The 110644-nt window shown below is 70.3% G+C and carries 115 protein-coding genes and 3 pseudogenes (1 of these 118 cut by a window edge); 71 read left to right on the top strand and 47 right to left on the bottom strand.

Going from position 1 to position 110644, the window contains the following annotated elements; all coding sequences use genetic code 11:
- The 3 genes from ACI2L3_RS07910 to mshA all read right to left on the bottom strand — a co-directional run.
- On the bottom strand, window positions 1-714 hold the beginning of the coding sequence (locus ACI2L3_RS07910; RefSeq protein WP_404751448.1) for a glycosyl hydrolase family 28-related protein. 1023 nt of this gene lie to the left of the window's left edge; the window shows 714 of its 1737 coding nt (coding positions 1-714); it begins with the start codon at window positions 712-714; its stop codon lies beyond the left edge, outside the window.
- 359 nt (window positions 715-1073) lie between these two features.
- A complete protein-coding gene (locus ACI2L3_RS07905) occupies window positions 1074-1574 on the bottom strand; it encodes a YbjN domain-containing protein (RefSeq protein WP_404751908.1) in 501 nt (166 codons plus the stop codon).
- 19 nt (window positions 1575-1593) lie between these two features.
- Window positions 1594-2949, bottom strand: a complete 1356-nt coding sequence (mshA, locus tag ACI2L3_RS07900) for a D-inositol-3-phosphate glycosyltransferase (RefSeq protein ID WP_404751447.1) — start codon at window positions 2947-2949, stop codon at window positions 1594-1596.
- A gap of 246 nt (window positions 2950-3195) precedes the next feature.
- Here mshA and ACI2L3_RS07895 point away from each other — a divergent pair, with 246 nt between their 5' ends.
- From ACI2L3_RS07895 to ACI2L3_RS07885, 3 genes are all read left to right on the top strand, one after another.
- Complete coding sequence (locus ACI2L3_RS07895) at window positions 3196-4044, top strand: class I SAM-dependent methyltransferase (protein WP_404751446.1); 849 nt, start codon at window positions 3196-3198, stop codon at window positions 4042-4044.
- Window positions 4045-4267: 223 nt separating this feature from the next.
- Window positions 4268-5353, top strand: a complete 1086-nt coding sequence (locus tag ACI2L3_RS07890) for a C40 family peptidase (protein WP_404751445.1) — start codon at window positions 4268-4270, stop codon at window positions 5351-5353.
- Window positions 5354-5628: 275 nt separating this feature from the next.
- Window positions 5629-7011 carry a PP2C family protein-serine/threonine phosphatase gene (locus ACI2L3_RS07885; RefSeq protein ID WP_404751444.1) on the top strand — a complete coding sequence of 461 codons (1383 nt, stop codon included), beginning with the start codon at window positions 5629-5631 and terminating at the stop codon, window positions 7009-7011.
- Window positions 7012-7039: 28 nt separating this feature from the next.
- Here the strand turns inward: ACI2L3_RS07885 and ACI2L3_RS07880 are convergent, their stop codons facing one another.
- The 3 genes from ACI2L3_RS07880 to ACI2L3_RS07870 form a co-directional block, all read right to left on the bottom strand.
- Window positions 7040-7378, bottom strand: coding sequence for a DUF2516 family protein (locus tag ACI2L3_RS07880; protein ID WP_404751443.1), 339 nt, complete (start codon window positions 7376-7378; stop codon window positions 7040-7042).
- Between the two features lie 139 nt (window positions 7379-7517).
- The gene (locus ACI2L3_RS07875) at window positions 7518-8129 is read right to left on the bottom strand and encodes a hypothetical protein (protein WP_404751442.1); all 612 of its coding nucleotides are present in this window, start codon (window positions 8127-8129) and stop codon (window positions 7518-7520) included.
- Window positions 8130-8186: 57 nt separating this feature from the next.
- Window positions 8187-8600 carry a helix-turn-helix domain-containing protein gene (locus ACI2L3_RS07870; protein WP_404751441.1) on the bottom strand — a complete coding sequence of 138 codons (414 nt, stop codon included), beginning with the start codon at window positions 8598-8600 and terminating at the stop codon, window positions 8187-8189.
- Window positions 8601-9373: 773 nt separating this feature from the next.
- Here ACI2L3_RS07870 and ACI2L3_RS07865 point away from each other — a divergent pair.
- A pseudogene (locus tag ACI2L3_RS07865) lies at window positions 9374-10129 on the top strand (IS701 family transposase); the annotation flags it as partial.
- A gap of 37 nt (window positions 10130-10166) precedes the next feature.
- Here the strand turns inward: ACI2L3_RS07865 and ACI2L3_RS07860 are convergent.
- Both ACI2L3_RS07860 and ACI2L3_RS07855 read right to left on the bottom strand, forming a co-directional pair.
- On the bottom strand, window positions 10167-11228 hold the full coding sequence (locus ACI2L3_RS07860; protein WP_404751440.1) for a hypothetical protein: 1062 nt from the start codon (window positions 11226-11228) through the stop codon (window positions 10167-10169).
- The gene (locus ACI2L3_RS07855) at window positions 11228-11725 is read right to left on the bottom strand and encodes a hypothetical protein (protein ID WP_404751439.1); all 498 of its coding nucleotides are present in this window, start codon (window positions 11723-11725) and stop codon (window positions 11228-11230) included. The genes ACI2L3_RS07860 and ACI2L3_RS07855 overlap by 1 nt, the downstream gene beginning before the upstream one ends.
- An 863-nt stretch (window positions 11726-12588) precedes the next feature.
- On the opposite strand from ACI2L3_RS07855, the pseudogene ACI2L3_RS07850 reads away from it, so the two are divergent.
- Window positions 12589-12838, top strand: a pseudogene (locus ACI2L3_RS07850) (HD domain-containing protein); the annotation flags it as partial.
- Window positions 12839-12955: 117 nt separating this feature from the next.
- On the opposite strand, the gene ACI2L3_RS07845 reads toward ACI2L3_RS07850, so the two are convergent.
- Both ACI2L3_RS07845 and ACI2L3_RS07840 read right to left on the bottom strand, forming a co-directional pair.
- Entirely contained in the window at window positions 12956-13327 is a 372-nt protein-coding gene (locus tag ACI2L3_RS07845) for a VOC family protein (protein ID WP_404751438.1), read from the bottom strand.
- 68 nt (window positions 13328-13395) lie between these two features.
- A complete protein-coding gene (locus tag ACI2L3_RS07840; protein ID WP_404751437.1) occupies window positions 13396-14166 on the bottom strand; it encodes a methyltransferase domain-containing protein in 771 nt (256 codons plus the stop codon).
- Between the two features lie 7 nt (window positions 14167-14173).
- Here ACI2L3_RS07840 and ACI2L3_RS07835 point away from each other — a divergent pair, with 7 nt between their 5' ends.
- Together ACI2L3_RS07835 and ACI2L3_RS07830 are read left to right on the top strand one after the other, a co-directional pair.
- Entirely contained in the window at window positions 14174-14629 is a 456-nt protein-coding gene (locus ACI2L3_RS07835) for a MerR family transcriptional regulator (protein WP_404751907.1), read from the top strand.
- Window positions 14630-14703: 74 nt separating this feature from the next.
- Entirely contained in the window at window positions 14704-14928 is a 225-nt protein-coding gene (locus tag ACI2L3_RS07830) for a hypothetical protein (RefSeq protein WP_404751436.1), read from the top strand.
- On the opposite strand, the gene rox is transcribed toward ACI2L3_RS07830, so the two are convergent.
- The gene (rox, locus tag ACI2L3_RS07825; protein WP_404751906.1) at window positions 14914-16344 is read right to left on the bottom strand and encodes a rifampin monooxygenase; all 1431 of its coding nucleotides are present in this window, start codon (window positions 16342-16344) and stop codon (window positions 14914-14916) included. The two genes, ACI2L3_RS07830 and rox, sit on opposite strands and share 15 nt — an antisense overlap.
- Before the next feature lie 244 nt (window positions 16345-16588).
- On the opposite strand from rox, the gene ACI2L3_RS07820 reads away from it, so the two are divergent.
- From ACI2L3_RS07820 to ACI2L3_RS07805, 4 genes are all read left to right on the top strand, one after another.
- On the top strand, window positions 16589-19117 hold the full coding sequence (locus tag ACI2L3_RS07820; RefSeq protein ID WP_404751435.1) for an ATP-binding cassette domain-containing protein: 2529 nt from the start codon (window positions 16589-16591) through the stop codon (window positions 19115-19117).
- Between the two features lie 131 nt (window positions 19118-19248).
- Window positions 19249-19623 (top strand): helix-turn-helix transcriptional regulator, encoded by a 375-nt coding sequence (locus tag ACI2L3_RS07815; RefSeq protein ID WP_404751905.1) that lies wholly within the window; start codon window positions 19249-19251, stop codon window positions 19621-19623.
- Window positions 19624-19633: 10 nt separating this feature from the next.
- Window positions 19634-20056, top strand: coding sequence for a VOC family protein (locus ACI2L3_RS07810; RefSeq protein WP_404751434.1), 423 nt, complete (start codon window positions 19634-19636; stop codon window positions 20054-20056).
- A gap of 84 nt (window positions 20057-20140) precedes the next feature.
- Window positions 20141-21322: a MerR family transcriptional regulator gene (locus tag ACI2L3_RS07805; RefSeq protein WP_404751433.1), complete on the top strand. Its 1182-nt coding sequence runs from the start codon at window positions 20141-20143 to the stop codon at window positions 21320-21322.
- A gap of 140 nt (window positions 21323-21462) precedes the next feature.
- Here ACI2L3_RS07805 and ACI2L3_RS07800 read toward each other — a convergent pair whose 3' ends face one another.
- Window positions 21463-21837, bottom strand: coding sequence for a winged helix-turn-helix transcriptional regulator (locus tag ACI2L3_RS07800; protein WP_404751432.1), 375 nt, complete (start codon window positions 21835-21837; stop codon window positions 21463-21465).
- 58 nt (window positions 21838-21895) lie between these two features.
- Between ACI2L3_RS07800 and ACI2L3_RS07795 the strand changes: the two genes are divergently transcribed.
- Complete coding sequence (locus ACI2L3_RS07795; RefSeq protein ID WP_404751431.1) at window positions 21896-22786, top strand: NAD(P)-dependent oxidoreductase; 891 nt, start codon at window positions 21896-21898, stop codon at window positions 22784-22786.
- A 1-nt stretch (window position 22787) separates the two neighbouring features.
- Here ACI2L3_RS07795 and ACI2L3_RS07790 read toward each other — a convergent pair whose 3' ends face one another.
- Both ACI2L3_RS07790 and ACI2L3_RS07785 read right to left on the bottom strand, forming a co-directional pair.
- Window positions 22788-23939, bottom strand: coding sequence for an alkene reductase (locus ACI2L3_RS07790; protein ID WP_404751430.1), 1152 nt, complete (start codon window positions 23937-23939; stop codon window positions 22788-22790).
- Window positions 23940-24105: 166 nt separating this feature from the next.
- Window positions 24106-24690, bottom strand: coding sequence for a TetR/AcrR family transcriptional regulator (locus tag ACI2L3_RS07785; RefSeq protein ID WP_404751429.1), 585 nt, complete (start codon window positions 24688-24690; stop codon window positions 24106-24108).
- Between the two features lie 147 nt (window positions 24691-24837).
- On the opposite strand from ACI2L3_RS07785, the gene ACI2L3_RS07780 reads away from it, so the two are divergent.
- A complete protein-coding gene (locus ACI2L3_RS07780; protein ID WP_404751428.1) occupies window positions 24838-25503 on the top strand; it encodes a peroxiredoxin-like family protein in 666 nt (221 codons plus the stop codon).
- A gap of 119 nt (window positions 25504-25622) precedes the next feature.
- Window positions 25623-26675 (top strand): PHB depolymerase family esterase, encoded by a 1053-nt coding sequence (locus tag ACI2L3_RS07775; RefSeq protein WP_404751427.1) that lies wholly within the window; start codon window positions 25623-25625, stop codon window positions 26673-26675.
- Between the two features lie 24 nt (window positions 26676-26699).
- On the opposite strand, the gene ACI2L3_RS07770 is transcribed toward ACI2L3_RS07775, so the two are convergent.
- Window positions 26700-27695, bottom strand: a complete 996-nt coding sequence (locus ACI2L3_RS07770; RefSeq protein ID WP_404751426.1) for a helix-turn-helix domain-containing protein — start codon at window positions 27693-27695, stop codon at window positions 26700-26702.
- Window positions 27696-27805: 110 nt separating this feature from the next.
- On the opposite strand from ACI2L3_RS07770, the gene ACI2L3_RS07765 reads away from it, so the two are divergent.
- Together ACI2L3_RS07765 and ACI2L3_RS07760 are read left to right on the top strand one after the other, a co-directional pair.
- Window positions 27806-28717: an NAD(P)-dependent oxidoreductase gene (locus ACI2L3_RS07765; RefSeq protein ID WP_404751425.1), complete on the top strand. Its 912-nt coding sequence runs from the start codon at window positions 27806-27808 to the stop codon at window positions 28715-28717.
- 166 nt (window positions 28718-28883) lie between these two features.
- Window positions 28884-30359, top strand: a complete 1476-nt coding sequence (locus ACI2L3_RS07760; RefSeq protein ID WP_404751424.1) for a peptidoglycan D,D-transpeptidase FtsI family protein — start codon at window positions 28884-28886, stop codon at window positions 30357-30359.
- A 15-nt stretch (window positions 30360-30374) separates the two neighbouring features.
- Here the strand turns inward: ACI2L3_RS07760 and ACI2L3_RS07755 are convergent, their stop codons facing one another.
- The gene (locus ACI2L3_RS07755; RefSeq protein WP_404751423.1) at window positions 30375-32438 is read right to left on the bottom strand and encodes a HelD family protein; all 2064 of its coding nucleotides are present in this window, start codon (window positions 32436-32438) and stop codon (window positions 30375-30377) included.
- Window positions 32439-32510: 72 nt separating this feature from the next.
- On the opposite strand from ACI2L3_RS07755, the gene ACI2L3_RS07750 reads away from it, so the two are divergent.
- Window positions 32511-33164, top strand: a complete 654-nt coding sequence (locus ACI2L3_RS07750) for a TetR/AcrR family transcriptional regulator (RefSeq protein ID WP_404751422.1) — start codon at window positions 32511-32513, stop codon at window positions 33162-33164.
- On the opposite strand, the gene ACI2L3_RS07745 is transcribed toward ACI2L3_RS07750, so the two are convergent.
- The 4 genes from ACI2L3_RS07745 to ACI2L3_RS07730 form a co-directional block, all read right to left on the bottom strand.
- Complete coding sequence (locus ACI2L3_RS07745; RefSeq protein WP_404751421.1) at window positions 33155-34030, bottom strand: hypothetical protein; 876 nt, start codon at window positions 34028-34030, stop codon at window positions 33155-33157. The two genes, ACI2L3_RS07750 and ACI2L3_RS07745, sit on opposite strands and share 10 nt — an antisense overlap.
- A 34-nt stretch (window positions 34031-34064) precedes the next feature.
- Window positions 34065-35237, bottom strand: a complete 1173-nt coding sequence (locus ACI2L3_RS07740; RefSeq protein WP_404751420.1) for an aminoglycoside phosphotransferase family protein — start codon at window positions 35235-35237, stop codon at window positions 34065-34067.
- Window positions 35238-35328: 91 nt separating this feature from the next.
- Window positions 35329-36096, bottom strand: a complete 768-nt coding sequence (locus ACI2L3_RS07735; RefSeq protein ID WP_404751419.1) for an HAD family hydrolase — start codon at window positions 36094-36096, stop codon at window positions 35329-35331.
- A complete protein-coding gene (locus ACI2L3_RS07730) occupies window positions 36097-37017 on the bottom strand; it encodes a winged helix-turn-helix domain-containing protein (RefSeq protein ID WP_404751904.1) in 921 nt (306 codons plus the stop codon). It lies immediately after the preceding gene.
- A gap of 125 nt (window positions 37018-37142) precedes the next feature.
- Here ACI2L3_RS07730 and ACI2L3_RS07725 point away from each other — a divergent pair, with 125 nt between their 5' ends.
- On the top strand, window positions 37143-37331 hold the full coding sequence (locus tag ACI2L3_RS07725) for a hypothetical protein (protein ID WP_404751418.1): 189 nt from the start codon (window positions 37143-37145) through the stop codon (window positions 37329-37331).
- 30 nt (window positions 37332-37361) lie between these two features.
- Here the strand turns inward: ACI2L3_RS07725 and ACI2L3_RS07720 are convergent, their stop codons facing one another.
- A complete protein-coding gene (locus ACI2L3_RS07720) occupies window positions 37362-38273 on the bottom strand; it encodes a FadR/GntR family transcriptional regulator (protein ID WP_404751417.1) in 912 nt (303 codons plus the stop codon).
- A gap of 177 nt (window positions 38274-38450) precedes the next feature.
- Here ACI2L3_RS07720 and ACI2L3_RS07715 point away from each other — a divergent pair, with 177 nt between their 5' ends.
- On the top strand, window positions 38451-38636 hold the full coding sequence (locus ACI2L3_RS07715) for a hypothetical protein (protein WP_404751416.1): 186 nt from the start codon (window positions 38451-38453) through the stop codon (window positions 38634-38636).
- A gap of 172 nt (window positions 38637-38808) precedes the next feature.
- Here ACI2L3_RS07715 and ACI2L3_RS07710 read toward each other — a convergent pair whose 3' ends face one another.
- Window positions 38809-39417: an ABC transporter substrate-binding protein gene (locus tag ACI2L3_RS07710; RefSeq protein ID WP_404751415.1), complete on the bottom strand. Its 609-nt coding sequence runs from the start codon at window positions 39415-39417 to the stop codon at window positions 38809-38811.
- A 172-nt stretch (window positions 39418-39589) separates the two neighbouring features.
- On the opposite strand from ACI2L3_RS07710, the gene dtd reads away from it, so the two are divergent.
- On the top strand, window positions 39590-40027 hold the full coding sequence (gene dtd, locus ACI2L3_RS07705) for a D-aminoacyl-tRNA deacylase (RefSeq protein WP_404751414.1): 438 nt from the start codon (window positions 39590-39592) through the stop codon (window positions 40025-40027).
- Window positions 40028-40049: 22 nt separating this feature from the next.
- Here dtd and ACI2L3_RS07700 read toward each other — a convergent pair whose 3' ends face one another.
- The 3 genes from ACI2L3_RS07700 to ACI2L3_RS07690 are packed head-to-tail and all read right to left on the bottom strand — an operon-like array spanning window position 40050 to window position 42097.
- On the bottom strand, window positions 40050-41015 hold the full coding sequence (locus ACI2L3_RS07700; RefSeq protein WP_404751413.1) for a YgfZ/GcvT domain-containing protein: 966 nt from the start codon (window positions 41013-41015) through the stop codon (window positions 40050-40052).
- 34 nt (window positions 41016-41049) lie between these two features.
- Window positions 41050-41508, bottom strand: coding sequence for a Fur family transcriptional regulator (locus tag ACI2L3_RS07695; protein WP_404751412.1), 459 nt, complete (start codon window positions 41506-41508; stop codon window positions 41050-41052).
- A 16-nt stretch (window positions 41509-41524) separates the two neighbouring features.
- The gene (locus tag ACI2L3_RS07690) at window positions 41525-42097 is read right to left on the bottom strand and encodes an FABP family protein (protein ID WP_404751411.1); all 573 of its coding nucleotides are present in this window, start codon (window positions 42095-42097) and stop codon (window positions 41525-41527) included.
- A gap of 255 nt (window positions 42098-42352) precedes the next feature.
- Here ACI2L3_RS07690 and ACI2L3_RS07685 point away from each other — a divergent pair, with 255 nt between their 5' ends.
- Entirely contained in the window at window positions 42353-42616 is a 264-nt protein-coding gene (locus ACI2L3_RS07685; protein ID WP_404751410.1) for a DUF3099 domain-containing protein, read from the top strand.
- A gap of 91 nt (window positions 42617-42707) precedes the next feature.
- Here ACI2L3_RS07685 and ACI2L3_RS07680 read toward each other — a convergent pair whose 3' ends face one another.
- The 7 genes from ACI2L3_RS07680 to ACI2L3_RS07650 form a co-directional block, all read right to left on the bottom strand.
- The gene (locus ACI2L3_RS07680) at window positions 42708-42995 is read right to left on the bottom strand and encodes a DUF1416 domain-containing protein (protein ID WP_030784848.1); all 288 of its coding nucleotides are present in this window, start codon (window positions 42993-42995) and stop codon (window positions 42708-42710) included.
- Between the two features lie 34 nt (window positions 42996-43029).
- A complete protein-coding gene (locus tag ACI2L3_RS07675; RefSeq protein WP_404751409.1) occupies window positions 43030-43875 on the bottom strand; it encodes a sulfurtransferase in 846 nt (281 codons plus the stop codon).
- A 148-nt stretch (window positions 43876-44023) separates the two neighbouring features.
- Window positions 44024-44104 carry a putative leader peptide gene (locus ACI2L3_RS07670; protein ID WP_353963671.1) on the bottom strand — a complete coding sequence of 27 codons (81 nt, stop codon included), beginning with the start codon at window positions 44102-44104 and terminating at the stop codon, window positions 44024-44026.
- A gap of 172 nt (window positions 44105-44276) precedes the next feature.
- A complete protein-coding gene (locus ACI2L3_RS07665) occupies window positions 44277-45029 on the bottom strand; it encodes a DUF2993 domain-containing protein (RefSeq protein ID WP_404751408.1) in 753 nt (250 codons plus the stop codon).
- A gap of 122 nt (window positions 45030-45151) precedes the next feature.
- The gene (locus ACI2L3_RS07660) at window positions 45152-46366 is read right to left on the bottom strand and encodes a hypothetical protein (protein ID WP_404751407.1); all 1215 of its coding nucleotides are present in this window, start codon (window positions 46364-46366) and stop codon (window positions 45152-45154) included.
- A gap of 5 nt (window positions 46367-46371) precedes the next feature.
- Window positions 46372-46626 carry a MoaD/ThiS family protein gene (locus ACI2L3_RS07655; protein WP_362993897.1) on the bottom strand — a complete coding sequence of 85 codons (255 nt, stop codon included), beginning with the start codon at window positions 46624-46626 and terminating at the stop codon, window positions 46372-46374.
- A 16-nt stretch (window positions 46627-46642) separates the two neighbouring features.
- Window positions 46643-47509, bottom strand: coding sequence for an alpha/beta hydrolase (locus ACI2L3_RS07650; RefSeq protein WP_404751406.1), 867 nt, complete (start codon window positions 47507-47509; stop codon window positions 46643-46645).
- Window positions 47510-47746: 237 nt separating this feature from the next.
- Here ACI2L3_RS07650 and ACI2L3_RS07645 point away from each other — a divergent pair, with 237 nt between their 5' ends.
- From ACI2L3_RS07645 to abc-f, 6 genes are all read left to right on the top strand, one after another.
- Complete coding sequence (locus ACI2L3_RS07645) at window positions 47747-48514, top strand: response regulator transcription factor (protein ID WP_404751405.1); 768 nt, start codon at window positions 47747-47749, stop codon at window positions 48512-48514.
- 23 nt (window positions 48515-48537) lie between these two features.
- Window positions 48538-49560, top strand: coding sequence for a LacI family DNA-binding transcriptional regulator (locus ACI2L3_RS07640; protein ID WP_362993903.1), 1023 nt, complete (start codon window positions 48538-48540; stop codon window positions 49558-49560).
- A 108-nt stretch (window positions 49561-49668) separates the two neighbouring features.
- A complete protein-coding gene (locus ACI2L3_RS07635; protein WP_404751404.1) occupies window positions 49669-50685 on the top strand; it encodes a S1C family serine protease in 1017 nt (338 codons plus the stop codon).
- 103 nt (window positions 50686-50788) lie between these two features.
- Window positions 50789-51526: a response regulator transcription factor gene (locus tag ACI2L3_RS07630; protein ID WP_404751403.1), complete on the top strand. Its 738-nt coding sequence runs from the start codon at window positions 50789-50791 to the stop codon at window positions 51524-51526.
- On the top strand, window positions 51523-52950 hold the full coding sequence (locus ACI2L3_RS07625) for a sensor histidine kinase (RefSeq protein ID WP_404751402.1): 1428 nt from the start codon (window positions 51523-51525) through the stop codon (window positions 52948-52950). The genes ACI2L3_RS07630 and ACI2L3_RS07625 overlap by 4 nt, the downstream gene beginning before the upstream one ends.
- Before the next feature lie 117 nt (window positions 52951-53067).
- Window positions 53068-54714 (top strand): ribosomal protection-like ABC-F family protein, encoded by a 1647-nt coding sequence (abc-f, locus tag ACI2L3_RS07620; protein ID WP_404751401.1) that lies wholly within the window; start codon window positions 53068-53070, stop codon window positions 54712-54714.
- Window positions 54715-54717: 3 nt separating this feature from the next.
- Here abc-f and ACI2L3_RS07615 read toward each other — a convergent pair whose 3' ends face one another.
- Window positions 54718-55950 carry a DUF2993 domain-containing protein gene (locus ACI2L3_RS07615; RefSeq protein ID WP_404751400.1) on the bottom strand — a complete coding sequence of 411 codons (1233 nt, stop codon included), beginning with the start codon at window positions 55948-55950 and terminating at the stop codon, window positions 54718-54720.
- Window positions 55951-56053: 103 nt separating this feature from the next.
- Window positions 56054-57883, bottom strand: coding sequence for a bifunctional metallophosphatase/5'-nucleotidase (locus ACI2L3_RS07610; protein ID WP_404751903.1), 1830 nt, complete (start codon window positions 57881-57883; stop codon window positions 56054-56056).
- Between the two features lie 432 nt (window positions 57884-58315).
- On the opposite strand from ACI2L3_RS07610, the gene mshD reads away from it, so the two are divergent.
- From mshD to ACI2L3_RS07575, 7 genes are all read left to right on the top strand, one after another.
- Entirely contained in the window at window positions 58316-59299 is a 984-nt protein-coding gene (mshD, locus tag ACI2L3_RS07605) for a mycothiol synthase (protein ID WP_404751399.1), read from the top strand.
- Between the two features lie 98 nt (window positions 59300-59397).
- Complete coding sequence (locus ACI2L3_RS07600; RefSeq protein ID WP_404751398.1) at window positions 59398-59838, top strand: GntR family transcriptional regulator; 441 nt, start codon at window positions 59398-59400, stop codon at window positions 59836-59838.
- Entirely contained in the window at window positions 59835-60734 is a 900-nt protein-coding gene (locus ACI2L3_RS07595; protein WP_404751397.1) for an ABC transporter ATP-binding protein, read from the top strand. The genes ACI2L3_RS07600 and ACI2L3_RS07595 overlap by 4 nt, the downstream gene beginning before the upstream one ends.
- Window positions 60731-61750: a hypothetical protein gene (locus tag ACI2L3_RS07590; RefSeq protein WP_404751396.1), complete on the top strand. Its 1020-nt coding sequence runs from the start codon at window positions 60731-60733 to the stop codon at window positions 61748-61750. Before ACI2L3_RS07595 ends, ACI2L3_RS07590 begins: the two co-directional genes overlap by 4 nt.
- 261 nt (window positions 61751-62011) lie before the next feature.
- Entirely contained in the window at window positions 62012-64258 is a 2247-nt protein-coding gene (locus ACI2L3_RS07585) for an RNA degradosome polyphosphate kinase (protein ID WP_404751395.1), read from the top strand.
- Between the two features lies 1 nt (window position 64259).
- Window positions 64260-65423 carry a CHAD domain-containing protein gene (locus ACI2L3_RS07580; protein WP_404751394.1) on the top strand — a complete coding sequence of 388 codons (1164 nt, stop codon included), beginning with the start codon at window positions 64260-64262 and terminating at the stop codon, window positions 65421-65423.
- The gene (locus ACI2L3_RS07575) at window positions 65420-65839 is read left to right on the top strand and encodes an NUDIX hydrolase (RefSeq protein WP_404751393.1); all 420 of its coding nucleotides are present in this window, start codon (window positions 65420-65422) and stop codon (window positions 65837-65839) included. The genes ACI2L3_RS07580 and ACI2L3_RS07575 overlap by 4 nt, the downstream gene beginning before the upstream one ends.
- Window positions 65840-65983: 144 nt before the next feature.
- On the opposite strand, the gene ACI2L3_RS07570 is transcribed toward ACI2L3_RS07575, so the two are convergent.
- Window positions 65984-66373 (bottom strand): serine/threonine protein kinase, encoded by a 390-nt coding sequence (locus tag ACI2L3_RS07570; protein ID WP_404751392.1) that lies wholly within the window; start codon window positions 66371-66373, stop codon window positions 65984-65986.
- Window positions 66374-66709: 336 nt separating this feature from the next.
- On the opposite strand from ACI2L3_RS07570, the gene pstS reads away from it, so the two are divergent.
- The 4 genes from pstS to pstB all read left to right on the top strand — a co-directional run bounded on the left by pstS (window position 66710) and on the right by pstB (window position 70853).
- Window positions 66710-67831 carry a phosphate ABC transporter substrate-binding protein PstS gene (pstS, locus tag ACI2L3_RS07565; RefSeq protein ID WP_404751391.1) on the top strand — a complete coding sequence of 374 codons (1122 nt, stop codon included), beginning with the start codon at window positions 66710-66712 and terminating at the stop codon, window positions 67829-67831.
- 107 nt (window positions 67832-67938) lie between these two features.
- Window positions 67939-68961, top strand: a complete 1023-nt coding sequence (pstC, locus tag ACI2L3_RS07560; RefSeq protein ID WP_404751390.1) for a phosphate ABC transporter permease subunit PstC — start codon at window positions 67939-67941, stop codon at window positions 68959-68961.
- Window positions 68958-70022, top strand: a complete 1065-nt coding sequence (gene pstA, locus ACI2L3_RS07555) for a phosphate ABC transporter permease PstA (RefSeq protein WP_404751389.1) — start codon at window positions 68958-68960, stop codon at window positions 70020-70022. The genes pstC and pstA overlap by 4 nt, the downstream gene beginning before the upstream one ends.
- A 54-nt stretch (window positions 70023-70076) precedes the next feature.
- Window positions 70077-70853 carry a phosphate ABC transporter ATP-binding protein PstB gene (gene pstB / locus ACI2L3_RS07550; RefSeq protein ID WP_404751388.1) on the top strand — a complete coding sequence of 259 codons (777 nt, stop codon included), beginning with the start codon at window positions 70077-70079 and terminating at the stop codon, window positions 70851-70853.
- Window positions 70854-70960: 107 nt separating this feature from the next.
- Here pstB and ACI2L3_RS07545 read toward each other — a convergent pair whose 3' ends face one another.
- Together ACI2L3_RS07545 and ACI2L3_RS07540 are read right to left on the bottom strand one after the other, a co-directional pair.
- Window positions 70961-71959: an anion permease gene (locus tag ACI2L3_RS07545; protein ID WP_404751387.1), complete on the bottom strand. Its 999-nt coding sequence runs from the start codon at window positions 71957-71959 to the stop codon at window positions 70961-70963.
- Between the two features lie 9 nt (window positions 71960-71968).
- Window positions 71969-72589 carry a DUF47 domain-containing protein gene (locus tag ACI2L3_RS07540; protein ID WP_125513699.1) on the bottom strand — a complete coding sequence of 207 codons (621 nt, stop codon included), beginning with the start codon at window positions 72587-72589 and terminating at the stop codon, window positions 71969-71971.
- A 194-nt stretch (window positions 72590-72783) separates the two neighbouring features.
- On the opposite strand from ACI2L3_RS07540, the gene ACI2L3_RS07535 reads away from it, so the two are divergent.
- Window positions 72784-73143, top strand: a complete 360-nt coding sequence (locus tag ACI2L3_RS07535) for a metal-sensitive transcriptional regulator (protein ID WP_404751386.1) — start codon at window positions 72784-72786, stop codon at window positions 73141-73143.
- A 57-nt stretch (window positions 73144-73200) separates the two neighbouring features.
- Here ACI2L3_RS07535 and ACI2L3_RS07530 read toward each other — a convergent pair whose 3' ends face one another.
- Window positions 73201-73392 carry a hypothetical protein gene (locus ACI2L3_RS07530; protein WP_404751385.1) on the bottom strand — a complete coding sequence of 64 codons (192 nt, stop codon included), beginning with the start codon at window positions 73390-73392 and terminating at the stop codon, window positions 73201-73203.
- Window positions 73393-73482: 90 nt separating this feature from the next.
- Window positions 73483-74301, bottom strand: a complete 819-nt coding sequence (locus tag ACI2L3_RS07525; protein WP_404751384.1) for a hypothetical protein — start codon at window positions 74299-74301, stop codon at window positions 73483-73485.
- A 113-nt stretch (window positions 74302-74414) separates the two neighbouring features.
- Between ACI2L3_RS07525 and ACI2L3_RS07520 the strand changes: the two genes are divergently transcribed.
- From ACI2L3_RS07520 to ACI2L3_RS07510, 3 genes are all read left to right on the top strand, one after another.
- Complete coding sequence (locus tag ACI2L3_RS07520) at window positions 74415-74570, top strand: hypothetical protein (protein WP_404751944.1); 156 nt, start codon at window positions 74415-74417, stop codon at window positions 74568-74570.
- Between the two features lie 74 nt (window positions 74571-74644).
- Complete coding sequence (locus tag ACI2L3_RS07515; protein ID WP_404751383.1) at window positions 74645-76246, top strand: FAD-binding oxidoreductase; 1602 nt, start codon at window positions 74645-74647, stop codon at window positions 76244-76246.
- Window positions 76247-76338: 92 nt separating this feature from the next.
- A complete protein-coding gene (locus ACI2L3_RS07510) occupies window positions 76339-76602 on the top strand; it encodes a hypothetical protein (protein ID WP_404751382.1) in 264 nt (87 codons plus the stop codon).
- 56 nt (window positions 76603-76658) lie between these two features.
- Here the strand turns inward: ACI2L3_RS07510 and ACI2L3_RS07505 are convergent, their stop codons facing one another.
- Window positions 76659-77375 (bottom strand): phosphatase PAP2 family protein, encoded by a 717-nt coding sequence (locus tag ACI2L3_RS07505; protein ID WP_404751381.1) that lies wholly within the window; start codon window positions 77373-77375, stop codon window positions 76659-76661.
- A gap of 247 nt (window positions 77376-77622) precedes the next feature.
- Window positions 77623-78633, bottom strand: coding sequence for an NlpC/P60 family protein (locus ACI2L3_RS07500; protein WP_404751380.1), 1011 nt, complete (start codon window positions 78631-78633; stop codon window positions 77623-77625).
- A 226-nt stretch (window positions 78634-78859) separates the two neighbouring features.
- Between ACI2L3_RS07500 and ACI2L3_RS07495 the strand changes: the two genes are divergently transcribed.
- The 7 genes from ACI2L3_RS07495 (at window position 78860) to ACI2L3_RS07465 (ending at window position 84773) form a co-directional block, all read left to right on the top strand.
- Window positions 78860-79522 (top strand): hypothetical protein, encoded by a 663-nt coding sequence (locus tag ACI2L3_RS07495; protein ID WP_404751379.1) that lies wholly within the window; start codon window positions 78860-78862, stop codon window positions 79520-79522.
- A 50-nt stretch (window positions 79523-79572) separates the two neighbouring features.
- The gene (locus ACI2L3_RS07490) at window positions 79573-80562 is read left to right on the top strand and encodes a hypothetical protein (RefSeq protein ID WP_404751378.1); all 990 of its coding nucleotides are present in this window, start codon (window positions 79573-79575) and stop codon (window positions 80560-80562) included.
- Window positions 80563-80607: 45 nt separating this feature from the next.
- Window positions 80608-80931, top strand: a complete 324-nt coding sequence (locus tag ACI2L3_RS07485; protein ID WP_404751377.1) for a hypothetical protein — start codon at window positions 80608-80610, stop codon at window positions 80929-80931.
- A 1-nt stretch (window position 80932) separates the two neighbouring features.
- Window positions 80933-82120 (top strand): enoyl-CoA hydratase/isomerase family protein, encoded by a 1188-nt coding sequence (locus tag ACI2L3_RS07480; RefSeq protein ID WP_404751376.1) that lies wholly within the window; start codon window positions 80933-80935, stop codon window positions 82118-82120.
- Between the two features lie 113 nt (window positions 82121-82233).
- Window positions 82234-82818 carry a hypothetical protein gene (locus tag ACI2L3_RS07475; RefSeq protein WP_404751375.1) on the top strand — a complete coding sequence of 195 codons (585 nt, stop codon included), beginning with the start codon at window positions 82234-82236 and terminating at the stop codon, window positions 82816-82818.
- Window positions 82819-82870: 52 nt separating this feature from the next.
- Window positions 82871-83797: a hypothetical protein gene (locus ACI2L3_RS07470; RefSeq protein WP_404751374.1), complete on the top strand. Its 927-nt coding sequence runs from the start codon at window positions 82871-82873 to the stop codon at window positions 83795-83797.
- 52 nt (window positions 83798-83849) lie between these two features.
- Window positions 83850-84773: a hypothetical protein gene (locus ACI2L3_RS07465; protein ID WP_404751373.1), complete on the top strand. Its 924-nt coding sequence runs from the start codon at window positions 83850-83852 to the stop codon at window positions 84771-84773.
- Window positions 84774-84784: 11 nt separating this feature from the next.
- Here the strand turns inward: ACI2L3_RS07465 and ACI2L3_RS07460 are convergent, their stop codons facing one another.
- Window positions 84785-85231, bottom strand: a complete 447-nt coding sequence (locus ACI2L3_RS07460) for an ATP-binding protein (RefSeq protein ID WP_404751372.1) — start codon at window positions 85229-85231, stop codon at window positions 84785-84787.
- A 201-nt stretch (window positions 85232-85432) separates the two neighbouring features.
- Here ACI2L3_RS07460 and ACI2L3_RS07455 point away from each other — a divergent pair, with 201 nt between their 5' ends.
- The 3 genes and pseudogenes from ACI2L3_RS07455 to ACI2L3_RS07445 all read left to right on the top strand — a co-directional run bounded on the left by ACI2L3_RS07455 (window position 85433) and on the right by ACI2L3_RS07445 (window position 86750).
- Window positions 85433-86278 (top strand): helix-turn-helix domain-containing protein, encoded by an 846-nt coding sequence (locus ACI2L3_RS07455; protein WP_404751371.1) that lies wholly within the window; start codon window positions 85433-85435, stop codon window positions 86276-86278.
- Window positions 86279-86288: 10 nt separating this feature from the next.
- A pseudogene (locus tag ACI2L3_RS07450) lies at window positions 86289-86390 on the top strand (DUF397 domain-containing protein); the annotation flags it as partial.
- An 84-nt stretch (window positions 86391-86474) separates the two neighbouring features.
- Window positions 86475-86750, top strand: coding sequence for a DUF397 domain-containing protein (locus tag ACI2L3_RS07445; RefSeq protein WP_404751902.1), 276 nt, complete (start codon window positions 86475-86477; stop codon window positions 86748-86750).
- 13 nt (window positions 86751-86763) lie between these two features.
- Here the strand turns inward: ACI2L3_RS07445 and ACI2L3_RS07440 are convergent, their stop codons facing one another.
- On the bottom strand, window positions 86764-87234 hold the full coding sequence (locus ACI2L3_RS07440; RefSeq protein WP_404751370.1) for a GNAT family N-acetyltransferase: 471 nt from the start codon (window positions 87232-87234) through the stop codon (window positions 86764-86766).
- A gap of 83 nt (window positions 87235-87317) precedes the next feature.
- On the opposite strand from ACI2L3_RS07440, the gene ACI2L3_RS07435 reads away from it, so the two are divergent.
- Window positions 87318-87992, top strand: a complete 675-nt coding sequence (locus ACI2L3_RS07435; protein ID WP_404751369.1) for a hypothetical protein — start codon at window positions 87318-87320, stop codon at window positions 87990-87992.
- Window positions 87993-88022: 30 nt separating this feature from the next.
- Here ACI2L3_RS07435 and ACI2L3_RS07430 read toward each other — a convergent pair whose 3' ends face one another.
- Window positions 88023-88739, bottom strand: a complete 717-nt coding sequence (locus tag ACI2L3_RS07430) for a hypothetical protein (protein ID WP_404751368.1) — start codon at window positions 88737-88739, stop codon at window positions 88023-88025.
- A 217-nt stretch (window positions 88740-88956) separates the two neighbouring features.
- Between ACI2L3_RS07430 and ACI2L3_RS07425 the strand changes: the two genes are divergently transcribed.
- Window positions 88957-89658: a DUF4232 domain-containing protein gene (locus ACI2L3_RS07425; protein WP_404751367.1), complete on the top strand. Its 702-nt coding sequence runs from the start codon at window positions 88957-88959 to the stop codon at window positions 89656-89658.
- Between the two features lie 31 nt (window positions 89659-89689).
- Here the strand turns inward: ACI2L3_RS07425 and ACI2L3_RS07420 are convergent, their stop codons facing one another.
- Window positions 89690-90328 (bottom strand): NADPH-dependent F420 reductase, encoded by a 639-nt coding sequence (locus ACI2L3_RS07420; protein WP_404751366.1) that lies wholly within the window; start codon window positions 90326-90328, stop codon window positions 89690-89692.
- A gap of 404 nt (window positions 90329-90732) precedes the next feature.
- Here ACI2L3_RS07420 and ACI2L3_RS07415 point away from each other — a divergent pair, with 404 nt between their 5' ends.
- From ACI2L3_RS07415 to ACI2L3_RS07365, 11 genes are all read left to right on the top strand, one after another.
- Window positions 90733-91059: a hypothetical protein gene (locus tag ACI2L3_RS07415; RefSeq protein WP_404751365.1), complete on the top strand. Its 327-nt coding sequence runs from the start codon at window positions 90733-90735 to the stop codon at window positions 91057-91059.
- The gene (locus tag ACI2L3_RS07410; protein ID WP_404751364.1) at window positions 91056-92291 is read left to right on the top strand and encodes a putative T7SS-secreted protein; all 1236 of its coding nucleotides are present in this window, start codon (window positions 91056-91058) and stop codon (window positions 92289-92291) included. Before ACI2L3_RS07415 ends, ACI2L3_RS07410 begins: the two co-directional genes overlap by 4 nt.
- Window positions 92292-92318: 27 nt before the next feature.
- Entirely contained in the window at window positions 92319-93029 is a 711-nt protein-coding gene (locus ACI2L3_RS07405; protein WP_404751363.1) for a hypothetical protein, read from the top strand.
- Window positions 93026-93748 (top strand): hypothetical protein, encoded by a 723-nt coding sequence (locus ACI2L3_RS07400; protein WP_404751362.1) that lies wholly within the window; start codon window positions 93026-93028, stop codon window positions 93746-93748. Before ACI2L3_RS07405 ends, ACI2L3_RS07400 begins: the two co-directional genes overlap by 4 nt.
- Before the next feature lie 335 nt (window positions 93749-94083).
- The gene (locus tag ACI2L3_RS07395; RefSeq protein WP_404751361.1) at window positions 94084-95499 is read left to right on the top strand and encodes a hypothetical protein; all 1416 of its coding nucleotides are present in this window, start codon (window positions 94084-94086) and stop codon (window positions 95497-95499) included.
- Window positions 95500-95728: 229 nt separating this feature from the next.
- The gene (locus ACI2L3_RS07390; protein ID WP_055570172.1) at window positions 95729-96037 is read left to right on the top strand and encodes a hypothetical protein; all 309 of its coding nucleotides are present in this window, start codon (window positions 95729-95731) and stop codon (window positions 96035-96037) included.
- A gap of 265 nt (window positions 96038-96302) precedes the next feature.
- Entirely contained in the window at window positions 96303-97145 is an 843-nt protein-coding gene (locus ACI2L3_RS07385; protein WP_404751360.1) for a hypothetical protein, read from the top strand.
- Window positions 97135-98493, top strand: a complete 1359-nt coding sequence (locus tag ACI2L3_RS07380; RefSeq protein ID WP_404751359.1) for a hypothetical protein — start codon at window positions 97135-97137, stop codon at window positions 98491-98493. The genes ACI2L3_RS07385 and ACI2L3_RS07380 overlap by 11 nt, the downstream gene beginning before the upstream one ends.
- Window positions 98490-100049, top strand: a complete 1560-nt coding sequence (locus tag ACI2L3_RS07375) for an SCO6880 family protein (protein WP_404751358.1) — start codon at window positions 98490-98492, stop codon at window positions 100047-100049. Before ACI2L3_RS07380 ends, ACI2L3_RS07375 begins: the two co-directional genes overlap by 4 nt.
- A gap of 30 nt (window positions 100050-100079) precedes the next feature.
- The gene (locus tag ACI2L3_RS07370) at window positions 100080-101483 is read left to right on the top strand and encodes an ATP-binding protein (protein WP_404751357.1); all 1404 of its coding nucleotides are present in this window, start codon (window positions 100080-100082) and stop codon (window positions 101481-101483) included.
- Window positions 101473-103140 carry a type IV secretory system conjugative DNA transfer family protein gene (locus tag ACI2L3_RS07365; protein ID WP_404751356.1) on the top strand — a complete coding sequence of 556 codons (1668 nt, stop codon included), beginning with the start codon at window positions 101473-101475 and terminating at the stop codon, window positions 103138-103140. The genes ACI2L3_RS07370 and ACI2L3_RS07365 overlap by 11 nt, the downstream gene beginning before the upstream one ends.
- A gap of 18 nt (window positions 103141-103158) precedes the next feature.
- On the opposite strand, the gene ACI2L3_RS07360 is transcribed toward ACI2L3_RS07365, so the two are convergent.
- Window positions 103159-103845, bottom strand: coding sequence for a TetR/AcrR family transcriptional regulator (locus tag ACI2L3_RS07360; protein ID WP_404751355.1), 687 nt, complete (start codon window positions 103843-103845; stop codon window positions 103159-103161).
- Between the two features lie 65 nt (window positions 103846-103910).
- Here ACI2L3_RS07360 and ACI2L3_RS07355 point away from each other — a divergent pair, with 65 nt between their 5' ends.
- Together ACI2L3_RS07355 and ACI2L3_RS07350 are read left to right on the top strand one after the other, a co-directional pair.
- Window positions 103911-105461, top strand: coding sequence for an MFS transporter (locus ACI2L3_RS07355; RefSeq protein ID WP_404751354.1), 1551 nt, complete (start codon window positions 103911-103913; stop codon window positions 105459-105461).
- A gap of 72 nt (window positions 105462-105533) precedes the next feature.
- Window positions 105534-106145: an NADPH-dependent FMN reductase gene (locus ACI2L3_RS07350; protein WP_404751353.1), complete on the top strand. Its 612-nt coding sequence runs from the start codon at window positions 105534-105536 to the stop codon at window positions 106143-106145.
- A gap of 12 nt (window positions 106146-106157) precedes the next feature.
- On the opposite strand, the gene ACI2L3_RS07345 is transcribed toward ACI2L3_RS07350, so the two are convergent.
- Window positions 106158-106718, bottom strand: coding sequence for a GNAT family N-acetyltransferase (locus ACI2L3_RS07345; protein ID WP_404751352.1), 561 nt, complete (start codon window positions 106716-106718; stop codon window positions 106158-106160).
- Between the two features lie 138 nt (window positions 106719-106856).
- Here ACI2L3_RS07345 and ACI2L3_RS07340 point away from each other — a divergent pair, with 138 nt between their 5' ends.
- The 4 genes from ACI2L3_RS07340 to ACI2L3_RS07325 are packed head-to-tail and all read left to right on the top strand — an operon-like array spanning window position 106857 to window position 110517.
- Entirely contained in the window at window positions 106857-107816 is a 960-nt protein-coding gene (locus tag ACI2L3_RS07340) for an ATP-binding cassette domain-containing protein (protein WP_404751351.1), read from the top strand.
- Window positions 107813-108571 carry an ABC transporter permease gene (locus ACI2L3_RS07335; RefSeq protein ID WP_404751350.1) on the top strand — a complete coding sequence of 253 codons (759 nt, stop codon included), beginning with the start codon at window positions 107813-107815 and terminating at the stop codon, window positions 108569-108571. Before ACI2L3_RS07340 ends, ACI2L3_RS07335 begins: the two co-directional genes overlap by 4 nt.
- Before the next feature lie 36 nt (window positions 108572-108607).
- Complete coding sequence (locus ACI2L3_RS07330) at window positions 108608-109846, top strand: sensor histidine kinase (protein ID WP_404751349.1); 1239 nt, start codon at window positions 108608-108610, stop codon at window positions 109844-109846.
- Entirely contained in the window at window positions 109843-110517 is a 675-nt protein-coding gene (locus tag ACI2L3_RS07325; RefSeq protein WP_404751348.1) for a response regulator, read from the top strand. The genes ACI2L3_RS07330 and ACI2L3_RS07325 overlap by 4 nt, the downstream gene beginning before the upstream one ends.
- Window positions 110518-110644 lie beyond the last annotated feature (127 nt).

Here is a 110644-nt window from a genome sequence, read left to right as displayed (position 1 = left end):
GTGGGCCGGGCGGACCGTGGTGAGGGTCTCCCATTGGTCGCGCTTGTTGCCGGTCCAGCCCTCGAAGGGCCAGCTCTTCGCCTTGATGGCGGTGGTGAGGGACTGCCAACGGGCTTCGGGGCAGAGCCAGATGAGGCCGCCGGCCCAGGACCAGCTGGACTTGTCGCCGCCGTAGCGGGAGCCGTAGGGGCCGATCAGTTCGGTGAGGCTCCTGGTGGCGAGGAGGGTGGTGCGGGTGCTGCCCGCGCCGCGGAGGGTGACGTTGTCGTGGGCGATGTGGATGAGGCCGTCGAGGCGGTACGTGCCGGGTTGCAGCACTACGGTGCCGCCGCCCTTCTCGCCCGCGTCGGCGAGGGCGCGGTTGATCGCCGGGGCGGCGTCGGACTTGCTGTCCGGGTGGGCGCCGTAGCGGCGGGCGTCGATGTGGCCACGTGGTCCGGGGGTCGGGGTCAGGGTCGGGGAGGGGTGCCTTCCCGAACGGCAGCCCGCCCGGCCGATGTAGGGGACCTGGGGGTGGGTGTAGGGGGTCTTGGTGAACTCTCGCCAGAGGGTGGGGGTTTGGGGTGCTCCGGGAGGTGCGGCGGGCGAGGGCGCGGTGGCGTGGGCTGTGCCCGTGCCCGTGGCAGTACTGGTAACGGCACCGGTGACGGTGGTTGCCGCGACCGCTATCGCGCCGCTGAGCAGGGATCGCCTCGTGGGGTCCTCGTGCGCCATGCTCTGCCCGCCACCTTCCGCCATGCATGTATGTGAACGGAGTTCATGCTTGCGTCGGGCGGGAGCATGCCATGGTACTGCGCTGGGCGGAAGGGGGTGGACTACGCCGCCGCTTCGCGGCGGATGCCTCCCACCCACCCACCCCGTTTGCCCCGCACCTAGCTGTGCGGGTAGGAGCGGGCGGCGACGGCGTGGCCGTTCACCGTGCAGCGCCGGGAAACGGGAGGCGGACGCTGCGCGGCGACGGGAAGGCGGGTTGGACCGGTCGCGCACAGTGGGGCGGCCGGGGAAGCGGAGGCGTTGGCACCGCCGCCTCCGTCAACCACGCGCGCCCCAGCAGCCCGGCCCGCGCCCCCGCCTCAGCGGTTCTGCTTGGCGCCCGGCTGGGTCAGGTGTGTGAACGCATCGAGGTTGCGCGTCGACTCGCCCCGCGCGACCCGCCACTCGTACTCCTTGCGGATCGCCGACGCGAAGCCCAGTTCGAGGAGGGTGTTGAAGGAGTCGTCGGAGGCGGAGAGGACCGAGCCGAGGAGGCGGTCGAGTTCGGCGGGGGTGACCGCGGAGAGCGGGAGCTTGCCGGCGAGGTAGATGTCGCCGAGCGAGTCGATCGCGTAACTGACGCCGTAGAGGCGGAGGTTCCGCTCCAGGAGCCAGCGGTGGACCGCCTCGTGGTTCTCGTCCGGGTGGCGGATCACGAAGGCGTTCAGGGAGAGGGAGTGGTTGCCGACCCGCAGGGAGAGCGTCGTGGAGAGCTTTCGCGTGCCGGGGAGCTTCACCACGTACGAGCCGGGCTCGACGGTCTCCCATTCGAGCTCGGCGTCGTCCAGGGTCCGCTCGATGATCGACGCAGTGTCCACCATGTCCGCCGTGTCCGCCTGATCAGCCATGGTGCGAGCGTACGTGACGGCGGGAAGCGCGGAAATCGTGCACCGCGGCGGTGTAGACGTCCGCCGTGGCGGACGCCGCCGTGTCCCAGCCGAAGGACTCCGCGTGCCGGGCCGCGGCCTCGCCCATGCGCTCCACAAGGTGGGGATGGTCGGCGAAATCGCGGAGCACGCGCGCGTAGTGGGCCGGTTCGTGGCCGGGGATCAGGAATCCGGTCACTCCGTCGCGTACGGCGACGGGCAGGCCGCCGACCGCCGCCGCGAGGACCGGCGTGCCCGCGGCCTGCGCCTCGATGGCGACGAGTCCGAAGGACTCGCTGTACGAGGGCATCACCAGGACGGACGCGGCCCTGAACCAGTCGGCGAGCTGTTCCTGGCCGACCGGCGGCTGGAAGCGGACGACGTCCGCGATCCCCAGCTTCGCGGCCAGTTTCTGCAGCCCCTCGGGCTTGGCGAGACCGCTGCCGCTCGGGCCGCCGACGATGGGGACGACGATGTTCGAGCGCAGCGCCGGGCGCTCGTCCAGGAGGACCGCGACCGCGCGGAGCAGCAGGTCGGGGGCCTTCAGGGGCTGGATGCGGCCTGCGAAGACCGGTACGAGGGCGTCTTGCGGCAGGCCCAGGCGGTGCCGGGCGGCGGCGCGGCCGTCGGCGGGGCGGAACCGTTCGAGGTTGACGCCGGGGTGGACGACGGCGACCTTGCCGGGCTCGGCTTCGTAGTGGCGTACGAGCTCGTCGGCCTCTTCGGAGGTGTTGGCGATGAGGCGGTCGGCGGCGCGGACGATCTGGGTCTCGCCGATGACACGGGCGGCGGGTTCGGGGGTGTCGCCCTCGGCGAGCGCCGCGTTCTTGACCTTGGCCATGGTGTGCATGGCGTGGACGAGGGGCACGCCCCAGCGTTCGGCGGCGAGCCAGCCGACGTGGCCGGAGAGCCAGTAGTGGGAGTGGACCAGGTCGTAGTAGCCGGGCCGGTGGCCCGCCCAGGCCTGCATCACGCCGTGAGTGAAGGCGCAGAGCTGCGCCGGCAGCTCTTCCTTGGCGAGTCCTTCGTAGGGGCCCGCGTCCACGTGGCGCACGAGGACGCCGGGCGCGAGTTCCACGGCGGACGGGAGTCCTCCGGTGGTGGCGCGCGTGAAGATCTCGACCTCGATGTTGATCGCGGCGAGGCGCTTGGCGAGCTCGACGATGTAGACGTTCATGCCGCCCGCGTCGCCCGTACCGGGCTGGTGCAGCGGCGAGGTGTGCACGCTCAGCATCGCCACGCGGCGCGGACGCCGCGGGGACCCGGGGATACGGAGCCGTGGGGGTGCCGCCGGGGAGCGACGCCCGAGCCTGGACACGTACTGGCTCACGTGGCGGTCCTCCTTGCGTACGGGCATGACTACGGGCATGACTGCGAGGAGGGCGTACGTACCTCCAGAGGGAGAACACCGGAGGCGGCTGCTCCATTTCCGCCTGGCCGCGGGCCGGCCTGTTTTTGCCAAAGCGTTACGCTGCGTCGTCGGGTCGTGGCCCATCCCCATCGGTTCCGGGCACCGTCCCCGGGCACCGTCCCGGCGCGTTCCCGACCGCCGCCCGTCCCCGCATACCCTTCTTCCATGGCCCCACGCACCCCTTCCCGCCCCGTGGGAACGGTGACGCGCGGGACCACGAACCCGAACCGGCTGCGCCGGATGGACCGCTGGATCGCCGCGGTCCACGGCCCCGCGCTGCGCCGCGCCGAGGACCCCGTCGCCGTCGACCTCGGCTACGGCGCCTCCCCCTGGACCGCCGTCGAGCTGCTGCTCAGGCTGCGTACCGTCGCTCCACGCGCGCGGGTGGTCGGTATCGAGATCGACCCGGCACGGGTGGCGGCCGCCGCGCCGTACGAGCGCGAGGGGCTCTCCTTCCGGCACGGCGGCTTCGAGGTTCCGCTGCCGGAGCCGACGGGGTCGGGGGCGGGCGCTTCCGGCTCAGGCCCGGGCTCGGGCTCGGGACCGGTCCTGATCCGGGCCGCGAACGTGCTGCGGCAGTACGACGAGGAGCAGGTCGCCGCCGTCTGGGAGCGGCTCCGCGCCCGCCTCGCCCCCGGCGGGCTGCTCGTCGAGGGCACCTGCGACGAGATCGGGCGGCGGCACGTGTGGGTCGCTCTCGGGCCCGAGGGGCCGCGCACGGTGACGTTCGCGGCGCGGCTCGGCTCCCTTGACCGGCCCTCCGACCTCGCCGAGCGGCTGCCGAAGGCGCTGATCCACCGGAACGTGCCGGGCGAGCCCGTGCACGCGTTCCTGCGCGACTTCGACCGGGCGTGGGCGGCCGCGGCGCCGTACGCCTCGTACGGGGCGCGGCAGCGGTGGATCAGGGCGGTGCGGGCGCTGGCCGCCGACTGGCCGGTGACCGACGGGACTTCGCGGTGGCGGCAGGGTGAAGTGACGGTGCGGTGGGGGGCGTTGGCGCCTCACTCGGAGTAAGTCGGGGTGAACCCCGAGGTCACCCCGAGGCCACCCGGACGTCACCCGGAGATGCTCTGGTGCGGGGACAGGCGGGGAACGATCTTCGCGTGCCGTACGTCACATGGGGCGTACGGGGGATCGGAGTTGCCGCCGGGCCCTGTCGGATCGCGCGCCGGCATGGCACCATCCCGGTGGCGACCTTAAGTTACTGACGGTAAATCAGCTTTGGGGGTGGCGGGGCGTGACCGGCAAGCGATATTCGACAGCGACGGCCGTGGCGCTGATCTGCGCGGCGACGGTGCTCGCCGCACCGGGGGCGGCCTTCGCGAGTCCGGCGAAGCCCTCCAGCCCGGCGCGGCCCACTGACCCGACCGATCCGGCGCCCCGGACGGACCAGTCCCTGGAGCAGGTCCGCAAGGACATCGACAAGCTCTACCACGACGCGGGCGTGGCCACGGACGCGTACAACGCGGCCGAGGAGAAGGCCGAAAAACAGTCCGAGCAGATCGTGAAGCTGGCCAAGGACATCGCCAAGGGCCAGGCGAAGCTGAAGAAGCTCAAGGCCCGCGCGGGCGCGGCGGCCCGCGCGCAGTACCGCGGCGGAGGCATCCCGGACGAGGCCCAGCTCATGCTGAGCGACAACCCGGGCCGGTTCCTGGACGGCGCCGGGCGCCTGCGGCAGGGCCAGAAGGCCACCAAGGGCATGCTCACCGAGCTGGAGCGCACGCAGGAGGACCTGCGGATCTACGCCGAGGACGCCACCGCCCGCTGGAAGAAGCTGGAAGCCAACCGCAAGGCGAAGGCCGCCTCGAAGAAGAAGATAAAGAAGAAGATCGCGGCCGCCGAGAAGATCGAATCGACGCTGGAGAAGAAGGAGCGGGAGCGGCTGCGGAAGCTGGAGGAGGCGGCCGCTCTCAAGAAGCAGTCGGCGTGGGTGAGTTCGGGCGCCCTGAAGGACGTCGACGGCAAGGCGTCGCCCCAGGGCAAGAAGGCCATCGAGTTCGCCACCGCCCAGATCGGCAAGCCGTACGTGTGGGGCGCCGAGGGCCCCGGGTCGTACGACTGCTCCGGGCTCACCTCGAAGGCCTGGTCGGCCGCCGGCCGCGGCATACCGCGGACCTCGCAGGAGCAGTGGAAGCAGCTGCCGCGCGTCGACGTGAAGAACATGCGCCCCGGTGACCTGATCATCTACCACTCGGACGCGAGCCACGTCGGGATGTATCTGGGCGACGGGGCGATCGTGCACGCGCCGCGCCCCGGTCGGGACGTGACGGTCGCGGGGGCGGGATCGATGAAGATCCTCGGGGTCGTACGCCCGGACAAGTAGGCGTCCGCGGCGGCGGGTGCGGTGGGCTCCGCCACTGTGCGCCGGGCCATGTGACCCAGCGCACCCCGCGCCCGGCCGCTCAACCCTCCCGGCGTGATGTTCGTCATCCCTGGCGGGACCCCACCGTGCCCAAGTGCGTTCCTGGATGCGGCATATGACGGTGGCCGTTTGCCGCGCGGCATTCCAATGGAGGCACGGCTACCGCTATGGTCCCCGTCGGTGCCGCGTCGACCTGCGCGGTGCCATGCCCTCGGGGGGAGGGAAGGAAGCAAGCGATGCCCGCACCCATACCGCGGCAGAGAGCGATCCCGGCCGCGGAAGGCGGTCAGGCTCATGCGGCGCCCCCGTACGACACGACGGCGCCCGCCCACGCCCCGACAGCGAACAACAGCAACACCACCGGTAACACCAGCACCACCAGTGGCACCGGCAGCACCAGTGGCACTGGCAGCAGCAGTGGTAACGGCCACAGCAGCGGCTCCGGGCTCAGCCTGCTGGTGATCGAGGACGACCCGGTGGGCTCCCTGAGCGTCCCCGAGCTCCTCGACTCCGCGGGCAAACCCATCCGTATCCGCACCGCCCGCAACCTCACCGAGGCCGAGCGGCTGCTCACGGACGACGTGCACTGCATCCTGCTCGACCTCGCCCTGCCGGCCCCCGGCGCCGCCGAGGACGACGACGAGCTCGTCGCCCTCAAGCACGTGCTGCGCCTCGCGCCCCGGCACGCCGTCCTCGCCCTCACCGCGAACGACGACTCCGAGCGCGGCGCCGAAGCCGTCCGGGTCGGCGCCCAGGACTACCTCTTCCGGGAGGAGCTGGACGGGCGGCTGCTGAGCCGCGCCATCCGGTACGCGGTGGAGCGCAAGCGCGCCGACGTCGCCCAGCGGCAGCTGACCGAGTCGCGCCTGCGCGCCCAGGAGAACGCCCGCCTGGAGCGCGGCCTGCTGCCGACGCCGCTCCTGGAGGGCTCACCGCTGCGGTTCGCCGCCCGTTACCGGCCCGGCCGTTCCCGCGCGCTCCTCGGCGGCGACTTCTACGACACCGTGCGCACCCCCGACGGCTCCGTGCACGTCATGATCGGCGACGTCTGCGGCCACGGGCCCGACGAGGCGGCGCTCGGCGTGGAGCTGCGGATCGCCTGGCGCGCGCTGACCTTCGCGGGGCTCTGCGGCGACGAGCTGCTCTCCACGCTGCAGAAAGTCCTGGAGCACGAGCGGGCGGACGACGAGATCTTCGCGACGCTCTGCACGGTCGACATCGCCCCGGACGGCCGCCGGGCCGGCCTCTGCCTCGCCGGGCACCCGTCGCCGCTGATCGCGCGCGAGGGGCGGCTCGCGGAACTTCTGCCGTACGAGGACGGCGGTCCCGCCCTCGGCCTGCTGCCGCGCGCCCGCTGGCCGCGCCGCCAGGTGGAGCTCGGCGGCGCGTGGAGCCTGATGCTCTACACGGACGGTCTGATCGAGGGCCGGATCGGCGAGGGCAACCAGCGCCTGGGGCAGGACGGGATGGTGGAGATGGTCCGCCGCCAGATCGCCGCGGGGCTGCGGGGCGACGAGCTCCTGGAGGCGGCCGTGAACGAGGTGCGCGACCTCAATGGCGGCGACCTCACGGACGACGTGGCCGTGCTGCTCCTGGACCGGTCGCCCGGGGCGCGGTGAGCGCGGTCCGTACCGGCGGGGGCAGAAGCTACCGGCCGCCGTTGTACGGGCCGTACGGGCCGTCGCTGCTGGAGCCGCCGCGGCGGCCGCCGCGTCCGCCGCCGGTGATCTGCTGGATCGCCGGGCGCACGTCGACCATGTACACGATGGTGGCGATGAGCCCGATGATCGGCAGGAACGACAGGATGTTGAAGATCAGGTTCACCACGAAGGCGAGGCCGAGGATGATCAGCCAGAACGGCTTGGTCTTCTTGTCCGCCGCGCGATAGGCGTCCTCGCGCCGGACGGCGGCGTCGATGAGGGCGAAACCGCTGAAGAGGATCAGGGCCAGCGACAGCAGCCACATGAAGTTCGCGAACCCTTGCATCAGCACAACGTCCACCACCAGTCTCGGCCAGTCACGGCTCATCGATTACGCGGCCACGGTACCCGCTACCCCGACAACGGGGCGGGCACGCGGAGAGTGCCCGCCCCGTGCCCGCCCCTTACACACGTGCTGTCGCGCGCTACTCGGCGGGCGGCGTGGTCTTCTTGGCCGTCGTCTTGCGGGCCGGCGCCTTCTTCGCGACGGGCTTCTTCGCCGGGGCGGCGGCCGCGCTCCTGGGCGCGACGACCCCGGACGCCTTGGGCGCCGCGGCGTCCGCCGCCTCGGGCTTCGGCTCGTCGTCGGGCTCGACCGTCTCGGCCAGGTCGAGGATCTCCTCGGCGGCCTCGCCGCGCCAGGACTTCACGGCGTGCTCGCCGTGCTCGGCGACCTCGTCGTACTTCTCCCGCGCCTTGACGGCGAGTTCGGCGGCCACGCCGACACCGCGCAGCGCGAGGTCCTGAGCGGTCTCCTGGAGCTTCTTCAGGTCGGTGTCGAGCGTGCCGAGCACCTCGGTGACCTTGGCCTGGAGGGTCTCCTGCGCCTCCTTGGCGCGGGCGGCGGCCTTGTCCTGGACGGCCTTGGGGTCGGTGTTGCGCACCGCGTCGATGCGGGACGGAGCCTCGGCGATCAGCTGCTCGACGAGGCCGGGAACCTTCTTCGCCTGCTGGAAGGCGAGGTCCGCGGACCCGGCGACGAAGTACGCGGGGGTGGGGTTGCTGAGGGTCTTGCGCAGGTCATCGGTGATGGCCATGACGATGGTCCTCCCGGATTCGCGTCGGCTTGTCAGCTACTGCTGGTCTGGTCAGCTTTAAGAGGCCTGCTTCGGGCCCACATCACTGCCGTCGACGTCACTGCCGTCGTCGTACGACGCCGTATCGAAGCCGTTCTCCTTGCGGAACGACTCGTAGATCTGCAACAGCACCTGCTTCTGGCGCTCGTTGAGGGACGGGTCGGCGAGGATGACGGCGCGCGTCTCCAGCTCGTCCCGCTCCTTCTCGTCGAGGATCCCGGCCCGCACGTACAGCGTCTCGGCGGAGATGCGCAGGGCCTTGGCGACCTGCTGCAGAACCTCCGCGCTCGGCTTGCGCAGGCCGCGCTCGATCTGGCTCAGATACGGATTGGACACCCCGGCGGCGTCGGCGAGCTGCCGCAACGACAGCTGCGCGGTGCGCCGCTGCTCGCGCAGGTACTCGCCGAGATTGCCGACGTTGAGTGATGCCATGCCCCGATGGTGCAGCACCCTTGCTAACTTTTGCAAGCACCCGCTTGCAAAAGTGCGCTACGCCACGCGCCGCGACACCCGCCATGCGCTGTCCTGCCTCCGCGACGTGTAGGCAGTCCCGCTCTTCTGTAGGCATGCGGGGCTGCGTCCCGGTCATGTGTGGGCAAGTTCTGAAGAGTCCGGTCTTGTGTAGGTACGGGGATCGCCCCGCTTCTACGGTCGAAGTGGCTGGTCGACGTCGTACCGGAGGCCCGGGTGGATGTGCGCGAGGGGTCGTCGGAGAACGTTGAGCTGGAGTACGTCATGCGACGGGGGTCCGCGAGCGGGGATCTTTGCGACGTTTATGGTCGGTCCGGTTCGAGTCGGTACGCCCCGAGCGCCGGTTCCCGGCATTTCGTGGTCAGGGCAACCGGTGCGGTTGGTACTGGTCCCCTGCGTGACCGAGAGGTGTTGCGCCCGCCGCATCAGGGGGCTCCAAATCCTCGCTGTGCTGTCTCATGAGGTTGGTTCCACGAGGTCCTCGAACGCGAGTTGCTGCAGGGCCATGTCGAGCGGTTCCGGCGGCTGATTGCACACGCCGCGATAGTCGCTCCCGACGGTCCGGCTGATAGGCGGCTTCCCGCCGAGGGCGGTATGTGGGCGCTCTGTAGTAGTTGAGGAAGTCCGCGAGCGCGGCGCGGCGTTCGTGCTCTGGGCTGTAGTCGCGGACGTAGGCCTACTCACGGACCAGGGCGCCGTTGAAGCGTTCGACCTCTCCATTCGTCCGCAGGGCGCTCGGCGAGGACACCGTCTTCGCGACCAAGCCGGAATCGGCCAGGGTGATGATCGAACGGTTCCCGGCCGCCGGACACCAAGTGGGCTGGGCCATCGGTGACGAGGTCTACGGCGGCAACCCGCAACTGCGGACCGCCTTGGAAGGACGCGGCATCGGCTACGTCCTCGCGGTGGCCTGCTCAGCCGAAGTTCCCACCGCTGCAGGTATGTTCCGCGCTGATGCCCTGGCGAAGAAGGTGCCGAAGCGGGCCTGGCAGAAGCTCTCGGCCAGGCCCGGCGCGAAGGGGCAGCGGTTCTACGACTGGGTCGTCATCGACCTCGCCGAAGAGCCGCCAGGACACCACCAGCTGCTGATCCGTCGCAACCGCACCACCGGCGAACTCGCCTACTACCGCTGTCACTCCATCAGGCCAGCACCCCTGGTCACCCTGGTCAAGGTCGCAGGTTCCAGATGGCGAGTGGAAGAGACCTTCCAAAGCGAGAAGGGACTGGCCGGACTGGATGAACACCAGGCCCGTCGCTCCCCCCTCCTGGGCCCGCTGAGTCACCCTCGCCATGCTCGCCCACGCCTTCCTCACCGTCGTCCGCGCCGACGAACACGCACACCGACCCACGCCGGACGACGCCTGTTCATCGCGCTCGCCGTCCGACCCGTCCGCGACGCGACCCACCGGCTTGCTTGGTCCGACTGGCGCCGCCACCAGGCACGACCACGCACCAGTCACTACCGGCGGCAAGCCGCATCCCCGACATGAAGATCACGATCTGCAGCTGGAGTACTAAATGCCAAGCTCAGCACTCCTTGGCGGGCCTCCCCTTGACGTCGGCGAACTCCACCCGCAGGCTGTCGTCCTTCTCGATCACCCAGAGAGTGCCGCGGCCGGGCGTCCAATCCGACCCCACCAGGAACACCCGGTCCCCCGACACGTGGAAGAGCCGCAGCCCTGCGTGACGGAAGCCGTAGGCGCTGTTCTTGTCCTCGATACGGTTGAAGCAGGTGCCATCACCGCGGATCAGCAGGTCCTTCTCACTGAAGACGACCACTGAGGGAAACGCCGTGTCGACCGATCGCGCGGCCGCCTCCGCCCGGCTGCGGCCCACCATTCCCGCGTACGTGGAGATCGCCCAGAACAGCGCCAGCACGCTGATCAGGACGGTAAGCGCCCACAGGCGCAACTTTCTGCGGCGGTCTGCCGCCGAGGCCGGCTCGCCTGCGCGCGACAGAGTACGCGCGTAGGTGGTCAGCAGAAAGCCTGGAATCAGCGCCAGCGGGAGGAGCAACTCCAACAGGCGGAAGCGCGGCAGCAGCACCATCAGGGCCACGGGTGGCAGCCAGGCGAACCGTAGGGTCCGGGTCACCGCTTCGGCGCGGCCCGGGTCCTGCGTCACCCAGTGGTGCAGCCCTGTACCGGCCAGCGCGGCGGCCGCCACCAGCGCGGCCGGCAGGAACAGCGCGTCCACACTGCGCAGCAGGTAGTCGATGGTCGACAGCCGTAACACGGTGTCACGCAGCCCGAGAGCCCGGGTCTCGGCATCTGTGCTCGCCCACCCGAAGTAGAACAGGACCGCTGTGAGCAGCGACAGCAGCGAACCCGCCGCACCGAGGAGTTCCAGCCAGCCGGGCGGCAGGTTGCTCTCGGGTCCTGCACCGGACTGGGGCTCGGGCTCGGGGGACGATGTGTCTGGCGCACGGTTCGGGGCGGCTGCTGGGCTGACTGCGGGGGAGTCGTCCGGCGTGTGGGCGGCCGGGGAGGGTTCAGGAGGGCCCCCGTCGCCCTGCAGCGGGCGACGGGGGCGGACCATCTGCTGGGCGAGGGTGCGCAGCCGGGTCCTCCTCCGGGAGGCGACGGCCATCAGGAGGGGGCCTTCACCGTGAACCCGCGGGGCGCGGTGAGTTCGAACCCGGCCCCGGCGAGCGTGACCTTCTTCACCTCGGTGCCGGGCTGCAGGTTCTGTGGCACCTCGAACAGGGTGATGCCCTTGTGGCAGCACGCCTTGTCCTCATTGCCCTCGGACAAGGGGCGGACATCCTGTTTCTTTCCGTCGAGGAAAACATGACGGACCTCGCTCGGCCAGGTTCCTTGGACCTCGACGATGTCCCCGGGGGCCGCCTCGTCGGCGTTCCCGATGGGGAAGTACAGGTCGGTGACCCGGTACGGACACGCAGCCGAGCCCGGTCCTGTGGGCGCCTCGCCGAACTCGACCTTCCCGTCGGGATGTTCCAGGAGGAAGGACCCGACCTGCTTCAGCAGGTTGTACCCGGCCTGGTACTTGCAGTCCCCGTTAGTAATACCCCTGACCTCACGGTAGGACTCGATGGCAGTTTTCCACCCGCCCTCATTTCCCTGCACGGCAAAACAGATGCCGATGAGCCCTTTGAGGAGATTCCACGTGGCAGGGGCTTCCGCCCGGCGTTCGGAACCCTTCACGTCATACCGCCGCTGGGCACGGTCGCAATTGTGTCGCTGGATCAGGTCGTAGACGTGGTCGGGCTGGAGCGCATCGAACTCGGGGGATTTCGGGCCGATGCGAAGCCAGGAGAACTTCTCGCTCGGTACTTCCCCGTCCCCGCCCCCGTTTCCTCCGCCGCCGCCATCGTGGTTCCCGGATCCTGTGGACGCTCCCGGTGACCCGGGTGCAGGAGTCCTGGGAGATGCAGCCGACTCCGAAGCTCCGGGTGTCCACCCCCCTCCGTCCGACCCCGGATCTCCCGTCCAACCGCCGCCGGGCGCCGAGGAGTCGGGGCTCCCGGCACCTCCCTGCGTCCCACCGCCTCGATCAGGCCTGTCCGAATCGCCGGCCCCCGGAGAACCCTTCGATCCGCCCGATCCGGGGGACCCATCGCCCGGCCCGGCACTGCGCGGTAATGCGTTCTTGGCGCCCGGACTTCCAGCCCCCTGGTCCGCACCGCCTCCTGCGCACCCGGCGAAGGCGAGAGCGCCAACCACAATGAGCACGATCAAGGAAATGACTGCACTCCACCAGAGGGAATGAGTTCGCCCCGTGTTCTGCTGCGTCAATTTCCGGCCCCCTGTACCGCGACCGCAGTCGCGCCCCAACGCGTGCGCAGACCAGGGTATCCCGCATTACCTGGCGGACTCGGGAATTTTCGAGAAATGCCCCACATCGCATTTCCGTAGACCATTTCTTGAGCGATTTGGTTCGCTTGACGAGGGACTTGGGGTCGATGAGCCTCCGTGGGGGCACTGAGGCCATGACCACAACCCCGCTGCCCCTCCCCGAAGTGGAAGCCGTCGCCCGCGAGGCGCACGCACACCAGACCGACAAGGCCGGACGGCCCTACGCCGAGCACCTCCGGCCGTCGCCGAAGGGGTCTGTGCCCGCGGCGACGACGAGCCGATCGCCGCCGCCTGGCTGCACGACGCGGTCGAGGACGACGCCCTGACCGAGGAGTGGCTGCGTGAGGCCGCGCTGACCGGCGGACGAAGGACATCGTCCCAGCGGGCGGGAGGGTCCCGGCCAGCACGTCCCAAACAAAACGAAGTACCCCAGTTCAGGGCCTCGTACTACCCACACTTAACACTTAACTGGGACAGGACAGCCACCACGTCACTCGCCAGTCAGCGCGCGATGATGCAGAAGGGATGCCCGGCCGGGTCGGTGAGGACCCGCGCCTTGTCCCCGTGCGGCTGGTGTTCCGGCTTCCCCGCACCCAGCTCCAGCAGCCGGGCCTCGGCCTCGTCCAGGCTCTCCGTGACCTTGAAGCAGATGTGCAGCTGCTGGGGAACGGTCTGGTCGGGCCAGTTCGGAGCGCGGTGGTCCGCGACCCGCTGGAAGCCGATGAAGAGGCCGTCCTCCCGGTTGAGACCGGCGAACTCGGCGCCGGACTCCGGGTGCGGTTCGAAGCCGGTGGCCTGCTGGTAGAACGCCGCCAGGGCCGGCGGGTCGGGGCAGTCGAGCGTTATCGCGACGAGTTCCATCTGCAGGGGCATGAGGCCTCCATATTTCCGCTCAACCGTAAGCACAGCAGGTCAGGGCCCCACCATGCCAGGGATGGCACTCAGGCGGAGGCGGCGGCCACGAAGAACGGGATGGCGACGAGGAAGCGGCCGGTCTCGGCGCGTCGGCGCTGTTCGGCGAGCCACTCGTCCACCTGGTCACGACTGACGGCGCCGCTGGCGCAGACCGGCTCGGCGAGTCTCGCGAGCAGCGACAGCATTGCGGGGTCGGTGAACACGTGGGTGTGCACCTCGACCGTGACATCGTCGAAGCCGCCGGTCAGGAGCAGGCTGCGGTACTGGCGGCCGGCGCGGGGCGTGCTCAAGAGGTCGGCACGCGCGTGCACGATCGTGCGGGTGAGCGTCGCGTCAGCCGAGTCGATCATGATGGCGTCCCAGTCCTGACCGACCAGAACGATCCTGCCGCCCGGGCAGAGAACCCGTCGTGCCTCCGCCACCGCGCGCCCCGGCTCCCGAAGTACGTGGAAGACCTTGTCGGCACGGTAGCCGCGCACGCTTCCGTCGGCGAACGGCAGGGCCTCCGCCCCTGCCTCCTGCAACTCGGCATCCGGCCAACGCTTCCTGGCCGCGGCCAGCATCCACGGGTCGGGGTCCACGCCCACCGCGTGGATGCCGCGTTCGGCCAGCTCGGCGACGGCTCGTCCGGCGCCGCAGCCGACGTCCACGACGGTCGAGCCCGGGACGAGAGAAAGCAGTTCGTAGGAGCGGGCCCGCAGCCGAGCGGCGCTCGGCATCTGGTCCGCGGCGTCGAGGACGGCCAGCAGGGCTTCGGTGTCGCGGTGCTCTTCCACCGCTTCCTGATGCTTGGACATGGACGTCATGCTGCGACTTAATGTCGGCATGAAGTCAAGGGAAGGCGGCGGCGCCGGCACGTTGAGCATCGGCGCCCTCGCGGCACGGTTCGGCCTTGCCACGCACGTGCTGCGGCATTGGGAGGCGATGGGCCTGCTGCACCCCGGACGGGACGCCGGCGGGCGCCGCCGCTACGGTGCGGACGACCTCACCCGCGTGGCGACGATCCTCGTCCTGAAGGAGGCCGGCCTTGGCTTGAACACCATCAGGGTCCTCTCCACAACCGTCGACCGCGCCGCCCGGCACGAGATCCTTCGTCCCACGGCCGAGGAGCTCCGGTCGAGAATCGCAGCGGCCCAGGCCTCATTGGAGCTCATCGAGGGCGGACTGAACTGCGCACACGAGGACGTCACCCAGTGTCCGAACTACCGGCGGCTCATCGCCGAGCGGATCGCCGAGCAGGCCGAGCCCCGAAGACCCTGAGCAGGTCGTTCCTTCCAGCGACTGATGACAACGGTGACGGGCGGCGGGCGGCGGGCAGTCTGGGCGGGCGGGTGGTGCGGTTGCTCGCGGACCGGGCCGACGTGGACGTCGTGGCGATGACTGACGCGTACTGCGCCGAGAGGGCGGCGGCCGGTCTGGGTCCCTGGTGGCTCTACGCGTTCTCGTCCATGTTCGCCTCGGTGCGCGAGCAGCGCTGGGACCGGGTCCGGAACGACTACGCCCAGCTGACCGGCCGCTCCCCCCTCGCTCTCCGCGACGTCCTGTCAGCTCACGGCTGACGCCCCGAACCACCTCGGCAGCCCCCGCAGCAGCTCCTCCTGGTCGTCGCCCACCCACGCCACGTGGCCGTCGGGGCGCAGCAGTACCGCGGGGGCGTCCAGTTCCTCGCTGACGTCGACCACGTGGTCGATCCGGTCGGACCAGCCCTCTACGGAGAGGCGGCCGGTCTGGTCGAGGAGGAGGCCGCGGCCGTCGTGCGTCAGGTCGTAGAGGCTGCCCTGCTTCAGCTCGATGTCCCGCAGCCGCTTGCCGAGCAGCTCGTGGCCCTCGCCGAAGTCGTACCGGACGCCGATCGCGGTGATCTTCTCGATGAGGTGGCGGTTCACCTCCTCGAAGTCCATCAGCTCCGCGAGGAGCCGGCGCACCGCCTGCGGGCCCGGCTCCGGGGACATCAGCTGCATCTGCGCGCGGGTGTTGTCCAGTACGGCGGCGGCCACCGGGTGCCGCTCGTCGTAGTAGCTGTCCAACAGGCCTTCCGGAGCCCAGCCGTTGACCTCGGCGGCCAGCTTCCAGCCGAGGTTGAACGCGTCCTGGATGCCGAGGTTGAGGCCCTGCCCGCCGGTCGGCGGGTGGATGTGCGCGGCGTCGCCGGCCAGCAGCACCCGGCCGGCCCGGTACCGCTCGGCCTGCCGGGTGGCGTCGCCGAAGCGGGAGAGCCAGCGCGGCGAGTGCACGCCGAAGTCCGTGCCGGCGAAGGCCCGCAGCTGCCGCTGGAAGTCCGCGAGCGTCGGCGGAGTCGTCCGGTCCTCGGACAGGCCGTCGGCGGGCACGATGACGCGGTACACGCCGTCGCCGAGAGGCATGGCGCCGAACCGCAGCTGCGTCTTGCGCACTTCGGCCATCTTCTCCGCGAGCTCCTCGGGCGATGCGGTCAGCTCCATCTCGCCCAGCAGCGTCTCGGTCCTGCTCGGCTCCCCGGGGAAGCCGATGCCGAGCAGCTTGCGCACGGCGCTGCGGCCGCCGTCGCAGCCGACGGCGTAGCGCGAGCGCAGCTCCGTGCCGTCGGCCAGTTCGACGGTCACACCGTCGTCGTCCTGGTCGATGCCGACCACTTCGCAGCCGCGCCGGACCTCGACGCCGAGTTCGGCGGCGCGCTCGGCCAGCAGCCGCTCGGTCACCTCCTGCGGAATGGCGAGTACGTACGAGTGCGCCGTGTCCATCCGGTCCGGCCAGGCCTTGCCGAGACCGGCGAAGAAACCGCCGACCGTGAACTGCCTGCCGAGCGGCAGGAAGCGCTCCAGCAGACCGCGCTGGGCCATCACCTCGATGCTGCGCACGTGCAGGCCCTGCGCACGGGACTGCTTGGTCGGCTCCGTCTCCTTCTCGAGGATGAGGACGTGCACGCCCTGCAACCGCAGTTCGGCCGCCAGCATCAAGCCGGTCGGTCCGCCGCCGGCGATGATCACGTCGACCATGAAATCCCCCATGAAGTCACCCTGTTCGTCGAGCCCGTCGTGGCTACGAGCGGTGATTGTGCAGGACCACCGGGGTCTTGCCGCAAGGCCCCCCGTGCGCTATAAGTTGAGAGTGGCAAGGAGTGCGTATCCCTCCTTGCCTTTCTTTTTTTCTCTCCTCCAGTCCGAGCAGCGTCTGTCAGACCCCGCGGATAGCGTGAGCCCGCACGACGCCGCGTGCCGGACTTCGATGGAGACGACCACGATGAGCAAGGCAAGAAAGACGGAACAGACACAGCAGACGGAACAGACGCAGCGGACGGAATCGCAGGATCACGCCGCCGACAGTCACGATCTGATCCGCGTGCACGGTGCCCGGGAGAACAACCTCAAGGACGTCAGCATCGAGATCCCGAAGCGCCGTCTGACGGTGTTCACCGGCGTCTCCGGTTCGGGCAAGAGCTCCCTGGTGTTCGACACCATCGCCGCCGAGTCGCAGCGGCTGATCAACGAGACGTACAGCGCCTTCTTGCAGGGATTCATGCCGACGCTCGCGCGCCCCGAGGTCGACGTCCTCGACGGTCTCACCACCGCGATCACCGTCGGCCAGCAGCGGATGGGCGGCGACCCCCGCTCCACCGTCGGCACCGCCACCGACGCCAACGCGATGCTGCGCATCCTCTTCAGCCGGCTCGGCGAGCCGCACATCGGCCCGCCCAGCGCCTACTCCTTCAACACCGCGTCGGTCCGGGCGAGCGGCGCGATCACCGTCGAGCGCGGCAACAAGACGAAGGCGCAGAAGGCGACGTTCAACCGCACCGGCGGCATGTGCACGCGCTGCGAGGGGCGGGGCACGGTCTCCGACATCGACCTCACGCAGCTGTACGACGACTCCAAGTCGCTGGCCGAGGGCGCCTTCACCATCCCCGGCTGGAAGTCGGACAGCCAGTGGACCGTGCAGGTCTACGCCCAGTCCGGCTTCGTCGACCCGGACAAGCCGATCCGCGAGTACACCGAGAAGGAGCTGCAGTCCTTCCTGTACGGCGAGCCGGTCAAGGTGAAGGTCAACGGCGTCAACCTCACCTACGAAGGGCTCATCCCCAAGGTCCAGAAGTCGTTCCTGGCCAAGGACAAGGAGTCGATGCAGCCGCACATCCGGGCGTTCGTGGAGCGGGCGGTCACCTTCACCACCTGCCCGGAGTGCGACGGCACCCGCCTCAGCGAGGGCGCCCGCTCGTCGAAGATCAAGCGGAAGAGCATCGCCGACGCCTGCGCGATGGAGATCCGGGATCTGGCCGAGTGGGTCCGCGGCTTGACGGAGTCCTCCGCGGAGTCGTCCCCGGGGCCCACCAAGGGATCCTCCACAGATGGCGCGTACGAGACCGTCGCGCCGCTGCTCACCGCCTTGCAGCAGACCCTCGACTCGTTCGTGGAGATCGGGCTCGGGTACCTCTCGCTCGACCGGCCCGCGGCCACCCTGTCCGGCGGTGAGGCGCAGCGCGTCAAGATGATCCGCCACCTCGGCTCCTCCCTCACCGACGTCACGTACGTCTTCGACGAGCCCACCATCGGCCTGCACCCGCACGACATCCAGCGGATGAACGGGCTGCTGCTGCGGCTGCGGGACAAGGGCAACACCGTGCTCGTCGTGGAGCACAAGCCGGAGACGATCTCCATCGCCGACCACGTCGTCGACCTCGGGCCCGGTGCCGGTACGGGCGGCGGCACCGTCTGCTTCGAGGGCACCGTCGAGGGGCTGCGGACCTCCGACACCGTCACCGGGCGCCACTTCGACGACCGGTCCGCGCTGAAGGAGAGCGTGCGCAAGCCGACCGGGGCGCTGGAGATCCGCGGCGCGAGCGCGCACAACCTGCGCGGGGTCGACGTCGACATCCCGCTCGGGGTGCTCACCGTCGTCACCGGTGTCGCCGGTTCCGGCAAGAGCTCGCTCGTGCACGGGTCGATGCCGGCCGACGCGGGCGTGGTGACGGTCGACCAGACCCCGATCCGCGGCTCGCGGCGCAGCAACCCCGCCACGTACACGGGGCTCCTCGACCCGATCCGCAAGGCGTTCGCGAAGGTCAACGGCGTGAAGCCGGCGCTGTTCAGCGCGAACTCCGAGGGCGCCTGTCCGACCTGCAACGGCGCGGGCGTGATCTACACCGACCTCGCGATGATGGCGGGCGTCGCCACCCCGTGCGAGGACTGCGAGGGCAGGCGCTACCAGGCGTCGGTCCTGGAGTACCGGCTCGGCGGCCGCGACATCAGCGAGGTCCTCGCGATGTCGGTGGACGAGGCGGAGGAGTTCTTCGGCGGCGGATCCGAATCCGGGAGCGGCTCCGGTGGCGGGAGCGGCTCCGGCTCGTCCGGCGAGGCGCACACCCCCGCCGCCCACAAGATCCTGCGGCGCCTCTCGGACGTCGGGCTCGGCTACCTCAGCCTCGGCCAGCCGCTCACCACGCTCTCCGGCGGCGAGCGGCAGCGGCTGAAGCTGGCGACGCACATGGGCGACAAGGGCGGCGTGTACGTCCTCGACGAGCCGACCACCGGACTCCACCTCGCCGACGTCGAGCAGCTGCTCGGCCTCCTGGACCGGCTCGTCGACTCGGGCAAGTCGGTCATCGTCGTCGAGCACCACCAGGCGGTCATGGCGCACGCCGACTGGATCATCGACCTCGGGCCCGGCGCGGGCCACGACGGCGGAAAGATCGTCTTCGAGGGCACGCCGGCCGACCTCGTCGCCTCCAGGACCACCCTCACGGGCGAGCACCTCGCGGCGTACGTGGGCGGCTGACCTGACCGCACGGCGCCCCGGGCAGCACGGTCGGCGATCACTGCCCGGGGCGCCGCGCCGTGGGTACTGTGGGCTTCGTGCCCCGTGTACCTCTCTCCGACCTCGTCCGACTGCGCCAGGCCCGCGACCGGATGGACCGCGACTACGCGCAGCCGCTGGACGTCCCGGCGCTGGCGCGGGGCGCCCTCATGTCGGCGGGCCACTTCTCGCGCAGCTTCCGCGCGGCCTACGGCGAGACGCCGTACAGCTACCTCATGACCCGCCGCATCGAGCGGGCGAAGGCGCTGCTGCGGCGCGGCGACCTCAGCGTCACCGAGGTCTGTTTCGAGGTGGGATGTACGTCGCTGGGCTCGTTCAGCTCGCGCTTCACGGAGCTCGTCGGCGAGAGTCCGAGCGCCTACCGGGCCCGCGACCACGGCGACATCTCCGCCGTCACGCCCTGCATCGCGAAACTCCGCACCCGACCGGTCAGGAACGGAGAAGCGAAGCCCGACGAGAGTCCCTAGCGTGGCTCACATGAACATCGAACTCGCACAGTGCTTCATCGCCGTCGACGACCACGACAAGGCTCTCGCCTTCTACCGCGACGTACTCGGTTTCGAGGTGCGCAACGACGTCGGTTTCGAGGGGATGCGGTGGGTGACCGTCGCGTCGCCGTCGCAGCCGGACGTCGAGATCGTCCTCGAACCGCCGCTCGCGGACCCGAACGCCCCGGAGGCCGACCGGCTCGCGGTCTCCGAGCTCATGGCCAAGGGCATGCTCCGCGGCGTCAACTTCCGCACCGACGACTGCGACGCCGCCTTCGAACGGATCCGTGCCGCGGGCGGCGAGGTCCTCCAGGAGCCGATGGACCAGCCGTACGGGGTGCGGGACTGCGCGTTCCGCGACCCGGCCGGGAACATGCTGCGCTTCAACCAGTCGCGTACGGCCGCCAAGTAGGCGGTTGACCTTCACCTTGGGGGAAGCCACAGCATCGGTGGGGCCGGGCGAAACCGCCCGGACGAGGAAGGGGGGCGGGCCGGCATGGGCACGGACACGGACACGGACACGGACACGGGGATGCTGACCATCGGGGCGTTCGCGAAGGCGTCCCGGCTGTCGCCGAAGGCACTGCGCCTCTACGACGAGCTCGGTCTGCTGCGCCCGGCCCGCGTCGACCCCGTGACCGGGTACCGCCTGTACGCCCCGGACCAGCTCGACCGGGCCCGGCTCGTCGCCTGGCTCCGTCGCCTGGGCATGCCGCTCGCCCGCATCCAGCACGTCTGCGCGCTGGACGCGGGTGCGGGCGCCGGCGCCGGTGCGGCGGCCCAGGAGGTACGGGCGTACTGGGCACAGGTCGAGGCCGAGACCGCCGCCCGGCGGGACCTGGCCGCCTTCCTCGTCGACCAGCTGTCCTGGAAGGACCCCGCCTTGTCCCACGAGACGTCCCACATCACGTCCCACAACGCGTCCCACAACGCGTCCCCTGCCACGTCCCCCGCCACCAAGCCCCTGGGCATCCGTTACGCCGCGCTGTCCGACACCGGCCTCGTCCGGGAGAGCAACCAGGACACCGCGTACGCCGGTTCCCGGCTGCTCGCCGTCGCCGACGGGTTCGGCCGCCGCGGGGCGCCCGCGAGCGCCGCGGCCGTCGACACGCTCAAGCGCCTGGAGACCGAGACCATCCCCGCCGGGGACCTCCTCAACGTCCTGGAAGACACCATCGAGCAGGTCCAGCGGGCCGTGGACGGTGTCACCGGTCCCCCGCAGGAGGAGGACGAGGACGGTACGACCCTCACCGCGATGCTCTGGACCGGCTCGCGGCTCGCCCTCGTCCACATCGGCGACTCCCGCGCCTGCCTCCTGCGCGACGGGGAGTTCTTCAGGATCACGCACGACCACACGCTGGTGCAGTCCCTGCTCGACGAGGGGCGCATCACGCCGGAGGAGGCCTCCTCCCACCCCCAGCGTTCGCTGCTGCTGCGGGCCCTCGCCCAGGGCGGCGACGCCACCCCCGACCTGCGTCTGCACGACGCCCGTCCCGGGGACCGCTACCTGCTCTGCTCCGACGGCCTGTCCACGGTCGTCCCCGACGCGGAGGTGCGGCGGGTCCTCACCACGGTCGAGGACCCCGACGACGCCGTACGCGCGCTCGTCGGCCTGGCCAACGCAATGGGCGGTCCGGACAACGTCAGCTGCGTGGTCGCCGACGTGGTGGAGCTGTAGCCACTCAAAAGCTGGAGTCGTAGCCACTTAAAAGTGGGTACTTGGCACCACCGGGTTCACCGGCGAACCTGGTGGTGCGGCGGCTCACCCGAGCCGCCGGAAAAGGCGAGGGAAGGGGTGACGGTCAATCAAGAGGCTTACTACGCCCGGCTGTTCATCGCCGCCGCCGCACCGGGCTTCTCCTCCGCCAGCCTGTCCAGGCGCCGGTGGCCCCAGTCCGACAGCGGTGCCAGCGCCTCGCACAGGTCGCGGCCGAACTCCGTGAGGGAGTAGACGGTCTTCAACGGCCGTACGTCGTACACCTCCCGGTGCACGAGACCGTCCGCCTCCATCTCGCGCAGCGCCTGCGTCAGCACCTTCTCCGTCAGCCCCGGCAGCAGCCGGAGGATCTCGCCGGGGCGGTGCGGCCCACTCTCCAGGGGCCAGAGCAGCGCCGTCTTCCACTTGCCGTCGATCACCGCGATCGCGGCGGTCACCCCGCACACGTTCGGGTCCTGAGCGCGGCTGCGCGTCACATTCGCCCCTTTCGTACACCTTTACCCGTACTCATACTCATATGAGAGTTGGAGAAGCATGTCCCCGCACAACGAACAGTCTGCCGTCACCGTCCTCGGACTGGGCCCGATGGGCCGCGCCCTGGCCGCCGCGTTCCTGGCCGCCGGGGTGCGGACCACCGTGTGGAACCGGACGCCGGGGCGGGACGACGCGCTGGTCGCGCAAGGCGCGGTGCGCGCCGGCACGGCGGAGGAGGCGGTGGCCACGAGTCCGCTGACCGTCGTCTGCGTCGTCAACTACGACGCGTCGGACGCCGTCCTGCGCCGCGACTCCGTCACCGACGCGCTCAAGGGCCGCACGGTCGTGAACCTGAGCGCCGACACCCCCGACCGGTCGAGATCCACCGCGGACTGGGCGGACCGGCACGGCGTCCGGTACCTGGACGGCGCGATCATGACGCCGACCCCGACCATCGGCACACCGGACGGCGTCTTCATCCACAGCGGTGACGCCGCGCTCTACGAGGAGCACCGCCCCGTCCTCGAGAAGCTGGGCGGCACCCACACCCACCTCGGCGAGGACATCGGGCGGGCGGCGGCGTACGACATCGCGCTGCTCGACATCTTCTGGACCGCGATGACCGGCTACATGCACGCCGTGGCGCTGGCGAAGGCGGAGGGCATCTCCGCGCGGGAGCTGGCGCCGTTCGCGAAGGGCGTCAGCTCGATCCTGCCGTCGCTCATGGACGAGTTGGCGGCGGAGGTGGACAACGGCACCTACTCCGGAGAGGGCAACCCGATCACGTCGGCCGCCTCGACCATGGCCCACGTCATCCACGCCTCCGAGGCGCACGGCATCGACGCGGGCGTCATGCGCGCCGCCGAGGGCCTGGTCCGCCGCGTCATCGACGAGGGCCACGGCTCGGAAGGGCCGACCAGGCTGGTGGAGCTGCTCGGCCGCGGCCGCTGAGTCAGGACCGGACGAGCGGCCGGTCCTCCGTCTCACGCAGGGTGGGGTAGTCCGTGTAGCCGGCTGCCCCGCCCACGTACATCTGCCCTGTGTCCCGTACGGCGTTCAGCGGCGCCCCGACCCGCATCCGCTCGACCAGGTCGGGGTTGGCGAGGAACGCGCGGCCCAGTGACACCAGGTCCGCACCGGCCGCGAGCAGCCGCTCGCCCGCTCGCCTGCCGCCGTCGGCGGGCAGCGGTCCGCCCCAGCCTAGGACCGGGTTGCCGATGAGCGTGCCCGGCCAGCTCGCGCGGATCCGCCGGAAGAGGGCGCTGTCGGGGTCGGCGAAGACCACGTGCAGGTAGGCGAGGTCGCCGATGTCCTTCAGGGCGTCGACGAGCACCGGGTAGATGTCCTCGGTGTCGCCCTCGTCGATGCCGTTGACGGTGATGCCGGGCGCGATGCGCACGCCGACCCGCTCGGCGCCGATCGCCTCGGCGACGGCCCGGACGACCTCGGCCACGAAGCGGACGCGGTGCGCGACCGGGCCGCCGTACGCGTCGGTGCGGTGGTTGGTGTTGCGGGCGAGGAACTGCTGGAGGAGGTAGCCGTTCGCGGCGTGCACCTCGACGCCGGCGAACCCCGCGTCGACGGCGCGGCGGGCGGCGGCCGCGAAGTCCGCGACGGTGTCGCGGATGTCCTCGACGGTCATCTCCCTCGGTACGACGGCGGGTTGGTGCCCGGTGGGCGTGTGGATGGTGTCCGGGAGCGGGACCGGCGAGGGCGCGACGGGCGTGAGCCCGCTGTTGTCCGGGTGCCCGACGCGGCCGCCGTGCTGGATCTGCAGGAACATCCGGCCGCCCGCGTCGCGCACCGCGTCGGTGACCCGCCGCCACCCCGCGACGTGCGCGTCGTCGTGGATCGCCGTGATGTTGGCGTACGTCTGCCCGACCGCGTTGGGAGTGGAGGCCTCCGCGATGATCAGCCCCGCGGAGGCTCTCTGCGCGTAATACGTGGCCATCACCGGCTCCGGGACACCGTCGGCGGAGGCCCGGTTGCGGGTCATCGGCGCCATGACGAGGCGGTTGGGGAGGCGGAGGCCGCCGAGGCGGGTGGGCTGGAGGAGCGGGGAGTTGCCGGTGGCGGTGGCGGTGATGGGCGTGGTCGTGGTCATGGTGTGCTCCCTGTCGCGTGGACTCGCCGCGTCACATGGACTCGCTGCGTCGTCCCGTCGGCTGCTGACAGGGACGACTCTGCTCCGGAGCGCTTCGGGACTCCTGACGGTCCGCTGACGGGACCCGGACACGACCCGGCCGGGACCCGGCCGGGACCCGAACGCATCACCCCAGCGAGGCGAGCACCGCGTCCACCGTCCGCCGCAGCACCGCCGCGTCCGCCCCGGCGCGGGAGCGGAGGTTCACCCCGTACGCGAGCAGGACGAGGGCCTCGGCGGAGTCCTCGACCGACACCCCCGGCCCCAACTGACCGGCCCGGCGCGCCGCTTCGAGCGCCGCCCGCATCGCGTCCCGCAGCCCTTCGTGATGGTCGTCCAAGAGGGCCCGGACCTCCGGGTCGGTCCGCTCCACCCCGGCATGGGCGTTGACCACCATGCACCCCCACCCCGCGTACGGGCCCTCGCAGCGCAGCTCGATGAGGGCCTCGAAGAAGTCCCGTACGCCGGGCAGCCCCCGGCCGTCCTCGGCGATGCTCCGGAACGCCCGGTGCGAGTGGTCGCGCAGGTACCGCCGCAGCGCGGCGACGTACAGCTCGCGCTTGCCGCCGAACGTGGCATACAGGCTCGAACGGTTGAGGCCCGTCGCCGTCGCCACCGCCTGGATCGACGTCGTCGCGGCGCCGTGCTGCCAGAAGAGCCGGACCACTCGGTCCAGCGCCTCGTCGGGGTCGAAGTGCTTGATGTCCGGCACGAGTTGGAGCCCCCGGCTTCCTCAGGATCCTCGGAGCCGCTTCTTGGAACGGCAATTCCAAGATAACCCTTGACGCCCTCCGCGCCCCTCGCCATCCTGAAGAAATCCTGAAACGGACGTTCCAAGTTCAGAGAGGGCCCTTCCGCCATGAGCCTCAAGGACGACCTGCTCGACCTCTACACGAACGGCCACCGCAGACTCCCCCCGGACGTCCTGGAGGTCATGGACCGGGCCGCGGCCGAACTCGCCGCGTCGGGTCTCGCCGAACGCGCGCTCACCGTCGGCGCCCCGGCCCCGCGCTTCACCCTCCCCTCGGCCACCGGCCAGGAGGTCTCCCTCGAAGCCCTGCTCGCCGAAGGTCCCGTGGTCCTGACCTTCTACCGCGGCGCCTGGTGCCCCTACTGCAACCTCGCGCTGCGCGCCCTCCAGCAGCATCAGGGCGACTTCGCCGCACGCGGCGCCCGCCTGGTGGCCGTCTCACCGCAGATCCCGGACGAGACGCTCTCCCTCACGGAGAAGGAACAGCTCGGCTTCGACGTCCTCAGCGACATCGGCTCCGACGTCGCCGAGCAGTACGGCGTCGCCTTCGACCTCTCCGACGAACTGGGCGCTCTGTACGACCGTTTGGGCTTCGACCTCGACCGGGTGAACGACGGTCACGCCCGCACCCTGCCGCTGCCCGCCACCTACGTCATCGACCGCTCGGGCACCGTCCGCTGGGCGTTCGTCGACACCGACTACACCGTGCGGGCGGAGCCGTCCGACATCCTGAACGCACTCGACGCACTCGACGCACTGGACGCGCCCGCCTGACCTTCCCCCGTGGCGCCGAACCACACCCCCCGCCCGCCCGAAGTGGCCCCGGCCCACCTCGTCACCCACGCCAAGACCCCGCAGGATGACGGCCTCCAACCCCCCTCCCGGAGGTACTCATGGCGTACCGGAAGACGCTGCGCACCCTGCTGGCCGTGGCCGCCGCCCTGCCCCTCGCGCTCGGCGGCGCGGGCGGCGCCACGGCCGCCGTTCCCTCCCCCACCCCCGGCGAACTCCGCCCGTACGACATCAGCTCGGCGTACGTGTCCGGCGTCTCGTCCGGCGGGTACCTCGCCGACCAGCTGCACGTGGCCCACTCCGCGGTCTTCGAGGGTGCCGGGATCTTCAGCGCCGGGGCCTACGACTGTGCTCAGGGCAGCGTCAACACCGCCCTGTACGCCTGCATGGACACGTTCATGCCGCGCAGGTCCCCGGCGCAGCTGGAGCAGCTGACCAGGGAGCGCGCCGCGGCCGGCCGCGTCGACCCCGTGGCGAACCTGTCCGGCGATCCGGTCTGGCTCTTCCACGGCGGCAGCGACCGGACCGTCGACCGCCCGGTCAACGACGATCTGGCCCGCTACCACCGGGACTTCGGCGCGAACGTCTCGTACGACACTTCTTCGGCCGCGGGCCACGCCTGGGTCTCCCCGCTCGGCCAGGTCCCCTGCGCCACCACCGCGTCCCCCTACCTCAACAACTGCGGCACCGACCCCCAACGCGCCATGCTCAGCCACCTCTTCGGCGCCCCGGTGGCCCCCGCCACCAGCGCACCCCTCGACGGCACCCTCACCCGCTTCGACCAGAACCGCCACGTGCCGGGCGGCAACGCGGCCGCCGTCAGCATGGGCAAGGACGGCTTCGCGTACGTACCGAAGGCCTGCGCCCCCGTGCCGGCCGGCGCGGACGGGCCGTGCCGCCTCATGGTCGCCCTGCACGGCTGCCAGCAGACGTACGGCCAGATCGGCGACACGTTCATGCGGCAGGCGCATCTGAACGAGTACGCCGACACCAACCGCATGATCGTCCTGTACCCGCAGGCCACCACGTCCCTCGACAACCCGCGCGGCTGCTGGAACTGGTGGGGCTACGGCGGCGACACCAAGTACGCCGAGAAGGGCGGCAAGCAGATCACCGCCATCATGAACATGGTCAGGCAGCTGGGCGATGCCTGATCAAGCGGCTGATCAAGCGGCTGATCAAGCTGCTGGGCGGCGGCTGAAGAACGACCGGCGGTAGTCCCCCGGCGACACCCCGACCTGCTTCAGGAAGTGGTGCCGGAGGTTGTTCGCCGTACCGAGGCCGCTCAGCTCGCCCACCTTCTCCACCGGCAGGTCCGTCGACTCCAGGAGGCTCTGGGCGCGGGCGAGGCGCTGGTTGAGCAGCCACTGGAGCGGTGTCGTGCCCGTGGCCGCGTGGAGCCAGCGGTAGAAGGTGCGCGGGCTCATCGCCGCCCGCCGCGCCAGGTCGTCGACGGTCAGCGGCCGGTCCAGGTGCGCGCGGGCCCATTCCAGTACGGGGCCGAGGCCCGCGTCGTCCGTCTCCGGCACCGACAGGTCGACGAACTGCGCCTGGCCGCCCGGGCGGTGGGCGGGCACGACCATCCGCCGGGCCAGCTGGTTGGCGACGTGTGCGCCGAGGTCGCGGCGGACCAGATGGAGGCAGAGGTCGAGGCCCGCGGTCAGGCCCGCGCTGGTCAGGACGTCACCGTCGTCCACGTAGAGGACGGAGTCGTCGACCGTGACCGCCGGGTGGCGGGCGGCCAGTTGGGCGGTGTGCATCCAGTGGGCGGTCGCCCTGCGGCCGTCCAGGAGGCCCGCCCCGGCGAGCGCGAACGCCCCGGTGCAGAGGGAGACCATCCGGGCGCCTCCCGCGTGCGCCGCGCGCAGGGCCTCGGTGAGACCGGCCGGCAACGGCGCCCCCTCCTCGACACAGGCGTCCGGCACCGAGGTGACGACCACGGTGTCGGCGCCTTCGAGGCCTTCGAGGCCGTACGGGGTGCGGAGGGCGAGCCCGAAGTCGCCGCCGCTGGCAGCACTTTCGCGCGTCGCGCACAGCCGCAGGTCGTACCAGTGGTCGGACAGGTCGGGCTGCGGCTTCCCGAACACGGTGAGCGGGATGCTCAGCTCGTACAGGTCCCAGGACGGGAACCCGATCTCGTCGGCCACGACCACGGCTACGGAACCAGCGCTCATTCCGGGAGCGTACGACGATCCGGCCCCCACGCGACCCCTGGCAGGAATTTGGTGTCCGCCGTCACTACTGTCACTGTCAGGACCGGCGCCGCCCTGCGAGCGTGATCCCCATGAACGCACAGAGCACAGACACCATCCCCACTCCCGCCCCCGTAACCGTCATAGGCCTCGGCAACATGGGTTCCGCCCTCGCCGCCGCCCTCCTGGACCGCGGTCACCCCACCACCGTCTGGAACCGCTCCCCGGAGAAGGCGAAGCCCCTGGCCGACCGCGGGGCGCACGTGGCCGCGACCCCGGCGGAGGCCGTCGCCGCCAGCAACCTCGTGCTGGCCTGCGTACTCGACTACGACGCCCTGCGCACCGTCCTCGACCCGACGGCCGACGCGGGCGGCCTCGCCGGGAAGTCCCTGGTCAACCTCACCTCGGGGTCGCCGGAGCAGGCCGACGCGATGGCCGGCTGGGCGGCCGCGCACGGCGCGGACTACCTCGACGGCGGCATCATGACGACGCCGCCGGGCGTCGGGAACCCCGAGATGATGTTCCTCTACAGCGGATCGGAGGCGGTCCTCACGTCCCACCGACCCGTCCTCGCCGCGCTCGGCGATCCGCTCTACCTGGGCGCGCGGCCGGGCCTCGCCTCGCTGTACGACTCCGCCCTGCTCGGCCTGATGTGGGCGACGTTCACCGGCTGGCTGCACGGCGCCGCCGTGGTGTCCGCCGACGGTCCTCCGGCCACGGACTTCACCCGGGTCGCCCTGCGCTGGCTGACCGGCGCCGTCTCCGGATTCATGACGACGTACGCGCCGCAGGTGGACGCCGGGCACTATCCGGGCGACGACGCCACCGTCGACGTACAGATCGCGACGATCGACCACCTCGTCCACGCCGCGCGGGCGCGGGGCGTCGACACGTCGCTGCCGGAGCTCCTGAAGGCGACGATGGAGCGCGCGGCGGCCGCGGGGCACGGACAGGACAGCTACGCGAGCGTCATCGAGGTGCTGCGGGCCCCCACCACCCCGTAACCGCCCCCACCACCCCGTAACCGCCCCCGCCACCCTTAGTAGTTGCCCCGTAGTCGCCCCGCCGCCCTGTAGCAGGCCCGTTACGCGGGTTCCTCTCCCGTGCCGGAGCGCGAGCGGTCAGGATGTACCGGAAGAGTCCGCTCACCGGCACCGGGGGGAGCCACCGATGAACCGTCCGCTGCGGCACATCGCCGTCTTCTGCGGAATCCTCACGCTCGCGCTGCTGCTGCGGGCGACGTGGGTGCAGTTCGCGCGGAACGACGAGCTGTCCAACCACGCCAGCAACCGCCGCGTGCAGATCGAGGCGTTCTCCCATCCCCGAGGCGACATCATCGTCGGCGGCAAGTCCATCACCGGTTCGAAGAAGACGTCGGGCACCGACTTCGCGTACAAGCGGACCTTCAAGGAGGGCCCTATGTACGCGCCGGTGACGGGTTACTTCTCGCAGGCGCAGGGCGGCACCTTCCTGGAGGGCGTCCACAACGGCATCCTCAGCGGCAACGACGACCGGCTCTTCATCAAGCGCACCCTCGACATGCTGACCGGCGAGAAGCAGCAGGGCGGCGACGTCGTCACGACCATCGACCCCGAGGCGCAGAAGGCCGCCTACAACGGTCTGGTGAACCTGAACGCCAAGGGTGCGGTGGTCGCGCTCGACCCCCGCACCGGCAAGGTGCTGGCCATGGCGAGCACCCCGTCGTACGACCCGTCGGTGTTCGCGGGCATCTCGTCCGAGGAGGGCAGGAAGTTCAAGGAGCTGGAGAAGCGGAAGGACAAGCCGCTCAGCAACCGCGCGCTGCGCGAGATCTACCCGCCCGGCTCCACCTTCAAGATCCTCACCGCGGCCGCAGCCCTCGAACACGGCGTGGTGACGGACATCGACAAGCGGACCGGCGCCGAGACCCCGTACAAACTCCCCCTGAGCTCCACCCGCATCGGCAACGACGTGCCCGACGCCAACTGCGACAAGGTGTCGATGAAGACCGGCATGCAGTGGTCCTGCAACAACGTCTTCCTCGACATCGCGCTCAAGGTCGGCAAGGACAGGATGCGCGAGACGGCGGAGAAGTTCGGGTTCAACGAAGAGCAGTTCATCCCCGTACGCGCGGTGGCCAGCAGCTATCCGGAGGAGCTCGACAAGCCGCAGACCGCGCTGACCGGCATGGGCCAGGGCAGCCTCACCAGCACGCCGCTGCAGATGGCGATGGTGACGGCGGGCCTCGCCAACGACGGCAAGGTCATGAAGCCCTACCTCGTCGAGGAGTTGCGCGGCCCCGACCTCTCGGCGATCGAGAAGGCGTCGCCCGACCCGCTGAACCAGGCCGTCTCCGAGAAGACCGCGAAGACGGTGCAGGAGATGATGGAGAACACCGTCGAGAACGGCACCGCGAACAAGGCGCGGATCGACGGCGTCACGGTCGGCGGCAAGACCGGCACGGCGCAGCACGGCACGGACGTCAACGACGAGCGCCCGTACGCATGGTTCGTCTCCTACGCCAAGAACAGCGAGGGCGAGTCGCCCGTCGCCGTCGCCGTGTTCGTCGACCCGTCCAACATGGACATCCCGCGCTCGGAGATCGCCGGCGGCAAGCTGGGCGCGCCGATCGCGAAGGCGGTCATGGAGGCGGTCCTGGACCGCTGAGCCGGCACCCGGGGATCACGCGTCCCAGGGCAGCGGCCTGCTGTGCAGTACGTCGAGCCGGGACACCGCCCGGGTCAGGACGACGTACAGCCGGTGCAGGCCGCGCGGTTCGGCCTCCGCGATGTCGGCGGGCTCGACGGCGACGACATGGTCGTACTCGAGACCCTTGGCGACGGAGGCGGGCAGCACGGTCACCCGCGCGCCCAGCTCGTCGGGGCCCGCGCTCCCGATGCCCGCCGCGTCCAGCGCGGCGCGCACCCGCCCGATGCGGCGGTCGGCGGCGATGACGCCGATGGTCCCCTCGCGCCCGAGCGCGGCCCGCACCGCCCCGACGACGCCGGCCTCCACCTCCGCCGCCTCACCGACCTGACGCACCCGCAACTCCCCGTCAGCGCGCAGCGACCGGGCGGGCGGCACGTCCACGCCGAGCCGCCCGAGCAGCTGGTTGGCGAGCCCGACGACGGCGCGCGGCACCCGGAACCCGGTGGTCAGCGGCGTGACCGTGGCGTCCGGCTTGCCCAGGTGGGCGAGGAGCTCGGGCCAACTGCGGGCCGCCCACGGGGTGGTGGCCTGCGCGAGGTCGCCGAGGACGGTCAGCGAGCCGAAACCGGCGCGGCGCGCGATGGCCCGGCACTCCATGGGCGACAGGTCCTGCGCCTCGTCGACGACGATGTGCCCGTACCCCGCGGGCCGTTCGAGCAGCCCCTCGATCTCGTCCATGAGCACCAGGTCGGCGGCGCTCCACTTCGCGGACTTGTACGAGCGCGGGGGCGCGGCCCACAGGATGGCCCGCTGCTCCGCGTCGTCGAGTACGCCGTCGGCCGCGGCGGCGAGCGCGCCGGCGTCACCGAGCAGCCCCGCAAGCACCTCGTCGGCCCGCACCTTGGGCCAGGCGGCGTCCACGAAGGCGCTGACGGGGCGGGCCCGGCCGATCTTCTGCAGCCAGGTGTTGTTCCGCGGCCCCGACCGCCGCTCGGCCTGCTCCTGAATCGCGCGGACGGCCCGGCTCCGCACGCGTTCGCGTCCGACCGCGTACGGCGGCTCCTCGCCCCGTACGTCCTCGATGATCCGCTCCAGCTCACCGAGCGGCACCCGCCAGCGGTACGAGCCGTCCGGCACCGCGAGGGCGTCCGCGGGCGGCGCGACGCGGGAGTACAGCGCGCGCCGCAGCACCTCGGCCATCCGGGCGTCGTGCTTCACGAGGGCGGCGGCCGGGTCGTCGTGGGCACGTACCGGATGCCGGGCGATCTCGTCCTCGACGGTGGACTGCCGTACGCCGGTCTCGCCGAGGGAGGGCAGCACCTCGGCGATGTAGCGCAGGAAGGTCCGGTTGGGCCCGAGGATGAGCAGCCCGGAGCGCTGGACGCGCTGGGGGTACGTGTAGAGCAGATACGCGGCACGGTGCAGCCCCACGGCGGTCTTGCCGGTGCCGGGCGCGCCCTGCACACAGACGGAGGCGGCGAGGTCACCGCGTACGAGGTCGTCCTGCTCGGGCTGGATGGTGGCGGCGATGTCGCGCATGGGCCCGACGCGGGGCCGCTCGATCTCCCCGGCGAGAATGCGGCTCTCTTCCCTGCTCCCGCCGCTCTCGCTCTCCCCCTCCCCCTCCCCCAGGTGCTCGTCCTCCATCCCGGTGAGGTCGGCGGAGTCGCCCTTGCTGCCGGGCGCCCAGCCGAACCGGCGGCGGACGGCGACGCCCTGCGGGTCACGGACGCCGGCCTGGTAGAAGGCGCGGGAGACGGGGGCGCGCCAGTCGACGACGAGGGGCGGGGCGGAGGGGTGCTCGGTGATGCGGAGCCGCCCGATGTAGTACCGCTGCCCGCGGTGATCTCCGGCTTCTTCCTCCTCCCGGCCGAAGTCCAGCCGCCCGAAGAAGAGCGGCGCCTCGGGAAGCTCGCGCATGGCTTTGGCGTGGCTTCGGAACTGATATCCGAGCACTTCGGCATCGGCCCCGGACGCGGACACGTCCGCCCCGCCGGCCACTTGTTCCTCTGCACCCTCGACCATGCCGGTGAGGGCGGCGCGGCAGGCGTCGTGGTAGCTGCGTTCTCTGGCGAGGGCATCGGATGTGAACGTCATGGACATCAGCGTAACCAATAACGTAACCGAGTAAAGTTTCTTACCGCGTCTCACTCCGGCTAGAGTGCTCCCATGCCCAGCGACAGCACAGCGACCGGCACCCGCCCCCCAGGCCTGCGCGAGCGCAAGAAGCAGCGCAGGTACGAGGCGATCTCCGAGACGGCGATCGCCCTCTTCCTGGAACGGGGCTTCGAGAAGGTCTCCGTCGCGGAGATCGCGGAGGCGGCCGACATCTCCAAGCCGACCCTGTTCCGGTACTTCGCGTCGAAGGAGGACGTGGTCCTGCACCGCTTCGCCGACCACGAGGACGAGGCGGCCCGCGTGGTCACCACCCGCGGCGAGGCCACGGCCCTCGACGCCTTGCACCACCACTTCCTCGCCGGCCTGGACCGCCACGACCCGGTCACCGGCCTCTGCGACTCCCCCGCCGTCCTGGCCTTCCACCGCCTCCTCTACGGCACCCCGTCCCTGGTCGCCCGCCTGTACGGCTACCAGGACCGCTCCGAACGGGCCCTCGCCGGCGCCCTCGCCACCGCCCACGGCGGCACCCCCCTGAAGGCCCGCCTCGCCGCCGCCCAGATCGTCGCCGTCCAACGCACCCTCGCCGAGGAGAACTGGCGCCGCATCGCGGCGGGCGAACCCGCGGCCGGGGTCCACCCGGAGGCGGTCACCTCCGCGAACGAGGCGTTCGGGCAGCTGCGGTCGGGCCTGGGGTGCTACGCGTGAGCGTCGGGCAGCGGTGAGGCGAGCCGCCACAGCGTGTCGAAGAGGTCCTGCCGCTGCGCGACCTTCTCGCGGCCCGCGGCGCCCGACTCGGCCCGCCAGTGGGTCAGGACCGCCTGATACCCCTTGAGATCCAGGATCTGCCGCTCCGGGGGCACGGGCGCCGACTCCTGCACCACCTTGTCGTAGATGCCGTCGAACAGCTCGTCACCGTTGATCAGGCAGAACTTCAGCAGCGGCGTGATGCACAGGACGCGGAACTGCACGTCCATCTCGGCCCGCCGGGACTCCCGCAGGCTGCGGGCGGCGACGCGGAACTCCCGGACGTTCCACCGGACCTTGTCCAGTTGGTACGCGCGGTACGCCGGGTCGTCCACCGCCCTGCCCTCCGCGTCCAGCGTCCCGGGAATCGCCATCGGCACGGTGAAGTCCGGCACGAGGATGCGGACCCGCACCTCGCGGCGCGCGCCCTCCTCCAGGGCTTCCAGGCTCCGGCTGACCGGGGACTGGACGGTCTCCCCCGTGTAGCCGATGGCGTCTATCCGGATCCGTCTGGCCCTTCTGCTCGCCAGCACCCGCTCGATGTGCTCGCGCAGGTCGGACGTGCGGATCTCGGAACCGGACTCCGGAAGCATCCTGCGGTTCAGCTCCCGCACCTCGGCGTAGAGCACGTACCCCACCAGGCTGAGGATGGCGCCGCCCAGGTAGGCCTTGCCCTCCAACGCGTCCCCCACCGGCTGCACGAACTGGGCGACCAGGCCGAGGAGGAACACGCCGAGCAGCAGCGCCTTGGTCACGGCGCTCTCCGCGTCCGCCCACCGGTCCCCGAACCGCTCACGCCCCGCACGAAGACCCCTCGCGGCCACCACGCCCCCTAGCGTCACGGGAATTGCACGGAGTGTTCTACAGAAGTAGCCCATGGTGCCCGTGCCCGGGCCGGTCAGGAAGAGCCCGGCCGAGCGGCCCCGCGCACCACTCGCGCAGGGCCTGCTCGGCCAGGGCCGCGTCGGGCACTTCGGTCAGCTTCAGGGGCTCGGCCGCCCGGCGCAGTGCCCGGCAGACCCGTGCGGCGGCGGCCGCGAAGTCGGCGCTGTCCGGTTCCTCCGGCAGCTCGGCCAGGTCGAGGGCGGCCCGCATGATGTCGGGGAAGACGGACTGGGCGTACTCGAAATCGAGGTAGACGGGCAGGTCGGCGACCATGCCTTCGGTCATCTCGGCGTGGCCCGCGAGACACATCGCCTCGGCCCAGAGCTCCTTCATCCGGGTCTGCTCGTCCTTCTCGTAGTCCATGCGCACCAGATGGGTGGCGAGATCGTGCAGCGGGTCGCCGTACATGGCCAGCTCCCAGTCGATGACGGCGATCCGCTTGCGGTCGACGACGACGTTGGCACGGTGCACGTCGGTGTGCAGGAGGCAGAAGGGGCGTGGCGTCAGGCGCGGGCGGTCAGGGTCGTCGCGGAAGGCCGTCATGGCGTCGGGTCGGACGCCCACGGCCGCGAAGAGGTCGGCGAACCGCCAGCGGTTGGGGCCGTGCACCCGGTCCTCGGTGAAGCCGATCAGCCAGTGGAGGAATGCCTGACTCTGCCGGGACTCCGGCCAGCCGGCGGGCCGCGGCGGCAGTTCGTCGTCAGGTACGGACGCCGTCCGGGCGAAGAACTCGGCGAAGGAGCGCAGCATCGGCTCCCCTACGGGCCCTTCCGGCTGCAGTTCGGAGAGCGCGCGGCCCGCCCGGTAGGAGTGCAGCGACCAGTCGCCGAAGTCCCGCAGACAGCGCGGCACCTCCTTGAGGTGGCGGCTCACCACCGCGAGGAGCTCCGGCTCGCTCTGCCAGATGCGGGGCACCACCTCCACGGTGTCGCGCGGCATCCGGCACTTGACCCGGGCCCGGAAGGGCATCGTGCGCAGCAGCAGGGCGAGCGACCAGCCGAGCGGCACGACGTAGTTGATGTTGTGGTGACCGGCCACGACCTGGCGGTCCGGGTGGTCACGGTGAGCGTCGGCGAGACGTCGGATCCACGACTCGCGGCGACCGCTCTTCGGCGCCTCGTGGGGAGTGCGAGGCGGGGGTGACGGCATGAGCGCTGAGGGTATCCCCTGCACGGAACCGTTCCTGCCACATGCCACATAGTGGACGTCGGCGTGGCGTCCGATCGCTCAGCCTGCCGCTTTACTGCGCCTTCCTGTCCCCCACGCTGTATACGACGCGGGAAAGCAGTTCGAGGGACTCGACCAGGTGTTCCGCGCCCGCCTCGCGCAGCAGCCCCGCCTTGCGTTCGTTGCGCGCGAAGCCGAGGAAGCGCACGCCCGCCGCCCGTGCCGCCACGTAGTCCGACGGCGCGTCGCCGATCATGAGGGTGGCGGCCGGGTCCGCCCCCATCGCACTCAGGGCGCGGTGCACGCAGTGCGGGTCGGGCTTGAGCAGGCTGAGGTTCTGGGTGCGGCCGTAGATGTGCGGGGCGAAGCACTCCAGCAGCCCGCGTGCGCCGAGGTAACTCTCCACCGCGCGGGGCGCGTTGTTGGTCGTCACGGCCAGCCGGGCGCCGACCGCCGTCCAGGTGCGGATCAGCCTGTCGGCGTACGCGGTGGGCCAGGCCGACGCCACGGCGTTCAGCTCCTGCCGGGTCAGCCACTCCTCCAGCTCGTCGACCAGGTCGCTCCGGGGGTGGCGCCGGTCCACGGCACGCAGGACGACGTAGGGATCGGCCAGCTGCCGCTCCTCCTCGGTGAGAAGGCCGTGCAGGCCCCTCCCCTCCAGCCACTGGACCAGTTCCTTCGCCACCAGCCCGGCCGAGTGGCCGGCGAAGAGGCGGCAGATGGGCCCGTCGAAATCGAAGAGCACGAAGCGGGCGGGTCCGGTCAGGTCGCGGAGCGTTCCGAACTCTTCGTCGATCGTCTCGGACCGGGTCGCGTCGGGTTGCGTCGAATCAGGAGTCACCTAAGAGAGTGTCAGGTCCGATGTGATGGTTGCCCAGAGTGCGTCGAACCAGTTCTGCGACTCTTCGACGAACATCGCGTCCCGCGAGGCCGTCACGTCGTTCCCGAAGGCCTTCTCGAAGGAGAAGACGGGCGCCTTGACGCCCCCCACGTCGTAGAGGTCCACCACCTCGCTCGCGTCGCCGTCGGCCGTGTCCAGCTCCAGGGACTGCTTGTGGGGCGAGTAGAAGGCGAACAGCGCCTCCCTCCCGTTCAGCAGATAGATCTTGACCGGCGTGGTGAAGGGGAGCGCGCGGAACGTCACCCGGACGTCGATGCCGTGTGAGGACCGCAGGGCGCGGAGATTGTGCCGCAGCACCTGGCCCTGCGCGTTGCGCTGGGCGAGCCAGCGCCGGTGCAGCCGCTGCCGGTGCTCCGCGTCGGTCTCGATGGGCACCGGAAAGGCGAGCTGGATGTCGCTGCTCGGCAGCAGAATCCGTACGTCGATCGAATCCGGACGGATGCGGCCCTCGTGAATGAGGCGGAGCGGCTCGCCGATGGCGACCATCAGCGTCTCGGCGGTATAGGAGACCACGTCTATCCGGACGTGCGGCTCCGCGAACGCCTCCGCCAGCCGCGGGGCCAGCGCGACCATCGACGGCTGGGGCTCCCGGGCCGCGGGGGCCGGGCCCGCGTCCGCCACCCTCGGTGGGCTTCCCTTGCTGACGTTGGAGAGCAGGCCCTCTCCCTGGAGCAGCTTCATCGCCTGGCGGACGGCGCCGCGTTCGACGCCGAACTCGCCGGCCAGTTCGGCCTGGGTCGGCAGGCGGTCTCCCGCTTTCAGTTCGCCCGCCCGGATGCGGTCGCGGAGGGTGTCGGCGATGTCCTGGGGTGTGAGTCTTCTGCTGCCGTTCACTGCAACGTTCTCCTGGGTCACGACCAGACGATACAACTGACCGCCAAGTTTGGGGAGTTGAGGGGAAGTTGTTTATGGGGGCACGCCAAGTGGGGACAACCTAAGCAGAGTTGGTTGCCAACTCGCCCAAGATGGCAGAAGGAGGAACCACCATGCCAGCCATAGCCCTCCTCGCAGCCGTGGTCGCCGTCAGCGTCGAACAGCTCGTGCAGTGGAAGTACGGCCCCATGGGCATCGTCGGCCTCCTCCTGCTCACCATCGGCGTCAAGGCACGGAACCCGACGTGCAGCTCCATCGGCGCCGTCGTCCTCGCCCTGCTGGTGACGGCTCCGGCGAGCTGACCCGACCGACGGGGCCGCCCAGCACCCGACCTAGCCCGTCGCCAGGTGCAGGTCCTGACTGATCGTGTTCCAGAGGGCGTTGAACCACAGGTGGGACTGCTCCACGAACGTCGTGTCCCGCAGCCCGTCCCCCTCCTTGAACGGAAAGAGCATCGACTGCGTGCCCTGCGCGTCGTACATCTCCAGGGATTCCTGGCCGATCTCCTCGTCCCGCTTGGTGAGCGTGTAGTACGCGAAGAGCGCCTCGGAGCCGTTGATCAGGTACAGCTTCACCGGCGGCGTGAACGGGAGCGCGCGGAACTGCACCGATACGTCGATGCCGTGCGAGGACCGCAGCGCGAGGAGGTTGTGGCGCAGCACCTGGCCCTGCGCGTTGCGCTGGTCGAGCCAGCGCCGGTGGACCTGGTTGCCCTCGTGGCCGCCGCCGTCGACCGGCGCCGGGAAGGCGAGGTCGATGTCGCGGCTCGGCAGCAGCACCCGGACGTCGACCTTGGCCGGTTTCAGCTGCCCGGCGTGGATCTGCCGCAGCGGCTCGCCGATGGCCATGGTGAGGGAGATGGAGGTGAGGCAGAGCGCGTCTATCTCCACGTGCGGCACGTCGAAGGCGGCCGCTATGCGCGGGGCCAGGCCGACCATCGTGGGCTGCGGCCGCGCCTCGCCGGCTCCGGCCACGGTGCGCTCCGAGGCCTCCGCGACCGTGGCGGGGCTCCCCTTGGACACATTGGACAGCAGATGCTCACGGTGCAGGATGCGCAGCGCCTCCCGCACCGCACCACGCTCCACGCCGAACTCGTCGGCCAGCTCGGCCTGGGTCGGCATGCGCTGCCCCGGCCGCAGCGTCCCGGACCTGATCCGGTCGCGCAGCACGTCGGCAACCTCGCGGTGTGACCGCTGTGATCGCTTGCGCCCGTTGACTGCGGCGGGTTCGGTGCTCACAACCAAACAGTACAACTTCGCGCCATCTTACGGGAGTTGCAGGAAAGGTGGTTATGAGTCGACTCCCAGCGGAGATAAGTCAGTTGAAGTTGGTAGCCAACTTCGGCGACATGGTCCGGCCCTCCCGGGGTTGGCCACCAGCTCAACGGGGTTCGCCGCCCCGCTCCCGAAGGAGGGAACGCCATGCCACTCATCGCCCTCGTCGTCGCCGCCCTCGCCATCGGTTTCGAGCAGCTCATCCAGTGGAAGTACGGACCGCTCGGCATCGTCGCCTTCGTCCTGCTGACCATCGGCATCAAGGCGAAGAACACGAAGCTCAGCGGCATCGGCGCCGGACTCCTCGTCCTGCTCCTCGTCCAGTCGAGCTGACGTACCGGCGCCGGGCAGAGCCGGCGCCACACAGACCCGGCGGGCCGGGCTCCCATCCGGAGGGGAGCCGGGAGTCCGGTCAACCGTCAAGGGCTGAGCCCCGGTCCACCGCTACGGACGGACCGGGGCTCAGACGTGTCCACGGCGGCAGGCGCCGCGGCAGCGCAGCACCTCACGACAGCAAGTCGTCGACCTGCGCCTCGCCCACCCGGTACCGCCGCGCGATCTCCGCGCTGCACTCGTCCGTCGTCCGCTGGAGCCGCTGGCGGCGCCGGGACACCTGCTGCTCGTACCGCACGAGGCGGCCCATGGCCGCGTGCAGCTCGTCGTCCGTGCGCGCCGCCAGGTCGGAGAGCTCGACCTCCGCGAGCATCTCCGTGGCGAGGAGGCGGTACTCCTCGCCGTGCGGCGTGCCGAGCGTGACGTGCCGGGCCGAGGAGCGGTGGCGGGCCGGGGCGTCCCTGAGGATCTCCGCGAGCCGGTCCATGACCGTCGCCTCCGGCTCGGGCGCCTGCGCGTGCGGCTCCCCGCGGCGCGCGATCTCGGCCCGCAGGATGTCGATCCGCCCCTGAAGGAGCCGCCGCACATAGCTGAGGTCCGCCTCGTCCTGCTGGGCCGCCCTGCGCAGTTCGCGGAGCTCCGGCAGGCGCAGCCCGCCCAGGCCGTGCTCGGGCACGTCGGTCATCAGCCGGCCGCCGGTGCGCTGTGTGGGCGGACGCGGGACCTGCGCGCGCCGCAGCGAGATGCGGCCCGGCGACTGCCCGGTACTTGGTGTGCTCATCTGCCTCTACCCGTCCCCTCGACCGGTCGACGCGGTGCACCGCGTGTGAGCATCGTGCCACCCCGAGTACCCGCTATGTGAGCGAGTGCCCGGAATCGGCCCCAGATGGGGGGATCGGGGGCATGTTCCGGGCGCCGCGCCCGGCACGGGACGGGCACGGCATGATGGCCGTATGCGAGCAGTGGTGCAGAGGGTCGACGGCGCGAGCGTCGTCGTGGCGGGTGAGGACGGCCCCGAGACAGTGGGCGAGATCAGCGGCGAGGGCCTGTGCGTCCTGGTGGGCGTCACGCACGACGACACCAAGGAGAAGGCGGACCGGCTCGCCCGCAAGCTCTGGTCGCTGCGCATGCTGTCCGACGAGAGGTCGTGCAGCGACATCGACGCCCCGCTCCTGGTCATCAGCCAGTTCACGCTCTACGGAGACGCCCGCAAGGGCCGCCGCCCCACCTGGAACGCGGCGGCCCCCGGCGAGGTGGCCGAGCCCCTCGTCGACGAGGTGGTGTCGCGGCTGCGCGCCCTGGGGGCGACGGTGGCGACGGGCCGCTTCGGCGCGCAGATGCGGGTGGGCCTGACCAACGACGGCCCGTTCACGGTGCTCCTGGAGATGTGACCGCGGAGGCGGGGCCCGGACCCTACGGCTCGACCACGACCTCCTGTGCGGCGGCCGTGTCGCCCGCCACCAGCCCCGCGTCGACCGGCACGTTGCGCTTGATGAGGCCGAGCGCGATCGGCCCGAGCTCGTGGTGGCGTACGGCCGTGGTGATGAACCCCAGCTTCCGGCCCTCGGCGCCCTCGGTCGCGAGGTGCAGCGGGGTCCCCGGCACCGGCAGGTGGACCTCGCTGCCGTCCAGGTGCAGGAAGACGAGGCGGCGCGGCGGCTTGCCCAGGTTGTGGACGCGGGCGACCGTCTCCTGGCCGCGGTAGCAGCCCTTCTCCAGGTGTACCGCGGAGCCGATCCAGCCCAGCTCGTGCGGGATGGTGCGGTGGTCCGTCTCGAAGCCGAGGCGCGGCCGGTGGGCCTCCACCCGCAGCGCCTCGTACGCGAGGAGACCGGCCGCGGGGCCGTGGTCGGCGGCGAACGTCTCCAGGTCCGCGCGCGGCAGGAACAGGTCGCGGCCGTACGCGGTCTCGCGGACGGTGGCGCCCGCAGGGACCGCGGCGATGGAGCCGGCGGGCAGGTGGACGACGGCGATCTCGTCCGTGCGGTCGGCGACTTCGACGCGGTAGAAGAACTTCATGCTCTCCAGGTACGCGATGAGCGCGTCCTGCGTGCCGGGCTCGACGTGCGCCCAGGTGGTCTCGCCGTCGTCGACGAGGGAGAGGTGGTGCTCGATGTGGCCGTTGGCGGAGAGGATCAGCGCTTCGGTGGCCCGGCCCGCCGGCAGCTCGCTGACGTGCTGGGTGAGCAGCAGGTGCAGCCAGCTCAGCCGGTCGGAGCCGGTCACGGTGACCACACCGCGGTGCGAGAGGTCGACGAAACCGGTGCCGTCGGCGAGGGCGCGCTGCTCGCGGAACAGTTCGCCGTAGTGGGCGGCGACGCCTTCGTCCGCGCCCTCGGCGGGGACGGCGCCGGGCAGGGACAACAGAGGGCTCTTCATGTTCACAAAGAGTACGACCAGCCCGCGACCGGGCTTATTCCGTGTCCCGGCTATCCGTGTCCCGGCTGTCCGTGTCCCGGCACTTCTCGCACTGCCCGAAGATCGCGAAGTGCTTGAGGTCGGTGTCGAAGCCGAAGGTGTCCCGCAGCTTGGCGGTGAACTCCGCCGCGATCGCGGTGTCGGCCTCGATGACGTCCGTGCAGTCCCGGCAGACGAGGTGGATGTGGTGGTGCCGGTCCGCGAGGTGGTACGTCGGCGCGCCGTGCCCGAGGTGGGCGTGGCTGACCAGGCCGAGCTCCTCCAGGAGCTCCAGGGTGCGGTAGACCGTGGAGATGTTGACCCCCGACGCCGTCTTGCGCACTTCGCAGAGGATGTCGTCGGGGGTCGCGTGTTCGAGGGTGTCGACGGCTTCGAGGACAAGCTGACGCTGCGGCGTCAGCCGGTAGCCGCGCTGACGCAGGTCGCTCTTCCAGTCGGAGTCGGTACTCGTCACACCCGCAAGTCTAGGTCTACTTGAAGAAAGCGATGCCGTCGTCCGGCAGATCGCCGAGGTTGCGGGCCATCTCCGCGACCTCTTCGGGGGTGACGACCTTCTTCAGCTGGGCCGACATGTAGGGCCGCAGCGGCACCTCGGGGGTCTGCTTCTCGCCGACCCACATCAGGTCGCCCTTCACGTAGCCGTAGAGACGCTTGCCGCCGGTGTAGGGGCCGGAGGCGGCGGTGCGCGCGACGGCGTCGGTGGCCAGGTCGATCTGCGGCTTCTTGTCGGCCAGCTCGCCGTACCAGACCTCGACGACACCGTCGTCACGGACCATGACGACCTCGACCTTGCGGTCCTTGTCGATGCGCCAGAACCCGGACTCGGTCTCCAGGGGCTTCACCTTGTTGCCCTCGGAGTCGAGCACCCAGGTGTACGAGCGGTACTCGATGAAGTCCCGCCCGTCGTGCGTGAAGGAAACCTCCTGGCCGAAATTCGCCTTCTCGGCGCCGGGGAAGTCGGTGACGCCCGCGCCCGCCCAGTTGCCGAGGAGCCAGGCGAGGGGGACGAGGTCGGGGTTCAGGTCGGACGGAATCTCGATCATGGGAAGCTCAGTCGATCTGTGGAGGAGGAGGTGGCGGTGGCGGTCGTCAGCGCTGGCCCTGGTACAGCTTCTTCACGGTCAGACCCATGAAGGCGAGAACGCCGAGGCAGACGAGAACCAGCAGGACGGTGAAGAAGGCCTCAAGCACGGGGTGCTCCTCGGTGAGCGGTGGGGCAGGTATTCAGAGCCGCTACCACTGTAGTCGGGCGGCGCCCGTCCCTCTCTGTGAGGTCCCTCGGGACGTACGCTGGGTGTATGTACGCGCGAAGGCGCCGCCGCTACTTCGCCATGATGGGCACCTGCGTCGCCCTCTTCGTCCTGGCCTGGGGTGTCGTGCGGCTCTGGTCGGTTCCCGTGGCCGTCGGGATGTGCGTCGTGGCGATGGTGATCCCGCCGCTGGCCGCGATGACGGCGAACCGGCGCGGCCCCGATGACCGCTGGTGGGACGATCCCAGCGGGGACGCGAAGTCCGACGAGTGGTGGGACGAGCTGGACGGCAGACGCAGACGACAGGGGTAGCCGAAGGGCCGCACCCCGTTCCAGTGGCGTCCAACCCCCTGGGGTGCGGCCCTTCAGCCGTTCTCGGTGCGGTGTGCGGACCGCGGCGCGATCAGACCGCGATCGCGACCTCCGCCAGACCGCCCGTCTGGGCGACGACCGTACGGTCCGCGGTGCCGCCGGGGATCAGCGCCCGGACGGTCCACGTGCCCTCGGCGGCGTAGAAGCGGAACTGTCCGGTGGCCGAGGTGGGGACCTCGGCGGTGAACTCGCCGGTCGAGTCGAGCAGGCGCACGTAACCGGTGACGGGCTCGCCGTCGCGGGTCACCTGACCCTGGATCGTCGTCTCACCGGGCTTGATCGTCGAAGCGTCGGGGCCGCCGGCCTTTGCTCCACACATGGGTACTCCTGAGGGGGAAGAGAGGTCGGGGGTCTTACTTGTTGGCGCCGAGCTCGATCGGCACGCCGACGAGCGAGCCGTACTCGGTCCAGGAGCCGTCGTAGTTCTTGACGTTGGTCTGGCCGAGCAGCTCGTGCAGGACGAACCAGGTCAGGGCCGAACGCTCACCGATGCGGCAGTAGGCGATGGTGTCCTTGGAGAGGTCGACCTGCTCGTCCTCGTAGAGGGCCTTGAGCTCGTCGTCGGACTTGAAGGTGCCGTCGTCGTTGGCGTTCTTCGACCAGGGGATGTTGCGGGCGCTCGGCACGTGGCCGGGGCGCTGCGACTGCTCCTGCGGGAGGTGGGCCGGGGCGAGCAGCTTGCCGCTGAACTCGTCGGGCGAGCGCACGTCGACGAGGTTCTGGGAGCCGATGGCCGCCACGACGTCGTCGCGGAAGGCACGGATCGAGGTGTCCTGCGGCTTGGCCTTGTACTCGGTGGCGGGCCGGTTCGGCACCTCGGCGCCGTCGACCAGGTCGCGGGAGTCGAGCTCCCACTTCTTGCGGCCGCCGTCGAGGAGCTTCACGTCCTGGTGGCCGTAGAGCTTGAAGTACCAGAAGGCGTACGACGCGAACCAGTTGTTGTTGCCGCCGTAGAGGACGACGGTGGAGTCGTTGGCGATGCCCTTCGCCGAGAGGAGCTTCTCGAAGCCCTCCTGGTCGATGAAGTCGCGGCGGACCGGGTCCTGGAGGTCCTTGGTCCAGTCGATGCGGATCGCGTTCTTGATGTGGTTCTTGTCGTACGCGGAGGTGTCCTCGTCGACCTCGACGATGACGACCTTCGGGTCGTCGATGTGGGCCTCGACCCAGTCGGCGTCTACCAGGACGTCGCTGCGGCTCATGCTTTTCTCCTCCGGGGCAGTTGCGGCGGTGCATAGGGGCGTGCGCGGTACGGGTGGTGCGGGGAGGCACGGCGCGTACGTACGGCACGGGGAGGCCCTGACGGATGACGTCAACAGGCCTGGGGGAATGCGGGAAACGGACGTCCCGCTAGAAGGTGCGACAGAGCATGGCGGCGACGCGGCACAGGTCCACTGCCCGCCGCTTCGTGAGGTCCGCCTGTCGTCGCATGCGTCCGATCGTAGGGACGCAGGGGCGGCCGTGTCACCGGTGCTCCGCATGCTGAGACACGATCGTCCACGATGTGGGAATGGTTGAAGCCCGCGGCCGCCCCGATGGGGCCGCGGGCTCCGTGTCGTCCCTCTCACATCCGCCGGGCGGACATCCGCGTCTCGTACTCTGGTCAGCCCGCCAGCCGCACCTGGGAGCCGGTCACGGACATGTCCACGCCGTCCGCTGCCGCCTCGACCTTCTCCAGCTTGATCCCGGCCGGCAGGTCGTCGATCTTCTGCTCGAAGTCGGTGACGTCGCGCACCATGCCTTCGGGGAGCGGGATGGAGACGCCGAGGACCTCGAGGTTCTTCGGGATCTCGTCGGCGTGCACCTTGATGTTGTCGCCCTCGACGCGGACCGAGCTGAGCACGTGGACGGGCTTCGGCAGCTTCGTGCCCCCCTTGCTGACCTCGACCTCCACCTTGATCTTGCCGTTGCCGCCGTCGGAGAGGCCGATGACCTTGCCGGTGGCGCCGAGCGGCAGCTCGACGGGCTCAGCCTTGCTGGCCTTCAGGAGCTCGTCGTACGAGACGCGGGCGGTGCCCGTGGCGGTCGCGGCGGTCGCCGAGCTGTAGTCGCCGGAGAACTTCACGCCCTTCATGTGGGCGGTGAGGTCGGCGATGCGGATGGCGTCCGAACCGGACTTGGCGTCGTAGTTCTTGATGCCGACCTCCACCTCGTCGAGCTCGCCGCCGGCGACCTGCGTCAGGAAGGGGAAGCCCTTGATGGAGACGTCCGGCGTCTCGCTCAGGCCCTCGCTGGTACGCATCTTCTCCGCCGCCTCGCCCTCGGCGAAGTTCACGGCGAGCCGGTCGGCCGCCACGAAGAGACCCCCGAGGACCACGACGACTATCAGAAGTATGCGTACGGCTCGCTTGCTCATGTCCGGTGTTCCCCCACTGGTCCCCCGCCTCGACTGTCGTTGCGGCGAGCCTAAAGGACAGGTCCCCGGCCGCAGAGATCGGCCGGGGACCTGTCGAACAGCTGTGACGATCAGCGCGCGGGTCAGCCGATGGCGCGGCCGAGGACGTAGACGGCCGGAGCGGCGGCCGCGAGGGGCAGCGCGACGCCCGCCGTCATGTGCACGAAGCGCGACGGATAGTCGTAACTGGCGACCCGGTGACCGATCAGCGCGCACACCCCGGCGCCGACGGCGAGCAGCGCGCCCTTGCTGCCGTAGTCCGTGGTCCCGCCGACGGCGACCCCGGCACCGGCGGCCGCGAGCAGGGCGACGGCCACGGAGGCGGGAGTGGGCAGCGGCAGCGCGCGGGCGAGGACCGCGACGGCGACGGCGATGCCGCCCACGGTCACGGCGTCGGAGGCGGCCGCGAGGTGCCCGGCCGCGACGATCGCGAGCGCGGCGGAGACGACGGTGGCCATCAGCCCGTACATCCGCTCGTCGGCACCGGCCCGGCTGCGCAGCTGCAGCACCAGCACGAGCAGCACCCACACGCCGAGGGTGCCGAGGATGGCGGCGGGCCCGTTCTCCTTGCCGACGCCGAGCAGCACGGCGTCCGCGACGACGCCGCCGAGGAAGGCGAGCGCGATGCCCTGCCGCGCGGGCCACATGCCGTTGAGCCGGAACCATCCGGCGGCGGTGACGGCCTGGAGCAGCACCAGCGGTACGAGCAGCGCGTACTGCCCGACGGCGGCGCCCGCGGCGAGCAGCAGACCGAGCACGGCGGTCAGCGCGGCGGGCTGCATCCCCGGCTCTATGATCGGCGACCGCCCCTCGGCGCGGGCCCGCTGGGCGTCGGTGATCCGGGGGTTGCCGGTGGTGGTGGCGGGGCCGTAGGAGGACGCTCCGGTGGCGGCCGCCACGGGCTCCGCCGGCGCCACGGGGGCCGGGGCCGGGGTGGGAGCGGGGGCCTGCGGCGGCAGGTACGCCGTCTCCGTCACGTCGACCGCGGCCACGGGCGGCTGCACCTGCGTCTCCCAGGTCTGCCCCTCCCACTGCTGGGTGTGCTGCTCCTGGCCGTACTGCTGCTGCGGGTCGGCGTAGTACTGCTGGGGCTGTACGTACTGCTGGGGCTGCGCGTACTGCTGCTGCGGGTCGGCGTACTGCTGGCCGTACTGCTGCTGCGGGTACGCCTGCTGCTCGGGGTACGGGTACGGGTACGGCTGCTGCTGGGCGGGGTACTGCTGCGGATACGGCTCGTATCCGTCGTACCCCTCGTATCCCTCGTGCCCCGCGTACCCCTCATTGGGCTGATCGGACATGGCGCTCATCCTCCTGCGAACGGCGGGAGCACCTCGACCGTGCCGCCCTCGGCCAGCCGTACGGTCTCATGCCCGCGGGTCCCGACGGGGGCTCCGTCGACCAGGAAGGAGCAGCGTTGCAGGACCCGGACGAGCTCGCCCGGGTGCCGCTCGCGGGCCGCGTCCAGCGCGTCGGCGAGCGTGACCGCGGCGTACGGCTCCTCGGCGACGCCCGCGGCCGCCTTGGCAGCGGCCCAGTAACGAATGGTGCCGTTCACCATGCGACTCCCCTTCCTCTCAGTCGGCGGTCGCCGATGTCTCCTCGGCGGTTGCCGACGTCCATGATGCCGTGGCCCAGGAGGCGATCCGTGCGACGAGCCCGTCCGTCGCCGCGTGCTCCGCGTGCCCCATGCCTTCTTCCAGCCACAGCTCGGCCCCGCCGGCGGCGGCCGCGGCGAGCATCCGCGGGTGGTCGAGCGGGAAGTACGGATCCCGGTCGCCGTGCACGACGAGCAGCGGCGTCGGCGCGATGAGGGGGACGGACTCGACCGGCGAAAGGGGGACGGGGTCCCACTCGTGCGGGTGGATTCTCGTCCGCAGCCCGAAGCGGCCGACGGCCCGCCCCGCGGGCCGGGTGACCACCCAGTGGAGCCGCCGCATCGGCGCCGTACCCCGGTAGAACCAGCGGGCCGGAGCACTCACGGCGACCACCGCGTCGGTGCGCGCTTCCGTGCGCCCCCTGTGCGACGCGGCGTGCCGCAGGACGACCGAGCCCCCCATCGAGAAGCCGACGGTCACCACGTGCGCGTAACCGAGGGACCGCGCCCACTCGACCGCGGCCGCCAGGTCGAGGACCTCGCGGTCGCCGACCGTGGAGTGCCCGCCGGAGCGGCCGTGCCCCCGGAAGGAGAAGGTGATCACGCCCGCACGCTGGGCGAACACGCCCGCGATCCGGCGCACGTGCGGGCGCGAGAGATCGCCGGTGAAGCCGTGCGCGACGACGATCGCGAGCTCTCCCTCGGGGTCGGGCCCGGGGTCGTGGGCGGCCTCGATGGCCACTCCGTCCTGTGTACGCAGCGTTGCGTACCGCTGAACGCGACGCTGCCGGCGCGTGATCGGAGGCACAGAAGATCGCGCGGTTTGACCTGCCGGACCGGAACTCATGTGGGCTATTCTGCTGGGCAGAGGATCCGGGCAGCGCAGCCCCCGGGTCCTTTTGTGCTTTCGGAGCCCCGGGCGCGGGCACCGGAGACGCGCAGATTTCAGTACGAAGCAGTGCCGTAAACGCCCCCAAGCTCAAAGGAGCAGGGGGGACCCCCTCCGCAGGGACCGAGGAGGAACCGACGTTATGGGCGAGCGAAACGTGCACGACAGTCAGACGACCCGGGCAGGTGGTCGGCGGTGAGCTCTCTGCTGCTCCTGACCAATGCCCTCCAGCCGTCGACGGAGGTGCTCCCCGCTCTCGGCCTGCTTCTCCACAATGTGCGCGTCGCCCCGGCGGAGGGGCCCGCTCTCGTCGACACCCCAGGTGCCGACGTCATCCTCATCGACGGGCGCCGCGACCTTCCACAGGTGCGCAGCCTCTGCCAGCTGCTCCGCTCCACGGGACCCGGCTGTCCGCTGGTCCTCGTCGTGACGGAGGGCGGCCTCGCGGCCGTCACCGCGGACTGGGGCATCGACGACGTGCTCCTCGACACGGCGGGCCCCGCCGAGGTCGAGGCCAGGCTGCGGCTCGCGATGGGCCGCCAGCAGATCACCTCCGACGACTCCCCGATGGAGATCCGCAACGGCGATCTCTCCGTGGACGAGGCGACGTACAGCGCGAAGCTGAAGGGCCGGGTCCTCGACCTGACCTTCAAGGAGTTCGAGCTGCTCAAGTATCTGGCGCAGCATCCGGGGCGGGTCTTCACGCGCGCCCAGCTGCTCCAGGAGGTGTGGGGCTACGACTACTTCGGCGGCACCCGGACGGTCGACGTGCACGTGCGGCGGCTGCGGGCGAAGCTCGGCGTCGAGCACGAGTCGCTGATCGGCACGGTCCGCAATGTCGGCTACCGCTTCGTCATCCCGGAGAAGGTCGAACGCGCGGCCGAGGCCGAGAAGGCGAAGTCCGCGAAGGCCGCTCCGAAGGAAGCTCCGAAGGAAGCTGCCGTACGCCCTGCCCAGCGGTAGTTCCATCCGCGTAGACTCCGCGCGTGGCCAAGGTGACTCGGGATGACGTGGCAAGACTTGCGGGTACTTCGACCGCGGTCGTCAGTTACGTCATCAACAACGGACCCCGGCCGGTCGCCCCGGCCACGCGCGAGCGGGTACTCGCCGCGATCAAGGAGCTGGGGTACCGGCCCGACAGGGTTGCCCAGGCCATGGCGTCGCGGCGCACCGACCTCATAGGCATGATCGTGCCGGACGCGCGGCAGCCCTTCTTCGCGGAGATGACGCACGCCGTCGAACAGGCCGCGTCCGAGCGCGGAAAGATGGTCCTCGTCGGCAACTCCGACTACGTGGAGGAGCGCGAGACCCACTATCTCCGCGCCTTCCTCGGCATGCGGGTCTCCGGCCTCATCCTCGTCAGCCACGGCCTGACCGACCAGGCCGCCGCCGAGATAGACGCGTGGGACGCCCGCGTGGTGCTCCTGCACGAGCGGCCCGAGGCCATCGACGACGTCGCGGTCGTCACGGACGACGTGGGCGGCGCGCAGCTCGCCACCCGCCATCTGCTCGAGCACGGCCACGAGTTCGTCGCCTGCCTCGGCGGCATGGCCGAGACCCCGACCGTCGGCGACCCCGTCTCCGACCACGTCGAGGGCTGGCGGCGCGCGATGCGGGAGGCCGGGCGCTCGGTGGAGGGGCGGCTCTTCGAGGCGCCGTACAACCGCTACGACGCGTACCAGGTCGGCCTGCGGCTCCTCGCGGGGCCCGACCGCCCCACCGCGATCTTCTGCTCCACGGACGACCAGGCCATCGGCATCCTGCGGGCCGCGCGGGAGCTGCGCATCGACGTGCCGGGCGAGCTGGCCGTCGCCGGCTTCGACGACGTCAAGGAGGCGGGCCTCACGGATCCGCCGCTGACGACGGTGGCCTCGGACCGGCCCGCGATGGCCCGCGCCGCGGTGGACCTCGTCCTGGACGACGGTCTCCGGGTCGCGGGGTCGCGGCGGGAGCGGCTGAAGCTGTTCCCGTCCCGGCTGGTCGTGCGGCAGTCCTGCGGCTGCAAGTAGCCGCCCAGCCGGCCCTCGGCGTGTCTTTATAACGGGCATACGCACTTCTGCCGGGCTTCTCAGGACGTACTCAGGCAGCTCTCATCTGCGGCCGCCAATCTCAGTGTCATGACCGAGACCTTCCGCCACAGCGGCGAGTACCCCCAGCAGCAGTCGTCAGCGCCTGTGCACCACGGCGGTACGCGGGGCGCCTTTCCGCCTCCGCCCGCCCACGCGCCGGAAGCACCTCAGGCGCCCGCCCCGCGGCGCCGCCGCGCCAGGGGCCCCGCGGCCCTGCTCGCAGCCGTCGCGGTCGCGGCGGCCGTGATCGGCGGCGGCACCGCGTACGGCGTGCAGACGCTCACCGACAGGGACGGCGGCACGACCGCCGCCAGTACGGACGTCGTGCCGACGAGCAAGAAGGGCACCGTCGCCGGAGTCGCCGAGGCGGTCAGCCCCAGCATCGTCGAGATCAGCGCCACGACGGGGCAGGGCAAGTCGACCGGCTCCGGCGTGATCACCACGAGCGGCGGCGAGATCATCACCAACAACCACGTCATCGCGGGCGCCTCGTCGATCAAGGTGCGGACGGACGACGGCAAGACGTACGACGCCGAGGTCGTCGGCACCGACAGCAAGAAGGACCTCGCGCTCATCCAGCTGAAGGACGCCTCCGGGCTCAAGCCCGCGTCCCTCGGCAGCTCCGAGAACGTCAAGGTCGGCGACGAGGTCGTCGCCATCGGCTCCCCCGAGGGCCTGACCGGCACCGTCACCAGCGGCATCGTCTCCGCGCTCGACCGCGACGTCACCGTCTCCACGGGCGACGGGCAGGAGCAGCCGCAGGACCCGCAGGGCGGCTGGCCCTTCGAGTTCGACGGGCGGCAGTTCAACGGCGACACCGGTTCGTCGAAGACCACGTACAAGGCGCTGCAGACCGACGCCTCGCTCAACCCCGGCAACTCCGGCGGCGCCCTCATCGACATGAACGGCAACATCATCGGCATCAACTCGGCGATGTACTCGCCCAGTTCGTCCGGCCAGGGCACCGGCGAGTCCGCCTCCGGCAGCGTCGGCCTCGGCTTCGCCATTCCGATCGACACGGTCAAGGACGACCTGGGCAAGCTGCGGTCCGGATCGAAGACGTGACGGCAGCCGCACCGCGTCCCCGCGTGCGAGGCTGATACCGGTATTAGCTGATACCGGCAGTACCGGCCCCGTTCCGCCCCTTACCCGAGGAAGTCCGAAGCCCATGAGCCCCGCCGAAGGCGACCGCACCGGTGACCGCGAGCAGCTGCGCATCCTGATCGTGGACGACGAACCCGCCGTGCGGGAGGCGCTGCGGCGCAGTCTCGCCTTCGAGGGGTACGGCACCGAGGTCGCCGTCGACGGCGCCGACGCGCTGGAGAAGGCGGCGGTGTACCGCCCGGACCTCGTCGTCCTCGACATCCAGATGCCCCGCATGGACGGCCTGACCGCCGCGCGCAGGCTTCGCGCGACGGGCTCCCTGACGCCCATCCTGATGCTCACCGCGCGCGACACCGTCGGCGACCGCGTCACGGGCCTCGACGCGGGCGCCGACGACTACCTGGTCAAGCCGTTCGAGCTGGACGAGCTCTTCGCCCGCATCCGCGCGCTGCTGCGCCGCAGTTCGTACGCGGCCGGGGCCGGGCAGGCCGCCGAGGGCGACACGCTCGCCTTCGCCGACCTGCGGATGGATCTCGCGACGCGCGAGGTCACGCGGGGCGGGCGGACGGTCGAGCTGACCCGCACGGAGTTCACCCTCCTGGAGATGTTCCTCGCCCACCCGCGCCAGGTCCTCACCCGCGAACAGATCCTCAAGGCGGTCTGGGGCTTCGACTTCGAGCCGTCGTCCAATTCGCTGGACGTGTATGTGATGTACCTGCGCCGCAAGACGGAGGCGGGCGGCGAACCGCGCCTCGTGCACACGGTGCGGGGTGTGGGGTACGTGTTGCGGGGCGGCGAGTGAACGGGGTGCTGCGGCGCTTTCGGGGGTTGCCTTTGCGCTCGCGCTTGGCGTTGCTGGTCACGGTGGCCGTGGCCCTCGCGGTGGCCGCGAGCGCGGTGGCGTGCTGGTTCGTCGTACGGAACGTATTGATCAGTTCGTTGGACGACGCGCTGAGCGAGGCCAAGATCCCCCCGGCGCAGGTCTCCGGCCGCGTCGGCGGGGACGGGCAGTGCTTGCGCACGATCATCAGTGGTGACTCCGACGACCCCGACATCTTCAAGGAGACCGTCCAGGTCGTCGACGCGAGTGGCGGGCACTGCGTCATCGTCGGCAAGCAGTCCCTCGACGTCACGTCGCACGACACGGCGGTCGCGCAGAGCGGCGCCGGGCACGCGTACCACGACGCCACCGCGTCCAACGGCGACAAGTACCGCGTCCTGACCTATCCGCTGGACGGCCGCCCGGGCCTGGCGATCTCCGTGGCCCGCCCCCTCAGCGAGGTCGACGACACCCTGAACAACCTGGTCCTGGTCCTGGTCTTCGTCGCCGGCATCGGCGTACTCGGCGCCGGCGCAGCCGGACTCTGGGTGGCCCGCACCGGGCTGCGCCCGGTCGACCGCCTCACCGACGCGGTCGAGCACGTCGCCCGCACAGAGGACCTCGACCTCCGCATCCCCGTCGAGGGCGACGACGAGATCGCCCGCCTCTCGGAGTCCTTCAACTCCATGACCGCCTCGCTGGCCTCCTCCCGCGACCTCCAGCAGCAGCTGATCGCCGACGCGGGCCACGAGCTGCGTACGCCGCTGACCTCCCTGCGGACCAACATCGAGCTGCTCGCCCGCAGCGAGGAGACGGGCCGGGCCATCCCGCCCGACGACCGCAAGGCGCTCCTCGCCTCGGTCACCGCGCAGATGACCGAACTGGCCGTCCTCATCGGCGACCTGCAAGAGCTGTCCCGTCCCGACACGGGGGTGGGCGGCGCCAAGGTGCAGGTCGTCGCCCTGCACGACGCCGTCAGGACGGCCATCGAACGGGCTCGCCTGCGCGGCCCCGAGCTGACGATCACCGCGGAGCTCGCGCCCTGGTACGTGCGGGTGGAGCCGCCCGCCCTGGAGCGGGCCATCGTCAACATCCTCGACAACGCGGTGAAGTTCAGCCCTCGGGGCGGCACGGTGGAGGTCACCCTCGACCGCGGCCGCCTGACAGTGCGGGACCACGGCCCGGGCATCGCTGAGGACGAACTCCCGCACGTGTTCGACCGGTTCTGGCGCTCTCCGTCCGCGCGCTCCCTGCCCGGCTCGGGCCTCGGCCTGTCCATCGTGGCCCGTACGGTGCGGCAGTCGGGCGGCGAGGTGGCGCTGACGGCGGCGGAGGGGGGCGGCACGGTGGCGACGGTGCAGTTGCCGGGGGCGGCGACACCGCCGCCGGAGACGCCGCTCACTTAAACGAGACGCAACGTCTTGCGGGACGGTCCAGGGCGCGCTACATTCACTCACGCAAGCACGAGACGAAACGTCTCGACTAGTTAGTCGCGCCCCTGCTCCCGACCGACGAGGACCTACTTGTACCCAGTCACAGCCCTCACCACAGCCCCCACCACAGCCGCCGTCCCCCAGCTCACCCTCACCGACCTCACCAAGCGCTACGAGGACCGTCTCGTCCTCGACCGGGTGTCGCTCACCGTCCGGCCCGGCGAGAAAGCGGGCGTCATCGGGGACAACGGAGCCGGCAAGTCCACGCTGCTGCGGCTGCTCGCCGGGCGGGAGGACCCCGACAACGGCACCCTCACCGTCGTCGCCCCCGGCGGCACCGGACACCTCTCCCAGACCCTCGACCTGCCGGACACGGCGACGGTCGGCGACGCGATCGACACCGCCCTGGCCGAACTGCGGTCCCTGGAGCGGCGGATCAGAACCGCCGAAGCGGCCCTGGAGGGCGCCGGCCCGGCCGCGTACGACCACTACGCCACCCTGGTCGCCGAGTTCGAGGCACGCGAGGGCCACGACGCCGACCGGCGCGTCGAGGTCACCCTGCGCCACCTCGGCGAGCGCGCGCCGCTGGACCGCGCGCGCCCGCTCGGCACCCTCTCCGGAGGCCAGCGCTCCCGCCTCGCCCTCGCCGGAACCCTCGCGTCCGCCCCCGAGCTCCTGCTCCTCGACGAGCCGACGAACGACCTCGACGACGAAGCCGTGCGCTGGCTGGAGGACCGGCTGCGCGCCCACCGCGGCACGCTGGTCGCCGTCACGCACGACAGGACGTTCCTCGACCGCGTCATGACGACGATCCTGGAGGTCGACGGCGACACGCGGACCGTGCGCCGTTACGGCAACGGATACGCCGGTTTCCTGACCGCCAAGGCCGCCGGACGCGCCCGTCACGAGCGGGAGTACGAGGAGTGGCGCGCCGAGGTCGCCCGGCAGTCCGCACTCGCCGAGTCCAACATCGGACTGCTCTCCGCGATCCCCCGCAAGGCACCCGCCGCGTTCAGCGGCGCCGGCGCCTTCCGTGCCAGGTCGCGGGCGCACGGCGCGATGAGCCGGATCCGCGGCGCGCGGGAGCGGCTGCACCGCCTCACCGAGAGGCCGGTTCCACCGCCTCCGCGCCCGCTGCGCTTCACCGCGCGGGTCGAGGGCGAGGCCACGGGCGTAACGGAACTGACCGACGTACGCGTGCCGGGACGTCTCACCATCGAGGGCACCCTGTCCATCGGCGCGGGCGAGCGGCTGCTCGTCACCGGGCCCAACGGCGCGGGCAAGTCGACGCTGCTGCGGCTCCTCGCCGGGGAGCTGACACCCGAGGCAGGCGAGATCCGCCGCCCCGCACGGGTGGGCCTGCTACGGCAGGACAACTCGCTCTGGCAGGAGGAGCGTTCCGCGCTCGCCCTCCTCGGCGAGGAGCGGCGCGCCGAGCTGCTGGCCCTGGGCCTCTTCCGGGAGGCGGACCTCGACCGCCCGGTGCGGGCCCTGTCGGTGGGCGTGCGCCGCCGGCTGGAACTGGCCGAGCTGGTCTCCCGCCCCCTGGACCTGCTGCTCCTGGACGAGCCGACGAACCATGTCTCCCCCGCCCTGGTGGAGGACCTGGAAGCGGCGCTCGCGAGCTACCGGGGCACGCTGGTGATCGTCAGCCACGACAGACGCCTGCGAGCGGCCTTGGAGACCAACGCCCGCCAACTCCCACTAGCAGGCGGGAGGTTGATGCCGCAGACCTGACGCCTAACGCCCGATCCCGATCCCGGACCCGGCGATCCGCACCCGGATGCCCTCCTTCTCCACCGTCACGTCGCGCAGCGCCATCGTCCCGGTGCCCGGCAGCTTCGGCAGCTGGAAGGCGAGGGTGAGGCGGTCGGCGAGTACGGGGCGGGTGAGCTGGGAGAGCCCGTTGAGGAGGGCGGGGTCGAGGCCCAGCTTCTTGAGGAGCTCGGGGTGGCCCATCGCGACGTCGATGAGGTTGAGGCCCATCACGTCGTTCACGAACTGCGGCGACCCGGTGAGCTCGTTGAGCTTGGCGTCGCTCTTCAGGGCGCCGCGGACCACGCTCTCCGGGACGCCGAGCCGCTCGACGATCGCCGGGACGGAGAGCAGCGCCTTCGCCTTGGCGGTCTCCTTCGCGACGCGGTCGGCGGAGCTCTTCGACAGGTGCAGGCCCTCCCTCTCGCGCGTACCCGGGCGGTAGGTCGCCAGGTCGCCGAGTTGCAGGCTCATGCCGCCGATGTCGGTGGAGATGCCGCGGTCGCCGTTGCGCTGGATGCGGGCGTCGGCGCGCACCTTCAGGTCGTGCCCCGCGACGGGCAGCGTGCCGCGCGCGAGGACCTTGTCGGTGCCGTGGCCGGTGAACGTGACCTGAGAGGCGCCGAGTTCGCGGTTGAGGTCCTCGAAGGAGAGCAGGACCTCGCCGTCCATCTGCCCGATGGAGGCGCCGGTGATGGAGGTGGGCCCGTCGCCTTCGATGGTCACGTCGGAGGCGGTGGCGGAGACCTTGGCGAGCGAGACCCGGTCGGCGGCGACGTCGGGGACGGTCACCTTCACCTTGTCCACGCGCTTGTCGAAGACCTGCGTGAGGAAGGGGAACCCTTCGATGTCGACCTCGGGCGCCGCGCTCAGGTTCATCTGGTCCTTGAGCTTCTCCGCGGCCTCGTGCTCGGCGTAGAGGAGTGCCCAGCGGTCGCCGAGCGCGAGGAACGCGGTGGCGACGAGGACGGCGACCAGGGCCTTAGCGGCGAGCGGCAGGCCGGCGAAGCGGTTGCGGCGCCGACGGCTGCGGCTGCCGCGCCGGTGGTTGGGCGGCGTCCAGGGGGTGTCCGCGTCGGGCCCGGCCTTGTCCTCCTGGAGGAACTCGTCCAGCGGATTCGGGGCGAGGGCGCCCAGTTCGTCGTACGGGTTGGCGTATGAGTGCTCGTCGAGTGGTGCTTCCGAAGGTCGCGTGGCTATGCGGTGGGGGGAACGCATCGAGTGATCTCACCATACGTTCACACCCCACCCCAAGCCTTACACCCGGTAAGAACCGATATCGTCCAGTTCTTTAACGCGCTGTTTTCACTTCACTACGTTTTCACTTCACCACGGTGATGCGGTTCGCCTTCGGCGGCGCGATCGGCTTGTCCGCCGAGGAGTTGGCGCTCAGATAGTCGTTGAACGCCTTCAGGTCGTCGGCCCCGACCAGCGGCTTCGCACCCTTGCCCAGCTCGGGGAGACCGTCGCCGCCGCCCGCGAGGAAGGAGTTGAGGGCGACGCGGTAGGTGGCGGCCGGATCGAGCGCCTTGCCGTTCAGCTTGATCGACTCCGCGACGACACGGTCCGCACCGCTCTTGGTCATGTCGAGGGTGTAGGTCAGCCCGTCCGAAACCTGCAGAATCTTCGGAGAAGCCTGATTCGCCCCGCTGACCTGCTGCTTCAACGCGGTGACGAGCTGCGCGCCGGTCAGGTCGACCAGATTGACGGTGTTGCTGAACGGCTGCACGGTGAAGGCCTCGCCGTACGTGACGACACCGTCGCCCTCACTGCCACTGGCCTTGAAGACGATGTCGGACCGGATACCGCCCGGATTCATCAGCGCCAGGTCGGCCTCGGGGTCGAGGGCCTTGGCGTGCGCGAGCTGCGCGTCGGCGATGAGGTCGCCGAGCGGGGACTCGGGGGTGGTGGCGCCGCGGCCCGGGATGTCGGCGGAGATGTATCCGACGGGCTTGTTGGCGACGGGCGCGGCGAGCTTGTCCCAGCGGGAGATGAGCGAGGTCATGTCGGGCGCCTTGGCCTGCTCACGGCTGACGACGTGGTTCGCGGACTTCACGCTCGTCCGCACGATGTCCTTGGTCTTGCGGTCGTACGTCAGCGTGGTGTCGGTGTAGAGCTTGCCGAACGACGACGCCGAGGTCACCATGCGGGGCTTGCCCGACGGGTCGGGGATCGTGCAGACGTACGCGGCGTGCGTGTGCCCGGTGACGAGCGCGTCGACCTTGGGCGTGATGCCCTTGGCTATGGTGCTGATCGGCCCGGATATCCCATCCCCCGCACCCGGCGAATCACAGTCGTAGTTGTACGCCTGACTCGCCGGGGCACCGCCCTCGTGAACAAGAGTCACGATGGACTTCACGCCCTGCTTGTCGAGGATCTTCGCGTACTTGTTGACGGTCTCGATCTCGTCGTGGAACTTCAGCCCCTTGATGCCGTCGGCGGAGACGATGTCGGGGGTCCCCTCCAAGGTCACCCCGATGAACCCGACCTTGACGCCCTTCTCCTTCCACACCCAGTAGGGCTTGAGGATGGGCTTGCCGGTCTTCTCATCCGTGACATTGGCGGCGAGATAGGGATACTCCGCCCCCTCGAACTCCTTCGGCTTCCCCTTGCGGTTCGTCTCGAAGCACCCCTCCTTGGGGTGGCAGCCACCGTTCTGCATCCGGGCCAGCTCCTTGGCCCCCTCGTCGAACTCGTGGTTGCCGACGCTGGTGACGTCCAGGTCGAGCTTGTTCATCGCCTCGACGGTGGGCTCGTCGTGGAAGAGCCCGGAGAGCAGCGGGCTGGCGCCGATGAGGTCGCCGGCGGCGGCGGTGACGCTGTAGGGCTTGCCCTTCCTGGCGGTACGCAACGACGTGGCGAGGTACTCGACCCCGCCCGCGTCGACCTTCTTCTCACTCCCGTCGGCCTGCTTCTCCGTGACCTGCCCCGAGGACCCGGCCGGCGGCTGCAGATTCCCGTGAAAGTCATTGAACGACAACAACTGCACGTCCACCGTGCGCTGCTTGCCGCCCTTGCGCGCGTCCGCCCCGTCCTGCCCCGCACTGGCGGGCAACGACGCGGCCAACGCCCCGACCGTGGCAAGCCCCGCCGCCACGGCAAGGACGCGAGTGGCACGGCGCCTGGGCCTTCGGTGCCGGTTCTTAGCTATGGCGGGCACGTGTTCCCCCGGGAGATGTGAGAAGAATGGGACCGTCCGGCAGCCTAGAGTCAACGCGCGTAGCGCAACAGAGGGTTGCGGGTTACAGCCTGGTTGCATGCCGGGGAATGGGGGGACCCGAGGGGGGGCGGACCGAGTGGCTTTCCGCCCGTCGGGCGCACAGATCCAGCCCGTCCGGCGCTTGAGGACGCGAGCGCGCAGCGCGATGCCTTGCCCACCCGCCGGCCGCAGGCGACGACGCACCGCAGGAACATCCAGCCCGTCCGGCGCTTGAGGACGAGCGCGGAGCGCGACAACCCACCCGCCTCCCGCAGGAGAAACCCCACAGCAAGCCAGGGATCGAGCCCGTCCGGCGCCTGAGGACGCGAGCGCGCAGCGCGAAGCCCACCCCCCAAAGGCGCCCCGCCAGAATACGCTCGGGGTATGACTGACGACCGCCCCGCCGAGGCCTCCCCCACCCCCCTCCGGAAGATCGACACCCTCACCGCCCTCACCCCGGCGCAGGCCGACGCCGTGCTCGGGCTGCTCGCCGAAGCCGCCCGTACGGACGGTCAGCAGGCGGTGTCCGAGCAGGGACGGCTGCAGCTCCGCGGCGGCGCCCGCGACGGCGTCCGGCATCTGCTGCTCACCGTCGAGGACCAGCTCGTCGGGTACGCGCAGCTGGAGGACACCGACCCCGTCGAGGCACCGGCCGCCGAGCTCGTCGTACACCCTTCGCGGCGCGGGCACGGGCACGGCAGGGCGCTCGGCACGGCGCTGCTGCACGAGTCGGGCCGGCGCCTGCGCGTGTGGGCGCACGGCGGACACTCCGCGGCCCGGCACCTCGCGCAGGTGCTCGGCCTCGCCCTGTTCCGCGAACTCCGCCAGATGCGCCGCCCGTTGACGGACGACTCGCACACGAGCGCCGGCCCGGGCGTGGCCGCGAACGTGACCCTGGACCTGTCCGAGCCCACCCTCCCCGAAGGCGTGTCCATCCGTACCTTCGTCCCCGGCCAGGACGACGCGGCCTGGCTCGCCGTGAACGCCGAGGCGTTCGCGCACCACCCCGAGCAGGGCTCCCTCACCCAGCGGGACCTGGATGACCGCAAGGCGCAGCCGTGGTTCGACCCGGCGGGCTTCTTTCTCGCGGTGCGCGAGAGCGACGGCGAACTGCTCGGTTTCCACTGGACGAAGGTGCACGCGGAGGAGCGCCTCGGCGAGGTGTACGTGCTGGGCGTACGGCCGGGCGCGCAGGGCGGCGGCCTCGGCAAGGCCCTGACCACGACGGGCCTGCGCCACCTCGCGCGGCAGGGCCTGCCGACGGCGATGCTGTACGTGGACGCGGACAACAAGGCGGCCGTCAGTGTGTACGAGCGCCTCGGCTTCGTGACGTACGAGACGGACCTGATGTACCGCACGGAGTCCTGACCGACGCAGTTCTGGGTTCTGGGGCGGCGTCACTTGACGCCGCCCCCTTCTTGCACCACCCTTTCACTACTCAATTAGTGAAAGGGTGGTGCAAGGCAGTGGTCGAATACCGCATCGACCGGCGCAGTGGCGTCGCCACCTACCTCCAGATCGTCCAGCAGACCCAACAGGCCCTGCGCCTCGGCCTGCTGGAGCCCGGCGACAAGCTGCCCACGGCCCGCGAGGTCGTCGAGGCCACCGCCATCAACCCGAACACCGTGCTGAAGGCCTACCGCGAGCTGGAGCGCGAGGGCCTGGTGGAGGCCCGCCGCGGCCTCGGCACGTTCGTCCGCCGGACGCTGGGCGGCGCGCCCGCCGACTCGCCGCTGCGGGGGGAGCTCGCCGAGTGGGCCGCGCGGGCCCGGGCGGCGGGCCTGGAGCGGGAGGACGTCGCGGCCCTGTTCACCGCCGTACTGGAAGAACACTTCACCGACCCGGAACCAGCGCACCGCACCGAAGAGCCGGCCCGGCAACGGGCGACCGAGGGGGACCCCGCATGACCGACACCGCCATAGAGGCGTCCGCACTGACCAAACGCTACGGGCGGCGCCACACCGCCCTGCGGGACTGCTCGTTCCGCCTGCCCACCGGACGCGTCTGCGCGGTCGTCGGCCCGAACGGCGCGGGCAAGTCGACCCTGCTCGCACTCGCCGCGGGCCTCGAACGCCCCACCGACGGCACGCTCACCGTCCTCGGCACCAGCCCCGCCGAGGCCCGCGCGCGCATCGCGTACGTCGCCCAGAGCAAGCCGCTCTACCCGCAGCTGACCGTCGCGGAGACGCTTCGGCTCGGCGCCGAACTCAACCCGGGGCGCTGGGACGCGGCCGTCGCCGAGCGCGTCGCGAGCGGCGGCGGTCTCGACCGGACCGCCCGCATCCGTACGCTCTCCGGCGGCCAGCGCACCCGCGTCGCGCTCGCCCTCGCCCTCGGCAAGCGCGCCGAACTCCTCCTCCTGGACGAGCCGATGGCCGACCTGGACCCGCTCGCCCGCCACCAGCTCATGGGCACGCTCATGGCGGAGGCCGCCGAACACGGCACGACGGTCGTCATGTCGTCGCACATCCTCGGCGAACTGGCCGACGCCTGCGACCACTTGCTGCTCGTCTCCGAGGGCGGCATCCGCCTCGGCGGCGGCATCGACGACCTCGTCACCGCGCACGCCCTGGTGACGGGCGTGCGACCCGCCACCGACCTCGCCCCGCACACCGTCGTCGAGTCCCGCGCCACCGGCCGCGGCCTGACCGCCCTGATCCGCCCCGAGGGCCCGGTCGGCGACGACTGGGACGTACAAGAGCCTTCCCTGGAGGAGCTGTTGCTCGCCCATCTTCGCGTCCCGGACGCCCCGGCGCTGCTCACGCCGGGTACGACCGCCGCCCCGTCGGCGGTGACCTCGTGACCGCGTTGACGACGACGCCCGCGAAGCCGCGGGACCGCCGCGCCGCCTTCACACTGCCTGGCGCGTACCGGGCGGTGCTGCTCCAGCACCGGATCTCCCTGTGGATCACGCTCGGGCTGTTCGCGCTCGCAGCCGCCGCGCTGATCGCCGACCGCCTCTGGGTCGCGCACGCGGCCGACGTCTTCGCGTCGACCGACTGCTCCATCAGTAATCACATGGGAGGGTGCGGCGGCCCGGTCCGCGGCTACCTGGACGCCGAGCTGCAGTTCAACAGAAACCTCGACTACATGGGGATGACGATCCTCGTGCTGCCCTGCCTGATCGGCGCCTTCGTCGCGGGCCCGCTCATCGCCAGGGACCTGGAGACGGGCACGTACAAGCTGGCGTGGACGCAGTCGCTCACGCCGGGTCGCTGGCTCGCCGCCCGGCTCACCCTGAGCGCCGCCGTCGTGGTCGCCGGGGTGAGCCTGCTCGCCGCCGTTCAACGCTGGGCGTGGACCACCGGTCCGGCGGCCGAGTACACCAGGGCCCCCTGGTACGAGCGGGCGATCTACGGCTCGGTGGGCCCGGTCGCCATCGCGTACGCCCTGCTCGGCCTCGCCGTCGGAGCGCTCAGCGCGGTCCTGCTGCGTCACACTCTGCGCGCGATGTCGGCCACCCTGGCCGTCATGATCGGCGCGGTCACCATGCTGCCGCTGGCCCGGCCCCACCTGTGGGCCACCGAGACGGTCACCTGGTCGCGCACCTACCCACCGGCCACGCCCGACTTCGCCTACCCGGCGGAACGGGGCATGCTCACCTCCGACGGGAGCCGGCTGCCGGAGACGCTGTGCTGGAAACCGGACCGGGAGCCCGACCCGTGCTACGCCGAGCACCAAGTCACCGGCTGGTACAGCGACTTCCACCCCTCGTCGCACTTCTGGCCCCTCCAGCTCGTGGAGACCGGCCTCGTCCTCGCCCTCGCGGCCGCCGCCACATACGCCGCCTTCCGCCTCCTCCGCCACCGCACGGCCTGAACCCCACGACCTGAACCCCACGGCCAGAACTGCACGGCCGGAACCACCCCCTCCCCGAAGACCCCCGCGCTGTAGACGCCCGGGGGTCTTCGGCCGATGTCCCGCACGTCATGTCGCCGTAACCGCTGATTCAGACAGGCTTGCGACGCTCGCTCAATGCAGCCCGCCGCGCCCGACCCAGTCCCGGAGAACGGGAGGCTCCGCCTCACTCCCGCACTCTCCGACGCGCCCATCGGCCTGCCCGCGCGGAACAATGGGACCATGAGCCAGCAGAACACGCAGGGACGAGTGCAGCACGCCCAGCCTTCCGTGGGTTCCATCGCCGCGCACCGGCCCGCCACCATCGCCGCCACCGTCTCCGACCTGGACCCGGACATCGACGCGGATCTTGACGCGTACGACGAGGACGCCGCGGTCGGCCACGACGGCGCCGAGCTGCCGCAGGGGCGATTCCTGGACCGGGAGCGCAGCTGGCTCGCCTTCAACGAAAGAGTGCTTGAGCTCGCCGAGGACCCCCACACACCCCTCCTCGAACGGGCGAATTTCCTGGCGATCTTCGCCTCGAACCTGGACGAGTTCTTCATGGTCCGCGTCGCAGGCCTGAAGCGCCGCATCGCGACCGGCGTCGCCACCCGTTCGGCCTCCGGCCTGCAGCCCCGCGAGGTCCTCGACCTCATCTGGAACCGCTCCCGCGAGCTCATGGCCCGGCACGCCGCCTGCTACCAGGACGACGTCGCGCCCGGCCTCGCCGAAGAGGGCATCCAGCTGGTGCGCTGGCACGAGCTGACCGAGAAGGAGCAGTCCCGGCTCTTCACCCTCTTCCGGCAGCAGATCTTCCCCGTCCTGACCCCGCTGGCCGTCGACCCCGCGCACCCCTTCCCGTACATCTCGGGGCTCTCGCTCAACCTCGCCGTGGTCGTCCGCAACCCGGTCTCCGGACACCAGCACTTCGCACGCGTGAAGGTCCCGCCACTGCTCTCCCGCTTCCTGGAGGCCTCCCCGCAGCGGTACGTCCCCATAGAGGACGTCATCGCCGCCCCCGCGCACCTCCAGGAGCTCTTCCCGGGCATGGAGATCCAGGAGCACCACATGTTCCGGCTCACCAGGAACGAGGACCTGGAGGTCGAGGAGGACGACGCCGAGAACCTGCTCCAGGCGCTGGAGAAGGAGCTCATGCGGCGCCGCTTCGGGCCGCCCGTGCGCCTTGAGGTCGAGGAGACCATCGCCCCGAACGTCCTCAGCCTGCTGGTGCGCGAGCTGAAGATCAGCGAGGCCGAGGTGTACCCGCTGCCGGGCCCGCTCGACCTCACCGGCCTCTTCAGCATCGCCAAGCTGGACCGGCCCGAGCTGAAGTACCCCAAGTTCGTGGCCGGCACCCACCGCGACCTCGCCGAGGTCGAGTCGGCGTCCGCCCCCGACATATTCGCGGCTCTTCGCGAACGTGACGTACTCCTGCACCACCCGTACGACTCGTTCTCCACGTCCGTGCAGGCCTTCCTGGAGCAGGCGGCGTCCGACCCCGACGTCCTCGCCATCAAGCAGACGCTGTACCGCACCTCGGGCGACTCCCCGATAGTGGACGCGCTGATCGACGCCGCCGAGTCCGGCAAGCAGGTCCTCGTCCTCGTCGAGATCAAGGCCCGCTTCGACGAGCAGGCCAACATCAAGTGGGCCCGCAAGCTGGAGGAGGCCGGCTGCCACGTGGTCTACGGCATCGTCGGCCTGAAGACCCACTGCAAGCTCTCCCTCGTCGTACGCCAGGAGGGCGAGACCCTCGTCCGCTACTCGCACGTGGGCACCGGCAACTACCACCCCAAGACCGCCCGCCTCTACGAGGACCTCGGCCTCCTCACCTCCAACGCGGAGGTCGGCGCGGACCTCTCCGACCTCTTCAACCGGCTCTCCGGCTACTCCCGCAGGGAGACCTACCGGCGCCTCCTCGTCGCCCCCAAGTCCCTGCGCGACGGCCTCGTCTCCCGCATCAGCAAGGAGACGCAGCACCACCGCGCCGGCCGTCCCGCCTACGTCCGCATCAAGGTCAACTCGATGGTCGACGAGGCCATCATCGACGCGCTCTACCGCGCGTCGCAGGCAGGCGTCGAGGTCGACGTGTGGGTGCGCGGCATCTGCGCGGTACGCCCCGGCGTGGGGGGCCTCTCGGAGAACATCCGGGTACGTTCCGTCCTCGGCCGCTTCCTGGAGCACTCCCGCGTCTTCGCCTTCGGCAACGGCGGCGAACCGGAGGTGTGGATCGGCAGCGCCGACATGATGCACCGCAATCTCGACCGCCGCATCGAGGCGCTGGTCCGCGTCCAGGACCCGGCGCACCGTGCGGCCCTCAGCCGGCTCCTGGAGACCGGCATGTCGGACACCACCGCCTCCTGGCACCTGGGCGCGGACGGCAACTGGACCCGCCACTCGGTGGACCCGGAAGGCCAGCCGCTGCGGAACGTGCAGGAGATGCTCATAGACGCCCGGAGGCGCCGGCGTGGCACAGCAACACCATGAGATGACGGGTACGAGTACGGGTACGGATACGGGTACGGGTGACGCGGGCGAGGTTCTCACGGCCTACTTGCAGGACCAGGCCACCGAGTTCCTCCGCTCGCTGCGGCTGCACCGCGAGTCCACGACGGACGCGCAGGGCGCGGAGGAGTCCCTGGAGGCGGCCTGCGCCCTGCGCCGCGCGGCGCGCCGCATCGGCGGCACCCTGCACACGTTCCACCCCCTCCTGGACCCGGACTGGGCGTCCTCCCTGCGCTCCGAACTGGCCTGGCTCTCCGGCACGCTGGCCCAGGAACACGCCTACGCCACCCGCCTGTACCGCCTCCTGGACGCCTTGCACCGCCTCTCGGGCCCGTCCCAACTCCCGCCCCCAGCGCCTCCGGTGGGCACGGCCCAAGCCGCTACAGCTACACCTGCGGCTGGCGCTACCGCCACCGCTGTGGGCAGGCGTTCCGCACGGCGATTGGGGCGTCCCCTGCTCGAGCGCAGCCGAGAGCTTGGGGAAGGGTGGGCACAGCCCCCGGTGCCGGGTGTCGTTGAAGTAGGCAATACCCCGCGTGGCCTGGCAGTGGGCGCAGCCAAGGCCGCCGCCCTCCTCGAGCGGCAACTCACCCTCGCCAGAACCCGAGCCCACTCCACAGCCCTGCAAGCCTTCGGCTCCTCCCGCTTCCACGCGGTGGCGGACAACGTGGCCGTACTGGCCAGCGAGGTCCCCCTGAACGGGACGGAGAGGCACGACCTCGCCCCCCTCGTGGAACAGGCGAAGACCGCCCTCGCCGAGGCGGTCACCACGCTCCCCCTGCACCAGGCGGGCCACCCCTACAACGCCGGCGCCCTCGTCCACGGCCTCGCGTCGGACACCGCCCCGGACGCCCAGGACGCCCCCTGGCTGAAGGTCCGCTCACTGCTGCGCCTGTACCGGTACGCCCAGGAAGTCACGGGCCCGCACGCGGAGCCCCGTATCGCGGACGCGAGCCACGCCCTGAACGTGCACCGCGAGGCGGCGTCCGCGGCGGCCGCGGCGGCACACGCGGCGCGCACCCCGCGGATCGCCCCGGCCACGGCGTACGCCCTGGGCGTGCTCCACGCCGACCAGCGCCACGAGGTCGAGGCGGCCCGTTTCGCGTTCCAGCAGGCGTGGCTGCGCGAGGAGGCGAGGACCCGGTGACGTACGAGGAGCTCGTCCGGGCGGCCGGCTGCGTCCTGTGGCGGCCCGCCCCGACCGCACCGCACGGGATCGAACTCGCCCTGGTCCACCGCCCCAAGTGGTCGGACTGGTCCCACCCGAAGGGCAAGCTGAAGCACGGGGAGACGGCGGCCGAAGCGGCCGTGCGGGAGGTGCTGGAAGAGACCGGCATGATGTGCGAACTCGGCACGGAACTCCCCACCGCTCACTACAGGGACGCGCAGGGCCGCCCCAAGGAGGTCCGCTACTGGGCCGCCGAGGCGACCGGCGGCCACTTCACGCCCGGTGACGAGGTCGACCGCATCCTCTGGCTCGACCCGGCGGCGGCCCGCGAGCGCGTCACCCAGGCAAAGGACAAGAGCTTGATCTCCACGTTCCTGCGTGACACGGGGCTTTGAGCAGAGCACGACTGAAGGGGCTGAAAGACTCCCGGACTCAAGAGTCCGAAGGGGTGCCCGACAGCCCCCGGACCGGAGATCCGGGGGCTGTCGGTCACGACTCGTCAGGGACAGGGAAGTCCGCAGGACGTCAGAGGGCAGAGGTCAGCAGGACTTCTTGTACGTGTACTCGCCGTAGTTGCCGCCCCAGCTCACGCAGCTCGCGTTGATCTTCACCGGTCCCGCGTACGTCGCGTACGGCCCCTGGTCGGCACGGCGGTCCCCCGGCACCGAGACCCAGGCGCCGACGCCGACCGTGTTGCCCACGGACGAACCGGTCTTGAACGTGACGACACAGGCGGTGGAGCCATTGCGCAGCAGGTAGACCCTGGCGTTCGGGCCCTCGCCCAGAGGGCTGGAGTCGCGCACGGTGAAGCCGCTGCCGCAGACGCTCGACGGAGTGGCCGCACTCGCCGTGCCGGCCAGGCCCAGCGTGGCACCCAGCGCCAGCGCCGTGCTCGCCACACCGGTGGTGATGACCTTGTACTTCGGCATCTTCTCCCACTTCCTCCACAGCGGTCGCTGTGGAGCCACCACGGAAGTGGCTCGCGGCATACGCGGCAGCAACCGGTTCTTGCGGAACCTTTAATGCCACCCCAACTACGCACGCCTCACTAGGAGTAATCTGTTCGGCACGCGTTGTGACCGACCTCTCACCAGGCCGCCCTCCGAGGTTCACCCCCCGTTCACTCATGCCCTTTGGCCACTTCACCTGTCCTGCCTAATTTCAGCCTTACAAGACGACGTAGCACCGCAAGACCGAAGAAGCGAAGAGAAAGACCTCGCACGCCGCCACCCCAAGGACGGCGGCTCCCGGAAGGAACTCCGAAAGTGAAGCTTCAGCGCAAGAACCGGCTCCGCGCCCTCTCCCTCGGCGCCCTCGCCGTCTCCGGCGCCCTGGCCCTCACGGCGTGCGGCTCCGACGACACGAGTGGCGGCGGCGGCGAGAAGACGAAGGCCAACGCCAACATCAAGTGTGATGACGCGAAGGGCCAGCTGCGGGCGTCCGGTTCGTCCGCGCAGAAGAACGCGATGGACGGCTGGGTCAAGCAGTACGCGGCGTCCTGCAAGGACGTGCAGATCAACTACAGGCCCGACGGTTCGGGCGCCGGCGTCACCGCGTTCCTGCAGGGCCAGACGGCGTTCGCCGGTTCCGACTCGGCGCTGAAGCCCGACGAGATCGAGAAGTCGAAGAAGGTCTGCACGAACAGCCAGGCCATCGACCTGCCGATGGTCGGCGGCCCGATCGCCGTCGCGTACAACGTTCCCGGCGTGGACAGCCTCACGCTCGACGCCAAGACGATGGCCGACATCTTCAACAACAAGATCAAGACCTGGAACGACAAGGCGATCGAGAAGCTGAACCCGAAGGCGAAGCTCCCGAAGACCAAGATCCAGGCCTTCCACCGCTCCGACGAGTCGGGCACCACGGACAACTTCACCAAGTACCTGAAGGCCGCGGCCCCCGCCGCCTGGCCCTACGAGCCCGGCAAGACCTGGGAGGCCAAGGGCGGCCAGTCGGCGTCCGGTTCCTCCGGCGTCGCCCAGCAGGTGAAGCAGACCACGGGCGCCATCACGTACATGGAGCTGTCCTACGCGGGCGACGGCGTCAAGACCGTCGACCTGGACACGGGCGCCGCCGAGCCGGTCAAGGCCACCGTCGAGAACGCCTCCAAGGCGATCGCCGAAGCCAAGGTCGTCGGCAAGGGCAAGGACCTCGCTCTCGACCTGGCGTACGACACCAAGGCCGAAGGCGCCTACCCGATCACCCTCGTCACGTACGAGATCGCGTGCGAGAAGGGCAACAAGGCCGAGACCCTCGCCGCCACCAAGTCCTTCCTGACCTACATCGCCAGCGAGGAAGGCCAGCAGACCCTCTCGGACAAGGGCTACGCGCCGATCCCCGACGAGATCGCCACCAAGGTCCGCGAGAACGTCGCGAACCTGAGCTGACCCAGAGTGCGGGCGGCCCCCGCGAGGGAGCCGCCCGCACCGTCCGGTGCACCGCCGCCAGGAGTACGGGCCGCCACGGTCCCTGACTCCGCAGACCGGAGAACCCCATGGACATACCCACGCAGAACGCGACTTCATCTCCTCCACCCCCCGCCCCGCACCCGGTCGAGCCGCTCGCGGCTCCGGGCAAGCGCAAAGAGCGCGGCACGTCCCGGCTCGGTGACCGCGTCTTCGTCGGCCTCTCCCGAGGCTCCGGCATCCTGCTCCTCGTGGTCATGGCCGCGATCGCGGCCTTCCTCGCGTACCGCACGGCCGTCGTCCTGCCGAAGAACGAGGGCAACTTCTTCACCACGTTCGCGTGGGACGCCAACACCACCCCGCCGGTCTTCGGCATCGCGGTCCTCGTCTTCGGCACGGTCGTCAGCTCGATCATCGCCATGGCGATAGCCGTCCCCGTCTCCGTCGGCATCGCGCTGTTCATCACGCACTACTCGCCGCGCAAGCTCGGCGGCCTCATCGCCTACGTGATCGACCTGCTGGCCGCCGTGCCGTCGATCGTCTACGGCCTGTGGGGCGCCCTGTTCCTCGTGCCGAACCTCACCGGGCTCTACACCTGGCTCGACACCTACCTCGGCTGGACCGGCATCTTCGAGTACCAGGGCGGCGCCGCGCGCTCCTTGATGACCGTCGGCATCCTGCTCGCCATCATGATCCTTCCGATCGTGACCAGCGTGAGCCGCGAGGTCTTCCGCCAGGCGCCGCAGATGCACCAGGAAGCCGCGCTCGCACTCGGCGCCACCCGCTGGGAAGTCATCCGCATGTCGGTCCTCCCCTTCGGCCGCTCCGGCGTCATCTCCGCCTCGATGCTGGGCCTCGGCCGCGCGCTCGGCGAGACGATCGCCGTCGCCACGGTGCTCTCCCCGACCTTCGCGATCAGCGCGAGCCTGCTCGACCCGGGCGGCGGCACGTTCGCCCAGAACATCGCCAGCAAGTTCAGCGAGGCATCGGACCAGGGCCGCGACGCCCTGATCGCCTCCGGCCTCGTCCTCTTCGCCATCACGCTCCTCGTCAACGGCGCGGCCCGCGCGATCATCGCCCGCCGCAAGGAGTACTCGGGGGCCAACGCATGAGCAACAACCTCGCCGCCACCAAGCCGGTGTCCACCCTGCAGGGCGCCCGCCTGCCCCGCTGGTCCCCCTGGGCCATCGCCCTCGGCTCCATCGCCGCATCGGTCGGCATCGGCCTCGGCGCCGGCCTGGACAGCCGCATCCAGTGGGGCCTCATCGCCGCCCTGCTCTTCGTCCTCGCCACGTACGTCCTCACCGCGAAGGTCGAGGGCGCGCGCCAGGCCAAGGACCGCCTCGCCACCTGCGTCGTCTGGGTCGCCTTCCTGCTCGCCGTCATCCCGCTGGCCTCGCTCATCTACGAGACGGTCAAGCGCGGCATCAAGGTCTTCGACGGCTACTTCCTCTCTCACTCCATGGGTGTGGTGAGCGACTCCGAGCCCGGCGGCGGTATCTACCACGCCATCCTCGGCACCCTGGAACAGGTCGGCATCGCGACGCTGATCTCCGTGCCGATCGGCCTGCTGACCGCGATCTACCTCGTCGAGTACGGCCGCGGCAGGCTCGCCAAGTCGGTGACGTTCTTCGTGGACGTCATGACGGGCATCCCGTCGATCGTCGCGGGCCTGTTCATCCTCAGCTTCTGGATCATCATCCTGAAGTTCGACTACTCCGGGTTCGCCGGCTCCCTGGCGCTGTCCATCCTGATGGTCCCGGTCGTCGTCCGCTCCACCGAGGAGATGCTGAAGCTCGTACCGAACGAGCTGCGGGAGGCGTCCCTCGCCCTCGGTGTCCCGAAGTGGCGCACGATCCTGAAGGTGGTCCTGCCCACCTCGCTCGGCGGCATCACCACGGGCGTGATGCTCGCGGTCGCCCGCATCGCCGGCGAGACGGCTCCGGTGCTGCTCCTCGTCTGGGGCAACCCGCTGATCAACACCGACCCGTTCGACGGCCCGCAGGCCTCGCTGCCGCTGTACATCTACCAGCAGTACGCGAACAGCGCCGGCTCCCAGGCCGCGTACGACCGCGCCTGGGCCGCGGCGCTCGCCCTGATCGCCTTCATCATGATCCTCAACCTGGGAGCCCGCGGCGTAGCCCGCTGGAAGGCCCCCAAGACGGGCCGCTGAGCGGCCATTCAGCGACCCTCTCGCACCAAAGACTCGAAAGAAGCAGTGATCCCCATGGCCAAGCGAATCGACGTATCGGGCCTGACCGCCTATTACGGCTCGCACAAGGCGATCGACGACATCTCCATGACCGTGGAGCCGCGCTCCGTGACGGCCTTCATCGGCCCGTCCGGCTGCGGCAAGTCCACGTTCCTGCGCACCCTGAACCGTATGCACGAGGTCACCCCCGGCGGCCGCGTCGAGGGCAAGGTGCTCCTGGACGACGAGGACCTCTACGGCGGCGGCGTGGACCCGGTGGCCGTGCGCCGCACGGTCGGCATGGTCTTCCAGCGCCCCAACCCGTTCCCCACGATGTCGATCTTCGACAACGTCGCGGCGGGCCTGAAGCTCAACGGCTCGTACAAGAAGAGCGAGCTGAACGACGTCGTCGAGAAGTCCCTCAAGGGCGCGAACCTCTGGAACGAGGTCAAGGACCGCCTCAACAAGCCCGGCTCGGGCCTCTCCGGCGGCCAGCAGCAGCGGCTCTGCATCGCGCGGGCCATCGCGGTCGAGCCCGACGTCCTCCTCATGGACGAGCCCTGCTCGGCCCTCGACCCGATCTCGACCCTCGCCATCGAGGACCTGATCGGCGAGCTGAAGGAGCGCTTCACGATCGTCATCGTGACGCACAACATGCAGCAGGCCGCCCGCGTCTCGGACCGCACGGCGTTCTTCAACCTCTCCGCGGTGGGCCAGCCCGGCAAGCTCATCGAGATCGACGACACGGAGCGGATCTTCTCCAACCCGTCGGTGCAGGCGACCGAGGACTACATCTCGGGCCGCTTCGGCTAGACCCCCGACTCCCCGCGGTGCTGCATGGCGGTGCCACCGCAGGGACAACAAGAGAGGCCCGCCCCCTGGCTCCCGGGGGGCGGGCCTTTCCTATGTGTTCCTCGGGGCTACAAGAACGCGAGATTCACGACCCAGAAACTGACCGCCGCGACCAGCGCCGCCGCCGGCATCGTGATGAACCAGCCCAGGATGATGTTCTTGGCGACACCCCACCGCACCGCGTTCACCCGCTTCGTCGCGCCGACGCCCATGATCGCGGACGTGATGACGTGCGTCGTCGAGATCGGCGCGTGGAACATGAACGCCGTGGTGAACATGATGCCCGCGCCGGTCGTCTCCGCGGCGAAGCCCTGCGGCGGGTCCAGCTCGATGATCTTGCGGCCGAGCGTACGCATGATGCGCCAGCCGCCCGCGTACGTACCGGCCGAGAGCATCAGCGCACAGGCGATCTTGACCCAGATCGGGATGGGCGCGTCCGCGCTCTGCACGTCGGAGATGACCAGGGCCATCACCACGATGCCCATCGTCTTCTGCGCGTCCTGCAGACCGTGACCGAGGGCCATGCCGGCCGCGGACACCGTCTGCGCGATGCGGAAGCCGCGCTTGGCCTTGTGCGGGTTGGACTTGCGGAACATCCACATGATCGCGCACATCACCAGGTATCCGGCGATGAGGCCGATCACCGGCGACAGGAACATCGGGATGACGATCTTGTCGAGCACCCCGGACCAGATGACGCCGATCCCGCCGGCGAGCGCCGCGCCGACCATGCCGCCGAACAGCGCGTGCGACGAGGAGGAGGGCAGTCCGAAGTACCAGGTGATGAGGTTCCACACGATCGCGCCGATCAGGGCGGCGAAGAGGATCCACATGCCCTTGTCGCCGTGCGGGGTCTCGATGATCCCCTCACTGACGGTCTTGGCGACCCCGCTGCCCATGAAGGCACCGGCGAGGTTCATCACCGCGGCCATGGCGAGCGCCGCGCGGGGCGTCAGCGCACGGGTGGAGACGGAGGTGGCGATGGCGTTCGCCGAGTCGTGAAAGCCGTTCGTATACGTGAAACCGAGCGCGACGCCGATCGTCACGATCAAAGCAAAGGTGTCCATGGCGAGGCCTCAGGACTCCTTGACCGCGATGGTCTCCACAGTGTTCGCCACGTGCTCGAAGGCGTCGGCGGCCTCTTCGAGGACGTCCACGATCTGCTTGAGCTTCAGCACCTCCATGGCGTCGTACTTGCCGTTGAAGAGCTGCGCGAGGAGCTTGCGGTGGATCTGGTCGGCCTGGTTCTCGAGGCGGTTGACCTCGATCCAGTACTCGGTGAGGTTCTCCATGGTCCGCAGGTTCGGCATGGCCTCGGCGGTGAGCTCGGCGGCCCGCGAAAGGACCTCGATCTGCTGCTCGACGCCCTTGGGGAGCTCCTCGACCTGGTAAAGGACGACCAGGTCGACGGCCTCCTCCATGAAGTCCATGATGTCGTCCAGGGACGACGCGAGGTTGTAGATGTCCTCGCGGTCGAACGGCGTGATGAACGAGGAGTTCAGCTGGTGGAAGATCGCATGCGTCGCGTCGTCTCCCGCGTGTTCCGCGGCCCGCATACGCTCTGCGATCTCGGCTCGCGCGGAAGAGTCCGCTCCGAGCAGTTCCATGAGGAGCTTCGAGCCCGTGACGATGTTGTCCGCGGATGCGGCGAACATGTCGTAGAAACTCGTCTCCCTCGGGGTCAGACGAAAGCGCACGTGGGGTCCTCGGGGTGCTCTGGATGCGGTCAGGCTGATGCTAGGCGCATCATCCGGCCACGGCTAACCGGCCGCCCCCCAGTGTCGCCCATCAGGCACAGTGATCAGCACACCCCCCGAGAATTCGGCTAACATATACCCACCGGGGGTATATGGATCAGGTATCTGGTTCCACGGACCAGGAGGAGGACGCGATGACGACCACCGAGGCGGCCGACACGGCCGTGCCGACCCCGGAGGCGCCCGAGGCGCCCTCCGACCACGAGCACGGAGTGCACGGCTACCACAAGCAGAAGGACGAGCACCTCAAGCGCCTGCGCCGCATCGAGGGCCAGATCCGCGGCCTGCAGCGCATGGTCGAGGAAGACGTCTACTGCATCGACATACTCACGCAGGTCTCCGCGAGCACGAAGGCGCTTCAGTCCTTCGCGCTCCAGCTCCTGGAGGAGCACCTGCGGCACTGCGTCGCCGACGCGGCGGTCAAGGGCGGCACGGAGATCGACGCGAAGGTCGAGGAGGCCACGAAGGCGATCGCGCGCATGATGCGTACGTAGCCGCTCCGGACCGTGCCCGTACGGGGCCCGCGCCTGGGCCCGAGCCGGGCGGGGCCCTCAGCGACGGTCGTCGCCGGGGGCCCTGCCGTCTCGCGCGTCCGCCACGTTCAGAACCTCGTCGATCCGGTCGAAGCTCAGACGCTCGGCCGCCGCGCTCGCCGCGATCATGAGTTCGCCGCACAGTTCGATCTCGGCGAGGGCGACGTGGTCCTGAACCGCCGTACCGCCACGCATCGGAGCCACGTTCATCACCTCTTCCTGACGCCGACTTCCCAGGGTAGGGAGCGGTCCACGCACCGCGCATGGCACGGACGGACCATTTCCACCAGCCGTACGCGACTACTGCCCGGCAATCTTCCCGGCGAAGATGTCCTTCTCGGCCGGAAGCCGCACCTTCACGGGCACCCCGAAGTCGTAGAGCAGTGTGGTCGATGCCACGTTCGCCTCGGCCACGGTGAACCGCTGGCGCAGCTTGCGCACCCGCCCGCGGTCGTCGAGATAGACGTCGAAGGGCACGCCCGCCTTGCTGAACCCTTTCGCCGCCGCGACGCCCAGCGCACCGCGCTGACCTGCGGAGGCGGCCTCGGCCGCCGCGCGCAGATCCGCGACGCCGCGGTAGTGCCGCACCTCGGTCCCCCCGACCCGCTCCTGCCCCACGAACCCCACCTTGTGCGCCCCGCGCAGCAGTTCCGCCGCCGCGAGGGGGTCCGTGGCGCCGCCGGTGACGAGGTTGCCGTCGGAGAGCGAACCTGTCTCGATCCGCACCCACTTGTCGGCGGGCACCCCGGCCCCGCGGTTCTTCATGTAGAGCGCGCCCGCGGTCATCAGCTCGGTGATGGGCCGGTGCTCGTCGGCTCCCGCGGGATCGGGCGGCAGCACCACCTCGAACCGGCCGAGCTGCCGCCGGAAGTCGTAGACGCCCTTGCCGCGGATGGTGACGCGCGTACCGCCGCTGGCCATCTCCATGGACGTGTTCGCCTTGGAACTGCCCGCCCGGACCAGTGAGTCGGCGGACCGCCGCACCACGTCGACCGGATCGCCGGCACCGCTGCCGTCGGCGGCGGCGCCGGGATTCGAACACCCGGAGGTGACGGCCATCAGTCCCATCGCGGCGACCACGGCGGCCGCTCCGCCCGTGCGCCTGTGCCGAAGCACCATCGCCTGTGTACCCCCAAGCGTTTCCCGCGCCTGACCGTTCCCCCGTCGTTCCCATAACGACCAGTACGTTGACCCGTCACGCGGGCGTCACGCGAGGTCGGTACCGTGACCACGTGGCCGATCAGCAAGCCCCCGCAGTCCACCGCACGACCATGGTCGAAAAGGGCCGCTTCGTCGCCGCCCACTGCACCTGCGGCTGGCGCGGCCCGGCCCGCCGGGCGCGCAGCAAGGCCCGCACGGACGGTGCCGAACACGAGGCGACGCCATGAGCCCGTGATCCGGCCGTACGGAACCCCGTTGTCCCGCAGACCGTCTCGTTCTCCGGGAAGCGACGGGAGGCGTCATGGAACGACGTACGTTCATCGGCACAACGGCGGCCACGCTGGCGGCGGCCACGGTGGCGGGCTGCAGCGGCGGCTCGGGAGATGGCGCGGGCGGCACGGCGTCGCGGAGCGGCAGTAGCGGCAGTACCGGCAGTACCGGCAGCAGCTCCAGCGGTACTCCCATCAGGACCTCCAGCGCCGCGGCCGCCGCCCCCGCCACCCTCAAGGCCCTCGCCCGCGACCTGGACGGCACCCTCGTCCAGCCCGGTGAGGCCAAGTGGGCGGCGGCCCGCCAGCTGTACAACACGCGCTACGACAATCTGAAGCCCACCGCGGTGGCGTACGTCGCGCACCCGGACGACATCCGTACCGCCCTCGCGTACGCCCGCGCGCACCGCACCCCCGTCGCGATCCGCAACGGCGGCCATTCGTACGCGGGTTGGTCCTCCGGCAACGGACGGCTGATCATCGACGTGTCGAAGCTGAGCAGGATACGGGCGAGCGGCGGCACGGCCACCATCGGCGGCGGCGCCAAACTCATCGACGTCTACCGCTCGCTCGCCGCGAAGGGCGTCACCATACCGGCGGGCTCCTGTCCGACCGTCGGCATATCGGGTCTCACGCTCGGCGGCGGCCACGGCGTGGTCTCCAGGGCGTACGGCCTGACCTGCGACAGCCTCACCTCCGCCAAGATCGTGACGGCGGACGGCAAGGAGCTCACGGTCTCCAAGTCCGAACACAAGGACCTGTTCTGGGCGCTGCGCGGCGCGGGCAACGGCAACTTCGGCATCGTCACCGAGCTCGGCTTCCGCACGCACGCCGCGCCCCAGGGCGTCTCCGCGTACATGACCTGGCCCTGGTCGAAGGCGGCAGCGGTCATCAAGGCCTGGCAGGCGTGGGGCCCCGACCAGCCGGACGAGATCTGGTCCTCCGCCCACCTGGCGAACACGCCGGGCGGCACCCCGACCGTCTCCGTCTCCTGCTTCTCCCTCGGGACGTACGGCGAGCTGCAGAACGCCGTCGACCGCCTCGCCGACAAGATCGGTGCCCCCGCGCGCAGCGTCTCGCTCAAGCGGCGTACGTACGACGAGGCGATGGAGGTGTACGCGGGCTGCTCGTCCTTCGCGTCGGACGCCCAGTGCCACCTGCCCGGCGCGACGCCGGGCCGCAGCCCGCAGGGCGCCCTCAACCGCGAGACGTACGCGGCGAGTTCCGACTTCTTCGACCGCTCTCTGTCGGCGGCGGGCATCCGCACGCTGCTCTCCCAGATCGAGAACGTGACGGGCGCGAGCGCGGGCAGCATCGCCCTCACCGCCCTCGGCGGCGCGGTCAACCGCGTCGACCCGACGGCGACGGCCTTCGTGCACCGCCGCTCGCGGATGCTGGCGCAGTACATCGCGTCGTGGCGCGCCGGCACGTCCGGCACGGCCGCCCGGTCATGGCTGAAAAAGGCGCACGGGGCGATGGGCCGGTACGCGTCGGGGGCGGCGTACCAGAACTACACGGACTCGACGCTGACGAACTGGCGCGAGGCGTACTACGGGGACGCGGCGCCGCGTCTGAAGAAGCTGAAGAAGCAGTACGACCCGGAGCGGTTCTTCGACTTTCCGCAGGCGCTGTAGCGGGGCGCCCGGGGGGTGGGGGTGCAACCCGTTCGGCCGTACGAAGAGGCCCCCAGGTGGCCCGTCGCGCCGGACGGCGCTGCGCTGGGGGAATGACCCCACCGCGCAGCACTCCTCGAATAGCCACCGTCACGGCGACGACGGCCGCGGCTGTCGCCCTCGTCCTGACGGGCCCCGCCGTCGCGCACGAGGCGCCGGCCACGGCCCCGGTCACGATCCCGCTCATGGCCGAGGCGGAGCACCCCGAGTCGGGACCGCTGGCGTTGGCGTCCGCGGCCGTAGTCGGGGCGGCGGCGGGCGTGGGGGTCTGGCTGCTGCGGCGCCGCAGGGCTCCGGGGGACACGGACGAGGACTGATCGGACGTACGACTGAGCTACGCACCAGTCAAGGGCCGCACACGTGGGCGTACCCGCTACGCCGCGAGGTCCCGCTCGTCCGGGTCGGCCGCCGCGCCCGACGGCGAGGCGGTCCCGCTCAGCGGCGCCGCGACGGGACCGGCTTTCCGGTCCCACACCAGCCGACCCGCGCGCCCGGTCGACCGCCCGATCACCTTGGTGAGCGGCGTGAGGAGCGCCATGGCGAGCGGCGAGAGGAGCAGGGCGACGGCGGTGCCGAGCGCGAAGCCGCCGACGACGTCGGTCGGGTAGTGCACGCCCATGAAGACGCGGCAGAAGCCCTCCAGGGCGGCGAGGCCGAGGCCGACGAGCCCGACCTTCCGGTTGGCGACGAAGAGCCCGGCGCCGACGGCCATGGCGAGCGTCGCGTGGTCGCTGACGAACGAGTAGTCGTTCTTGCCGTCGACAAGGAGCTCGATGCCGCGGTGGTCGCGGAACGGACGCGGCCGCTCGACGAAGCTCCGGATGGGGATGTTGACGAGGACGGCGATGCCGGCGGCGAGCGGCGCCCAGACGACGGCGGCGACGGACGACGCGGCCTCGTCGAGGGTGCCGCGCTTGCGCTGGCCCCACCAGCACCACACCACGAGGAGCACGAGGGCCAGGAGAAGGCCGTACTCCCCGACGAATGTCATGGCGGTGTCGAACCAGGACGGGGAGTCCTTCGCGAGGCCGTTGATGTCGTAGAGCAGGCTGACATCGGGGTTCGACCCGGATTCATCGAGTCCAGCCATGGCGCTGTGGCCCCTTGTCTCTCAGCCCACGGGCGCACCTTTCTGTGCGCCCTTCCCATCAACCCCCGTTGTCGGTCCAGTCAAGGGAACGCCCGGTCCCCCGTTCTACGTTCCACCCTCCACCGAAAGATCACTCAGACGTTACCGAAGAGAGACACATCGCCGCAGCTCAGGGGAGTGTTTTAACGGAGAGTTCAAGCCACGTCACACCTAGCGCACGCCCCCGCGCGGGCCGGGCGTGCGCGCCTCAGACCGCTGACGGCTTGGCCGGCACGGCCGCGGCCCCGTCCTCGGTGACACGGGTCGCGCCAAAATAGTCCGGGGTGTCGATCGGGTCGAACCGGATCACGGCGCCGGGCCGCGGGGCGTTGATCATGTACCCGCCGCCCACGTAGATCCCGACGTGCCGGATGGCGCGGGAATTGGTCAGGTCGTCCGAGAAGAAGACCAGGTCGCCGGGGAGCAGTTCGTCCCTCTTGGGGTGCGGTCCCGCGTTGTACTGGTCGTTGGCGACGCGCGGCAGGGTGATGTCGACGGAGCGGTAGGCGGCGAGGGTGAGGCCGGAGCAGTCGAAGCGGCCGCCCTGGTCGGCGGTGCCGTTGCCGCCCCACAGGTAGGGCGTGCCGAGCTTCTTCTGGGCGTAGTAGATGGCGCCGGCGGCCTGCTGCGAGGGCTGCACGCGCCCCACGGGCCTGGCGAAGCTCTTCGACAGGTCGGTGATGGTCTTCACGTAGTTCTGCGTCTCGCGGTAGGGCGGGACGCCGCCGTACTTGATGACGGCGTACGCCCCCGCGTTGTACGCGGCGAGCATGTTCTTGGTCGGGTCCCCCGGGGCGTCCTTCACGTACCCGGCGAGCTTGCAGTCGTACGAGGCGGCGGACGGGATGGCGTCCTGGGGGTCCCAGACGTCCCGGTCCCCGTCCTTGTCCCCGTCGAGCCCGTGCGCGGCCCAGGTGCCGGGGATGAACTGCGCTATCCCGTGGGCGTTCGCCGGGCTCTTGGCGCGCGGATTGAACCCGCTCTCCTGATAGAGCTGGGCGGCGAGCAGCGCGGGGTTGATGGCCTTGCAGAGGTTGCCCCACTTCTGCACGAGGGGCTGATACGTCGCGGGAACGGCCCCCTTGGCGAGCCCGACGGACCCGCCCCCCACTCCGCTCGCGGGAGCTCCGGCCGCCAGGTACGTCCCGGCGACGAGCAGCACGGTGAAGCCGAAGGCCCCGCCGACCCCGACGGACGCGACCAGCCACGTCTTACGCACCGTCAACCACCCCTCACCCGCCGGTAGTCCACCGGCGCTCAGTGTAGAGGCCGCATACGACGTCGAGAGGGGGCACCGCACAGTCGCCGCACATCAAAGAAGGATCACCGCCAGCCGTTATGAACCCATATGGGACACCATTCGGCGAACCTCCCATTGGAGCCGACCAGCCCTCCATCGATAGCTTGGTTCACTCCAGCGAACCCTCCCCCCTCAGGAGCCGACCGTGAACCGCCGCCCCGCCCTGCTCGCAGCCGCCGCCCTGACCACGGCCGCGGCCCTGACGCTCTCCGCCTGCGGAGGAGGCGACGGAGGGTCCAAGGACAGCGAGAAGATCGCGGGAGCGGACTCAGGCACGCAGAGAGACAAATCCCCGTCCCCGAAGGCCTCGAAGGACGGCATCGACCGCCCGGAGATCAAGCTGCCCAAGGACGTGAAAAACGTCTTCGAGGGGGGCAAGACCGGTGATCCTAAGAAGGATGCGGTGCTTGCGGACAATGAGCGGTGGCTCGACGCCCTGATCGAGGCCACCGTCGTCGAATCCGGCGATCACCCGGCGCTGAAGTTCTACGGGTCGGGCGAAGCCCTGCTGTCGGCGGCGGACTACATCCAAGGGTTCCGAAAGAAGAACGCGAGCTTCATCGGAACGATTCGGTACTACGACCGTCAGGTCACCTTCCTCAAGGACGGTGTCGCGGCGGTGTCCTACTGCAAGGACGGAACCAAGACGTACCCCAAGGACCTCAAGACCGGCAAGGTCGACCGCTCCATCCCAGAATCGGCAGCTGATTACGGCTTCTACAACACCCGTGTGCGGAAGAACGCCAAGGGCGTCTGGCAGACGGAATCCGTCACGTACGTGGAGGAGGCGACCAAGAAGTGCATGTGAGTGCGCCAAAGTCGTCCGCTCGCTGGGCCGCTCCTGCTCTCGCCGTCGCTATGGCGCTGCTTCCTGGTACTGCCTATGCCGCCGGGGGCGATACCGATGGCGGCGGAGCCTTCGCGGGCGAGCAGCAGTCGAAGGGCACCCGCAGCGGGAAGAACCTCGGCATCCAGACGAGGATCCAGACGAGAGTCGAAGGCAGCTCCCAGTCCGCGAAGACGGGCACGCTGACCCCCGCCAACAGCAACTGGGACCCGCCTGCCTGCTGGTACGAGCCCGCCTACACCCCGAAGCAGATCGAGTCCACGGTCAAGGCGATCCGGAAGATCGGGTTCTTCGGTCTCGGTGACACGGTGGGCGACGTCTTCGACTCGTACTTCAAGGAGGGCAAGCCGTACAAGGACTACAACCTCGACAAGCAGGGCGAGGGGCAGTTCTGGGCGGCGGCCGTGGACGAGGACCGCAAGGACGAACCCGGGGCGAAGGCCTGCGACGAGCTGCCGTTCTGGGTGGAGAAGGGCGAGACCCCGAAGGAACCCCTCGCGGTCACTCCCAGGATCCTCGCCGAGTACGCATACGGCCAACTCCCCGTCCCCGACACCGAGGTCAAGATGGCCCCCGAGGGCGAGACGAAGGTGAACCTGCCGACCTGGGCGTGGCTGGACAAGGCCAGGTTCAAGAAGATCTCCGTCACCGCGACCCTGCCCGGAACGGGCCTCTCCGCGACGACGACCGCCAAGCCGGTCTCCCTGAAGATCGACCCGGGCACGTCGGACGCCGAGACGTACCCCTCCTCCGGCGAGTGCCCGATCGAGAACGGCCGCATCGGCACGCCCCGCGCCAAGGGCACCCCGGCGGACACGGACCCGCCATGTGGCGTGCGGTACCTGCGGTCCTCGCGCGACGGCTCGTACGAGCTGAAGGCCACCCTCACCTGGGAGGTCAGCTGGACGAGCACGAACGGCCAGGGCAGCGGCCTGCCCCCCGGCGAGTTCGGCACGACGCAGCACGTCGTCGTACGCGAGATCCAGTCCGTCAACCGCTGACCGCGTACCGCGCCACGATCACGCACAGAAGGCTGGAACGACACCATGAGCGACCTCCGTCTCGACGGCACGGTCTTCGAAAGTCTCAAGAAGACGTTCTCCTCGGTCAGTGACCGGATGGATGCCGCCCGCCGCACCCTGAAGAACACCGACGGCTCGGTCGTCGGCACGGGCAAACTCGCCGAGGACGTCCAGGAATTCGCCGACGAATGGGGCTACGGCGTCAAGCAGCTCGGCAAGCACACCCAGGGTGCCGTCAAGATGATCGACAAGATCGACGAGGAGTTCAGCAAACTGGACCAGGCCCTCGCCGAATCACTCAAGACGGCGAAGAGGAAGTCCGCGGAGAAGAGGGGCGGGGGCCACTGACGTGGGAACCAAACGGCCCGCATTCCCCCACATAGGCTGGGACCCCACGCCGGGCGACGTCGAGGACACCCGTGAGCTCGCGAAGAAGCTGGGCGGACTCGCATCGGAACTCGGCACCGCGGTCCGGGACCTGGAGCGGATCGAATGCGGCGCCTGGAAGGGCAAGGCCGCGCTCGCCTTCACGGAGTACATAGGTGAGGACGTCACCCCGCTCATCCGCAAGAGCCACCAATCCTTCGACAAGGCTTCGCGCGCACTGCACCGCTGGGCGCGTGAACTCCAGGAATTCCAGGACGAGGCCGACCGCCTGGAGAAGAAGGCCGGCGACAAGCTGGACGCCCGCGCCGAGGCGAAGCCCAACAGCAAGGAGTCCGCCAAGGCGTCGGGAGACGTCGACGGAGTCATCGGCGACGTCCACGACCTGGAGGACCGCTACAGCAAAGCCGCCGGGGCGATCAGTAAGGAACTCGACAAGGCGGGCGACATCGCGCCGGACGAGCCGGGTTTCTGGGACAAGCTCACCAAGGGCGTCGCGGACGCATGGAAGACCGCAGGCGAGTGGATCAAGGATCACGCCGAGGTGATCAGGATGATCGGCGATGCCCTGAGCCTGATCAGCAGTGCCTTGGGTGTGCTGGCCATCATCACCGCCCCTTTCGAGCCGATCGGTGCGATCTTCGCAGCCGCTTCCATGGTGACGAGCGGCGCGGCGCTCCTCACACACCTGACCGCCAAAATGGCGGGTGCAGAAGTCAGTTGGGTCGAGATCGGCTTCGATGCCTTTGGTGTACTTCCCGGCGTAAAGGGGCTACTTGGCACGGCAAAGGTCGCCAAGGGAGCGAGTGCAGCAGCTCGCGCCACAAAGCTCGGCTCCGGCTATCAGGCAGGGATGAAGGGCAGCAAGCTGCTCCAGCTCTTCGGGAAAGGCAAGCCGGCTCCCGTGGTGCAACTCGCCGAAGGCGGCAGCCGTACCCGACTGGCCGTGGAAAGCGGGCTGCAGAACTTTCGTGGCGGACAGCTGATCGGAACCAAGTCGATCAACGCGTTGGGAACCAGGTTGCCGTTCGTCAAGAGTGACGAGCTCATCGCCCCCATGAGTCAGGGCGGCCGGGCCTTTGACGCCGCCATCAAGACGGGCCTGACCGGATACAAGGGCCACACCATCGCGAACAGAGATTACGGAAGCTGAGGGCGCACCGCAGCATGGACAGCTCCACAAGTGCGAGTACATCCGCAGTCCTCCCCTCGACCGTCGTGGCGGGAGCCACCCTGCCGCCCATGAACTTTCATTGTCCCGAGGGCATGCACACCATCGAGGTATCGCTGGACCCCGCTGAACGTACTCACGCTGCGCAGCAGTTGGTCAAAAGCATCTACCCCAACGGCGGACCGCCCCTTTGGGACATGATGGGCGCTCTGTACAGCGCGGCGGCCGACGAAATGCTGACAGGGGGCGTCTGCTTCTTCGGCATCGGGCTGTACGACATCGAGGACCAGGGCGGTGTCGCGCACTGCTCACTGACGATGGCTGTCTTCGAGTCCATGGAAGCGGATCAGGAGACGGTCGCTCACGGCATTCTGATGACCCTCCAGTCCGACCCCATGCGGGAGGTGTCCTGGATCGACCTGCCATGCGGGCCGGCGGTATCGGCCATGTCCTTCCGCAAGCTTCTCGTCGACAGCGACTACACGAAGAGCGGTGAGGACGAGGAACTGGTGATGGGCCAGATCCAGGTCCATATCCCGTTCGCGACCGGTCCCTATACGGCGGTGTTCACGCTGGATACGGCTTCAATGGAACAGTGGGACGAGTTCAGCAGCGCCATGGCGGGCATTGTCGGATCGGTCGAGTTCCCTGAACTCGTCGACGAAGCGCAGTCCGCCTGAAAGTGCGACCGGCCGGACGGACCTGCTTCCCTCACAGAGAGATGACGCACTGATGGACTGCGACTGGGACTGGGACTGGCTCACCGAACCCGGAGAGAGCGTCCTCGCTCATTCCGCGGCCTCCTTCGCCACCGGTACCGCCCCTGCCGTCTCCGGCCACCGATGGTTCCGCGACACCGAGCGCAACGACATTCAAGGTGAGCTGGTGGACGAGGGGTGGCCGTCCGGCCCTGTCTACGCACTCCGCACCACCACGGACAAGGCAGCCCGTCGCACCGGTCGCGCCCTCGCCTCCGCCCTCTCCTTGTTCACGAGCCTCATCCTCAACGAGAACAACGTCGGCGCACCTGACGGCGAACCCGAGGATCCGGCGAACGAGGTTCATGACTTCCCCGTCATGTGGGCCGCGCCCGGCACCATTGCCCGTACCCTCCCCTGGCAGCTCGACCCGGCACGCCGGCCCAAGGACTGGACGACGGATCTGGTCGTCACCGACCGCCGCCTGGTGTTCGTCGGTTCCGATGTCGGCATGCCGGAACACTCTGATGTGCTGGGTGAGTTGCCCTTCGACGCCATCGCTGAAGTCCGGCATATGACGTTCAGCAGCGTCGAAGCGGATGTCCGGATCACCTTCTCGGACCGCTCCTGGGTACGGCTCTTCACCGGAGCCCGGAACAGCGCGGAGCGCCTCGCCCAGATGGCCGAAGGAACGGTGCGCATGCTGCCGGCGAGTGCGCTCACCGCAGGGCAACGGCAGGAGGCGGCCCGTTTCTGTGCCGGCCTGCCCGAGAACAAGGGCAAGGGCAAGAGCAAGAAGTCGTACCCGCCCACGTACGCCAGGCTGCCGAGCGGCACCGTCTTGATGGAGGTCCGCTCGCCTGCCAAGTCCTCGGCAGGGTTCTTCGACACGTCCATCAACTTGATGACCGAGACGGGCGAACGCACCGTGCCGCAGCCGGGAGATCCCTACGTCGCGTAGCTCAACGGTTCATTCCGCGGCCGAATCGAGATCGAGAAGGAGCACCCCCCGCATGGCGCCATGGCAGCCCGGCCCCGGCGAGACCCTCCTCGCCCGCGACGCGATCGAGTTCGCGAGCGGTACGGCGCCCGCTGTGTCCGGCATGCGCTGGTTCCGCGACGCCGAGCGCAAGGACATCCAGAACGAGCTGACGGTACAAGCCGGTTGGCCCGAAGGGCCCTCCTATACCCCTGCCCCGTCTCCGCCGTCCAAGAGCGCCGCCCGCAAAGCCGGGCGCTTCGGGCTCGGTGCCCTCGTCGCCGCCGTCGTGATCGCCCTCGGGGCGATCCTGGGTGACCTGGGAGGCGCCGGGCCGGGCGGGAGCAAAGGGCCCGGTCGCCCTCGCGACCCCGAGAACGAGGTCGACGACTTTCCCGTCCTGTGGGGCGCCCCGGGCACCCTCGCCCGTACCCTGCCCTGGCGACTCGACCCCGCGCGCCGCCCCGCCGGCTACCACACACACTGCGTCGTCACCGACCGCCGCGTCGCCATCGTCGGCTTCCCCGACCGCGACCCGCGCAAGGACGAAGTGCTCTGGGAGATCGACCGGCAGCGCATTGCGCAGGTGGAGCGCATGACGTACAGCGAGGTCTGGGGCGAGGCCAAGATCCGATTCACCGACGGTTCGTGGTGCCGACTCGCACCGCCGGAGGCGCGGTACGGCTGGACGGTGCTACGGCATCTCGCCCACCCCACCGAGTTGTTGCTGCCCGCGGAGATGACGCCGCGCCAACGGAAGTACGTCGAGTCGTACGCCGCCTCGGTCACCGACCGGGATCCGGCCGAGGCGCCCGTGGTCACCCGCCGACCGAGCGGCCGGTTCCTGATCGAGGTCCGCACGACGGCGCCTGTCACGGCCGGGGACGGAATCGAGAAGCGCCACCAGCACATGAGCAAGCGGGGCCGGCTCGGCGCGATTCGGCAAGGAGATCTCTGAGCGAGCGGCGGCTACGGCCCGGACTGCCGCCACGGGGAGCCGGGCGTGACCTCGGCCCACAGCAACTTGCCCGCCCGTCCGGTACCTACGGGGTACGCACCCCAGCTGTCCGCACAGGCCCGCACGAGGTGCAGCCCCCGACCGCTCTCCGCCGTGCCGGGCGGTTGGCAGCGCTCGGTCTCGCCGAACCCGGGCGGAATCCGCGGATCGGAGTCCCACACCGCCACGCGGACCCCCTCCGGGGAGGACGACCGCAGCCGGAGGGCGTAGGGCCCTTCGGTGTGACAGTGCGCGTTGGTGAGCAGTTCCCCCGCGAGCAGCTCGGCGGTGGGGGTGAGCTCCCCGAGTCCGTACGTCTGGAGGACCGCGCGGAGGGTGGCGCGGGCGATTCCGGGGGCGCGGGGATCGTGCGGAAGTTGGAGGGTGTAGGCCCAGGGCGGCGATACGGTGGCGTTCACGTTCACGGAAGTCTCCGGTGTGGGTGGGTGGTTATGGGGTGGGACCCAGTGACGATGCCGCTCCGTCGAGCGGGGTTCTTCTGGGGCGTTGGCGCCACGCTCAAGGTAGCGCCGGACGGTTAAGGTGTTAATCGAAACCTTGCAAAGCCCTGCACAACCACTCGTGTGAGTGATGGGACAAGAGGAGAGGCGAGCGCGCCCGTGAGAAACAATCCGACGGGACGTCAACTCCGGCTGGGCAGTGAGCTCCGCAAGCTCCGCGAACGTGCTGGCCTGACTTCGACCGAGGCCGCGAAGCTGCTCGGCGTCAAGCAGAACCAGATCAGCAACATGGAAGCCGGCCGACTCGGCGTGAGCTCCGCACGAGTGCGTGCGCTGGCCTGTCATTACGACTGCCCGGACAAGCTACTCATCGACGCGCTGTCCGGCATGACCGGTGAACGCGTGCGCGGCTGGTGGGAGGACTACCGAGAGATCCTGCCCGCAGGACTGCTGGACCTGGCCGAGGTCGAGCACCACGCCACGTCGCTGCGCAACGCGGTGACCGTGCACATCCCCGGCCTCTTCCAGACCACGGACTACGCTCGCGAAATCTTCCGCCAGGACGTTCCGGAACTGTCGCCTCCGGACATCGAGCATCGGATCTCGTACCGCATCAAGCGACAGGCCGTGCTCTTCCGAGAGTCTCCGACGCCCCTCAGGGCAGTCGTCCACGAGGCCGCTCTACGCATGCAATTCGGTGGCCCTGCCGTGACCCGGGCCCAGCTCAAGCACCTCGTCGACATGAGCGAACGCGATCACATCATCCTCCACGTCATTCCGTTCGCCGCCGGAACATTTCCCGGCTCCGGGCAGTCCATCTACTACTCCGCGGGCCCGGTGCCTCAGTTGGACACGGTCAACCTCGACCAGTCGCACGGCCCCATGTTTCTGGACGCCGAGGCCCAACTCGGCAAGTACCGCGTCCTGCTGGACCGCATGGAAGCCACAGCACTCACACCCACGAAGTCCCGTGACTTCATCCACAACGTCATCCAGGACCTGTAGAGGGAGCCCCATGCCCAAACCGACCTGGCAGAAGTCGTCCTACTGCGCCCAGGGCAACTCCTGCGTACACGTGGCCGCAACAGACACCGGCACCCTGAAACTCACCGAAAGCAGCGACCCCACCGGCGCGATAGTCCATGTCACCCCCGACGCCTTCGCCGCCTTCATCGCCCGCCCCCACCCAAAGAAGCGGAACATGACCGAGACACCCCGCCCCGAAATCCCCGCCGACCTCGACTGGATCCGTGCCGCCCCCGAGGGTGAGCAGGGGCCCGGCCCCTGGATCGAGATCGCCTTCGGCGAGGACGACGCCGTCTACCTGCGAGAGACCAGCGACCCGGAGAACGTCGTCACGACCACGCAGAAGAAATGGGACGCCTTCGTACTGGGCGTGCAGGCGGGCGAGTTCGATCACTTCGTCGAGGGAGTCGAGGGAGTCGAAGGAGTCGAAGGCGGGGCGGACGGCGTCTGAGTCAGCAGCCCCGCTACAGACGCATCTCGCCCACCACCTCGTCGCCGCTCATCTCGCCCGTCGGCCGGAACCCGAGTCCGAGGTAGAACCCCTCGGGCCCGCCCTCCCCCGTATCCCACGTCACCGTCACCACCGATTCCCCGCGCCGCCGCAGCTCCTCGCAGACGCTCTCCACGGCGAACCGCCCGTAACCCCGGCCCTGCCGGTCCGCCGCCACGTTCAGCCGCCAGAGGCCCGAGCGGCGGCGGTCGCCGGGGATCTCGGGGTTGAACCGGACGTCGAGGAACGCCATGACGAAACCCACCAGCTCCTCCCCGTCGAAGATCAGCCGCGGCCACGCCACGTCCGGTGACGCGTAGGCCTCCGCCAGCGACTTGGCGACCGGGGACACGAACTTCTCCTGCTCGGGGCGGACTTTGATCTCGACCGCGGCCTCGACGTTGTCGGGCGTGATCTTCTCCAGGCGCAGACGCGGCTCAGTCATCCGGGCACCCTATGCTCCACCCGGCCCGCCGCGCCGCGAATATCGCTGGTCAAGCCCCGCCCGCCCACTGCTACCGTCCGGCCATGCCCGACACCGGAAAGCCCGCCGACCGCGAACCCGTCCCGCTCACCGCCGAAGATGTCACCACCGCCGTACGTCTGGCCGTCGCCACCCTCCGCGGCGCGCCCGCCGACGCCGACTGGGGCGCGAAGGCCGGCGGGCTCGAGTGGGACTGCTGGGAGACCGTCGAGCACCTCGCGGACGACCTCTTCGCGTACGCCGCCCAGCTCGGGCCGGAGAAGCCGCCCATGGACACCGAGGTGCCCTTCCTCTGGTACCGGCGCAGGCAAGGCGGCCCCTCCAACGTCACCTTCGCCGACCGGGATTCGGGCGTCGCGGGTCTGCTTCAGGTCGTGGAGTCGTGCGGCGCCCTGCTGACCGGGATGGTCGCGACCACACCCGCGACGGTCCGCGCCCACCACGCTTGGGGCGCCAGCGACCCGGAGGGCTTCGCCGCGATGGGCATCGTGGAGACGTTGGTCCACACGTACGACATCACCGGCGGACTCGGCATCCGCGAGGCGTGGAACCCGCCCGCGGACCTCTGCGTCCGCGTCCTGCACCGCCTCTTCCCGGACGTCCCGGCGGACACGGACGCGTGGTCCACTCTTCTGTGGGCGACAGGCCGCGGTGATCTGCCGGGCCGCCCCCGCCGCACGGAGTGGCGCTGGTACGGCGCCCCGAAGGGCGAGCGCTGACCCGAGCCCTCGCTCCCGGTCCCGGCCCCGCTAGCTGACGAACTCGTCCGTCAGCACGCACCCCTCCACCAGCGCCGGCGCCGTCGCGACGTCTCCGACCGGCTGGAAGTTCGGGTTGCAGTTGAGGATCAGCAGGCCCGACGACGACATGTCGCGGATCGTCCGCTCGTCGGGGGCGATCACGGCGAAGTCCTTTCCGATCGCGAAACCGCCCTTGATCGCGGCGAGCTCGTTCTTCTTCATGCGCTCGGCGACGTCCGCCTTGTAGGCGGTCTGGAACTTCCTCATGTCGCTGGTCTTGAAGACGCGGATGTAGCCGTGCCCGCCGTCGTCACACGTGCCGCGGAACTGCACGCCCCACGTCTCGTCGAACTTCTCGTCCATGGGGTAGTAGCGCTCGTCCGAGGGGTCGATGCTGTAGCGCTCGCAGGTCGTGAAGCGCTGGACGTACTCGCCCGCCGCCATGACCATCCCGGCTTCCGGCATGTTGTCCAGCATCATCTTCTGCCGCACTTCGGGGCCGCCGCTGGCACCACCGTTACGACCGGGGTTGCCCGTACTGCCCGTGCTGCCCTCGTCAGCCGTCGCGCCAGCAGCACCCGCCGCGCCGTCCGTACTGGACGCGCTCCCCGCACCCGCCTTCGCCCCGCCGTCGCCGTCCTCCCCGTCGCACCCGGAGACCGACAGAGCGAGGGCGCCCACCGCGACCACGGCGGTGAGCATACGAAGAGGTGCGCGCAGGGTCATGCTCATGATCGTAGCGTCCCATGACGGCGTTCCAGGGAACGGACGTTTCCGCAGGTCAGGCACCCTGCGAGCATTCCAGTGTCCCTGATCGTCCGGCACTCCTTGCCCCGTCCCGGCACCGCCCGCTTCGCTGTTCACCAGGCCGGAAACCACGGCTCCGGCCACCTCGGCCGCACCACTCCCACACCCTCACCCTCACCACCTCACGGGGACCCTCATGAAGCACACGTACGCCACCAAGACGCTCCTCGCCGGCCTCGCCCTGATCAGCACGCTCGGCCTGAGTGCCTGCAACGGTGACGACACCGGCAGCTCGGGCGCGGCCCCCGCGGACTCCTCGTCCAGCGCCTCGGCGGGCGGCGGTACCGGCGGCGGCTCGTCCGACAGCGGAGCCGGCGGCGACAACGGCACCGGCGGCAAGGGGGACGGTGGAGGCACCGTCGCGGGTACCGGTACCGGTACCGGGTCCGGCGAGAAAGGCAAGGCCGGCATCTGCCGCAGCGACGAGCTGGAGGTGAGCGCCGCCGACAACTCCACCGGCAAGACGGAAGGTGTCGTCACCGTCGTCTTCAAGAACGGCGGCGGCCGCGACTGCACCATCAACGGTTACGCGGGCGTCGACCTGAAGACGTCCACGGGAGACACGCTGCCCGTGGGCCGCAACGGCGAGAAGGCGATCCCCGCCGTCCTCAAGGACGGCGAATCCGCCGCCTTCAACATCTCGTTCCCGGTCAACAACAGCGGCGGCTCCGGCGTGCGCATCTCCAAGATCCTGGTGACGCCCCCGAACGAGACGAAGACCGTCACCATCCCCTGGCCCGCCGGCTCCCTCCCGGTGGACAACCCCGACGCCCCCGCCGGCGGCACGAAGCCGGCCATCAGCCCGGTGGGCAAGGTCAGCGACTCCCCTGCGGGCTGACCTCAGGCCCGCCTGATGAGGGCGGCCCTCCCTACGAGGCGGTCCGCGGCGGCACGACCCTGATCCCGAACCCGTACGAGCCGATCGCCTCCGCCACCCCCATGAACAGCAGCGCGAAGTGCTCCTGCCCGCGCGCGGTCCCGATGCCTCCCAGGTCCAGCTGGGAGGCATCGGGCCATCCCAGGTCGGCGAGGAGCCCCTTCGTGGTCTCCTTCGCGGCGGCGTCGTCACCCGACAGGAAGATCGTGGCGGGCCCCTCCAGGCTCCCCGGGTCGGTCATCACGACCGAGTCCACGGTGGCGAGGGTCTTGACCACCCGCGTCTCGGGGTACGCCGCCTGGATCTCTTCGCCGAGGCTGTAGTTGGGGTGCGAAAGCTCCATGCCCTCGGTGAAGCCGACACCGATGTCGACCAGCAGCTTGCCGTCGAGGTCGGCCGGGTCGATCTCCTTCAACGCGTCCACGGACGCGGTACCGGGCGTGGCGTTGACCAACACCTCACCATGCGCGCCCGCCTCGCCGACCCCGACGAGCGTGAACCCCTTCAGCTCGTCCGCTTCCGCCCGTTCCTTCGGCGAGCGCGATCCGAGTACGACGTCATGTCCCGCGCTGCTCCAGCCGGTCGCCAGCGCACGGGCCACATTTCCGGTTCCCACGAGTCCGATTCTCATGGTCGGGACGCTAACGGCCCCGGGCGGCGGGGGAATCGGTCCCGGGCTCTACTCCGCATGGGCCCACCGACGTAGTCCCAAAGCCGGGCCACGTCTGGACTCTGCCTGGGCCCACGCCTGGACCCACGCGCCCACGTCTTTGCCCAGCCGCCCGATACCTCCAGGTTCCACCGCATGTACCGGAAACTTCGCACTAGCGAAACAATGCGCCTCATGGATAGCGTCGGTCGTCTCCGTTCATCGGCCGCAGCCGCGCAGCGAGGGCAACGGCAACAACGGCAGAATCCTCCACCGCGAAGAACGCACGTGCGAATACGGCCGAAGCTCCGTTCCCCGTCTCCCGCTCACGTCACGATGGACATCGAGCCCGAGACGACAAGCGACCGAACGAAGGCGGAACAGCAGTGGCCGAGAAGCTCAGAGTCGACGCGGTCGAACTCGAACAGTTCATGAAGCTGCTCGACGGGTCCGTCACGTCCCTGAAGGGCCTGCGCAGCGCCCTGGCCGACGCGACGGTCGGTGGTCTCGGGACGGACGAGCTCGACAAGGCCTGCGCGGACTTCCAGGAGGACTGGAAGTACGGCGCGGAGCAGATCGGTGAACAGACGGAGGATCTCTCCAAAATCATCGAGCAGAACAAGAACGCCTTCATGGAAGTCGAAGAGGCGCTGACGAAAGCCATGAACAAGGCCGGCAAGACCAAGGACGACACGGTGGAGATCCCGAAGTGACGAGCGCCGCGAACTACCCGGACCTCGGCTTCGACCCCGCTCCCGGTGACTGCGACACCGTAAAGGCCCTGCACAAGAAGCTGGACAGCTGCGTCACCGTCCTCCGTGACACCCGCAAGGTGGTCACCAAGCTGATGGACGGCAGTTACTGGGAAGGTGACGCGGCCGTAGCCTTCCGCGAGACCATCGACGAGGGGCCGCTCTCCCTCAACCTCAAGAACGCCGCGCGCTCCATCGAAAAGGCCGCCAAGCAGCTGGAGCGCTGGGAAGGCGACCTCGACGACTTCCAGCGCCGGGCGAGGGAGCTGGACAGGAAGGCGAAGGACGCGCGGGAGGCGCTGAAGGCCGCGAAGGGCCACGCCGACACCGTTGGCGGCGACCCCGACCTGGACGAGAAGGGGAAGGGCAAGAAGCAGGACGACGCGAAGAAGGCCCTGAAACTCGCCGACGCAAAGGTCGAGGACGCCCAGGCGGAGCTCGACCGGATCCTGGGCAGGGCGCGGAGCTTGCAGAGCGAGCACGACGAGCGGTCGAAGTACCGCGCGGAAAAGATCCGCGACGCGACGGACAAGCTGGCGCCGCATGAGCCGGGGTGGTTCGAGAAGGCGTGTGAGTGGGTCAAGGAGAATCTGCCGGATATTCTCAGCGCGATTGCCGGGGTTCTCGCGCTGGCGGCAATCGTCGCTACCGGCCCTTTGGGGCTCGGGGTGGCGGCCGCGCTCATGTTGGCCGCGTCGGCCACAAGCGGTGTGGCGCTGGGAGTTCGGCTCTGGGACCCGGAAGTACGGGAATCGCTGTGGGACGGGTTCACCAAAGGCGAGTTCGACGCCGACTTCTTCGGCAATCTCGTCTCTGTCGGAGCCGACGCGGTAGGGATGGTGCCAGGGCTCGGAGCCGTCATCAAGGGCGGCCGCACTGCCACTCAGGCGGTGCGCGCAGGAGCTGGGGCCATGAGTCTCGGACAGAAGATGACCACCTACGGCACCCACACCCTGGATGCGGGCAAGGACATCGCCCGGCTGGGAAACCCCTTGGTCAACGCGATCGTTACCAGCGACGTAGCAGCTACCAACGTGGCCACCACTTCAGGAGCCCTGGGGCTGGGGACCGCTGGCTACGGACTCATCGACGATGACGAAGGCAGGGCCGAGGCGTCGACCAAGGTTGACGGAGGGCGTCTCCTGCTCGACCTGCCCGGCATCCCGACGATCGCACGTTTCGCCTTCTCTTAACCATTCCCTGGAGAAAGAAGTGGACCCGTGAACCCTGCCGATTACCCCACCGCATGGCAGCATCCGCCAACCCGGCGCGCCTGGTTCCTGCTCATGGTCAGGAACGTGGCCGGACTCATCGGGTGGATCGGCGTCTGGATCGCGTTCCTCGGACTCTCCACCGGGGAGGGCTGGGTGCTATGGATCTTTATCCCTTACACCATCTACGGCAGTTGGCGACTGTTCGTCCAAGTATTTGGTTACTTCCCTATCGCCATGCGCAAGCTCCGCATCCTGCGCACATACCCGTGGCAGGTACTCAGTGGAGTGCCGCACGGCCTGAACATCTACCCCAATATTCTGGGTGACCAGCACGGGTGGTTCGAGCTCCCCAATCCCGCCAATCGACAGCAGCTGCTCCCGCTCGTCATCTCCAATCACCTCCGCGTGGAATGGTGGAGCCGAAGGATGGGTCCCCGCGCCAAGCCACACCTGAAGGCCCAGATCGAGACCATCTGGTTCGCTGGCGACCCCCGCATGATCGGTATTCTCGCCGTGCCCTCGCCTAACGGCCAGGCACCTCGCCGCTTCAAAATCCTCCGGCAGCGTCTAGCAGGGGCTGAGCATGCCCTCACCACCGAATGGGGCGCCACCGCGGAGGACGTGGAACGCGGCCGGCAGGCGGGTTTCGCTCCCTACGCCGACCCGCGTAAACCGAAGCCGGAACAGGAACAGGAACCGAAAGAGAAAACCCTGTGACCACGCCCAGGTTCATTCTCGACAAGTCGGCGTACAACCCCGACGCCGACATGTGGTTCGCCCAGCCCGCGGGCTTCACCACAATTCCCTTCCGTACGTTGTTGAATCCGCCGTACTCCACCGGAGCTCAGGCACTGCGAGAGGCCCTCGCCCCCATACTCGACTCCCTCAACAGCGAGCTGGCCCGCCAGCAATTCCTGGCCCACCTCGCGCAGGGGCAGCACCTGCTGGCCGCCCTCGCCGAGGTCGGCACCACCCGCTGCGCCATCGGACTCCACCGCGACGACATCCCCACCCCCGGCAAGGGCGAGACCAGCGGCGGGCTCCTGTTCTCCCTCTTCACCGTGTCCTGGCGGGACATCGCCCCCGCCGCCCCCGCCGTCACCGCCGCCCGAGCCGTCGCGGGTACCGAGGGGCACACGAACATCGAGTACCTCGAACTTCCCTGTGGCCCCGCATCCTTCAGCGAGACCGTCCGCACCCCGAACGACGACTCCGGCCTCCCCCAGGACCCCGTGCTCCAGGTCTTCGCCCATCTCCCGCACCCGGACGGCAAGCGCCTGGTGGTACTCACGCTCGGCACCACCGCCGTACGTCGGCGAGCGGAGTACCGCAGCCTGTTGCACCAGATCGCCGAGAACGTGAGCTTCGAGGACCCCCTCCTCGAAATGAAGGCGCTCGCCGAAGCGGACGGTGGCAGTCGGCCCTCGCGCGGTTGACGGGTGTCCGACTTTCCCCGACCGTAGGGGAATTGGGCGCAATGCATCGCCCTGCATGCGGCGGCCGGGGGGAGCCGAAGATGCAACCTGGGGACAAGCACGACGCGGTACCGGGAGACGACGGAGCGGGTGGAGCTCCTCAGGGGGGCGAGCAGTTCGGACCGCCCCCCTCAGGCCCGCCACCACTCACAGCCTGGCCACCACCCACAGCCCCACCACTCCCCGCAGCCCCACCACCACCCCCTCCCGCGAACCCACCACCCGCAGCCCCCACCACCCTCGCCCTCACCACAGCCCTCCTCAACCTCAGCGGGCTTGGACTCGGCTATGTCCTGTTGAAGCGGTGGCCCGCAGCCGCGCTCTGCTGGGCCGCGACCGCCGCGCTGCTCTTCGTGGCGCTGCCCGCCGACGTGGACGGCGTGCCCGGCGGCGTGGTGATCGGGTACGTGGTGTTTCTGGTGCTCGTAGCGGCCGACGGAGCCCGGCGCGCCCTGCGTGACGGGAGGTACGGGCGGCCACTGCGCGCGCCCCTCGCCATCGGGCTCGGCGTCGTCCTGCTCGCCGTGCCCGCCGGCGGCGCCTTCGCGTACGAGGCCGCGCACGACGAAGCCGTCGAGCGGATGCTGCTCGACCGCCTCGACGACGCCGACCGCATCGTCGCGGGCCTCGACGGCCGCCCCTTCGGCGGAGCGACGGAGCGCCGGTACGAGAAGGCCCTCGGCATCTACCGCGGCCTCGCCGAGGACCACGAGGGGTCGAAGGCCGCGGACCGCCTGCCCGACAGCCTCGACGCGTACTACAAGTCCGTCGCCGCCCCGTACGCCGCCGAGCGGTACTGCGACGCCGTCACCCCGCTCAAACACCTGCGGACCGTGCCCGACACCCTCGGCGCCCCCGCCAGGGACCGTCTCGGCCCCCTCCGCGCCTGGCCCGACGACCGGCTCGCCACCGCCCTCTACGAATGCGGGGCCGCCGCGCTCGGCCGCGCCGACGCCGACGAGCCGCTGAGCGAACTCCTCCGTACGTTCCCCGAGTCGGACCAGGCCGCGAAGGTCGAGCCCGCCCTGCGCGCGGCCATCGACACCCGTTCGGCCGCGCTGAAGGACTCCGATCCCTGCCCCGACGTCGCCGAGCTGCGCGCCCTCGGCGCGACCGCCGACGCGCTGCCCGGCGGCAAGGTCGACGCCGGGCCGCTGCGCGCCGCCACCGACCGCGCCGTGGAACGCGGCGTCTACGCCTGCGGTGTGGACGAGTTCAAGGACGGCGACTTCGCGCAGGCCGCCAAGACGCTCGACGACTTCGCCCGGCAGTACCCCGGGAACGGCAAGCGGGACCGCGCCAAGGACATCGCCGTCCGCGCCGAGATCGCCGTGGAGCGCCCGAGCGCGGGCCGCGGCCTGCCACCGGCCGGCTCCTCCCGCGGCGGCGGCCCGGTCGAACTCGTCGTCGCCAACCTCGGCCCCGGCGAGCTGAAGGTCCTCTACACCGGCCCCACCACCGGCACCATCACGCTCAAGGACTGCGCGTCGTGCCGCATCTACGCCACCAAGTCCCAGGGCGACGCCGCCTGCCGGGCCGGCGTCACGAAGTACCCCACGACCACGCTCCGGCTACCGCCCGGCGAGTACCACTTCCTCTACAAGCGGGCCACCGTACGCAATCGAGCCGACGGCGCGAAGCTGAGCACCGCCTACCGCTACACCGACTGCTCCTTCGTCACTCGCGGCACCGCCGGGCTCGGGCTCACTTAAGTCCTGGTCAGAAGAGCTGGTCAGAGGCGCGCCGGGCCGTCATTGCCCGGCGTCGTACCGCGTGATACACAGAGTGACCAGGCCTCGCGTCCGAGGAACCGTACGAACTCAGCCAACGAATGGCGCCAAGGCGACATGCGCGGGCCCGTTTGTCGGCGACAATGAGCTGTCCTCTGCACCGAGGTGGGCAGAGGTGGCAGAACAACCCACTAGGGGCGGTGAGTTACACATGCTTATGGCAGCCGAAAAGGGCGATATCACCACCATCATCGGCGGGATCGCCCCCGACTGGGGTCCCTTCGGGAGCCTGGGCAACGAGGCACGCGTGATGATCGAGGTCGTGATGGCGATCGCCATCCTCCTCTGTCTCGGCATTGCGATCTGGGGCGCGGCGAAGCAGCGCATCGGCGCGACGGCGCTGCGTGACACGTTCAGCGCCGAGCAGGGCAAGGGGCTGATCATCGCGGGCCTCACCGGCGTATTCATCATCGGATCGCTGGGCACGCTGTTCACGATTGTCTACGGCATGGCGGTCTAGCGGTCCCACGCTCCTCCGCCGTCCGCCGTCCGTCCCCTCCGTAGTCCGTCCCCCCGTAGTCCGTCCCCTCCCCCACGTCCCCCTCCCCCCGTCCCCCCTCTCTTCCTGTCCCCCCTCTCCTCCACCCGTCCGTCGTGCCCACCGGCTGAGGTAGCAACTCCCTGATGTCGTGTCATCACACCGCGCCCGCGCGGGAACCAGCAGGGCTACCGTCATACGTGTCCTACGTGACGGTCCAGCGAGAGGTTGAGGGGGCGTACTCGGCATGAGCCTCGACGACGAGCGGAACGACGGCCTCTTCGGCGGCTCGGGAGAGACCCGTACGCGGCTTCCCGAGGGGGAGGGCGGGGGCGACGACGTCTACGGAGCGCGCAGATCCACCCGGTCCGGGCGGACGTCCCCGCGCAGCCTCGTCACCGTCGTGGGCGTCGTGGTCCTCCTGATCGCGGCGATCGCCTTCGCGAACCGGGGTGGGGACGATGCGGCTTCGACTCGCGCCGACGAGAAGAAGCCGGACGCGGCGGCGACGGCCCCTTCGGGGGAGAAGCCGGTGGGGGGGAAGAACGGGGGGATTCCGTCCGGGTTCGCGCATGATGAGCAGGGGGCGGAGAGTGCTGCCTCCAACTATGCGGTGTCCCTGGTCTCCGCCGACATCCTCAAACCCGATCGGCGGACCGAGATCGTCAAACAGCTCTTCGTCGCCGACAAGGTGAGTGAGCTTCGGGGCAAGTTCGACAAGACGTACTCCAAGGAATTTCTGAGCAAGATCGGTCTGGACGACAAGGGCAACGCCGCGCCCGGCCAGACGTATGTCTCGCGCACTGTGCCCGTAGGCACGAAGACGACGGCGTACTCGGACAACGCGGCGACCGTCGCGGTCTGGTGCACGGGCGCCTTCGGCACGGCCGGCCAGGACGCGACCAACCCGGTCAGCAACGACTGGTTCACGCTGACCCTCAAGCTGCGGTGGGCCGACGGTGACTGGAAGGTCGAGAGCTTCCAGTCGAAGGACGGCCCCGCTCCCGTGAACGGCGACAACAAGGTCTCCACCGCCGACGAGATCGCCAAGGCCGTCCAGGAGTACGGAGGGTTCACGTATGCCCGCTAGCCGTCATGCACTGAAGCTCACCGCCGCTGTCTCAGCCGTGCAGGTCGCGGCGGTCCTGCTGGCCTCACGTGCTTACGCCGCCCCGGAGCCGGAGGACGAGCGGTGCGACCTCATCGTCGGCCCCGCCAAGAGGTACTGCGAAAAAGGCCAGAACGCCGAAACCGACAGCGGCGGCGACGGCGACGGCGGGTACCCCACCGACAGTCCCCTCGACGACACCATGGACCCCCTCAGCTCCCTGGCCAAGGGGTGCGCCGAGGCCGCGTCCTGGACCGTGGACAAGTTGTCCGACGCCGTGAAGGAGACCGCGGACGTCGACTTCACGAACCCCACGTTCCTGCAGCAGTACGCCGTGGTGTTCGCCGCGTCGACCGTCCTCACCCTCCTCCTGTGGCTGATGGCCGTCGCCAAGCGGGCGGTCCGCGGCGTGCCGCTGACCACCGCGATCTCCGAGGCCATCGGGTTCCTGTGGCTCACCGTCCTCGCCTCCGCGTTCACGCCGCTGATCCTGTACACCGTCGTGTCCGCGACGGACGGCGTCACGGACGTCATCGCGAAGGCGACGGGCGGTCAGACGGACACGTTCTTCGGGAACTTCTCGGGCGCCCTGAAGAAGGGCGACGAGATCGGCGGCGGCCCGATCATGCTGATCGTCGTCTCGATCGTGTCGATCCTCGCCGCGGGCGTCCTCTGGCTGGAGCTCGTGATCAGGGCGGCGCTCCTCTACGTAGGAGCGCTCCTCGGCACGGTCGTGTACGCGGGCCTCGTCGACAAGAACCTGTGGTCGCACGTCCGCCGCTGGGCGGGCATCATGATCGCGGTGATCCTCGTCAAACCGATCATCGTCATCGTGCTCGGGCTCGCCGGGGCGCTCTCCGCCGAGGACGGTCCCGACTCGTTCTCCGCGGTCGTCTCCGGGCTGTCGATCATCCTGCTCGCCATCTTCGCGAGCGCCATGATCTACCGCTTCGTCCCGGGCTTCGGTGACGAGATCGCCGGTTCCCGCAACAACCGTCTCATGCGCGGCGCCGAGAACAAGGCCGCCGCCGTGATCAGCTCCCCCGCCTCCCTTGTCTCGCAGGGCATCAAGACCCACAGTGCCCGTGGGAACGGGAACGGAGGGGGAGGCAATGGCGGGGGCAGCAGTCAGGCGCGGCCCGCCAACCCCGCCAGCGGCGGTGTCGCCGCCCACAGCGGCCGTGGCTCCGGCCAAGGCTCCGGCGGCGGATCCGTCCCCTCCGCCGCACCCGCGCCGCGCAGCAGCAGCGCGACGAACACGCCGCACGCGGGCAACCGCGGCGGTTCCCGCACCAGCAGTACCAACCGCACGGGAGGTGAAGGGCGTTGACGACCCAGTCCCACGTGTCCCAGCCGGTCGCGCCCCGCCGCACATATCTGATCGGCCGCGCCCGGCCGAACGCGATCGTCGGCAAGAACCGCGAGACCGGGGAGATCGCCCTGATCATCGTGGGGGCGTTCCTCGGCATGATGTGCGGACTCCTCGTCCCCGTCCTCTCCCTGCGCATCGTGCTGCTCACCGGCCTCCCGATGCTCGCCATCGCGGCGGTGTACGTCCCGTACAAGGGCCGGACGTTCTACAAGTGGTACGAGATCAACCGCAGTTACAAGCGCTCCCTGAAGCGCGGCACCGCCTACCGCTCCGCCGCGCCCGAGGCGGGCATCCGGCTGGATGGCAGGGAAGTCGAGGTGGGGCCGCCGCCCGGCATCGGCCGCATCAGCTGGCTGGCCGCGCCCTTCGGCCCCGACGAGATCGCCGTGCTGCTCCACGCGGACCGCAGGACCGTCACCGCGGCCATCGAGATCGAGGGGCCGGGCGTCGGGCTGCGCGACAGCGAGGACCAGGAAGCCCTCGTCGACCGGTTCGGGACGCTCCTCAAGCACGTCGCCAACGGGGACGGGTTCGTGACCCGGCTGCAGATGCTCGCGCGTACGCTGCCGGCCGACCCCGACGCGCACGCCAAGGACGTCAGCCAGCGCGGCGACGACCGTGCGCTGCCCTGGCTCCAGCAGTCGTACGACCAGCTGCAGTCAATGGTGTCGACCAGCAGCGAGCAGCACCGCGCCTACCTCGTCGCCTGCATGCACTACTCCCGCGACCTGGCCGCCGAGGCCCAGGCGATGGCCCGCGCGGCCCGCCCGGTCGGCGGCCGCAAGCTCGACAAGGACGCCGGTCTCGCCGTCGTCATGGCCCGCGAGCTGACCGACATCTGCTCGCGGCTCCAGGAAGCCGACATCCGGGTGCGCCAGCCCCTGGGCCAGGGCCGCCTCTCCTCCCTGGTGCACTCCATGTACGACCCGGACCACCCCATCGACCACATCCAGGCGATGACGAAGCGCAACGCCTGGCCCGCCGAGCTCGACGCCATGGAGCCCACCTACCTCCAGGCCAAGACCCGCGAGTCCTCCACCCGCGCCCCCTGGTGCCACGCCACGGCCTGGGTGAAGGAGTGGCCGATGACGCCTGTCGGCGTCAACTTCCTCGCGCCGCTGCTCGTCCACACCCCGGACGTGATCCGGACGGTGGCCGTGACGATGGACCTCGAACCCACCGAGGTCGCCATCGAGCGGATGCTGACCGAGAAGACCAACGACGAGGCGGAGGCCAGCCGCCAGGCCAAGATGAACCGCACGGTCGACCCCCGCGACATCGCCTCGCACTCCCGCCTGGACCAGCGCGGCGAGGACCTGGCGAGCGGTGCGGCGGGTGTCAATCTCGTCGGGTACATCACGGTTTCGTCCCGTTCCCCGGAGGCGCTCGCGCGCGACAAGCGCACCATCCGCGCCTCCGCCGGCAAGTCGTATCTGAAGCTGGAGTGGTGCGACCGCGAGCACCACAGGGCCTTCGTCAACACGCTGCCGTTCGCGACCGGCATCCGACGCTAGACGGTATCGACGTAGAGGCAGGCTGTTGCGATGCGGGATCCGCTGACCGTCCTCACGGACGCCTTCACCTCCTTCCTCTTCGGGAAGGTGGAGACGACCCGGCTTCCGGTGCGTACGTCGACGGGGCAGGCCCAGGCGGTCTACCTGCCGACGGCCGCGCCCGGTCTCGGCGACTCGGGCGTGATCATCGGGCGTGAGGTGTACTCCGGCAAGGGGTACATCTACGACCCCTTCCAGCTGTACGGGCAGCAGCTGCCAGCTCCGCACTGGCTGGTGCTCGGCGAGTCCGGCAACGGCAAGTCGGCGCTGGAGAAGACGTACGTCCTGCGGCAGCTGCGCTTCAAGGACCGGCAGGTCGTGGTCCTGGACGCGCAGGGCGAGGACGGCGTCGGCGAGTGGAACCTCATCGCGCAGGAGCTGGGGATAACTCCCATCCGGCTCGACCCGACGGCCGCCCTCGACATGGGCATCAGGCTGAACCCGCTCGATCCCGCGATCACGACCACGGGCCAGCTCGCGCTGCTCCGGACCATCATCGAGGTCGCGATGGGGCACGGGCTCGACGAGCGCTCCGGCTTCGCGCTCAAGGTCGCGCACGCGTACGTGAACGAGACCATCGTGGAGCGGCAGCCGGTCCTGACCGACATCGTCGAGCAGCTGCGCCACCCCGAGCCGGAGTCGGCCGAGGCCATGAACGTGGCCATAGACGACGTACGGGCGTGGGGTCTGGACGTGGCGCTCGTGCTGGACCGTCTCGTCGACGGTGACCTGCGGGGCATGTTCGACGGGCCGACGACGGTCGGCGTCGACCTCGACGCGCCCCTGACCGTCTTCGACCTCTCCCACATCGACCGCAACTCCATCGCCATGCCGATCCTGATGGCGATCGTCGGCGTCTGGCTGGAACACACGTGGATCCGGCCCGACCGCAAGAAACGCATCTTCCTGGTGGAGGAGGCGTGGCACATCATCAACTCGCCCTTCGTGGCGCAGCTCTTCCAGCGCCTGCTGAAGTTCGGACGGCGGCTCGGTCTGTCGTTCGTGGCGGTGGTGCACCACCTGAGCGACGTGGTGGACGGCGCGGCGGCGAAGGAGGCCGCCGCCATCCTCAAGATGGCGTCCACCCGGACCATCTACGCTCAGAAGGCGGACGAGGCGAGGGCGACGGGACGGGTCCTCGGGCTGCCCAGGTGGGCGGTGGAGATCATCCCCACCCTCACCCCCGGCATCGCCGTCTGGGACGTCAACGGCAACGTCCAGGTCGTCAAACACCTGATCACCGAGACGGAACGGCCGCTGGTCTTCACCGACCGCGCCATGACCGAGTCGTCGGCCGATCTCCCGCACGACACACCGGCCGACGACGACGCGATGCGGGCGGCCGAGCTGGAGGCGGAGCAGCGGGCGGCGTACATGGAGCAGCATGCGGGATGAGTGGGAGGACCGTCGCGGACGCCCCGAGCGGGGCGTTCCTGACGGCCTGTTGGTGGGCTTCCTCGCCCTGCTGATCGGCGCCACGGTGCTCGTGTGGTCGGCGACGAACCTCGCGGGCCGCTTCGCGCGCGGCGCCTGGCCGGAGAAGGTCTCCTTCGGCCATACGCCGCCCGCTGTACGCCACCTGATCGGCAACCCCGAGGACGTGGCGGGCGCCTGGCCGGAGACGCCACCGGACCAGCTTTCGGGCTACGGCCTGTTCTGGGGCCTGTTCATCGGCCAGCTGATGGTCCTGATCGTGCTGACCGTCTTCGTGCTGGGGACGGTGACGCGGTGGCGGGCGGTGCGGAGGGCTCGCCGGGCGGCGTCGGGTACGGCGTCCCCGGAGCCCCCGGGGCCCCCGTCCGCGGTGGCCGCCGATTCCGCGGTGGCCGCCGCCGGTCCAGTGGCTGCCGGCCCTGTGCCTCCTGGCCCTGTGGCCGCCGGGCCGGTGGCTGCCGACCCCGTGCCTCCTGGCCCTGTGGCTGCCGGTCCTATGGCCGCCGGCGCCCCCGTGCCTCCGGTCTCCGCGCCACCGGTCACGGGACCGGCCGCCGGACCACGCACCGAACCGACCGCCGGACCACGCACCGAACCGCTCACCGAACCGGTCCCCGTCGAGGCTGCCAGCCCCGCCCCTGCCCCCGCCCCCGCGGCCCCGCCCCTCCCCACCCCCCGTTCCCCCCTCGTCCTCGGCAGCCCCACGACCCGTCGGCCCCTCGCCGTGCAGGCCGTCCAGGATGCCGAGGGCGCCGCCCTTGTCCTGACCTCCGACCCCACCCTGTGGGCGGAGACGAAGGACGCCCGGGCCAAGCTCGGACCCGTCCTGCTCTACGACCCCTCCCACCTCTGCGACACCCCGGCCCGCCTCCACTGGTCACCCATTTCCGGCTGCCACGACAAGGCGACGGCGAACGACCGCGCCACCGCGCTCCTCGCCCCGATAAGGCCCTCCGCGAAGCTGGACGTCGCCGTGGCCGACACGGCGCAGCTCCTGATGCGCAGCTTCCTGCACGCCGCCGCGGTGGCCGACAAGCCTATGAAGATCGTCCACCGCTGGGCGCAGGGCACCCAGGTCCAGGAGGCGGTACGCATCCTCCGTACCCATCCCAAGGCCTCGTCCGGCACCGCCGGTGAGCTGGAGGCGGCCCTCACCGCGCACCCCGAGCGCCGGGACATCGCCCAGGAGTTGACCGCCAGAGCGCTCTCCGCACTGTTCACGGTCCACCTCCGCGAGTCCTGCACGCCGAACCGAACTGATGCGCTCTCCCTGGATTCCTTTGTCGATGAAGGGGGCACGCTTTTTGTTGTGGGTGAGGCGATCGAGGATCCCAAGTCCCGGCAGGGCCCGGGTGCCATGCCACTCCTGACGGCACTCGCCTCAAGCGTGGTCGAGCACGGCCGGCGCATGGCCGAACGGTCATCCTCCGGTCGGCTCGACCCACCAATGACGCTCGTCCTCGACGACGTCGCCGCGGTGGCTCCGCTGCCCCAGCTGCCGGAGCTGCTCTCCACCGGGGCGGACCGGGGCCTGCCGACCCTGGCTCTGCTCCGGTCGCGGGAACAGGGCAGATCGCGCTGGCCGGACAGTGAACTTCCCCTGCTGTCGATTCAGTAGGGGAAGTCCGTACGGGAACTAGGAGCCCTGCGTCCCGTACAGCCGCAGGAAGATCTCCACCCCGTCGCGCACGATCTCCTCGACCTCGGCCTCCTCCAGCGGCAGCGCGCCGAAGTACGACTCGGCCGTCACCCCGCCGCCCACCATGAGCGCGAAGTGCCGTGCCGCCTTGCGAGCGTTCGACTCGTCGACGGCGATCTTCCCCTGCCGCCCCAGCTCCAGCATCCAGCGCGCCAGGGCCTCCTGGGACGCCCGGGGCCCGACCCGCTGCCACTCCTCGAGGACGTCGGACGGCAGCCGGCCGCCCTCCGGGATGATCTGGCGTACGACGGAGAAGTGCGCGGGGTGCGCCGCACTCTGGCCGACCCAGTCGCGGGCGAGGTCGAGGAGGTCCTCCTCGATGTCGCGGACCTTGCGCAGGTGCCGCTCGAAGAGGGCCTCCGTCGCCGCCGTCACCGACTCCGCGCTCTCCAGCAGGACGGCGCGGAAGAGGCCCTCCTTGTCGCCGAAGTGGTTGTAGATCGTGCGCGTGGAGACGCCGGCTTCGGCGGCGATGGCGTCGATGCTCGCGCGCGTGTAGCCCTCGCGGCCGAAGACGGTGCGGGCGCCGCTCGTGATGGCACGCCGCTTCTCCAACATCCCTTTGCGCAGGGGCTTCTGAGGCTTCTGTCCGTCCGAGCCCTGCTGTTCCGGTCCGCTCGCCATCTCACCTCTCAGAAAAATTACAATGAGCGTTGTAATTACTACAACGCACGTTGTACTTTACTCGCATGCCCACCGAGACCGCTCCGCAGGCCCCGCCCCCGCGCCCCGTCGGGGAGGGCCGCCCCGCCCTGACCCTCCTCGTCGTCCTGCTCGGCATGTTCACCCTGCCGATGGCGATGTCCGGCACCACCGTGGCCCTGCCCCGCATCGGCTCCGACCTCGACGCGTCGGGCGCGGCACTCCAGTGGGTGGTCGTCGGCTACTTCCTCGCCGCCTCCTCCTTCATGCTCGTCGCCGGCTCGCTCGGCGACATCTTCGGCCGCCGCCGGGTCCTCACCGCGGGCGCGGCCCTCTACTCGGCGGGCACCCTCGCCTCCGCCGCCGCCCACCACATCCTGCTCCTGGACGCCGCCCGCCTGCTCTCCGGCGTGGGCGCCGCGGGCGTCATGGCGAGCGGTGGGTCCCTGCTCGCCGCCACCTTCACGGGACCCGCGCGGACCAGGGTGTTCGCCGCCCTCGGCACCACGGCGGGCGTCGGCCTCGCCATCGGCCCGACCTTCTCCGGCTGGCTGGTGGACGGGCTCGGCTGGCGCACCACGTTCCTCGCCTTCGCCGCCGCGGGCGCCCTCATCCTCACCGGCACGCGTTTCCTCACGGAATCCCGCGCCGACGCCCCGCCGCGCGTCGACAAGGCGGGCGCCGCGACCTTCATCGGCGGCCTCTCCCTGACCCTGTTCGCCATCACGCAGGGCTCCAAGTCCGGCTGGACGGCGGGGAGCACGCTGCTGCCGCTCGCCGTGGGCCTGGCGCTGCTGACCGCCTTCGTACGCGTCGAGAAGCGGCTCGCCGCGACCGGCGGGCAGCCCATCCTCGACCTCTCGCTGGCCCGCCACCCCGCCTTCCTCGGCTGGTCCCTCGGCTCCTTCGGACTCGGCGCGGGCACCACCGGCATCCTCGTCTTCCTGCCCACCTACCTCCAGGGCACCAGCGGCACCTCGGCTCGCGAGGCGGGCCTGGTCCTGCTCCTGATGACCGTGCCCGTCCTCGCCCTGCCCCCGGCCGGCGCCCGCCTGGTCAACCGCGGCGTCCCGGCCCGCCACCTGCTCGTCCTCTCACTGCTCCTGATCGCCGCGGGCAACGCCTGGCTGACCACCCTGCACCCCGGCATCTCCACGGCCGCGCTCGCCGGACCCCTGCTGACCGTCGGCGTCGGCCAGGGCCTGTCCCTCGGCATCATCGACGCCCAGGCGCTCGGCATGGTCGAACCCGCGAAGGTCGGCATGGCGTCGGGCTTCCTCAACACCGTCCGGGGCGGCACCGGCGCCGTCATGCTCACCCTCTTCGGCGCGCTGCTGCTCGCCCTCGTGGAGTCCCGGGTCGGCTCGGCGGAGCTCGCGGGCCGCGTCACGGCCGGCACGGGCGGTCACGCCGACCGGTTCACCGAGGCCTGGCGGATCACCCTGTGGGCGGTGGCGGGCTTCACGACCGGGCTCGCGGTGCTGGTCCACCGGCTGCTCAGGCCGCGCACCCGACGACGTACACCGGTGCCGGAAGCGACGCACACCGTCCCGGGCGCCACCACCTCGGCCGAAGCCGTGACCGCGCGGAGCCGCTGACACCGCGCTTCCGTCTCAGACACACACCTCACCCAACGACATCCGTCACGCACTGCCCTTGAGGAGCACGCCATGTCCACCACCCCGAACACCACCGGCCCGCACACCCCCACCACCCCCCTCCGCCTCGCCGTCATCGTCGGCTCCACCCGTGACGGCCGCTTCGGCCCCACCGTCGGCGGCTGGTTCACCGCGCTCGCCGAGCGCCACACCGGCTTCACCGTGGACGTCATCGACGTCGCCGGCCTGGAGCTGCCCTCCGCCCACCCGGACTGGGGCACCGAGCGCACGCCCGCCCTCGCCGCGCTCGCCGAGCGGGTCGACGCCGCCGACGCGTACGTGGTGGTCACGCCGGAGTACAACCACAGCTTCCCGGCCGCCCTGAAGCACTTCATCGACCTGCACCGCACCCAGTGGGAGGCCAAGCCGGTCGGCTTCGTCTCGTACGGCGGGGCCGGCGGCGGCCTGCGCGCCGTCGAACAGCTCCGGCTGGTCTTCGCCGAGCTGCACTGCGCGACCGTCCGCGACGTCGTCAGCTTCCACAACGCCTGGGACCACTTCGGCGAGAACGGCCCCGCGCACGACGAGAACGGCGCGGCCGGCGCCGCCAAGGTCCTCCTCGACCAGCTGGCCTGGTGGGCGAAGGCCCTGCGGACGGCCCGCACGGAGCACCCGTACCGCTAGAACTCCCGCCCCTCAAGGACGCTTCAGCACCAGCTCGAACTCCCGCGAAGAGGGGTCGCCCGGCACCGGGACGGCCCCTCCGCTGCGTACGAAACCGAACCGCCGGTAGAACGCCTGCGCCCGCGGGTTGGCCTCGTGGACGTACAACCGCACCCGGTCGAGCCCCTCCAGGGACCACGCCCACCCGACAGCCGCCTCGAACAGCGCGTCCGCCGCGCCGCTCCCCCGGTGCTCGGGCCGCACGAAGACCCCCACGAGGTGCGCCTGCCGCTGCTCGATCACTCCGCCGTGGACGTCGTCCGACCCGGCCTCCTCGATCAGCACGGTCACCGACCCCGCCCACACGCCGTGCGGCCCCTCCGCCACGAACTGCCGGGCGCGCAGCCCGTGCGCGGAGCCGCTCGCCGCCCGCCGCTGCCAGAACCAGTCCGGTTTCGCGGCGGCGTCCTCGTACGTGTCCAGAAAGGCGACCGGCGCCGCCGGGTCCCGGAGCGCCGCCAGTCGCAACTCCCTGACCTGCGGCCACTCTTCGGCACGGACGGCCCGTACGACGTACTCGTACTCCTGCTCCATGCGGTGATCCTAAGTCGGCGGGCTGCCGAGCCCCGGGGCAGCCTCGGGGTCGTCGTCGTACCCGGGTACTACCCCCGGCCCGCACTCCCCGCCCCCGGTCCGACGATCCGCGCCCCCGCCAACGGCAGCATCGAAGACATGATCAGGGCATACGGACTCACCAAACACTATGGCGGCAGGCCCGCCAAGAAGGCCGTGAACGACCTCAGTTTCGAGGTCCACCCGGGCACCGTCACCGGCTTCCTCGGCCCCAACGGCGCGGGCAAGTCCACCACCATGCGGATGCTCGTCGGCCTCGACGCACCCACCCGCGGCCGCGCCACCATCGGCGGCCGCGCCTACGCCGCCCACCCCGCGCCCCTGCACGAAGTGGGCGCCCTCCTCGAAGCACGCTCGGTCCACCCGGGCCGCTCCGCCTACCACCACCTCATGGCGCTCGCCCACACCCACTCCCTCCCGAAGAGCCGCGTCGACACGGTCCTGGAACTGGCCGGCATCCACGAAGTCGCCCGCAAGCGCGTCAAGGGCTTCTCGCTCGGCATGGGCCAGCGCCTGGGCATCGCGGCGGCCCTGCTCGGCGATCCGGCCACGGTCATCCTCGACGAGCCGGTCAACGGCCTCGACCCCGAGGGCGTCCTGTGGATCCGCAACCTCCTCAAGTCCCTTGCCGCGGAGGGCCGTACGGTCCTCGTCTCCTCCCACCTCATGAGCGAGATGGCGCTCACCGCCGAGCACCTCGTCATCATCGGCCGCGGCAGGCTCCTCGCCGACACCACCGTCGAACGCTTCGTACGCGAGTCGGGCACCGGAGCCGTCAAGGTCGTGACGCCCGAGGCCGGCCGGCTCACCGAGCTGCTCGCGGGCCCGGACGTGCGGATCTCCGGTGACGCGCCCGGCGTCCTCGACGTACGCGGCACGGACGCCGAGCACATCGGCCGCACCGCCGCCGCCCACGGCATCCCCCTCTTCGAACTGACCCCGCAATCCGCCTCGCTGGAGCAGGCGTTCATGGACCTCACCCGGGACTCGGTGGAGTACGCCACCCCGGCCGGAACCGAACCGACCGCCGCCCGCCGACCGGAAGGGGCCGCCGCATGAGCGCGCTCACCACCAACGGAATCGTTCGCTCCGAATGGCACAAGCTGTGGACGCTCCGCTCCACCTGGATCACGCTGCTCACCGCGAGCGCGCTCGTCATCGCCGTCGGCATCACGATGGGCGCCACCTACGACGGGGACGACGCCGAGATCGACACCGTCGTCTTCACCCTCTTCGGCACCCAGCTCGCCCAGATCTGCCTCGCCGTCCTCGGCATCCTCGTCACCGCGGGCGAGTACTCGACGGGCCTGATCCGGGCGTCACTCGCGGCCGTCCCGAGCCGCCTGCCCGTCCTGTGGTCCAAGGCCGGCATCTTCACGGCCGTCGCCTTCACGGTCTGCTTCGTGACGAACCTCGGCACGTTCCTCATCGCCCAGATCTGGCTCTCCGGCACCGACAAGGAACTGTCCCTCACCGACTCCGGCGTACTCGGCGCCCTCGCGACCAGCGCGGCCGCCCTCACCCTCCTGAGCCTCATCGCGCTCGGCCTCGGCGCCCTGTTCCGCTCGGTGCCCGGCGCCATCGGCGCGTTCGTCGGCGCGGTCCTGATCCTGCCCGAGGTCGTCTCGACGATCCCGTTCAGCGCCGTGGACACCACCGTCAAGTACTTCCCCGCCCAGGCAGCGAGCGCCCTCGGCTCGGTGACCCGGGTCGAGAACACCATCGCGCCGGGCACCGCCCTCATCACGCTCGTCCTCTGGTCGGCGGCGGTCATCGCCACGGCATCCGTACTGCTCAAGCGACGCGACGTATGACGCCCACGCCGTCAACTCCTGTACGAGGATGAGGACGTGACCGAGCCACACCCACTCACCCAGCTCCTCCAGCGTTCGACGCAGCGGGTGCGCGACTTCGACAGGCGCCACCCGCTCGGCTGGGACGTGCTGGTCACCGGCTTCTTCGTGGTTGCCGCCCTCGTCGACGCGAGCGGCGGCTGGCGCAACACCGCACCGAACACGAACGTCCCGGACTGGCTCGTCCTCCTGCTCAGCACCGCGCTCTCACTGCCGCTCCTCCGGCGCCGCCGCCGTCCCATGGCCGTCCTCACCGTCATGGTGGCCGCGAGCCTGGTCAGCAGCTGGACCGGCGCCATGCTCCAGGCGTCACTGATCCAGATGCTCGTCCTGTTCAGCATCGCGATGCGGCTGCCCCTGAAGACGCTCGGCCGGGCGGGCCTCATGATGACCGCGCCACTCGTCGTGGGCACGTTCCGCTATCCGGAGGACAGCTGGGACCAGCAGATCATCCCGTACGTATGGGCGTACGCCGTCGTCGCTCTCCTCGGCATCGCGGTGCGCTCGCGCCAGGACTACACCCAGGCCCTCGTCGAACGCGCCCGCCAGCTGGAGGTCGAGCGCGACCAGCAGGCCCAGCTCGCCGCCGCCGCCGAACGCACCCGCATCGCCCGCGAGATGCACGACATCATCGGCCACAACCTCTCCGTCATCACGGGCCTCGCGGACGGCGGTTCGTACGCCGCCGCCAAGTCCCCCGAGCGCGCCGCCCAGGCCCTCGAAGCCATCGGCACCACCAGCCGCCAGGCCCTCGCCGAACTCCGCCGCCTCCTGGACGTCCTGCGCGACGACGCACCCGCCACGGCCGAACTCGCCCCGCAGCCCGCCCTCACCGACCTCAGCCGGCTCATCGACGGCGTACGCGCGGCGGGCCTCTCGATACGCAGCACGGTGTCCGGCCGCCCGGACGCGGTCCCCGCGGGCCGCCAGCTCACCGTCTACCGGGTGGTGCAGGAAGCCCTCACCAACACCCTCAAGCACGCCGGCCCCGGCGCGACCGCCGCCGTCGACGTCACCTACGACGATGACGGCGTGAGGGCGGAGGTCACGGACACGGGAACGGGGACGGGGACGGGGGCGGGCGGCGGCCCAGGCGTCCCGGGCGGCCGCGGGCTCACCGGAATGCGCGAGCGAACGGCGTTGTACGGCGGCACACTTGAGGCGGGGCCGCTGCCTCACCCGCCGGGCGGCTGGCGGGTCCGTCTCCACCTCCCGAAGGACAGCGAAACACCGTGACGACCGTGCTCATCGTCGACGACCAGCCCATGCAGCGCTTCGGTTTCCGCATGCTCCTGGAGAGCCAGGACGACATGACGGTGGCGGGGGAGGCCGGCAACGGCAGCGAAGCGGTCCGCATGACGGCCGAACTCAACCCGGACGTCGTCCTGATGGACATCCGCATGCCGGGCCTGGACGGCATCGAGGCCACACGCCGCATCGTCGCGGCGGGCGCCCGCACCCGCGTCCTGATCCTCACGACGTTCGACCTCGACGAGTACGCGTACGCGGGGCTGCGCGCCGGCGCCTCCGGTTTCCTCATCAAGGACGCCATGCCGGAGGAACTCCTCTCCGGAATCCGCGCGGTCGCCTCCGGAGACGCGGTGGTGGCCCCAAGCCTGACCCGCCGGCTCCTCGACACGTACGCGGATCAGCTGCCGACAGCCGACGCGGCCGCCCCCACCGACCCGGCGGACCACCCGCGCCTGGCCTCCCTCACTCACCGGGAGCGCGAAATCCTGACGGTCATCGGCCAGGGCTGGACGAACGCGGAGATAGCTTCCCGGCTGCACCTCGCGGAATCCACGGTGAAGACACACGTGGGCCGCATCCTCGCGAAGACGGGGGCGAGGGACAGGGTGCAGGCGGTCATCCTGGCGTACGACACGAAATTGGTGAGTCCGTCGTAAAGGTCGCGGTAGAGGTACCGGTAAAGGTCCAGAACGCAGAAAACCCCCGCACCGAATGGTGCGGGGGTTTTCTCTACAATTAGTTCGGCGGCGTCCTACTCTCCCACAGGGTCCCCCCTGCAGTACC

Origin of the sequence: Streptomyces sp. NPDC029674 (assembly GCF_044903205.1) — a bacterium.
In the GTDB taxonomy this organism is placed as follows: Bacteria; Actinomycetota; Actinomycetes; order Streptomycetales; family Streptomycetaceae; genus Streptomyces.
This window is presented reverse-complemented; position numbering and strand designations above follow the sequence as displayed.

Bases quoted from the DNA above. Each gene is read 5' to 3' on its own strand.
- ACI2L3_RS07535 (WP_404751386.1), top strand. From the start codon at position 72,784: ATGACGACCACCGAGGCGGCCGACACGGCCGTGCCGACCCCGGAGGCG.
- ACI2L3_RS07485 (WP_404751377.1), top strand. From the start codon at position 80,608: ATGAGCGACCTCCGTCTCGACGGCACGGTCTTCGAAAGTCTCAAGAAG.
- pstC (WP_404751390.1), top strand. From the start codon at position 67,939: ATGGACATACCCACGCAGAACGCGACTTCATCTCCTCCACCCCCCGCC.
- ACI2L3_RS07805 (WP_404751433.1), top strand. From the start codon at position 20,141: ATGGGCACGGACACGGACACGGACACGGACACGGGGATGCTGACCATC.
- ACI2L3_RS07595 (WP_404751397.1), top strand. From the start codon at position 59,835: ATGACCGACACCGCCATAGAGGCGTCCGCACTGACCAAACGCTACGGG.
- ACI2L3_RS07515 (WP_404751383.1), top strand. From the start codon at position 74,645: ATGGAACGACGTACGTTCATCGGCACAACGGCGGCCACGCTGGCGGCG.
- mshD (WP_404751399.1), top strand. From the start codon at position 58,316: ATGACTGACGACCGCCCCGCCGAGGCCTCCCCCACCCCCCTCCGGAAG.
- ACI2L3_RS07665 (WP_404751408.1), bottom strand. From the start codon at position 45,029: ATGAGCAAGCGAGCCGTACGCATACTTCTGATAGTCGTCGTGGTCCTC.
- ACI2L3_RS07790 (WP_404751430.1), bottom strand. From the start codon at position 23,939: ATGACCACGACCACGCCCATCACCGCCACCGCCACCGGCAACTCCCCG.
- ACI2L3_RS07765 (WP_404751425.1), top strand. From the start codon at position 27,806: ATGAACGCACAGAGCACAGACACCATCCCCACTCCCGCCCCCGTAACC.
- ACI2L3_RS07880 (WP_404751443.1), bottom strand. From the start codon at position 7,378: ATGCAAGGGTTCGCGAACTTCATGTGGCTGCTGTCGCTGGCCCTGATC.
- ACI2L3_RS07630 (WP_404751403.1), top strand. From the start codon at position 50,789: ATGAGCCCCGCCGAAGGCGACCGCACCGGTGACCGCGAGCAGCTGCGC.
- ACI2L3_RS07545 (WP_404751387.1), bottom strand. From the start codon at position 71,959: ATGGACACCTTTGCTTTGATCGTGACGATCGGCGTCGCGCTCGGTTTC.
- ACI2L3_RS07905 (WP_404751908.1), bottom strand. From the start codon at position 1,574: ATGGTGGACACTGCGTCGATCATCGAGCGGACCCTGGACGACGCCGAG.
- ACI2L3_RS07505 (WP_404751381.1), bottom strand. From the start codon at position 77,375: ATGGCTGGACTCGATGAATCCGGGTCGAACCCCGATGTCAGCCTGCTC.
- ACI2L3_RS07835 (WP_404751907.1), top strand. From the start codon at position 14,174: ATGCTGCGACTTAATGTCGGCATGAAGTCAAGGGAAGGCGGCGGCGCC.
- ACI2L3_RS07370 (WP_404751357.1), top strand. From the start codon at position 100,080: ATGCGGGATCCGCTGACCGTCCTCACGGACGCCTTCACCTCCTTCCTC.
- ACI2L3_RS07775 (WP_404751427.1), top strand. From the start codon at position 25,623: ATGGCGTACCGGAAGACGCTGCGCACCCTGCTGGCCGTGGCCGCCGCC.
- ACI2L3_RS07465 (WP_404751373.1), top strand. From the start codon at position 83,850: ATGGCGCCATGGCAGCCCGGCCCCGGCGAGACCCTCCTCGCCCGCGAC.
- ACI2L3_RS07420 (WP_404751366.1), bottom strand. From the start codon at position 90,328: ATGAGAATCGGACTCGTGGGAACCGGAAATGTGGCCCGTGCGCTGGCG.
- ACI2L3_RS07580 (WP_404751394.1), top strand. From the start codon at position 64,260: ATGACGGGTACGAGTACGGGTACGGATACGGGTACGGGTGACGCGGGC.
- ACI2L3_RS07780 (WP_404751428.1), top strand. From the start codon at position 24,838: ATGAGCCTCAAGGACGACCTGCTCGACCTCTACACGAACGGCCACCGC.
- ACI2L3_RS07820 (WP_404751435.1), top strand. From the start codon at position 16,589: ATGAGCAAGGCAAGAAAGACGGAACAGACACAGCAGACGGAACAGACG.
- ACI2L3_RS07380 (WP_404751359.1), top strand. From the start codon at position 97,135: ATGCCCGCTAGCCGTCATGCACTGAAGCTCACCGCCGCTGTCTCAGCC.
- ACI2L3_RS07895 (WP_404751446.1), top strand. From the start codon at position 3,196: ATGGCCCCACGCACCCCTTCCCGCCCCGTGGGAACGGTGACGCGCGGG.
- ACI2L3_RS07445 (WP_404751902.1), top strand. From the start codon at position 86,475: ATGACCGAGACACCCCGCCCCGAAATCCCCGCCGACCTCGACTGGATC.
- ACI2L3_RS07755 (WP_404751423.1), bottom strand. From the start codon at position 32,438: ATGACGTTCACATCCGATGCCCTCGCCAGAGAACGCAGCTACCACGAC.
- ACI2L3_RS07650 (WP_404751406.1), bottom strand. From the start codon at position 47,509: ATGAGTTCCGGTCCGGCAGGTCAAACCGCGCGATCTTCTGTGCCTCCG.
- ACI2L3_RS07335 (WP_404751350.1), top strand. From the start codon at position 107,813: ATGAGCGCGCTCACCACCAACGGAATCGTTCGCTCCGAATGGCACAAG.
- ACI2L3_RS07840 (WP_404751437.1), bottom strand. From the start codon at position 14,166: ATGTCCAAGCATCAGGAAGCGGTGGAAGAGCACCGCGACACCGAAGCC.
- ACI2L3_RS07660 (WP_404751407.1), bottom strand. From the start codon at position 46,366: ATGTCCGATCAGCCCAATGAGGGGTACGCGGGGCACGAGGGATACGAG.
- dtd (WP_404751414.1), top strand. From the start codon at position 39,590: ATGCGAGCAGTGGTGCAGAGGGTCGACGGCGCGAGCGTCGTCGTGGCG.
- ACI2L3_RS07715 (WP_404751416.1), top strand. From the start codon at position 38,451: ATGCCACTCATCGCCCTCGTCGTCGCCGCCCTCGCCATCGGTTTCGAG.
- ACI2L3_RS07760 (WP_404751424.1), top strand. From the start codon at position 28,884: ATGAACCGTCCGCTGCGGCACATCGCCGTCTTCTGCGGAATCCTCACG.
- ACI2L3_RS07725 (WP_404751418.1), top strand. From the start codon at position 37,143: ATGCCAGCCATAGCCCTCCTCGCAGCCGTGGTCGCCGTCAGCGTCGAA.
- ACI2L3_RS07680 (WP_030784848.1), bottom strand. From the start codon at position 42,995: ATGTGTGGAGCAAAGGCCGGCGGCCCCGACGCTTCGACGATCAAGCCC.
- ACI2L3_RS07710 (WP_404751415.1), bottom strand. From the start codon at position 39,417: ATGAGCACACCAAGTACCGGGCAGTCGCCGGGCCGCATCTCGCTGCGG.
- ACI2L3_RS07795 (WP_404751431.1), top strand. From the start codon at position 21,896: ATGTCCCCGCACAACGAACAGTCTGCCGTCACCGTCCTCGGACTGGGC.
- ACI2L3_RS07585 (WP_404751395.1), top strand. From the start codon at position 62,012: ATGAGCCAGCAGAACACGCAGGGACGAGTGCAGCACGCCCAGCCTTCC.
- ACI2L3_RS07435 (WP_404751369.1), top strand. From the start codon at position 87,318: ATGCCCGACACCGGAAAGCCCGCCGACCGCGAACCCGTCCCGCTCACC.
- ACI2L3_RS07355 (WP_404751354.1), top strand. From the start codon at position 103,911: ATGCCCACCGAGACCGCTCCGCAGGCCCCGCCCCCGCGCCCCGTCGGG.
- pstB (WP_404751388.1), top strand. From the start codon at position 70,077: ATGGCCAAGCGAATCGACGTATCGGGCCTGACCGCCTATTACGGCTCG.
- ACI2L3_RS07365 (WP_404751356.1), top strand. From the start codon at position 101,473: ATGCGGGATGAGTGGGAGGACCGTCGCGGACGCCCCGAGCGGGGCGTT.
- ACI2L3_RS07425 (WP_404751367.1), top strand. From the start codon at position 88,957: ATGAAGCACACGTACGCCACCAAGACGCTCCTCGCCGGCCTCGCCCTG.
- ACI2L3_RS07740 (WP_404751420.1), bottom strand. From the start codon at position 35,237: ATGCCGTCACCCCCGCCTCGCACTCCCCACGAGGCGCCGAAGAGCGGT.
- ACI2L3_RS07690 (WP_404751411.1), bottom strand. From the start codon at position 42,097: ATGATCGAGATTCCGTCCGACCTGAACCCCGACCTCGTCCCCCTCGCC.
- ACI2L3_RS07635 (WP_404751404.1), top strand. From the start codon at position 49,669: ATGACCGAGACCTTCCGCCACAGCGGCGAGTACCCCCAGCAGCAGTCG.
- ACI2L3_RS07675 (WP_404751409.1), bottom strand. From the start codon at position 43,875: ATGAGCCGCAGCGACGTCCTGGTAGACGCCGACTGGGTCGAGGCCCAC.
- ACI2L3_RS07810 (WP_404751434.1), top strand. From the start codon at position 19,634: ATGAACATCGAACTCGCACAGTGCTTCATCGCCGTCGACGACCACGAC.
- ACI2L3_RS07815 (WP_404751905.1), top strand. From the start codon at position 19,249: ATGGACCGCGACTACGCGCAGCCGCTGGACGTCCCGGCGCTGGCGCGG.
- ACI2L3_RS07390 (WP_055570172.1), top strand. From the start codon at position 95,729: ATGCTTATGGCAGCCGAAAAGGGCGATATCACCACCATCATCGGCGGG.
- ACI2L3_RS07655 (WP_362993897.1), bottom strand. From the start codon at position 46,626: ATGGTGAACGGCACCATTCGTTACTGGGCCGCTGCCAAGGCGGCCGCG.
- ACI2L3_RS07360 (WP_404751355.1), bottom strand. From the start codon at position 103,845: ATGGCGAGCGGACCGGAACAGCAGGGCTCGGACGGACAGAAGCCTCAG.
- ACI2L3_RS07845 (WP_404751438.1), bottom strand. From the start codon at position 13,327: ATGCCCCTGCAGATGGAACTCGTCGCGATAACGCTCGACTGCCCCGAC.
- ACI2L3_RS07340 (WP_404751351.1), top strand. From the start codon at position 106,857: ATGATCAGGGCATACGGACTCACCAAACACTATGGCGGCAGGCCCGCC.
- pstA (WP_404751389.1), top strand. From the start codon at position 68,958: ATGAGCAACAACCTCGCCGCCACCAAGCCGGTGTCCACCCTGCAGGGC.
- ACI2L3_RS07430 (WP_404751368.1), bottom strand. From the start codon at position 88,739: ATGACCCTGCGCGCACCTCTTCGTATGCTCACCGCCGTGGTCGCGGTG.
- ACI2L3_RS07750 (WP_404751422.1), top strand. From the start codon at position 32,511: ATGCCCAGCGACAGCACAGCGACCGGCACCCGCCCCCCAGGCCTGCGC.
- ACI2L3_RS07350 (WP_404751353.1), top strand. From the start codon at position 105,534: ATGTCCACCACCCCGAACACCACCGGCCCGCACACCCCCACCACCCCC.
- ACI2L3_RS07345 (WP_404751352.1), bottom strand. From the start codon at position 106,718: ATGGAGCAGGAGTACGAGTACGTCGTACGGGCCGTCCGTGCCGAAGAG.
- ACI2L3_RS07860 (WP_404751440.1), bottom strand. From the start codon at position 11,228: ATGGCCGTCGCCTCCCGGAGGAGGACCCGGCTGCGCACCCTCGCCCAG.
- ACI2L3_RS07530 (WP_404751385.1), bottom strand. From the start codon at position 73,392: ATGAACGTGGCTCCGATGCGTGGCGGTACGGCGGTTCAGGACCACGTC.
- ACI2L3_RS07700 (WP_404751413.1), bottom strand. From the start codon at position 41,015: ATGAAGAGCCCTCTGTTGTCCCTGCCCGGCGCCGTCCCCGCCGAGGGC.
- rox (WP_404751906.1), bottom strand. From the start codon at position 16,344: ATGGTCGACGTGATCATCGCCGGCGGCGGACCGACCGGCTTGATGCTG.
- ACI2L3_RS07510 (WP_404751382.1), top strand. From the start codon at position 76,339: ATGACCCCACCGCGCAGCACTCCTCGAATAGCCACCGTCACGGCGACG.
- ACI2L3_RS07875 (WP_404751442.1), bottom strand. From the start codon at position 8,129: ATGGCCATCACCGATGACCTGCGCAAGACCCTCAGCAACCCCACCCCC.
- ACI2L3_RS07440 (WP_404751370.1), bottom strand. From the start codon at position 87,234: ATGACTGAGCCGCGTCTGCGCCTGGAGAAGATCACGCCCGACAACGTC.
- ACI2L3_RS07670 (WP_353963671.1), bottom strand. From the start codon at position 44,104: ATGCGACGACAGGCGGACCTCACGAAGCGGCGGGCAGTGGACCTGTGC.
- ACI2L3_RS07385 (WP_404751360.1), top strand. From the start codon at position 96,303: ATGAGCCTCGACGACGAGCGGAACGACGGCCTCTTCGGCGGCTCGGGA.
- ACI2L3_RS07475 (WP_404751375.1), top strand. From the start codon at position 82,234: ATGCACACCATCGAGGTATCGCTGGACCCCGCTGAACGTACTCACGCT.
- ACI2L3_RS07770 (WP_404751426.1), bottom strand. From the start codon at position 27,695: ATGAGCGCTGGTTCCGTAGCCGTGGTCGTGGCCGACGAGATCGGGTTC.
- ACI2L3_RS07870 (WP_404751441.1), bottom strand. From the start codon at position 8,600: ATGGCATCACTCAACGTCGGCAATCTCGGCGAGTACCTGCGCGAGCAG.
- ACI2L3_RS07490 (WP_404751378.1), top strand. From the start codon at position 79,573: ATGGCGCTGCTTCCTGGTACTGCCTATGCCGCCGGGGGCGATACCGAT.
- ACI2L3_RS07525 (WP_404751384.1), bottom strand. From the start codon at position 74,301: ATGGTGCTTCGGCACAGGCGCACGGGCGGAGCGGCCGCCGTGGTCGCC.
- ACI2L3_RS07885 (WP_404751444.1), top strand. From the start codon at position 5,629: ATGCCCGCACCCATACCGCGGCAGAGAGCGATCCCGGCCGCGGAAGGC.
- ACI2L3_RS07570 (WP_404751392.1), bottom strand. From the start codon at position 66,373: ATGCCGAAGTACAAGGTCATCACCACCGGTGTGGCGAGCACGGCGCTG.
- ACI2L3_RS07685 (WP_404751410.1), top strand. From the start codon at position 42,353: ATGTACGCGCGAAGGCGCCGCCGCTACTTCGCCATGATGGGCACCTGC.
- ACI2L3_RS07615 (WP_404751400.1), bottom strand. From the start codon at position 55,950: ATGCGTTCCCCCCACCGCATAGCCACGCGACCTTCGGAAGCACCACTC.
- ACI2L3_RS07470 (WP_404751374.1), top strand. From the start codon at position 82,871: ATGGACTGCGACTGGGACTGGGACTGGCTCACCGAACCCGGAGAGAGC.